Below are 112268 nucleotides of genomic sequence, written 5' to 3'. Positions count from 1 at the left end.
CATGTGGAAGGCCCATGCTTCACTCCTCGATTAAATTTGTGCGTCCGAAGCCATGCGGGTTCGCGCGCTTCGGAGCCCGCCAGAATTATCGGCCGACGCATCCGGCGAGAAAAGTTGGACCTAGGGGCAACACGACGGCCGTTCCGCCGCCGTTTTGATTTTCGACAGCATCCGAATGGACGCACGAAGGCGCAAGAGCTAGTTATGCTCTATGGAAGCCGTAAGGCGTAGCGGGCGGCAAAACTCCGAATCTTGACGGATTCCTTGAAACACCCGCGGTTTGCGAGTAAAATTACGGCAGCAATTCAAAGCGTTACAGAACCGTGCGATCTGAAGCGAACGGAGTTGCAACGTAAGCTGCACGCGAGTGGTGACGCTTTGCCAAACTTCACACGTGGAGGTTCTCATGCCCAACACTCTGATGGCAGGAAGAAGAAGCCAGGATTGGGCAAATCTGGTCTTGGCAGCGTGCCTGTTCCTCTCTCCCTGGGTCATCGGCTTTGCGGCTGAAGCCGCGCCGACGTGGAACGCCTGGATCGCCGGCATCGTGCTCGGCGCCCTTGCGGTCGCAACCCTTTCGGCCTTCGCCGAATGGGAGGAATGGGCCAATATGATAATCGGCCTTTGGTTGATCGTTTCTCCCTGGCTGCTCGGCTTCATGGGAAATGTGAATGCGATGTGGACGCACGTCATTCTCGGCGTGCTCGTCGCCGCAATCGCAGCCTGGGCGGTCTGGGACTATCGTCACCACTCGCACGCCTAGAGCACTTCCAGGAAAAGTGTGTAACGGCTTTCCATCCGGAAGTGCGTTGGATCAAATGGTTCGAGCATTTCAGTGTTTCCATGAAACGTTGAAATGCTCTAGCTCGCGATGAATTAGGCCGGGTCGACCTAGGTCATGAACGTGATCGATTCAAATAGAGCGCGCCGCATCGTTTGAATGCGGCACGCGGGAGTCCTGCGACCCTACGGCCTTCACCCCACAGCGCGTTCCTGCACCACCGCATCGATGTCGGGCACGCCGAGTTCGCGGCGTGAGCGCTCCGTCTCGATGGCGAGATCGAGCACTCTCTGGAGGTCCGCGGCATGGCGGAAACCCGGCTCGACGGTGCGGCCAGCCTTCACCGCCTCGACGAAGCGCTGGTAGTTGGTGGGCACAGTGCCGGCATCGACGGTGCGCCACACGGCCTTTTCGACATCGGGCCCCATGCAGCCGCGCAGGCTCGAGCCATCAGGCGTATGGATCACTTCCAGGGCTCCCCTGTCGCCGTGCAGCCTGAGCCTCAGCTCGTTGAGATGGCCTGTCGCCCAGCGGCTGGCATGAATCACGGCCATCGCGCCGTTTTCGAACTCCGCCGTCATGGCGAAGCTGTCATTGGCGTCGAGGTCGTACTCGCCGATACGGTTGTCGGGCGCCTTGTCGAATGCTTTCAGGCGAGCAAATACCCGCTCGACCGAGCTGTTGGCACCGTAGCCGGCGAAGTCGAGAATGTGGATGCCGACGTCGCCAAGCACGCCATTCGATCCGTGTTTCGTCGACAGCCGCCATAGCCATTTCGACTCGCTTGCCCAATCGCCCCAGGCACGCGACACCAGCCAGCTCTGGAGATAGGACGCCTCCAGATGCCGCACCCGTCCGATTTCACCGGCGACTACGAGTTCACGCGCCTTCTGCAGCGGGGCGACGTTGCGATAGGTCAGATTGACCATGGTGACGAGGCCGGCCCGCTCGGCTGCGGCCGCCATCTCGGCGGCCTTCTCATAGTTTTCGGCCAGCGGCTTTTCGCACAGCACATGCTTGCCGGCGGCGATGAGCGCCAAGGTTGTCGGGTGATGCGCCTTGTCGGGCGTCACGTTGGTGGCCGCGTCGAATTCTCCCCAGGCGATCGCGTCGTCGAGAGAGGTGAAGGTGTTTTCGATGCCGTGCGTGACGGCGAATGCCTTGGCACGGGAGGGGTCCACATCGACGGCGCCGACCATTTCGACGCCTTCGATCTCAGCAAAGGCTTTCGCATGGCTGTTGGCCATGCCGCCGGTTCCGAGAATTAGCAAACGCATGGGGGTCCCCTTCATCGATATCCGGCCTCGCCGGCTCGGTGCAGTCTCGGGCCGCGCTCGACGATCGGCTCCAGCGCCTTCTCCACCGGGACGTTCGGCGCATCGTGGATGGCCTTATAGGTGCCCTGCGGGTTATACGCCCATTTCACCGCGTTCCGCAGCACCTTGTGTACGGTCGCGTCGTGATAGGTCGGGTAAGTCTCATGCCCGGGGCGGAAGTAAAAGATATTGCCCGCGCCGCGCCGCCAGGTGAGGCCCGACCGGAAGACTTCGCCGCCGGCAAACCAGGAGATGAATACCGTCTCGAGCGGCTCCGGCACCGAGAATTGCTCGCCATACATCTCCTCGTTCTCGATGACGAAGTTCTCACCGAGTCCTTCGGCGATCGGGTGGCGCGGATTGACGACCCAGACGCGTTCGCGCTCTCCCGCCTCGCGCCATTTAAGCGCGCAGGGCGTGCCCATCAGCCGCTTGAACACCTTGGAGAAATGGCCGGAATGGAGAACGATTAGACCCATGCCTTCCCAAACGCGTTTGGCGACGCGCTCTACGATGGCGTCATCGACGGCGCCATGATCCTTGTGGCCCCACCACAGCAGCACGTCGGCGGCGGCGAGCCGTGTCTCGCTCAGCCCGTGTTCCGGCTCCTGCAGCGTCGCCGTCGTCGCATCGATCCCCGGGTCGGAATTGAGTGCGGCTGCGATCGTGTTGTGCATGCCGTCCGGGTAAATCTCCCGAACCACCGCATTCGTCTGCTCGTGGATGTTTTCACCCCACACGATGGCATTGATAGACAAGGTCATTCTCCTCGTGATTTGGGGCATCCGCTGCCGGATGCCGACTGTCCGTGACTTGAAGTGTGGGCGCGGGGCCGGGCCGGGAAAACCGCGCGGGGTCCCCGCCCTAACGTTTGAGGCTTTGGAATGATCCGAAATCCTTCGGATCAGCCTTGTTTCCGAGACTTCCGAGCGAAATCGCGTGGATGCGTTCTAGGCCGCACCCCGCATTTGCATCCGTCCGAGCGCCCGGCCACCCGCATCGAAGCGGTGAACCTGGCCGGCGGCCGGCGAGATCCTGATCGTCTGCCCGGGCTGATGCTTGGCGATGCCGCTCTCGCGGACGATCACCGGCTCGCCGGTCCCGATGTCGAGATAAATATAGCTGTCGGAACCGAGCATCTCCGAATGGATCACGGTCCCACTCCACTCACCTCCCTGTTCATCGATCTCCAGGTGTTCCGCGCGGATGCCGATCGTGTCCGCCTTGTATGGCTCTGCGAAGGCGCCGGAAAGGAAATTCATCTTCGGCGAACCGATGAAGCCGGCGACGAACACCGAATTCGGCGTCTCGTAAAGCTCCAGCGGCGTGCCGATCTGCTCGACGAGACCGTCCCTCAGAACGCATATCCTGTCGGCGAGCGTCATCGCCTCAACCTGATCGTGAGTCACATAAATCATCGTCGTCTTGTGCATGCTGCGGTGAAGCTTGGCGATTTCGAGGCGCGTGGCCACACGCAGCGCCGCGTCGAGGTTCGAAAGCGGCTCGTCGAACAGAAAGACCTTGGGATCGCGAACGATCGCCCGGCCGATCGCCACGCGCTGGCGCTGCCCGCCCGAAAGCTGGCGCGGCAGGCGTTCGAGATAGGGCGTGAGCTGCAGCATTTCGGCCGCCGCCTCGACCCGCTTGCGGCACTGCTGCTTGTCCTTGCCTGCAAGCTGCATGCCGAAGGCCATGTTCTCGTAGACTGTCATATGCGGATAGAGCGCATAGGACTGAAAGACCATGGCGATGCCGCGGCGCGAAGGCGTCAGCTGATTGACGATCTGGCCGTCGAAGGCAAGTGTTCCGGAGGTGATTTCCTCGAGCCCGGCGATCAGTCTCAGGAGGGTCGACTTGCCGCAGCCGGAAGGGCCGACGAAGACCATGAACTCGCCCGGCTTGATTTCCATGCTGACGCCCTTGATCACATCGAAGGCGCCGAAGGATTTGCGGATATCGCGCAATTGAAGCCCTGCCATCTTGTTCTCCTATCCTTTGACGCCGCCGGCCGTGAGACCGGAAATGATCCGCCGCTGAAAGATGAGCACGAGGACCACGAGAGGCACGGTGACGATCACGGATGCCGCCATGATGTTGCCCCAGGGGATCTCGAACTGGCTGCCGCCTGAAAGCAGAGCGATCGCGACCGGCACGGTGCGCTGCGTGTTCGACGAGGTGAATGTCAGTGCGAAGAGGAACTCGTTCCACGCCGCGATGAAGGCGAGAAGCCCGGTTGTCACAAGCGCCGGCCACATCAGCGGCATGAAGACACGAGTGATCACCACCCAGGGAGAAGCGCCGTCGACGATCGCCGCTTCTTCGATCTCGATCGGCAGATCCCGCATGAAGGTGGTCAGCACCCAGACCGTGAACGGCAGCGTGAAGATCATGTAGGAAAAGATGAGCGCGAGCGGCGTGTTGAAGATCCCGACGAAGCGGATGAGCTCGAAGAGACCTGCAAGAACGGCGATCTGCGGGAACATCGAGACCGACAGGATCGTCAGGAGAAGCAGCCCGCGACCGCGGAAGCGTACCCGGGCAAGCGCATAGGCTGCGGTTACGGCAAGAAGCAGCGATATGGCAACCACGAGCGTGGCGACGAGGAGCGAATTGCCGAGATTGCGCACGAAGGTCCCGTGCGAAAAGATGCCTGCATAATTGGCGAGCGAAATATCCGTCGGCCAGTAGTCGATGCGGAACAGTGCCGTGCCGGACTTCAGGCTCGTCAGGATCGCGTAATAGAAGGGAAAGACGGCGACGAGGATGATGACGGCAACCAGCGCATAAAACGGCGTCCGCTTTGCGATCGCGACGACCATCAGCGTTCTCCTCCGCTCAAGTTGAGACGACCGAGCCACATGTAGAGGATCGTGATCGTCGCGATGATCAGGAACAGCATGGTCGAGGCGGCCGCGCCATAGGCGAACTTGTCGAAATCGAAAAGGTTTTCGCGCGCCATGACCGACATCGTCTTGGTCTGTGCGTTGTTGGGCGTCAGAACGTAGATGAGGTCGAAAATGCGCAGCGCGTCGAGCATGCGGAAGATGACCGCGACCATCAGCGCCGGCCGGATCAGCGGCAGGGTGACCCGCCAAAAGACACGTACCGGATGGACGCCGTCGATTTTGGCGGCTTCGTAAATATCGCCCGGCACCATTTGCAGCCCGGCGAGGATCAGGAGCGCCATGAAGGGCGTCGTCTTCCAGACGTCGACGATCAATACGGCGATCATGGCGGTGTCGGGGCTGGCGGTCCAGGCGATCTTCTCGCCGATCAGGCCGAGGCCGATGAGCATGTCGTTGAGGATGCCGAACTGGTCGTTGAGCATCCAGGCCCACATTTTCGCGGAGACGATGGTCGGGATCGCCCAGGGGATCAGGATCGCGGCACGGACAAGTCCGCGACCGGGAAACTGCGCGTTGAGTACCAAAGCGACGATAAGGCCCAGCGCCGTTTCGATACTAACCGAAAGAACCGTGAATTTAAGCGTGTTCCAGACCGCATTCCACCAGGCGGGGTCCGCAAGCAGGCCCCTGTAAATCGTCCGCCCGCTCTTCAGGGTGATCCATGAGAGATAATTGGCGAAGCCGACGAATTCGGCGCCCGATAGATTGGTCAGCGAGGCGTTGGTGAAACTGAAATAGATGGTTCGGATGAGCGGCCAGCCGGCGACGAGCGCCAGGACGAGGAAGGTTGGCGCGAGAAAGAGCCAGGCCGAACGGACCCGTTGCGCCTGCAGGTCCGAGCCTATCCTGCCGCCATGCGCAAGCGCAGCCGGCCGATCCGCGAGGGAGAGATCAGTCATGACGTGAGCCTACCGGTTGGCTCGGGTCCCGCCCGTGCCGTTTGATCCTGACCCGGACGGCAGAGCTGCCATCCGGGTCTCGCGATTTTACCAAGCGTCGCCCTTGAGTTCGGTCAGTTCGACTTCGAGAAGCTCGAGATTCTCCGCCGCCGTTCCGTTACCCGAAAGCGTGTTGTGCACGGCGCTCCAGAACTTGGAGGACACTTCGTTGTACTTCACCTTTGCCACGGCCGAGGGGCGCGGCACGGCGCTCTGGAAGATAGGCTTCCAATGCGGCATGAACGGCTGGGCCGCCGCGACTTCCGGGTCGTCGTAAAGCGCCGCGATCGTCGGAAGGTTCGAAAGCTCGATCGCACGCACCTTCTGGGTTTCGGCCGAGCCCAGGAACTTGACGAAGGCGATCGCCGCCTCCTGCTCGTCGGAATATTTCGAGACCGCGAGGTTCCATCCGCCGAGTGTCGAGGACGGCTGATCGCCGTCGGTGGCGGCCGGAAGCGGGGCCACTTCGAATTTGCCCTTTACGGCGCTGTCGTCCCCGTTGCCAAGGGCGTAGGCATAGGGCCAGTTACGCATGAAAACGGCGTTGCCGGTCTGCCAGACGCCGCGTGATTCCTCCTCCTGATAGGCAAGCACGCCCTTGGGCGCGATCGTGCCGATCCATTCCTTGACTTTCTCGACGGCCGCCGCCGCCTTTTCGTTGTTGACGGAGATCGTGCCGTCGGGCTCGATGATCTGACCGCCGCCGGACGACTTGATCCACTCGAGCGCGTTGCAGGTGAGCCCCTCATAGGCATTGCCCTGAAAGACGAAGCCCCAGATATCGGCACTGCCGGCGGCACGCTCCTTGTCCTGAACCTCCTTCGCCGTCGCCGCCAGTTCATCCCAGGTCTTGGGTGGCGTCTTGCCGTATTTGTCGAGCAGGTCTTTGCGGTAATAAAGCGCCGGCGCGTCGGTGTAGAAGGGCAGAGCGACCAGCTTGCCGTTGACCGTCTGCGACTGGATGATCGAAGGGAAGTGCTCGCCGACCACGTCCTTCGTCGCCTCGGTCAGGTCGACGAACTGCTCGGCGAGCTGCGGAGCCCAGATGACGTCCGTCTGGTAGACATCGACATCCTTGTTCCCGGCGGCAAGCCAGAGTCGATACTGGCTGAACTGCTCGCTGCTCGAAGCCGGCATGGTCACCAGGTTGACCTTGTGACCCGTCTCCTTCTCGAACCTGGCGATCTGGTCCCGCAGAAAACTCAGATTCTTGCCGGTCGAATTGGCCGCCATAGACAATTCGGCGGCGGCAGCAAGGTCGATTGCGCCGGCGATCGCGGCGCAGGAAATCAGCGTCCTTACAAAAGGCTTCACGTTCATTGGTCCCTCCAAAATTCCCCCCGGTTCCGCAGGCTCCTCAGCAATTCGAAAACGGTTTGGGTAGGCAGAAGCTGTCAGAAGGCCAATCTGCTGTCAAGTCGTGGTTGCACCGGAAGTAAGCGCCGTAGCCATTACTGATTTTATATCGTATATTCCGAATGTTAGTCGGAACTCGGCGCGCCCGCCCCACAACCTGACCCGGCGATGAACCTGGTTGCGAGAATACTTCATCCACAGGAATTTAAAACGATTTGGATCGTACCCGGATAGCCCCTTCGATCAAATCCTGGCAGTGCCAGCGACGCAAACGCGTGGATTGTGAGTGCCGGCGAACCGGGTATAGTCCGGCGCGAATGTCTGCAGCGCTGCGCATCGCTTCGACGCGCAAAATTGAGCGAATGCAGCTTCTCGATTTGCTGCGTGACTTGCTTCGGAGCCGATCCCAGGACAATACGCAGAAGGGGCGCAGGGAAGAACAGTGAAGCTCAAGGAATTCGCCAAACAGTTGGGGCTCTCTCCAACGACGGTAAGCCGTGCTCTGAGCGGCTATCCGGAGGTCAGCGAGAAGACGCGCAAGCGGGTTGCCGAAGAGGCCGTGCGCCTCGGTTACCGCCCGAACATCAACGCCGTGCGCCTGGTCACGGGCCGCGCAGGCGCGATCGGCGTCGTTATGGGTCGCAACGAATTCCAGTTCTCCGAATTCATGAGCGGCATGGCCGAACGGCTGGACAGCGAGGATATCGACATTCTCGTGAGCCCGGTTGCCGACCATGATATGAAAGCCGAGCTCCAGCTCTATAGCCGGCTGGCGACGAGCGGACGGGTCGACGCCGTGATCATCCATTCACCGAAGCCGAACGACGAGCGCATCCTGCTGCTCCACAAGCTCGGCATTCCCTTTCTGGTCCATGGCCGCTCCGAGACCAACGTGCCGCACGCCTGGCTCGACATCGACAACGAAGGCGCGATCCGCCGCGCCACCTCGCACCTTCTAGACCTCGGCCATAGACGGATCGCACTCATCAACGGCCGCGACGGTCTCACTTTCACGCTCCACCGCGACAAGGGCTATCGCGAGGCGCTGGAACAGCGTGGGCTGCCCTTCGATCCGCGCCTCGTCACGCATGGCCAGTTCACCGACGAGATCGGTTTTCGCTCGGCCCGTTCCTTCCTCGAGCAGTCCCCCCGCCCGACGGCCTTCGTCGCCGGCTCGATGATGACGGCGCTCGGCGTCTATCGCGCCGTGCGTTCGGTCGGCCTTGTGGTCGGAAAGGACATCTCCGTCATCGCACATGACGATGTCTTTCCCTATCTCACGGCCGACAACATGGTCCCGTCCCTTTCGACGAGCCGGTCGTCCCTGCGCGCCGCCGGCGCGCGCTCGGCCGACCTCACCCTGCAACTGCTTACCGGACGGCCGGCCACGGAAATTCACGAGCTCTGGCCGGTCGAGCTTATCCTGCGCGAGTCGACCGGTCCGGCGCCTGAAGCTTGACCATCCTTATTCCGTCGGGGCTCTACTCGCGTCCCTTCAACCGGAACAGCAGGTCCTCATGTACGGCCTTGAGGTGGAAGACCAGGAAACCGGCCGCCTCCTCGAAAACGCCCGCGCGGCAGAGGCGGATCAGCTCGGCGTGCTCTTCCATCGCTCGGGTCATCGCTGCGACGCTTGAGAGCTGGACGCGCGTGTAGCGGTCGCTCGTCTGCAGCAGCGACGCGACGATCTGCTGCGTCCGGGGCATCTCGGCGCGCCGGTAGAGGGCCAGGTGCAGTTCGGCATTGAGCTGGCCGTAGGAATCGATTTCCCCTGCGGCCGTCGCCTTGAGGAATCGGTTTTGAACCTCCTCCACCCGCGCGAAATCGTCGCCATCGAGAAGCGGCGCAGATTTGCGGAAGAGCCGCGGTTCCAGAAGCGCCCGCAGCTCGAAAACGTCGTTGATCTCGGCGAGCGACAGTTCGGAGACGATCGCCCCCTTCTGCGGCACGATCCTGACCAGCCCTTCGGCTTCGAGCTGAAAGAGGACCTCGCGCACCGGAATGCGGCTGACGCCGTAGGTTTCGGCCAACGCATCCTGGCGCAGCTGACTGCCGGCCGGATAGCGCCCGGAGAGAATCGCCTGCCGGATTTCCTCGATTAATGCCCCGGAGAGGGTGCGATGTTTGAGATGTGAAGCCATGGACGCTCGCTACAGGAATACCGCCAAAAATGATATTGACTCCAGGAATGTATAAAATCTACTTTATACGTGAACCAGGGAACAGTCATGAACCAGTCAGTCGCGCCGCCGCTTTATGCGCGCGCCATCGTTTCTCTCTCCGAAGCCATCCTCGCCCTCGAAAAGCGCGCGGTTGCCGGATTGATGTGCGTGCTTCTCGCGCTCATCATCCTGAACGTCGTCACCCGCTACAGCGGACATCCGCTCTATTGGGTCGATGAATCGGCCGTATACGCCATGGTCTGGCTCGCCTTCCTCGGAGGCTCGGCGCTGACGCGTCTCAGACTTGATTTCGCCGTGACGCTGCTGACGGATTACCTGCCGCCCGCGGCGGCGCGCTGGATGCGCGCGGCCTCGACACTGCTCGTCCTCCTGTTCGCCCTGGCGCTTGCGGCATTCTGCTGGATGTGGATGGACCCCGTCGGCATCATCCGCGCTGGCTTCGACGCGAAGGCCTTCGCGGCCGAGAGCTTCAACTTTCTCTATACCGAGCGCAGCCAGACGCTGAATTGGCCGATCTGGGCGATCAGCCTCGTCATTCCCCTCTTCGCCGTAACCATGACCGTCCATTGCGCCGCCAATCTCGTCGAAGACCTGGGCCTGTCGCCTCAGCGTGAGCGGCGCGAACTTTCGAGCGCCGAGGGAGTGAACTGATGGTCACCACCGCCGCCTTCCTCGCCTTCATGCTCGTCGGCGTTCCGATCGGCGTCTGCCTCTGCCTCGGCAGCATCGTCTATATCTTCGCCTCCGGAAATCCCTTGCTTTTCCAGAGCTTTCCGACGCAACTCTTCGGCGGCGTCGACAATTACGGGCTGATTTCCATTCCGCTCTTCGTGCTAATCGGCGAGATCATGAACGGCGGCGGCATCACCCGGCGCATCATCGACATGACGATGGCTTTCGTCGGCGCGATGCGCGGCGGGCTTGCCTATGTCAACCTGCTCGCCAACATGTTCGTCGCCTCGATACTCGGCTCGGCCACGGCGCAGGTTGCCGTCATGGCGCAGATGATGGTGCCGGAGATGGAGAAGAAGGGCTATGACAAGACCTTTGCCGCCGGGCTTACCGCCTATTCGGGCATGCTCGGTCCCATCATCCCTCCGTCGATCATGTTCGTCGTCTACAGCGTACTCGCGCAGGTTCCGGTAAGCGATATGCTGGCCGCAGGAATCGTGCCCGGAATTCTGCTGACCGTAGCCTTCTGCCTCGTCATCGCGGCGATGGGTTTCGTCTACAACTATCCGCGCGGCGAGCGCATGAAGCTCCAGGAGCGCGTCCGTATCGTGCTGGATGCGCTGCCGACGCTTCTCATCCCCTTCGTCATCGTCGGCTCGATCCTCTCCGGCCTCGCCAATGCGACGGAGGCCGCAGCAGTCGGGGCCGTTGCAGCGGTGCTCGTCGGTCGCTTCTGGATCGGCGAGCTCAAATTCTCCGATCTTCCTCGAATGATGCTGAGAGCCGGCATCTATTCGGCCGTGGTCCTCTTCCTCGTTGCGGCCGCCGCGGTCTTCTCCTGGGTACTCGTCTACGGCATGGTGCCGCAGCAGGTTGCCGGCTGGGTTCAGACCGTCGCCTCGGATCCGGTCACCTTCATGCTGCTCGTCAACGTCATCCTGCTCGTCATCGGCACGGTGATCGACGGGGCGCCCGGGCTCATCATGACGGTGCCCATCCTCCTGCCGATCGCGACCGAGGTCTACGGTATCGACCCGATCCATTTCGGCGTCGTCGTGGTCGTCAACCTCGTCCTCGGCTTCCTCTCGCCGCCGGTCGGGCTCTGCTTCTTCGTGGCGGCCGCGGTGACCGGCGCAAAGCCCGGCAAGATGTTCCTGGTGACGCTGCCGTTCTTCTTCGTCTCCTGCCTCATGCTCGTGCTCCTGTCGCTCATTCCCTCGCTCTCGACCTTCTTCGCCCGATAACCATAACGAACCAGCCACAGGATCTTCCATGACATTCTCCCGCAGAACCTTCCTTGGCGGCGTTGCCGCCGGCGCAGCCCTCTCGCTCGCCACGCCATCGCTCGTGCGCGCGCAGGAAACGCGCACCCTGCGCCTCGGCATCGTCACGCCGCCGGGACACCCCTGGAACAATGCCGCACTCAAGGTGGGCGAAGCCCTCAAGGCCGAGACGAACGGCCGCCTGTCGATCTCGGTCTTTCCGGCCGGCCAGCTCGGCAACGAGGCGGCGATGCTGCAGCAGATGCAGAGCGGCGCGCTCGATCTCGGCTGGATCATGACCGCCGAACTCGGCTCGCGCATTCCCGCCGTTGCCGCGATCAACGCGCCCTGGGTCGTCGATTCCACCGCCAAGGTCGCCAAGCTCGTGCGCGAACCGGTCGCCATGAAGCTCCTCGACGTTCTTCCGGCCGAGACCGGAACGGTCGGCCTTGCCTGGGGCATCACCACCATGCGCGTCGTCTTCTCGGCCAAGGAGATCGCAGGGCTCGACGACATCAACGGCATGAAGCTGCGCATCAATACGACGCCCGCTTATCGCGATTTCTACCAGCTCCTCGGCGCCGCGCCGACGCCGATCCCGACGCCGGCCGTTTTCGACGCCATGTCGAACGGCCAGGTGGACGGTCTGGAGGCGGACCTCGACTTCTCCTGGAACCAGCGCTTCGACAAGGTTTCCAAGACCATGCTGAAGATGAACGCCATCTTCATGCCCTGCGTGGCGCTGGCCTCCGGCCGCGTATGGCAGACCCTTCCCGAGGCCGACCGGGAGATCATCGCCCGCCTCACCAAGTCAGCGCTCGACGAGCAGATCGACGCAACCGTCGCCAACGAGCCGGCCCTCCTCGAAAAGTTCGCCGGCGCAGGCATTCCGATCAAGGATGTCACAGTCGCCGACGCCGGCCGGATCATCGCCGAATACGACAAGATCTGGCTGCCGAAGGCACCGGTTCTCGCCGAACTTCGCAAGGTCGGCGCAACGCTCTGACGCTCCCGGGTGGGGAACGCGGTCTCCGCCGCCTTCCCCATCCGGATTGCGGACATCGGCGCCGCAAATCGCCTCAATCTGCTTGCGCCCCGGCGCGCCGCAGGCCAAGAGAGCCTGAGGAGCTCCGGGGTGGTCCACAGATGGAAAGAAAAGAAATCGCAATTATCGGCGGCGGTCCCGCCGGTCTGATGGCCGCGGAAGTCTTGTCGCGCTCGGACCATGCGGTGACCGTCTACGAGGCTATGCCGACAGCCGCGCGCAAATTCCTGCTCGCGGGAAAATCCGGCCTGAACATAACCCATTCCGAAGACTACCGGGACTTCGCGACGCGCTTCGGCGATGCTTCGGCAAGGCTGCGCCCGGGCCTCGATGCCTTTACCCCTCGGGACGTGCGCGTCTGGGCAGCCGGTCTTGACGCGGAGACCTTCGTCGGCTCTTCCGGCCGCGTGTTTCCTAAGGCTATGAAGGCCTCGCCGCTGTTGCGCGCCTGGCTCCGCCGGCTGGAGGCCCAGGGCGTCCGGCTTCTTACCCGCCATCGCTGGTCGGGCTTTGCGGAGAACGGCTACATATTCGATACGCCGGAAGGGAAGACGGTCGTCCGTTGCGACGCGGCTCTCCTGGCGCTTGGCGGCGCAAGCTGGCCACGGCTCGGCTCCGACGCCGCCTGGATGCCGTTGCTGCGGGCGAGAGGCGTGCCGATCAGCGATTTCCGCCCCGCCAATTGCGGTTTCGACGTCGCCTGGAGCGAGATTTTCCGCGAGCGTTTTGCCGGACAACCGCTGAAAGGCGTTACCGCAACATCCGATGCGGGTACGGTCTCCGGCGAATTCGTGGTCACCCGCCACGGCATCGAAGGCAGCCTCGTCTACGCCCATGCAGCAAGCCTGCGCGACCGGCTGGACCGGGACGGCACGGCGGCGCTCCTGCTCGACCTCACACCCGGCCGCACGGCCGGGAGGCTCGCGCGGGATCTCGCGCGGCAGGACCGCAAGGCGAGCTTCTCCAATCGCCTGCGAAAGGGTGCAGGGCTTGACCCGGTCAAGGCGGCATTGCTGCGGGAACTCTCGCCGGAGGCGGCCAGAGCCGCTGCGGAGCAACTCGCTGCTGAGATCAAAGCCTTGCCCCTTCCGGTGCTCGCAACGCGGCCGATCGCCGAAGCGATCTCATCGGCCGGCGGCATCCGCCTGGACGCCATCGATGACCGCTATATGCTGAAGGCGCTCCCCGGCCTTTTCGCCGCCGGAGAAATGCTCGATTGGGAGGCGCCGACAGGCGGCTATCTCCTCACCGCATGCCTCGCGATGGGCCGCGCTGCGGCGCGTGGCGTCGAGGCATGGCTCGCCGATCGTCTGCGGTAACATTGTGAATCACAGACGATTGGTCAGCACGTCTTCACAGCCGACAGCGCTCAGCTTTTCGGCCTGATGGAGAACATGGCACCGGCGACGACAATGAAGAGCCCGATGATTGCGAGTTGCAGCGTGCTCGGGATGCCGACGAGGATCAGCACATTGTTGACGAGCGTGATCAGCAATACCCCGAGAAGTGTTCCGAGCACCGTACCCGACCCTCCGGTGATGCGCGCGCCACCGAGGACGACCGCGGCGATGACGTCCAGCTCCGACCCCGCCAGATCGAAAGGGTTGGCGAGCCGATTGCTCGACACGTGCATGATACCCGCGATCCCGGCGAGCAGACCGGCATAGGCAAAGACGAACACGTGGACGGTGCGCAGGTTGTATCCGAGACGCGAGGCGATGCTGGCGTTTCCGCCCACCGCATAGATAGCCCGGCCGATAAGGGTCCGCTTGAGGATATACCAGGTGGCGAGGGCGGCAACGACCAGAACGAGGAAATAGGCGGGCAACGTCGAGACTGCACCATTCGCCCCCTCATACCGGAAAAGCGCGAGCTTCCCGAAAGCGTCCATGGACTCGGGGATGTTCATGAACAGGGCCGTTCCGATGAACGTCAGCAGAAACCCGCGGATCGCGTATTGCGTGCCGATCGTCACGATCAGTGAGGGCGCCTGCAATGCGTGGACCAGCAAGCCGTTGCAAATGCCTAGGATCGCGCCGCCGGCGGCTGCGATGCCAAGGATCGGCCAGATGGACAGATCCGGCACATAATTCGTGACCAGCATGGTGATGACGTACATCACCAGCGCAGCAATGGCCGTGAACGATACGTCGAGCCCGCCGGATGCCAGCACGACGAGAACGCCAAGCGCAAAGAGGCCGCGCACGACGGTGGAGCGTGCCATGTCGAACAGGTTCGAAACCTGCCAGAAGTCGGGATTGATCGTGCCCACTACGATGCAGACGATCACGACGAGAAGGAAGGTAACGGCCGGAGGGTGGCGGATAAACCAGCGCATGGTCCGGATTGCGGCGGGCACTTCCTCGCTCCCGCTGACGGGGGTCGCTGCGACATCGGCCATGTTATTGAACTCCCTGGCCGTCTTCGGCCATCATCGACTTGTAGATTGCGTCCTCCTCGAGCCCTTCGGCCGGAAAGATATCGGCGACCCGGCCTTTACGCATCACCATCACGCGGTCGCAGTTCTGCAGAAGCTCGGGCAGGTCGTCGCTGATGATGACGACGCTCATGCCGTCTCCTGCAAGGCGCTGAATGATGCGGAATATCGTGTCCTTCGATCCGACGTCGACGCCGACGGTCGGGCCGTGCAGGATGAGCAGGCTCGGCTCGATCGTCAGCCAGCGGCCGATCAGGACCCTCTGCTGGTTGCCGCCTGAAAGGGACATGACGGGGTTGTCGATATCCGGAGTCGCCACCTGCAGATCGTCGACGGTTTTCTGTGCCAGAGCCTTCGCCCGGCGGCTGTCGAGCAGGCCGAAAGCTCCCCGCAGTCGGTCGAGGACCGCCATGACGATATTCTCGCGGATGGATTTTCCAAGGAAAAGCCCTTCGGATAGACGGTCCTCCGGAACATAGCCGATGCCGGCCTCGATCGCCGAGGCGGGTGACGACAGATCGGCCCGTCTGCCTGCGAGCAGGACCGAGCCCCGCCGCGCCGGTTCCACGCCGGCCAGCGAAAGCGCAAGCTCGTTCCGCCCGGAATCGAGAAGTCCCGTAATCCCGAATATCTCGCCCTTGGAAACCGTGAAGCTGACATCGTCGAAGCCGGCACCCCCGAGCCGCTCCACCGAGAGCAGCGTCTCGTCACCATGGGTATCGACGCGATAACGCGTGTCGTCGAGGTTCTTGCCCGTCATCCAGAAGCCGAGTTCGGTCTTCGACTGGGTGGCGACGTCGCATTCGGCAACCTTCAGGCCGTCGCGCATGATGATCGCCTGCCCGCCGATCGCCTTGCATTCGTCGAGCTTGTGCGTGACGAAAAGGACAGACACGCCCTTGGCGTGTAGGCCGTGTACGACGCGAATGAGGTTGTCCACTTCGCGCCGCGTCAGTGCGGTCGTCGGCTCATCCATGATGACCAGACCGGCATCCGAAGCGATCGCGCGAGCAATGGCGATGAGCTGGCGCGTTGCGATGGGGAGTTCTTCGACGGGGGTCGACAGAAAGGCGGGCTCCGTCGGCAGTCCGACGTCCTTCAATGCACGGACGGCCGTCTCCCGCAGGCCCTTGAGGTCGAGACGCCGCGCGAGGCTCCCGTTCGAGGCAACCAGCTGCTGCGTCAGCGCGACATTCTCTTCGACGCTCAGATTGGGAAGAAGCGACAGGTCCTGATAAACCGTCTCGATGCCGGCTGCCAGGGCGCCGATCGGCGTCAGCCCCTCGACCTTTTTGCCGTTGATCGTAAGCTCACCGCCATCTGCCGGTTGGGCGCCGGAAATGATCTTGATAAGCGTGCTCTTGCCGCATCCGTTCTCGCCCATCAGATGGTAGGTACGGCCGCGCTCGATCGTGAAGCTCACCCCCTTGAGCGCGCGAACACCGCCGAAGCGCTTCTCCAGGTCGCGAACTTCCAGGAAGGGCATCGTATCGCTCCGCGCCCCTGCGGAGGGCATCTTCGTCTCGGCAATGATAGTCGACTGCATTGGCATGGTCCGGAGTTGCGGTCTGTTCGCCGGCAGGGCCATCCCTGCCGGCGGATGCGGCTGCAGCCGCGGATCCTTCGATGCGGATCAGAACGGGTACTGGCTGTAGTTGGACTTATCGACGTCGACCCAGGCTTCGCCGACAACGATGATGCCGTCGCCAGGGCCGTTCTTCACGGATACCTTGTTGTAACCCGGCACCCCGAGATCCATGCCGTCCGTGATTTCCTTACCCTCGATCACGAGCTGGGCAACCTTGTTCATGACGTAGCCGGCATCCTTCGGGTCCCAGAAGGAGATGCTCTGTACGGCACCCGATTCGAGATACTTGGCCGTGTCCTTCGGCAGACCGAGGCCGACGACGCAAACCTTGCCGACGAGGCCGGCTTCCTCGACCGCGCGGCCGATCCCGATCACGTCAATGGCCGAACCACCCTGGAAGCCCTTGATGTCGGGATACTTGCGAAGGATTTCGCGTGCCTTTTCGTAGGCTTTGTTGGCGTCGTTGAAGGACTCGTTTTTCTCCGAAACGAGTTCCATTTCCGGATATTTCTTGGCGTTCTCTGCACCCCCGTCGGCCCACTGCACGTGCGTGAGGCTGCCCAGCGATCCCACGAATGAGGTCCACTTGCCGGATTTGCCCATGCATTCGGCGAGCTTCTCGTTGAAGCGCGCGCCAAAGACCTTGTTATCGAAGGCTTCGATATCGACCTGCGTGTTCTTCAGGCTGTCGGCTTCGTGCGTGATGATCTTGATGCCGCGGTTCATCGCCCGCTTGAAGACGCCTTCGAGAGCGGAAGGGTCCATCGGCACGACGGCGATTGCGTTAACGTTCTTCGCGACGAGATCTTCGATGAGGCGAAGCTGCTGGGCCGCGTCGGCCTTGGCCGGTCCGATCTGGCTCGTCGAAACAGCTGGGTTGTCCTTGCCATAGGCAACGACACCTTCCTCCATGCGCGTGAACCAATTCTCACCGGTCACCTTGACGACGGTCACGACGGAGGGAGCGTCCTGGGCGACGGCAAGCTGGGCGGCGCAAAGCGCGCCCAAAGCGACCGTGCAGGCGGCAATCTTCTTGTAGACAGACATGAGTGTCTCCTCATCACTTGTTGTTTGCCCGACCAGAAATCGACGGCGGGGGGCATTGCGCCGTTTGGGGACCTCGGGATCAGCGTCGCGGCGAAAGATATGCGCGGAGATCGACGCGCGACGTTGCCAGGAACACGATCAGAAGCAGTCCCCAGGCGCAGTCGCGGAAGAAATTCGAGATATCGAGGAAATTGAACAGGCTGGACAGCATCTGAAGCGCCGTCGCGGAAAGGACGACACAGACCGTGCGTCCATATCCACCGTCAGGCCGTACACCCGCCATCACGACGATCAGAATGGCGATGAGAACGTAGGAGCTGCCATAGTCCCACTTCACGCTGGAGGTGCGGGCGGCGATGATGATTCCAGCGATCGAAGCAAGCACTCCGCAGACGGTATAGGTCAGAAGAAGCATCCGGCGCTGCGGGATGCCGGCATAACGGGAGGCCTTGGCATTGCTGCCCATCAGGTAGAGTTTGAAACCGAAAGGCGTGAAGCGGAGCACGACGCCGATCAGGGCCGCGATGACGACGAAGAGCGTGAAGCACATCGGCACACCGAGTACCGGGGTGTTGCCGAAATTGTCGAGGGGCTCGATGTAGCCGAGGGTGATCGCGGAGCCGTTGGTGAAAGCGACAGCGAGACCTGTGAAAAATAGCTGCGTGCCGAGCGTGGCGATGATCGGCGTAAGGCCGGCGAATGCAATCAAGGCACCGTTCAGCAAACCGCCGGCGAGACCGATCAGCAGCGCCATCGCCGCAAACAGCCACGAGAAAGCAAGGGGCGCTTCATCGGCTGAAACCCAGTCGCGCACCAGCAGGTAGGAACCTACCCCGGCAAGATTGGCGAGAGCGATGCCCGACAGATCGATGCCGCCGCCTCCGGCGATCATGGCGAGCATCACGCCGAGAGCCAACAGCGCAAGCTCCGGAACCTGAGCGGACATCGACTGAAAATTGTAGAGGCTGAGAAAGGTATCTCCGGCGAACACGACGGCGAGCGCGACCACGAGAACATTGGTCGCCACAAGAAAGTTGAATTGCCGGTCGGCAAACACGCTTTTCATTTCAGCCTCTCCCACACCGCATTTCAGGGGTGTCTCACGCCCCGCCGACTTCCCGCCGCCCCAAGCCGATCGCCGGAGCGGCGACAGCAGGATAACGTCAAGTCTTTGAAAAAAAACAGGAATCTCGACGATATCTGCTTCCATCCTTATCGAATTTTCGGCAATCTAACGTGAATGTTGACATTTGTCGAGCCATGTTTGAATTATGTAGGAAATTCGCAGTACGACGTGAGCCGGCTGTTCGCCAGGGAGGATTTCTCGATCAATATTTTCCAGCCGGCCTGGCACCCGAACTGCGCCGGCAAACCCCGGTCTGCTCCGGCAGACGATGTTAGATTCAACGTAGTGTTGCGCTGGGCCGTATCGCCAGCGACGGACAAAAGAGGACTGCCATGCAGCGTTTCATCAACAATCCCGACGAAGTCGTCGAGGATACCGTCAAGGGTTTCGTCAAGGCGCATGCCGACATCGTCCGCCTCGGCGAAAATCCGCGCGTCATCGTCGCAAGGGGCGCGCCGGTTGCCGGCAAGGTGGGTGTCGTGACCGGCGGCGGCTCCGGCCATGAGCCTGCCTTCATCGGCTACACCGGCCGCAACATGCTGGACGCGGTCGCCGTCGGCGAGCTCTTTTCCTCCCCGACGGCCAAGAGCTTTCACGACGCGATGCGCGAGGCAGACGGCGGTAAGGGCGTCGTCTGCCTCTACGGCAACTATGCCGGCGACAACATGAACGTGAAGATGGCGGTGAAGCTCGCGGCCAAGGCAGGGATCGAAGTTGCGACGGTCGTGGCCAATGACGACGTCTGCTCCGCGCCGCCCGAAGAGCGCGAGAAGCGGCGCGGCGTCGCCGGAGAAATCTTCATGTGGAAGATCGGCGGGGCCAAGGCGGCCGCCGGCGCGAGTCTCGAAGAGGTCCGTGCGGCTGCCCAGAAGGCGATCGACAATTGCCGCTCGATCGGGGTCGGGCTCGGCCCCTGCACCCTCCCCGCGGTCGGGCATCCAAACTTCCGGATCGAGCCGGGCACGATGGAAGTCGGTATCGGCCATCACGGTGAGCCCGGCCTGCGCGTCGAAGCGCTGAAGACCGCCGAAGAGGTCGCTGTCGACATGTGCAAGATCGTGCTGGACGATCACGACCTGCCGCAGGGCACGGAAGTGGCTGTGCTCGTCTCCGGCCTCGGCGCAACGCCGCTCAACGAACTCTACATCCTGAACGACACGATCGAGCGCGAGATCACCGCCCGGGGCCTCAAGATCTACCGCACCTTCGTCGGCAACTACTTCACTTCGCTCGAAATGGTCGGAGCGACGCTGACGGTCATGGCGCTCGACGAAGAACTCAAGGCGCTCCTCGATGTCGAGGTCCGCTGCACCGCCGTTCTCTGAGGACATGGACATGCAGACGTTTGAAAATGCAAGAGCCGGCGACATCGTCCTCACGCTTGCCGACCGGATCATCGAAAACCGCGCCTATCTGAGCGAGATCGACGGCAAGATCGGCGATGGCGATCACGGCGTGAACATGGCCAAGGGCTTTGGCCTTGCCGCAGAACGCCTGAAGGGCAAGGACGCCTCGCTTGCAGAGGCGCTCGATACGCTCGGCACCGTGCTGATGACGGAGATCGGGGGCTCGATGGGGCCGCTCTACGGCGTGATGTTCACCGAATTCGCGCAAAAGATCGAGGGCGCTGATGCAATCGACGCCGCCGCCTATAGCCGCATGCTTCATGCGGGGCTCGAAGGCATCCGGTCGATCGGCTCCGCCAAGGTGGGCGACAAGACGCTGCTCGACACCTTGGTGCCTGCGGTCGACGCCTTCGATGCGGCGACTGCCGACGGCAGGCCCTTCGCCGAAGCGCTCGACGCACTTGTATCGGCGGCGGAGGCCGGCCGCGACTCGACGCGCGACCTCATCGCGAGGATCGGCCGGGCGAGCCGCCTCGGCGAACGCTCGCTCGGCGTGTTGGACGCCGGCGCCACCTCCTGTGCGATCATCCTCAGGGAGTTGTCCCACGGGGCACGCGCCCGGCTCGCCTGACGTCACCTTCGCGCGATTCCGTGCAAAGGGGTTAGCGGCACCCGGGCCCCATTGCAAAAGCACGGCGTTGCTTCCATCCTCGCGGTCCGAAAACAGGGGAAGTACAGGACTGCATGACGATCAAGACACCTTCTGCGCGCAAGGGCGCTGCCAATCGAAGCGGTACGATCGATGCTTCGGACGCGATCCCCTTGCGCTACGGTGACGACCCCTATGTCTGGGCCTGCTGGCTTTATTACGAAGACGGCATGACGCAGGGCGAGATCGCCGAGGCCATGGGTGTGTCGCGGGCGACGGTAAACAGCTATCTCGCCGACGCCCGCGAAAAAGGCATCGTCAACATTTCGATCGAGCCGGCGCGGCTGGCATCGCTCACCATCGCCCAGGAATTGAAGCGGCATTTCGGCCTGACCGACTGTCTCGTGGTCCCGAGCGACGACAATGCACGTCCATTGATCGATCGCCTCGGCGCGGCCGGGGCGCAGGCGCTTCCAAAACTCCTGAAATCCGGCGATACGCTCGCCGTCGCCTGGGGCCGCACCGTGCTTTCTGTTGGCGAACACGCCGGGATCGCTTCCCTTCAGGACATGACGGTGGTTCAGGCGACCGGCGGCACCACGGCCTCTTTTGCCTATACGCCGGAGCTTTGTGCCTCGGCGGTCGCCCGTGCAATTTCGGCCCGCTGCGTCAACATCACCGCGCCGGCGGTGGTCAAATCGCCCGAGCTCCTGCATATGCTTCTGGAAGAGCCTCTGGTTCAGGAGCAGTTCGCGACTTTGGCGAGGGCAAACCGGGTGCTTTTCGGCATCTCCTCTCTTCGGCCGAATTCCACCATTCATACCAGCGGTTTCTTCGAATCGGTCTCGCTGCAGGACTATCTGGCGGCCGGCGCCGTCGGCGTCGTTGCGGGCCGTTTCATCGATGAACGCGGCCGTCCGGTCGCGGGCCCGCTCGACCATCGCACGGTCGGCATCTCGCTGGACCTGCTCCGCAAGATAGGAACGCGCATTGCGGTCGCTGGCGGCTTCGACAAGGTTCCGGCCCTGCTCGCGGCGTTACGCGGCGGCTATGTCAACGTGCTCATCACGGACGCGGCGACCGGTCACGGTATCTTGCGGGCCGACGGCGTCACGGCACTCGACGCCAAGCTTTCGCACCGCCCGAAGCTTGTCCAGACACCGAGCTCCTATCGCACCCACGTCAAGAAATTCCTCAACAACCCGAACGAAGTCGTCGAAGAGATGCTGGATGGAGCCGTCAAGGCGCATGAGATTTACCTGCAGCCGATCAACGGATCGCACCGGGCGCTCGTCGCGCGCAACGGCCCCAGGCCCGGAAAAGTCGGCCTCGTCATCGGCGGGGGCACGGGGCACGAGCCGTGCTTCCTCGGTTATGTCGGCAAGGGTCTCGCCGATGCGGTTGCGGTCGGCAACATCTTTTCCTCACCGCCGCCCGATCCGATCGTGCAATGCGCCGAGGCCGCGTCCGGAGGCGAAGGAGTGCTCTTCGTCTACGGCAACTATGCCGGCGACGTGATGAACTTCGAGATGGCGGCTGAAATCGCCGAAGAAAAGGGCATCAAGGTAAAGACTGTCCTGACGACCGACGACGTCGCCTCCTCGCCGGTCGAAGACCGCGAGGGCCGGCGCGGCGTTGCCGGCAACTTCTTCATCTTCAAGATCGCGGGCGCGGCCTGCGATCGGGGCCTGTCGCTGGAAGCGTGCGAAGCCGTCACGCGAAAGGCGAACCTGCGCACCTATACGGTGGGAGTCGCGCTCGAACCCGGATCGATGCCGCAGACGCGCCGGCACAATTTCGAGATCGGCCCGGACGACATGGAGGTCGGCATGGGCATCCACGGCGAACCGGGGGTGACGCGCGAGCGCATCCGATCGGCGGACGAGATTACCGACAGCATCATGGACCGCATCTTCAAGGAGATGAAGACAGCACCCGGCGAGCGCGTCGCCGTTCTCGTCAATTCCTTCGGTGCGACGCCCCTCATGGAACTCTATATCCTGTTCCGGCGGGTCCAGCAGCGACTGGCGGCAAAGGACATTCTGATCGAAGCGAATTGGATCGGACATTATTGCACCTCACTGGACATGGCCGGCGCTTCGATCACCATTCTCCATCTTGATCAGGAGCTGTCCGATCTGCTTCATCACCCTTGCGAAACGGCCTTCCTGAAGGTCAACTAGAACTGGCCTGGAGATCAGCTGGAACCGGCGGAAGCCCTGGCCGGTGCTGCGGATCCACCCGAAGGCCGCGGGAGGAAAATGATGTCGGAAAGCGCGGTGCGCCGCTTGATCGAAGTGTTCGAGGCGATCTCCACTGCCATCGAGGCGGAGAGAGACCACCTGTCCGAACTTGACGGCGCGATCGGCGATGCCGATCACGGGATCACCATGGCGATCGGCTTTTCAGCCGTGACCGGCGAACTTGCAAGGACGGATGCAGGCAGCGCCGGGCTGAGCGGCGTCATGACCGCGGCGGCAAGCGCCTTCCTGAATGCCGTCGGAGCTTCGACGGGACCGCTTTACGCCACCGCCTTCCGCCGTGCGGCCCAGGCCCTGGAAGGACGCGACACATTGGACATCGAGGCTTGCTCTCTCCTCATCCAGGCGGTTGCCTCCGGCATAGGCGAGCGCGGCAAAGGGCAGCGCGGCGACAAGACGATGCTCGATGTCTGGCTTCCCGCCGCCGACGCAGCGGCGCAGGCGGTCGCAGCCGCCAAGTCCACCGCCGCCTTCTGGGCGGATGTGACCGCAGCCGCCGAGAACGGCGCCAGCGCTACGCGTTCCATGGTGGCGACGAAAGGCCGTGCGGCCCGGGTCGGAGAGCGCTCGCTCGGTCACATGGATCCCGGCGCCGCCTCGGCCGTCCTGATCATTCGTGCCATGGCCCAAACCCTGCGCGAGGGCTAGAGCGCCTCACTGCTTCATTACACGGTTTTCCGGGAAGTGCTCTAACCCGCTTCCGGCGCCGGCGGGGCCTCACCCGCCGTCAACATCTGCATCAGCGCGAGTTCACTCCTCACGCCCTGCCGGTAAAGATGGAACAGCATCTTGCCCAACTCCGCACCGTGTTCGCTTTCCGGCTCCAGCTCCCTGGAGGAGCAGGCATAAACGTGAACACGTCGCAACATCAAGATTTCGTCGTCGTCAATGGCGAGATCCGAGAAGCGCACCGACATTTCCTTTGACCCTCTAATCAAAGCGGCTTTGTTGATGATGAGTTAATATCGGTGCGGATACGGCTCGAATCCAGACCCCCGCCACAATCTTCGGTGAAGAGAGTTAAGCGAACACCAAAGCCCTCCACTTGCCTTTTGCTTTGCCTCCCATAGTTGAAATAGAAGGCAGCACTTTTCAACGAACGAGGCAGACAACATGTCGGTATTGATCAGCATCCTGATCACCTTTCTCGTCGTCATACTGGTTCTCTATCTCGTCAATCGGCTTCCCCTCGACGGGCGCACCAAACAGATTGTCCAGGTCATCGTCATCATTATCGGCATCCTGTCGCTGCTGCGGTATCTTGCCGTGTTCTGACCTCCACCGGTGCTGCGGTCCCCTGTCCCTCCCGGCGGCAGCAACATGTGAACGCGGCCTGCAGCACTGCCGGGAACCTTGGCCCGGCTTCCCCATTAGGGGCCGAGTGAACAGTGCGGTTCGTGAAACGAACGGAGGCGGCCATGATGCGAGCAGCTGTTTTCCTGGCATTGGCGGCGGCGGTGGCCGTTGCGCGGCACCAGACCGCGACTGCGCAGGATTCGCCGCGTATGCTCGACACCGAAAGCGGGCCGGTCAGCGTCGAAGTCTTCGCGGGCGGCCTCGAGCATCCCTGGGGCGCTGCCCTTCTGCCGGATGGCGACATGCTGGTGACGGAGCGTCCCGGCAGGCTGCGCCTCGTTTCGGCCGAGGGAGCCGTCGGCGAACCGATCGAAGGGGTCCCGGATGTCTTCGCCCAGGGTCAGGGTGGGCTTCTCGATGTTGCACTCGATCCGGATTTCGCGACGAACAGGACTGTCTATCTTTCCTTTGCCGAGGAACGCGAAGGCGGCGCGGCCACCTCGGTCGGCCGTGGCCGGCTGAACGACGACGCCACCGCGCTTTCCGATTTCAAGATAATCTTCCGGCAGGAGCCGGCGGCTTCAGGCGAGAATCATTTCGGCTCGAGGTTGGCCTTTGCGCCGGACGGCAAACTATTCATCACGCTCGGCGAACGCTTCGACATGCAGGAGGCCCAGGATCCGGCCAACCATCTCGGCACGATCGTCCGCCTCAATCCCGATGGCTCGATACCGGACGACAACCCCTTCGTCGGCCGCGAGGGCGCCGACGAGATTTGGTCCTACGGCCACCGCAACGTGCAGAGCGCCGCCATTCATCCGGAAACCGACGTGCTTTGGACGGCAGAGATGGGACCGATGGGGGGAGACGAGTTGAACATACCCGAGGCCGGCAAAAACTATGGCTGGCCGGCGGTGAGCTGGGGCAGACATTATACGGGCGAACGAATTCCCGATCCGCCGAGCCGGCCCGAATTCGCAGGCTCCATCCATAGCTGGACGCCCGTGATCTCACCCTCGGGAATGATGTTCTATACGGGCGACCTGTTTGCGGACTGGCGGGGCGACCTCCTGATCGGCGGCCTGTCGGCAGGCGGTATCGTCAGAGTGCAGACGGACGGCCAGAAGGTGACCGGCGAGGAAGTTCTTTCGCTCGAGGCACGGATTCGCGATCTCCTCCAGGCTTCCGATGGCTCGGTGCTCGCGCTGATCGACGCCGCATCCGGCAGGATTCTGCGCTTGAGGCCCGCCAACTAGGTCCGGGATTGCGTGCGCGGGTGAAGGAAACCGCTCGTTACGTCCGGGGCATTTGCTTCGGCGAGCCGGGAGAGGAATTGCTCCATCAGCGCGGAGTCGCCGAAGCGGCGCATGGAGCGCTCGCTTGCGAGCGAAAATTCGGGGTCCACTTCGGTCAGGCGCGCCATTGTGCGCTGCGCTCCCTCGACGTCTCCCCGCTGGCTCAGAACCGCCGTCCGTATCAGCAGGCAATCCGCCTCCTGCGGCGCACGGATGAGGCATTCCCGCAAGACCTCGTCGGCCTCATCGAGACGACCGGCAGCATAGAGCGCCTGCCCGTAGACATAGGTATAATATTCCGGTGCCATGGGATGCAGCCGGCGAGCCCGCTCGGCGTTTTGCACCGCCTCGTCATAGCTGCCGAACCGGACCTGCGCCTTTGCCAGCGCCATCAGGCTGTCCGGGTCGTTCGGATTGAGTTCGACGGCCCTTTGTGCCGCCTGCATGGCGCCGGGATAGTCGCCGGTTGCCGAAAGGCCGAAGCTGAGGACCTGGAAGCCGGCAGCGAGGTTCGGATCGAGGCGGACTGCCTGGCGTGCCTCGCTGAGGCCGGTTTCCACATCGGTCGTCGTCGCCCTGCCGCTGAGGTTCTGCACGAAGTCGACGATATAGGTCATCCCCAGATTCGCGCGCGCCGCGGCGTAACCGGGGTCAAGCTCGAGGGCACGATGAAGCAGCGCACGGGCAGCGATCAGCGCCTCCGCATCCTTCGAACCGTGCTTGTAGCGGTCACGCGCCTTGAGGACGAGGTCGTAAGCCTGGAGGTTCTCGGTCGGCCGTTCCGCCGCATTCGAGACTTCCGACTCGCGCACATAGGAAACCAGATGCGAGACGATTTCGGCCGTCAGCTCGGTCTGGACGGCAAATATGTCCTCGACCCGGCGGTCGTAACTGCGCGACCAGAGATGCGCACCGCTGCGCGCATCGATCAGCTGCGCCACCACGCGAAGCTGGTCCCCGGCGCGCCGGGCACTGCCTTCGACCACATAGCCGGCACCCAGCCTTTCGCCGATGAGGCGGATGTCTTCTGCCTGACCGCGCAGGGCGAAGGTCGAATTGCGGGCAATCACCTGAAGCTCGGGGTTTCGCGCCAGATTGGCGATTATATCCTCGGTAAGCCCGTCGGCGAAATAGCTCTGCTCGGCGTCGCCGCTCATATTGTCGAAGGGCAGCACCGCAACCGTCGGCCTTGCATCGGCGAGTTCGCCGCCCGCCAGGCGCGCGAGGCTGCCGGCCAGGTCGGCGCCGACGGCTCTTACCTCCGGCGCCTGCGCTGCGGCAGCGGCGAGGACGAGTGCCGCGGCCCCGATGGCGTAGGGCAAGGCCGCGCGCCGGCCACGAGCGATCCGCCCAAGCCAGCCGCGACGGTTCTTTTCGTCCGCATCGAGCCGCACCGCGTAGACGGCGAACGGCTCGGGAATGTTCTTCGCCTGCCTCCGGCCGATGCTGTAGAAGAGCTTGCTGCGGTTCCGGTCGGCGCTGCGGACCACCGCCTCGCTCACGAAAATGCCGCCCGGCTCGGCCATGGCTTCGAGCCGCGACGCGACGTTCACGCCGTCGCCGAACATGTCGCCGTCGGCTTCTATGACGTCGCCGAGGTTGATGCCGAGGCGCATGTCGAAGGGCTGCTCGGAAAATCCGTTCTGGATTTCGATCGCGGCATCGAGCGCCTCGTTGACGCTCGGAAACGTCGCGAGAAAACCGTCCCCTGTCGTCTTGAAGGTGCGGCCGCCGTGCTTCTCGACCGAAGGTATGATCAGTCCGCTGAAAGTCGCCCGCAGGGCGGCATAGGTCGAGGATTCATCCTCGGACATCAGACGGGTATAGCCGACGATGTCGCCAGCGACGATTGCTGCGAGTTTACGTTCCATCACGAGCCTCGACAGTCTTCACGCGCATCTTTATTGGACCAACCCCACCCGTCCACTCAAAACTCCGTGTCCGCCGCATCGCCTGCGGAGTGCATCCTGCGACGACGCGTGCGTTCCAACTCGCCGTTGACAAGGAACCGGGTGCTTGGCGTAAGAGGGTATGGCTACGAAGAAGGACGCGAACGGTCGCTCATACACTGCACATGATTGCGGCCTTTGGGTGGCGACAATTCCATTGCAGTCGGGTACCCGCGCGGAGTTAGAGCGTTTTAGTGTTTCATCAAGATACCAACGCTCTAACCTCTTGAAATGGCGCACTTCCGGACGGAAAACCGTTACATGCTTTTTCTGGAAGTGCTCTCGCGCCACGCGAGGACCGGCGCCACGGCTTCGCGAAGGGCTGCGAGATCCGCCTCTTCGACCTTCCGGAAGGGGCGTCTGGAGGGGCCTCCGGGAAGGCCCATGATGCCGAGCAGCGCCTTGGACCCCGGCATGACGCCGACCTTGATCAGCACCTGGATCACGCGGTTCGCCATGGCCTGCAGCCGCCGGGCCTCCTCGATCCGCCCGGCCGCTGCGCAGTCCCTGAGCGCGACGAACAGATCGCCCATGAAATTATACGTGGTGCCTATCGCACCCTGTGCGCCCATCGCGAAACCGGCCAGGCACATTTCATCATAGCCGTTGTATACGATGGCGTCGGGTACTGCATGCCGGATGCGTTCGAGCTGGAACATGTCGCTCGACGTATGCTTGATGCCGATGATGTTGGGATGCGAGAGAAGCTCGACCAGTTCGGGCAAGGTGAAGCCGCTGGTGCGGGCCGGGAAGTTATAGACGATGAGAGGCAGGGCCGAAGCATCGGCGAGCTCCCGATAATGCGCCATGACTTCGGGCCGGGAGAAGTCGTAGTAGAAGGGCGGGATCGCCGAAATCGCCTGGTAACCCGATTTGGCCGCATGCTGCGAAAGCCTGAGCGCATCTCTCGTCGCGATCGTGCCGACATGAGCGATCAGCGTCAGGCGGCCGGACGCGGCGGCGGCAACGTCGGAGAGGTAGTCCGCGCGCTCGTCGAGCGACTGCAGCATCGCTTCGCCCGAGCTGCCGCCGACATAGACCCCGTCGATGCCGAGACGGACCTGAAAATCGACGAGCGCCCCGATGGCCTGCCGGTCAATGCTTTCGTCTTCGGAGAACGGGGTAAGGAGGGCCGAATAGATCCCTTCGAGTTTCATCTTATGATCGCTTTCACTGGCTCGTGGAAAAAAGCTCGGGCAGTTGGCGGCGGGCAGCGGTGCCAAGCTCGATCACCGCTTCACCGGGGGCGGACCTATAGGGCCAAAGCAATTCCGGCCCGATTGGGCACCAGCGGCCGGCTGCAGCCATCGCCTTGTCGAGCGCGGCGTTGGACAGGCCATGGCGCACAGCAAGCGGCAGGACATGCTCGTTCATGAAGCCGACGACGCGGGCCTCGAAGGCAAGAGCGCCTGCCGGATCCTCCCGAAGCTGATGCCACCACCTGACGGCCCCGGCGGGGCTCAGGCAGGCGACATTGGAATAGGAGCCGCGGCCGCCTCCGAGGCAGCCGCTCGCCATGAAATGTCCGGGAATGAAGACGGCGAGATCCGGCAGCTTGCGACGAAGCTCCCCGTACCAGACTTCGTCGCCGCCCGGCAGTTTGGCCCCGATGAGCATAGAGAGACGGGCCTTTAGCCTTGCGATCTCGTCAAGGTTCAGCCGGCGCTTGGCATGAGGCGGGTTATAAAGGATCAGCGGAGTGTCGGGCGCAGTTGCCGCCATACCGGCGAAGAAGACCTCCGCCTCGTCATAGCTCGGGGCCCACCAGTCCGGCAGGGTGATCTGAACGGCATCAGGTCGCAGAGAGGCGACGCGGGCCAGGCGTTCGCGCGCGACACGCGCATTCGAATGCGACACGCCGATCTGGAACGGCAGGGCGACGGAATGGCAAAACTCGGAGACCAACTGGCTCAGCCGGTCGAATTCACGCTCCGTCTGGCTGTGGAATTCACCCGCGGTGCCGTTGGTGTAGACGCCCTGAATTCCGCTTTCGAGGAGCGCGGAAAGCTGCTCATCCAAAGCGGACCATTCGATTTCCCCTCGTCGGTCCAGCGGCAGGAGCACTGCTCCCCAGATGCCTTCGGGCGGCCTGACTTGCGGGCTCATCGGGCGGCTCCGAGCATCTGGTCGGGGATGAAGGTGACGAGCGCCGGAAAGATGGTGATCAGCACCAGGACGACGATGAGCGGAATGAGAAGAGGCAGGATACCGCGTGCGAGCACGCCGAAGGGAATGTCGGCGACCTTGGACACGACGAAGAGCGCCACGCCCATGGGCGGCGTCAAAATGCCGATCATCAGGTTGAACACGACCATGACGCCGAAGTGGACGGGATCCACACCGAATTGGAGCGCGGTCGGGACCAGCACCGGTACGATGAGCAGCAGGATTGCCAGGGCCTCGATAAAGGTCCCGAGCGCAAGCAGCATGAGATTGACGAGGATCAGGAATGTCAGCGGGTCTTCCGCATATGTGAGAAAGAACGTGGCGACGTGCTGGGGTACCTGCTCTCGCGCGATCACATAGCCGAATAGCGACACGCCCATGATGAGAAGGCCGACGGCGGCCGTATGGCTGACAGTCTCGCGCAGTACGGTCACGAGTTTGGCGAAGGTGATTTCACGGTAGACGACGACACCGAGGAACAGCGCATAGCTGGCCGCGACCACCGCAGCCTCGGTCGGCGAGAACACCCCCGCAAAGATGCCGCCGATGATGATGAAGGGCGTGATGAGCGGAAGCAGCGCGTGCCAGAAGGTGGACCACACCCGGCGAAAGCCGGCGCGCTGCGCGGTCGCATAGTTGCGGCGCCAGGCGATCACGTAGACCATGATCATGAGCGAGGCCGCGCAAAGAAGTCCCGGTACGATCCCGCCGAGGAAAAGGCCTCCGATCGAGGTATTGGCGATCACGCCATAGACAACGAGGGGAATGGAAGGCGGGATGAGCGGGCCTATGATTGCCGATGCGGCGGTGATCGAACCGGAAAACTGCTCGTCATAGCCGGCGTCGCGCATGGCCTTTATCTCAAGCTGACCAAGGCCGGCGGCATCGGCGACGGCCGAGCCGGACATGCCGGAAAACAGCACGCTCGCCATGATGTTCACATGGCCTAGCCCGCCCCTGATATGGCCGACAAGCGCCTTGGCGAAGTCGAAAATGCGCTCGGTCACGCCCGAGAGATTCATCAATTGTGCGGTGAGGATGAAAAAGGGGACCGCAAGCAGCGGAAAGCTGTTGAGGCCGGCGATCATGCGCTGGCCGGCAAAGTTCAGGCCCGTCCCCTGCCAGAGCATGTAGGCGAGCGCAGCCACGATCAGCGTGAATCCAACCGGCATGCCGGCGATCAGAAGGGCAAACCATCCCCCGAAGAGCGTCGCCATCTAGAGATACCTTTCGAAAGGGGCATCGACCGACGGGCGGCGGGCGCCGAAAAGCAGCCGGACATCCCGCGCCATGACAAGCATGATCCGGACAGCCGCCAACAGGCCGAATACGGGCAAGGCGCCGTAAAGCCACGACTCCGGCACGCCGATCGCGATCGACATCACCTTGTGGGCGCGCATGGCCCCGAAGAAACCGTAGTAAACGAGAACGAGCAGCGCGGTGAGCACCAGGACATCCAGAACGAGCCGCAGAAAGAGCTGCGCCCGCTCCGGGAGCATCCGCGGCACGATATCCATGGTGATGTGCGTCCGTGAGGTTACGCCTTCTGCCGCGCCAAGCGCCACCAGCCAGACGAAGGCATAACGCGCAGCCTCCTCTGTCCAGAACATCGGATCATGGAAGACGAAACGGGTGACGATCTGCAGTGCGATCACAACGAAGGCGAAGACCAGCAGGATCGCGGCCAGTGACTCTTCGATGTGGGCAAAGCTTCGCCAGCGGCTTGGATTGGCCATTGCTGAACTCCCCGGAATGGAGGGCGCGGCCATCTGTGGCCGCGCCTGCGGGCGGTTAACGGAGATCGAGCAGCGTCTTCACCGTGTCGGCACCGAATTTTGCGTCGAGATCGGCATAGACGGGCTTCATCGCTTCCTGGAACGCCGCCTTGTCGGGCTCGACCACGGTGATGCCGCGCTCGCGAAAATCGCTGACGAGGCTCGCTTCCTTGTCGGTGACCAACTTGTCGTTGAGGGCACCGCCCGCCTCGAATGCCTCCATCACGACCTTCTGGTCGGCGGGCTTGAGCGCATTCCACGTGTCTTCCGACATAAGGATGACCTGGTCCTGCACCAGATGCCCAGTCAGGGAGACATGGGACTGGACCTCGGTGAACTTCATCGAGTCGATGATGGGCAGCGGGTTTTCCTGGCCGTCCACCTGATTGGTCTGGAGTGCAAGATAGACCTCGGCGAATGCGACCGGCGTGGGGCTCGCGCCCATCGCCTTCGCCCAGGTAAGAAGCGGCGCGGAGTTCGGGACGCGCAGCTTCATGCCCGCGAAATCGGCAGGCTTTTCGATCGGTTTCTTTGCCGTCGTGTGCCGCGTCCCGAAGTACCAGGAGTCGACCATGCGCCACTTGTGCTCGGTCCGCATCTCGTCGACGATCCCCTTACCCCAGTCGGAGGCGATGATCTTCTGAAGGTGATCGAAGTCGCCGACGACATAGGCGGTGCTCGCCAAGACCGCCCGGGGAACCCAGGCGTCCATCCCGCCAAACGGGTTCAGCGTGAAGTCGAGCTCGCCGAGCGTCACCTGCTCCATCATCTCGGTGAATGTACCGAGCTGAGAATTCGGGAAGATTTCCAGCGTCAGCCGGCCGCCCGATTTTTCCTTGATGATGCGCGCGGCCTCGGTGACGCCCTCGAATTGCGGGTCTCCGGCCGTACCCTGCATTCCCAGGCGCAATGTGCGCGCCTCTTGAGCCATGGCTTGCGACGCCATCAGCAGCCCCGCAAGCGCGAGCGAAATCATTCCCGTTTTCATTGTTGCTCCTCCCATTATCGGCCCGATGCTACGGGCTCGTTTGCCTGTATTTACGCGCTGCACTCTCCAGGTGCTCGCGCATGACCTTTCCGGCACGCTCCGGATCGCGGGAGCGGATGGCCTCCACGATCGCCACGTGCTCCTCGAAACTCTCCCTGTTGGAAATCTCCGGCCTGGTCGGCAGAGGCCTTTGGCCGATCAGCCAGTCCACGAACGCGTCGTGGACCGCGACGAAAATGGGATTCGAGACCATCTGGGTCAGCGTGCGGTGGAAGGCGACATCGGTGGCAGCAAAGGCGCGAGCCTTGCCGATGGCGGCCTCATTGCGCGCCAGCGCGGCGTCGATTGCTTCGATCTGCTCCGCTGTCGCATGGGCAGCAAGATGGCGCGCGCATCCCTCCTCCAGGAACAGGCGCGCCTGCTCGAAATTGGCCACGCCCTCGGGATGGCCGAGCAGCATGCGCGCAGCGCCCGCAAGCGAAGACAGGAAGTGGTCCGGCGTCGGCCGCGTGACTTTGGCACGCTCGCCCGTGCTGACCTTCACCAGCCCCATGCGCTCCAGCGCATAAAGCGCCTCGCGGATCGAGGGCCGCCCGACCCCGAACAATTCCATCAGGTCTCGCTCGGAAGGAAGCGTCGCCCCCAGAGGATAGATCTCGTCGCGGATCATCTCCTCCAGTTTCAACCGGACTTCGTCGGAAAGCTTCTTGCGAACGGCCAGTGTGCTCATGGTGTGATTGTTAAGGTGTTATACCACGAGAGTCAAGAGCGCGTCGGCTGCCCGGAACGCATTCGCCGCGCAACGGCAGCTCTCCGCCGCCGTCGGGACGGCGCATGTCGAGGCTCTGTGCTCAACTGGACTTAATGTCGACGAAGAAAATATCCGATCGCGAGCCCGAGGCCGGCAAGAACCAGGACGGTTTGCAAAGGACGTCGAGGCTCAGGGCTGTCCGGGCGTTCTGCCGCGTCCCGTGCATCCTGCGTATCGACGACCCTGGTATGCGGGCGATCGAAGCCGGAGGCGACCTGCTCATGCCAACGGCCGGCGGGATCCTGGAACTCGATGGCCTCGGTAGAGCCGGGAAGCTCATGATGGCGCGCCGCGATCTCGGCTGCGGCCAGTGCATCGTCATGGGTGGGGAAGGTCTCGGAGAAGACGTCGTCGACCTTGTAGGCCCAGCCCCCATCGTGTTCCACAATTTCATATCGTATCGTCGCCATGGCGATGCTCCCGTTTGAAGGAGGAAAACATCCGGCGCCCATTCTTGGTTCCCCAATAATCGGCATCCGCGAAGGGCCCCACCGTGGCGAGACACCCGGCCGCTCCGATCGCCGGTTATTCCGACCGACCGATTTGCAAAGTATGCCCCTTGCTTGATAAAGGGCAACGATCGTAACATGCACGGACGTGCCCTTCTGCGTGTAATACAAACTGCCGCTGCGACCTTTGCGCGTCCGACTGGACGCGTGGCGCTGCAGGCATAAATCTCGGGACGGCCTCAGTGGCACGCGAAGCATTATGGGAGAAATAGATGAAACATGAACGGATTACCCTGCGCGGAGCGCAGATCGCCGCCCTTTCGGCAGCACTGTTTTTCTCGGGCGGCGCCGCGGCGCAGCAGAAATTCGTGACGATCGGCACCGGCGGCGTCACCGGCGTCTACTATGCCGCGGGCGGCGCCATCTGCCGGCTTCTGAACAAGGACCGGAAGTCGCACGGCATCCGCTGTTCGGTCGAATCCACCGGCGGATCGGCGTTCAACGTGAACACGATCAAGGAGGGCGAGCTCGACTTCGGCATGGCACAATCCGATGTGCAATACAACGCTTTCAAGGGCGACGAGGCGTTCAAGGAGGGCGGCGCGCATGCCGACCTCAGGGCGGTCTTCTCGATTCATCCGGAGCCGTTCACGGTGTTGGCGCACCCAAATGCCGGCGTGACGAAGTTCGAGGACTTCAAGGGCAAGCGCTTCAATGTCGGCAATCCGGGTTCTGGAACACGCGCCTCCATGGAACGCCTGCTCGGCGCAATGGGCTGGACGCTCGCCGACTTCTCCCTCGCATCCGAACTCAAGGCGGACGAGCATGGCCCGGCGCTTTGCGACGGCAAGATCGACGGCTTCTTCTACGGCGTGGGGCACCCCTCCGCCAATATTCAGGATCCGACGACGACCTGCGCGGCGAAGCTGGTGCCGCTCACCGGCGAAGTCGTCGACAAGCTGGTCGCCGACAATCCTTATTACGCCAAGGCGACCATTCCGGGCGGCCTCTACAACAACAATCCGGAAGACACGGAAACCTTCGGCGTTCTGGCGACCCTGGTCACCTCCGCCAATGTTCCGGAAGAGAGCGTCTACGCGCTGACGAAAGCGGTTTTCGAGAATTTCGACGAGTTCAAGTCGCTGCACCCGGCTTTCGCCAATCTCGAGCCCGCCAAGATGATCAAGGACGGCCTCTCTGCACCGCTGCATCCGGGTGCGGAAAAATATTACAAGGAAAAGGGCTGGTTGAAGTAAGCTTCGCATTCTGACGTCTACCGGCGGGCCGAAAGGCGGCTCGCCGGCAATACCGGCATGGGAGGGTGTCACGAGCGAACTTCAAGAACGGAAGGTCGATGTCGACCTCGAGCAACTGGTCGCCGAAGCGGATACCGGCGGACGCAACGCCAAAGGATTGACCGGGCAGATATTGCTCTGCACCGCTGTGGCATGGTCGCTGTTCCAGCTCTGGTACGCGTCTCCCCTGCCCTTCGTCTTCGGCTTCGGCATTCTCAACGATACCGAAGCTCGCGCCATCCATCTCGGTTTCGCGCTGTTCCTGACCTTCCTTGCCTATCCCGCGCTGAAAAGTTCGCCGCGCGACCGGGTGCCGCTCGCCGATTGGGTGCTCGCGGCGCTCGGCGCCTTCGCGGGCGCCTATCTGTTCCTCTTTTATGGCGAGCTTGCCGGACGGCCCGGCCAGCCCTCGACGCTCGATCTCGTCACCGGCACCGCTGGCATCCTGCTCCTGCTTGAGGCCACGCGCCGCGCGCTCGGTCTGCCGATGGTGTTCGTCGCCGGCGTCTTCATCTTCTATACCTTCGCGGGGCAGTACATGCCCGACGTCATCCAGCATCGCGGCGCTTCGCTGGTGAAGTTCATCAACCATCAATGGCTGACGACGGAGGGTGTTTTCGGCATTGCGCTCGGCGTGTCGACGAGTTTCGTTTTCCTCTTCGTCCTGTTCGGAACGCTGCTCGAGAAGGCCGGTGCCGGCAACTGGATGATGCAGATCTCCATCGCGCTGCTCGGACATCTGCGCGGCGGCCCGGCCAAGGTGGCGGTCGTCTCGTCGGCCTTGAACGGCGTCGTTTCCGGCTCGTCGGTCTCCAACGTCGTGTCGGGCGGCATCTTCACCATTCCGCTGATGAAACGCACCGGGCTTTCCGGCGTGAAGGCCGGCGCGATCGAAGCCACGGCCTCGATCAACGGCCAGATCATGCCGCCCGTCATGGGCGCGGCCGCATTCCTGATGGTCGAATATGTCGGCATTCCCTACTCGGAAATCGTCAAGCATGCGCTGCTGCCGGCGGTCTTCTCCTACATAGCGCTTCTCTACATGGTGCATCTGGAGGCGGTGAAGCTGAACATGCAGCCGATCCCCCAGCGTCCGACTCCGATGCGCGAGCGGTGGCTCCGCATGGGCATCGGACTTGCCGGCAGCGTGCTGGCAATCTGCCTTCTCTATTACGGAATCATCGCCATTCGGGCCGCATTCGGAGAAAGCGCGCCTCTGCTGCTCGCGATTGCCGGCGTGGCGCTCTACATCGCGACGATCTGGTACTCGTCGCGCTATCCGGACCTGGAGCTCGACGATCCAGACGCGCCGATCCTGGAACTGCCGCGGGCATGGGATGTGACGCGGACCGGGCTGGATTTCCTCATCCCCATTGTCGTCCTGCTCTGGTGCCTGATGGTCGAGCAGCTTTCGCCCGGGCTTTCGGCCTTCTGGGCAACGCTGACGATCATCGCCATCGTCGCCACCCGCAAGCCGCTGATGGCGATCTTCCGGAAGGAGGATGTTGCTGGTTCGGTCCGCGCCGCCGCCTGGGACCTGACCGACGGCCTGGCGCTCGGTGCCCGCAACATGATCGGCATCGCGGTCGCCACTGCCACCGCCGGTATCGTCGTCGGAACGATCACGCTCACGGGCCTCGGCCTGATGATGACGGAGCTCGTCGAGTTCATTTCGGGCGGCAACGTCATCATGATGCTGATCCTCATCGCCGCGATCAGCCTGGTGCTCGGCATGGGAATTCCGACCACCGCCAATTACATCCTGGTGGCCACCCTCATGGCGCCGGTCGTCGTCGAGCTCGGCTCGCAGGCGGGCCTCGCCATACCGCTGATCGCAGTCCACCTCTTCGTTTTCTATTTCGGAATCATGGCCGACATCACGCCGCCGGTTGGGCTGGCTGCCTTCGCCGCGGCGGCGATTTCCAAGGAAGACCCGATCGCCACGGGCTTTCAGGGGGCGCTCTATTCGCTGCGCACCGCGATCCTGCCGTTCGTTTTCATATTCAACCCGGCGATCCTGCTGATCGGCGTCGACACCTGGGCGCATACGATCTGGGTGGCGGCCATATCGCTCGCTGCGATCCTCATTTTCTCGGCCGCGACGATGAACTGGTTCGTCACGAAAAGCCGGTTGTGGGAGAGCGCGGTGCTGCTGCTCGTCTGCTTCACACTGTTCCGTCCCGATTGGTGGCTCAACCAGATCTCCCCGCCCTATGAGGAACTGCCCGCCTCAGAATTCCTGCGAGCCGTCGAGGAGGCTCCGGCAAAAGGCCGGATCAACTTCGTGGTCCAGGGCTTCGACCTGATGGGCGACGAGGTCCGCAAGACCGTCAACGTGCCGCTCGGCGAGCCCGGCGAACCGCTTCAACGGCTGCAATCGATCGGGCTCACGGTCACACCGGCGGGCGAGAGTCTGATGATCAGCAATGTCGACTTCGGCTCCTATGCCAAGCGCATCGGCCTCGATGTCGGCTTTGACATCGTCGCAGTGCTGAGAAAAGCCGAGCAACCGTCAAGCGCCATCCCGGTGGGTATCGCGCTGGCTGTGACCGCGGGAATTGCCGGCTTACAGTTCGCGCGCAAAAGGGCCGATCGCAGCGAAGCCGGCCTGACGGGGGCCGCGCGCAAATGAGCGGCAGTCATGCCGCCGAGGATTCCCGCACGACAAGTTGCGGCGGGGCGATCGCGTGCGGCTGGGGCTCCTTGCCCTCCATCGCTGCGATCAGCAGGTCGATCGCCGCTTCCGCGACCTGATCCAGGTGCAGGTTGACAGCCGTCAATTGCGGCGTCGCGAGTTTTGCCCGCATCCCGTCGTATCGCGTCGCTAGTCGCAGCCCCTGCGGAACGGGACGGTCGAGCAACCGGGCGGCATCGAGCACGCCCCTGGCGAAAGCGTCGACAGGCACGCATAACGCGTCGATATCCGGATTGTTTCGCAGGAGCCTTTCGGCAGCCGCGGCCGCTTCGGATTCGCCGCCGCTTTCGTCGACACGCAACGCAACCGGTGAATATCCTCTCTCCGCGGCGAAAGCCGCATAGGCAGCTTCGGTCTCGATGTAGGAATTGCGCCGCTGCTCGCCGGTGATCAGGCCGACGCGGCGGCTGTTTGCGCCAAGGTGCTCCAGCATCAGCCGGGCCGTCGCTGTGCTCTGGATATCCACCGACGGAATGTCCTCCCTCCCCGGCGCCCGTCCGATCGAGACAACGGGTACGCCGCGGGCAGAGAAGAATTCCAGTAAGCGGTCTTCGACCATGGGTTCGACGATTATGGCGCCGTCGACTTCCAGCGCGTCGAGGTTGGAGTCGGGCTCCAAAGGCGGCACCAGGCAGAGGGCGAGATGCCGCGAAAGCGCCGTAACGGCCGCGGCGGCGGCGATCTCCATCAGAAAACCCAGCCTCGCCGGGCCCGCAGCGACCGCAAAGGGCATTGACGATGCCAGGGCGATGATCCCCGCCCCGCCCGTCCGGAGCCTGCGGGCCCGGGGATTGGCCCGGTAGCCCATCTTGTCGGCCAGCGCTACGATTCTGGCTTTCGTCTCGGGGTCGACATAGCGCCGTCCGCTGAAGGCGTGGGAAACCGTGGTCGGCGATACGCCCGCCGCCTTCGCCAATTCCACGATCGTCGATCTTGTCATCCGAACACCCCGTCCATGAACCGGCCCGGATGATGGCATTGCGACGCGGCTTTTACAAATCGATTTGCTAGCGAGAAAAAATGTGCTACCACGCGCTATGCAAAACGATTTGCATAGCCAGCGGGAGAGAGGCTGGCGTGGAGGAGATCAAATGACCGGGAACAAAATCGATTCTATCGACCCGACGGACGAAGTGCTGCCGCCGCGCAGCCTGCTTCTGTTCGGTCTTCAGCATGTGCTGGTGATGGCTGCTTCGCCGATTACCGCCGTATTTCTCGTAAGCAAGGCGCTCGGGTTTTCCGACGCCCTGACGGTATCGCTGATCAGCGCGACATTTCTGATCTGCGGACTGGGCACCATCCTGCAGAGTTTCGGGCCGGCTGGCTTCGGCGCGCGGCTGCCGTTCATCATGGTGCCGGGTGGCGCTCCGATCGCGATCTTTCTGGCCATCGCCCAGCAGACCGACGTGCAGACGGCCGTCGGCGCGGTGATCCTCACGGCAGGCTTCTACTTCCTGGCGCTGCCGGTATTCCGACGGCTGCTGCGCTATTTTCCGCCCATCGTGGTCGGGACGATGCTTCTTCTCGTATCGGTAAACCTCGTGCGCATCTACGGCGGCACGATCACCGGCAAGCAGGGGAGCGAAGGCTTCGCCGATCCGATGAATGTCGGGCTTGCCCTTGCGACGATCGCGCTGACGGTGATCTTCGCGAGAGTCTTCACGGGCACGCTTCAGCGGATCTCGGTGATGCTCGGCCTCATCGCGGGTTCGGCCATCGCCATCGGAGCCGGGTATATGGACCTTTCTGGCATCTTCGACGGACCGGTGATTGCCATGCCCCAGCTTCTTCCGTTCGGAATGCCGAAGTTCGACTTTTTCGCCGCCCTTCCGCTGATCGTGTTTTCGATCATATCGATGGCCGAAGCGACGGGGCAGACCATCGCCACGGCCGAGATCGTCGGGCGTCGGGGCGACGCTCACGCGATCGTGCCCGCAACCATCCGCGGCGACGCCGTCGCCTCGCTCGTCGGCGGCCTGTTCGGAACCTCGCTTATCATCACCAGCGGTGAAAACGTGGGTATCGTCCGGGCAACCAACGTCAAGTCCCGCTACGTCACCGCAACGGCCGGCGTGATCCTCGTCCTCATAGCCCTGTTTGCGCCGATCGGTCGTTTGGCGAATGCCCTGCCCGGCCCCGTCGTCGGTGGAACGGCCGTGATCGTGTTCTCGATCATCGGCGTGATCGGGATCGATCTTCTGCGTCGCGTCGATCTGCGCGAGCGCGGCCCGATGTTCACCCTGGCAGCTGCGCTTTCCATGGGGCTACTGCCGATCCTGGTCCCGGGCGTCTACAGCCAGTTTCCGCAATGGAGCCAGATGATCCTGGCGAACGGCCTTGCCGCCGGCACCATCACGGCGGTGATTGTGAACGCTTTTTTTCAACACCTGCCTCTAGAGCAATTCCAGGAAAAGTGCGCAGCGGTTTTTCGTCCGGAATAGCGACAAAACAAAGGGTGAGCATTTCCGCGGTTCAAAGCGGGAATGCTCTCGGGCGCCGCCGAAAAGGCCGCAGCCAGCGTCGAAGCCGAAACTTAAGGGGAATACAAAAGTGACGGAATTGCGCGACAAGTTACCCGGCAGCGGTGATTTCCTGCTTCACCCCGGCAAGGTTCTCCTGCCGGACGGGCCTCGATCCGGAATGGGGGTGGTGGTCCGGGACGGACGCTTCACGGACATTGGTGCCGCAGGGCTTGTCGGCAGCCGGAACCCGGATCTGACACCGATCGAGCTGCCGCATCATCTGGTGATGCCTGGCTTCATCGATACACACACCCATCTGACCCAGTCGCTCGGCAAATCGCTTGTCTTCGGCGAGCCTTCCGAGATCTTTCGCCGGATATGGGTGCCGCTCGAAGGCAGCCTCGACGAACGGATGGTTTATCTTTCCGCAAAGCTTGCGGCGCTCGAGTGCCTGCGCGGCGGCTTTACCGCCGCCGTCGATGCGGGCACGCGTTCAGCCGGCCATATCAATGCGCTGATACGGGCGGCGCGGCAAACCGGCCTGCGCAGCGTCATAGGCCTGATCTGCAACGACCTCGGCGGAGCCGCCGTCGTCCCCGAACGCGCGACGATCCTCAAAAATGCGGCCAGGCACCTGGCCGCATTCGAGGGCGACCCTCTCGTTCATGCCTCGCTCGCCATTTCCATTCCGGAGGCGGCCAGCGACCATATGCTGGCCGACGTTTCCCGGATGGCACGTGAGGCGGGAGCGGTATTCCAGACCCATGTCAACGAACACCTCGTCGCCGTCGAGCGCTCGCTGGTCGCAAACGGCCGCCGCCCGCTGGAGCATCTCGCCCATCTCGGCGCCCTCGGCCCGCATGTGTTGATCGCCCATTCGACGCTGGTGACGCCGCACGAGCTGAACCTTTTGCGCGACAGCGGCACGGCCGTCGCCTACAATCCGGTCGCGAGCCTCTGGAAGGGCAATGGTATCGCGCCCGCCCTGCAGATGGCCGCACTCGGCATCCGCTTCGGACTGGGAACGGACGGGACGCGCGCCGATGGCTTCCGTCTGATGGATGCCGCCGAAGGCTTGCAACGCGCCGGCTTCGGCCTTGCGACAGGCGACTCCTCTTGCGGCGGCGGCTGGCTCTGGGTCGAGCGGGCAACCGCTCAGGCTGCGGACGCCGCGGCTCTCGCCGGGGTGACCGGTGCGATCCGCGAGGGGCTTGCCGCCGATTTCCTTCTGGTCGACCTGGATCGTCCTGAATTCACCCCCTCCCACGATCTCATGTGGGAGCTCGTGCGCTACGGCAATCGCGACCAGATCGACGCGGTCTTCACCGCCGGGCAGCTCCGTCTCTGGCAGGGCTGGCCCGTCGGATGGGATGCACGGGCGCTTCTTGCAGAGGTGCGCGAGGTCACGGCCGATGCCATCGCAAGGGCGCCGATCCAGCGCGTCCACAAGCCATCGGCCGAGCATCGGGCGCTGGGGCATTTCGCATGACCCTCGGCCTTTTTGCAATCCTGAGCGCCGTCACGCTCGTCTCGTCGTTCATCCAGGGTGCGCTCGGCATCGGTTTCGCACTTATCGTGGCACCCGTCGTCGGCATCCTGAAGCCCGATCTCCTGCCGGTGACGCTGCTTCTTTTGATGCTGCCGCTCAACTTCCACGTCGCCTGGCGGGAACGGTCGGCGGTCGACTGGTCCGGCGCGAAATGGATCACGCTCGGCAGGTTCGCTGGCACCTTTGCCGGCGTGTGGCTGCTCGCCGCGCTCTCGACCCAGCAGCTCGACCTGGCCGTCGGCTGGTTCACGGTCATTGCCGCTGCCGCCGCGCTCTTCGCGCCGCCCTTCGAACCGGGCCGCCCGAGCGCGCTCGGCGTCGGATTGTTCACCGGTGTGACCGAAACGGCGACCGGCATTGGCGGACCGCCGCTCGCTCTCCTTTACCAGCATGCCCAGGGGCCGATACTCAGGGCAACCGTGGCGGTGTGCTTCTTCGTGGGCGAAATCATGTCGCTCGTGATACTCGCCTTTGCAGGACGACTCGGAGCGGACCAGCTATTGGCCGCACTCTACCTCGCACCGGCGGTTCTCCTCGGAAGCGCTCTGTCGCGGCTGACGCACGACCATATTCGCGGCCGCGGCCTGCGCCTCGGCGTGCTTACCTTCGCGCTGGCCAGCGGGGCCTTTCTGATCGTGAGATAGGCGCACGCCTGCTCGCCGTCAGGCCGTGAAACCCTGGTCGCAAAGCTCTCTGAGGGCCGCGGGCGAGAAACTGTCGAGCGCAAGCTCCGGCAACAGGTCGTTATCGGCCGCGAGGTTGCGGTTCATTGCAGCGGAAAACAGGCTCGTTCCGGCTTCGTGCAGAACAGCGGGCCGGCCGGCGATCCGTCCAAGCAGACTGGTGGGGACGAGACCGAAGGGCACGTCCTCATAGATGTACCGGCTGTCGGCCGTCGCCGGGCCGAAACCGCCCCGCCCTTCGAGGTGCATCTGCTGGTTCATGTCGGAGACCGTGCCGATCGGCACATGGAAGGATAGGGAGAAATGTTCGCGTACGGTTCTGACCGACAGACCGAAGCTTTCGGCGATCTTCAGACGCTCCGCGTCGAGCGCTTCGATCAATTGTCCGACAGCCGGGGTCACATGCTCGCCCTGTCCCCATTTCTCGCCCTTCTCCATGCGGGTCAGGTTGAGAAGCGCGATGCCCAAATGGTTCTGCGGGTTGAGGTTGGAAAGCGAGATGGCCAGAAGTCCGTCGCGCTCGACGAAGCGGTCGCCGAAGAGTTCGGTGCACAGCGCTTTCCCCTCGGCTGCGGCAGCCTTCGGCAAAGTGGCGACGTCGATTTTCTGGCGGACCGTATTGACGGAAACGCTTGCGCCGTCCGGCTGCTGGCGGCCGGTCAGAAGGGTCGTGCCCCAGACGATGATGGGCAGGGAAACGCCCCGTTCGGCCAGCCGCTTCGAAAGATAGAGCGCGCCGAAGGAGCTGTGCGAGCTGACGATCACAGGCTGGCCGGACTTCAGGTGCGGCACCGCGGCATCGAACGCCACGCGATGACCATTGGCCGGCAGGGCGACGATGACCGCGTCCACATCGGCGACCGCCTCGCGTCCGTCATGGGCAACCGCCACCGGGCCGGAAAACTCGACGGCGCCTGTCGCCGTCAGCGGCTCCCTCGCGGCCAGTTTGCGCGTGCGCGCACCCGAAGGAGACCACAGAACGGGGTGATGACCGGCTTTTGCCAGGAAAGCCGCCATGCCGAAGGCGATCGCCCCGGCGCCGAGAATACCAATACGCATCGTGGTTCTGTCTTCCTTTCTCATATGGCATCGTGTTTGCCGCCTTGCCCGCAAGGTCGCCCAACGCCGCTCTTCGCGAAAGCATTCAGCCGGGGAACCGCAGATTTTTCACTGGATAGCACCGAAAAGAAAAATTGTCCTTTGTCACTGGCGCTTAAGATACGTTTTATGCAGTATGAGGCAGCTATAATGCACTGGGCGCATGATCGTCATGGAGATACGGGAACTCGAGGCCTTTCTTGCGGTGATGTCCACCGGCAGCATCACCGCCGCCGCCCGGCTGCTCGATCGCTCCCAGTCCCAGGTCACGCGCCTCATCCAGGACCTGGAAATTTCCGTCGGCTTCGCGCTCTTCGACCGCAACGGTCCGAAGATCGCACCGAGCGAAAAGGGGATCGCATTCCATGCGGAAGCCGAGCGGTTCCTGAGCGGCATCGGCCATTTGCGGGAGCGGGCAAGGACGATCGCGGAAAAGGAGCCCCAGCCGATCGAGATCGTAGCGATCCCGGCTTTCGCCAGCGGCATCATCCCCTTGGCGCTCGCGGCGTTGCCGGAAAAGCTGCTGCCGCGAAAAATCCATCTGCGCAGCCTGCCGGCAGAGGCGGCGGTGCAATCGGTGTTGGCCCGCACGGCAGATTTCTGCGTCACGTCTCTGCCGGCCGACCAGCCGGGACTGGAAGTGCACGGGGTGTTTCAGGGACCTTGCGTTGCCGCCGTGGCGGAAGATGATCCTCTTGCCGCCTGCGAAGTGATTTCGATCGCCGATCTTGCCGGACGCAACATCATCACGATGGCCAATCCGTTCCGCCTGCGCCGCCGCGTGGACATAGCGTTGGAAGCCGCGAATATCCGCCCGGCCAGGATCATCGCGACCAGCGTTTCGGTCAATGCGGTACAGATCGCATCGACGGGGCTCGGCGTCGCAATCGTCGAGCCTGCGACAGCCTACGGCTTGAAGCTGGCCAATGTCGCGGTTCGCCCGCTCGACGTCGACATTCCCTTCCCGTGGGCGATCTTTTCGGCCGCCGCGCGTCCGTTGTCAGACAGCTCACGCGAACTGATCCAGGCGATCATCCAGATCGCTTCCGCCTGCATCCCGGGATTTACCGCTCACGACCCGCGCAACGCCAATCGCGCCGCTGAAATGACCTTGGGAGGAGACCAGGCCGACGCACGCTAGCGCGCGAACCGCTCTGCCAAATGCCAAGAAAGTCCACTGCATAACAACGAAACTTAGAACCAAAAGAGGAGAATGACATGAAAGACTTCACCGCAACCCGCCGCTCCACGCTGAAATTTCTGGCCGCCGGCACGGGCGTCCTGGCAGCGCCGGCAATCATTCGCCCGGCATTTTCCCAGTCCAAGGTCGTGAACATCACCACCTATGACAAGTTCGTTCCGCAGTCCTTTATCGACCAGTTTCAGAAAGATACGGGCATTGAAGTGCGCATTCGCCTGACCGACGACCAGGGCAAGCAGTACAACGTGCTGTCCGCCGAAGGCGAGACGCCCTCGACGGACATCGTCACGGTCACCGGCCATCGTCTGTCGCAGTTCATCGGCTCCAAGCTGCTCACGCCGCTCGACACCGGCAGGCTGAAGAACTGGGACAAGCTTGCCTCAGCTTACAAGGGCGCGCCGCAGCTTACCGTCGACGGTTCGGTCTACGGGGTGCCGCTTTTGGCGGGCTTCGAGGGCCTCGCCCGCAACACGGATTATACCAAGGCCTCCGACAGCTGGGCCATCATGTTCGATCAGGAATACAAGGGCCTGACGTCCTACATCATTTCCGACTTCCTCCAGATCACCATGCGCTATCAGGGCAATGACGGCGACTTCGTCACCTATGAAGGCAAGCCGGAGGAGGCGCAGGCCGCAACCAACAAGGCGCGCGACTACCTGATCCAGAACAAGGACATGGTTCGCAAATACTACGACGCCGGCTCCGAGGTTCAGCAGATGTTCGTCAACGAGGACATCTATGTCGCCCATAGCTGGTCCGGCCCCGCGGCGAAGCTGATCATGGACGGACATCCGATCGAAATATCGGTTCCGAAGGAGGGGACCTATGGTTTCCTCTACTCCTTCAACGTGGTGAAGAATGGCCCGAATACGGATGCGGCCTATACCTTCCTCGACGCTATCCTCTCGTCTCCGGAAATCGGCGCTGCGATGAGCCGCCAGTCGGGCTTCGCCTCCGCATTCGACGGCGTGGACAAGGTGCTGAACGACAAGGAGCGTGCGGCAATGACCCTGCCGCAGGAACAGACCGAGCGCATCCAGTTCTTCAGCTCCGTCAACCGCGACATGAAAAACGAGATGGTCGACAAGGCAGTCGCCGAGATCAAGGCCGCCTGATCGATCGCCGAGGCCCATCGGACACGGCCGGTCCCTTGGGACCGGCCGTGAGAAAGAGCATTTCCTGAGCCTGGAACGACGACAATGGTAGATACGACCACAATGCAAGCCCGATCCGCCGGTTCTCGACGGGTGCCCCGTTATGCCGGATGGATCGGCAAGGCCGTCGGTTCGGGTCTCTATCGTCACACCATCGGACGCCTTGCGGACAGCCGCCGTGCCCGGCTGGCGCTGCTTGCCGGCGTCCCTCTCTTCTGGATCGCGGCGCTGCACATCGGGCCGATCTTCCAGATGGGGCGGATCAGCTTCATGGCGGACTATCCGCAGGCACCGGACGGAGGCTCCCCCTACACGCTGGCCAACTACGAACTGTTCTTCTCCGACCAGCTCTATTTCATGCCCTTCATCCGCAGCCTCATCTTCGCGGCAGTCGTCACGATCTCGACCCTGGTGATCGTTTATCCGGTCGCCTACTACGTTGCGAAGATCGTTCAGCCGAAGAACCGCATGCGCGCGCTGCTGCTCCTGCTCATCCCCTTCTGGGCGGGAGAACTGATCCGCACCTTTTCGGTCATCATGCTTCTCGCCAATCGCGGCGCGGTCAACGTGGCGCTGCGCGAACTCGGCTTCATCGATCGGCCGATCCCGATGCTCTACACGTCGTTCTCGCTGAGCTTCGGCGTCATCTATCTGCTGGCGCTCTACATGTTGCTGCCGCTCTATTCGGCCATCGAGAAGATACCGACACCGCTCATTCATGCGGCGGCCGACCTCGGCGCCGGCCCGTTCCAGCGCTTCCGCCGCGTGATCCTGCCCTTGTCGAAGGACGGCATCGTCTCCGGCTGCAGCCTCGTATATCTCACCTCCGTCGGGGTCTTCGCGGCGCCGCTCCTGCTCGGCGGTCCGAATACGGTCATCTTCCCCGAAGTGATCGCGACGCTCTTCCACTCCTCGAACGACAAATGGCCCGAGGGTGCTGCCTTCGCCATGCTGCTGCTCGCGGTTTCGCTTTCGACCGTCGGCCTGTTCATGCGGGTGATCGGCGGCCGTTCCGTCCGGCTGATGTAAGGAGGCCACGATGCGACCATACTTCGCCGACCTACCGAAAACCGCCCTCGGTGCCGCCTACTGGCTGTTTGCGGTCTATCTCCTGTTGCCGCTGGCGCTGATGACGGCCATGAGCTTCAAGGATGCGAGCTTCGTCGCCTTTCCGATCACGGACTGGACGCTCAACTGGTATGCCCAGGTGCTCAACGACAAGCAGTTCATCGAAGCCTCGCTCTATTCGATCGGGATCGCGCTCGCGACCACCGCGGCGGCGACGGTCATAGGCGTCTGGATTGCGCTTCTGGTCTCGACCGAAGGCATCTGGGGCAAGGCGATCATCTTCGCACTCGCCTGCCTGCCGGCAGTCGTTCCGGGCCTCATCAACGCAATCTCCATGCGGATCTTCATCCGCACCGTCGACATCCCGACCGGCACGGCGGCGATCATCCTGTCGCATGCAGTCCATGCGGTGCCCTTCGTGGTGATCATGGTGCTCACGCGCCTACGCTCCATGCCGGCCAATCTGGTCGACGCGGCTCGCGATCTCGGCGCCGATCGGTTCGTGGCCTTCCTCAGGGTCACGATCCCGTACCTGATGCCGGCACTCCTCGGCGGCATGATCTTCTGCGTACTCACCAGTATCGACGACTTCGTCCGCACCTTCTTCCTCGGCGGCTACAAGCCCACGCTCCCGATGCTGATCTTCGCGAAGGTGCAGGGCGGCATGTCGCCGGAAATCAACGCCATGGCGACGATCGTGCTGGTCGTGACAGCCGCTGTCGGCGTTTACGCCGAGCACCTCACCCGCCGTTCAAGGAACTGACGCATGCAGCCTGTGGTCCACTTCAAAAACGTCAACAAATATTACGGCGGATTGCCTGCGGTCGATGACCTGGACCTCGCCGTAGAATCCGGACAATTCGTGACGCTGCTCGGCCCCTCCGGCTGCGGCAAGTCTACGACGCTCAGGATGCTCGGCGGCTTCGAACAGCCCTCGTCGGGGGAGATCTATCTGGAAGGCAAGCCGATCACCCATCTGCCGCCGAACAGACGCAACGTCAACATCGTCTTCCAGGACTATGCGCTCTTTCCGCACCTCAACGTCGGCCGCAACATCGCCTTCGGACTGGAGTTGAAAGGGCTGTCTTCGGACGCGATCCACAAGCGGACCATGGAACTGCTGGCTCTCGTCAAGCTCCAGGATTTCGCCGACCGCATGCCCGACCAGCTTTCGGGCGGCCAGCGTCAGCGCGTCGCGCTGATGCGCGCGCTCGCCCCCGATCCGAACGTGCTTCTGCTCGACGAGCCCCTTTCGGCGCTCGACGCCAAGCTGCGCCAGCAGATGCAGATCGAACTGAAAACCATCCAGCGGACCACCGGCAAGACCTTCATCTTCGTCACCCACGATCAGGAGGAGGCGCTGACCATGTCCGACGTCATCGTGGTGATGAACAAAGGCAGGATCGAGCAGATGGGCGGCCCGAACGAGCTCTATTCCCGCCCGCGCAGCCGCTTCGTCGCCAACTTCATCGGCCAGAGCAACTTCCTCGAAGGCAAGCTGCTTTCCCACGATGGAACGACCGCGGCCATCGACTGGAACGGAAGCATCATCCACGCCGACCTCAACGGGACGAAGCTGCCAGCCGGCAGCGGCGCGACCGTCGCGCTTCGTCCCGAGGCGCTCTACTGCATGGCGGAACAGCCGAAGGACCGGTTCGCACTGAGGGGGCGCATCGTCCAGCGCGTCTTCAAGGGTGCGCACACCTCCCTCACGATCGAACTCGAAAATGGCGCGGAGCTGGCTTTGCAGCTCGACCCGGTAGCGCTTTCGCACCTGGAGAGGGACGAGGTGTGGGTGGGCTGGCGCGAGCGCGACGCGGTCGTTCTGGCCGACTGACGCGCCTGAATTTGGCGCGGTCATTTCAGGGGCCGCCGGCAGCGGCGGTCCCGAAAGCGGATTTCAGGAGCAAACGCTATTATGACGAATGAACAGCATGGGCGGCTCGCGGAACTGAATGCGAGGGTCAAACAGGACCTGGACTATCTCAATTACCCGGCCGCCAACTGGTCGAAGCCGGTCACGACGGCTGACGGACAGCCGGTGAGCGACGTCGTCATCATCGGCGGCGGCATGTGCGGCATGGTCGCCTGGCTTGCCCTGACCCGGGCGGGCATCGCCAATCTGCGCATCGTCGACCGTGCCCCCAAAGGGCAGGAGGGTCCCTGGGTCACCTTTGCCCGCATGGAAACCCTGCGCTCGCCGAAGAACCTGCTGGGCCCGGCGCTGGGCATGGCCTCGCTCACCTTCCGCGCCTGGTACACCGCTTGCTTCGGCGAGGCGGCGTGGGAAACGCTGTTCCGCATTCCCCGCCCGATGTGGATGGATTACCTGAAGTGGTACCGCGAGGTCCTGTCCATTCCCGTCGAGAACGACACGCATGTCACCCGCGTCCGCCCTCGCGAGGATGGCCTCCTGGAGCTGGAAATCGCCGGCGGCAGCAAGTCTTCCATCGTCACGCGCAAGCTGGTTCTGGCCACCGGCCGCGAAGGCCTGGGCGAGCCGGTCGTTCCGGATTTCGTCAAGGGCATGAAGCGCCACACGTCCTGGGCCCACTCCGCCGACGACATCGATTTCGAGGCACTCAAGGCAAAGCGCGTCGTCGTCATCGGCGTCGGCGCATCCGCTGTCGACAATGCGGCCGAGGCGCTGGAGTCCGACGCGGGCGAGGTCCGCCTGCTCGCGCGCCGCAAGGAGATGCCGACCGTCAACAAGCTGATGGGCATCGGCTCCTACGGGGTGACTGCCGGGTTCGCCAGGATCGACGCGGAATGGCGCTGGCGGATCATGGACTATTCCGTCAAGCAGCAGACGCCGGCCCCGCACAATTCGACGCTGCGCGTCAGCCGCCATCCCAACGCCTTCTTCCACTTCGACTGCGCCATCGGCTCGATGCGCGAGGAAGGCGGGGAAGTCGTGATCACCACCAAGAAGGGCCGCATCTTCAGGACCGACTTCGTCATCCTCGGAACCGGCTTCACGGTCGATCCGCTCAGCCGCGACGAGCTCGCGCCCTATCAGGACAGGATCGCCTGCTGGGACGACCGCTACACGCCGCCGGTCGGCGAAGAGAATGCCGGCCTCGGCCGCTTCCCCTGGCTCGATGACGATTTCTCCTTCACCGAGAAGGAGCCCGGCACCGCGCCATGGCTCAAGGACATCCACTGCTTCAACTACGGCGCCTCGATCAGTATCGGCAAGGTGAGCGGCGACATTCCGGCGATCAGCGAGGGCGCGCTCTGGCTTGCGCGCGGGATCGCCGCCTCGCTCTTCATCCGAGACGTCGATTACCACTGGGAAGCGCTGCTCGCCTACGAAAAGCCGGAACTCGACGGCTCGGAGTGGACGGACGCCGACGCCCCGGAACCCGCGCACAGAACCGCTTGATTTGAACTCCTGCCCAAGCTGAAGGATTACGATGACCGTTCCCCCGAAAACCGATGTGATCGACGCCGTCCTCGGGCTGGATTCGTCCTCGCCCGTCCTCGCATTGCGCGAGCGGCGCGCCAAGCTCAAGCATTTCACGCAGACCAGCCATGACGCCGCGCTCCATCCCGCCGAGCCGGGTAATTTTTCCTACGCCATGAGGGCGGCTCTCGCGGCGCGCATCACCGGCCTCTGGAAAGCGACAGAGCTCCAGGCCCATTACAAGGCGCAGCTCGAGGAGAAGGGATCGAAACCCGAGCTCCGATCGATCGCCGATCCGGCCTTCAGGCCCGAGGGCGACAAGCGGCTCGCAACGATGCTTGCGCATGTCGATCTGGTGACGCTCAAGCCGAAGGAAGCGACGCGCGCGAATATCGAAGCGCTCTATTCCGTCGGTTTCGACGACCGCGATATCGTAACGCTCGCGGGTCTGATCGCCTTCGTGAACTATCAGGTGCTGGTCGTGGCCGGCCTCAAGATGCTGAGGGACAACTGACATGTCGGAAACCGTACACGAATTCACCCTGGAGCCGCTCGACTGGCAGCCCTATGTCAAGCCCGTAAAGCTCGACGAGGCAACGCCGGAGCAGCTCGAAGCGCTGAAAGTGACGCCCTCGAATACCAAGGTTTCGAACTATGTCCTGGTTCTGGCCAACGAAGCCGAGATGCTCGCCGAACGTACGCCGCTCTTCAACGACATCATGTATAGCGAAGGCGGGCTCTCGCGCGGCGGGCGCGAAATCGGCGCGCTGGCGGCTTCCTTCGTCAACCGCTGCATTTACTGCGCCTCGGTGCATGCCAACCGCTACATCCAGCTGGAAAAGCGGCCGGAGGTGGTGGACGAAATCTACAGGCGCGGCCTCGACGCCGACCTGCCGGATTTCGAGCAGGCACTCTTCAATTTCGGCGTCGATCTGACGGCGCACCCGGACAATGTTGGCGTCTACCAGTTCTACCACCTGCGCGAGATCGGGCTCGACGACCTGGAGATCCTCGATCTGATCCATTCGATCGCGATCTTCGGCTGGGCGAACCGCCTGATGCACACGCTCGGCGAACCGCATCTGAAGGAGTGAAGCTGTTATACGCGATTGCCCCTCATCCCGCTGCCGCGGCCTTCTCCCCGCAAGCGGGGCGAAGGGATTCGCGGCACCCGCTCGCGACCTCTCCGCAACCGGTTCGTCGGGGGCTGAGTGCATGCCGCGTGAGGGATGGAAACGAGAAACAAGCGTGAGATCAAGCCTTCAGTTGCCTGGCCACATTGCCGAGGAGACGACCGCCAGCATTGGCCACAAGGCACTCTCCGCAAGTTCGGCAGCGCATCGCCCGAGAGCAGCACCAGCAAGACGTGCGCTGATGCACGATGCGGTTACTGAGCGTTGCTCTAACCCGCAGCTTTCGTGAGCGAGGCAATCGCCGCATCGACGGCATCGCCGAGGCGCTCCACGATCTGGCCGACATCTTCCCGGTTAAGGATGAAGGGCGGCGCCAGGAGGACGTGGTCGCCGCGTTGCCCGTCGATCGTGCCGCCCATCGGATAGACCATCAGGCCCCGTGCCATGGCTTCCTTCTTGATCCGGGCATTGAGCTTCAGGCCGGGATCGAAGGGGGACTTCGTCGCCCTGTCGGCGACAAGCTCGACGGCACGGAAGAGGCCGCGGCCGCGAATGTCGCCGACGTGGTGGTGATTGCCGAGCCGCTCGACCAGGCATCTTTCGAGATAATCGCCCATCGACACGACGTTTTCGAGCAGCCCGTCCCGGCGGATCACTTCCTGCACGGCAAGGCCGGCCGCCGCTGCCATCGGGTGGCCCATATAGGTATGGCCGTGCTGGAAGGAACCCGACCCTTCGGAGAAGGCCTGGAAGATCGCGGAGGACAGCAGTACCGCGCCGACCGGCTGATAGCCGCCTCCGAGCCCCTTGGCGATGGTCATGAGATCCGGGACGACGCCGTCCTGTTCGCAGGCATGCAGCGTCCCGGTGCGGCCCATGCCGCACATCACCTCGTCGAGGATCAGCAGCACGCCGTATTTGTCGCAGATCGCCCGAACGCGCTTCAGGTAGTCGGCGACGGGCGGGACCGCGCCGGCCGTGGCGCCCACCACCGTCTCGGCGACGAAGGCGATCACCTGATCGGCGCCCAATTCGAGGATCTTGGCCTCGAGCTGACCCGCGGCACGCGCGGCATAGTCCGTGTCGCTCTCGCCGGCCTGCTGCAGCCGATAGGCAAAGCATGGATCGATGTGGTGGGTTTCGACGAGCAACGGCCGGAATTGAGCGCGCCGCCACTCGTTGCCCCCGGCCGCCAAGGCGCCAAGCGTGTTGCCGTGATAGCTCTGGCGCCGGGCGATGATGTGGCGGCGTTGCGGCTCCCCCTTCTCCACGAAATACTGCCGGGCCATTTTCAGCGCCGCCTCGACCGCTTCCGATCCGCCGCTCACCAGATAGACGTGATCGAGCCCGTCGGGCGCATCGGCGACGAGGCGGTCGGCAAGCCGTTCCGCCGCCTCGGTGGTGAAGAAGCCGGTATGGGCATAGGCCATACGGTCGAGCTGCGCGTGGAGGGCGGCGAGCACATCCGGATGAGCGTGACCGAGGCAGGAGACGGCGGCTCCCCCGGAGGCGTCGATATAGGCCCTGCCCTCGGCATCGAAGAGCCTGATGCCTTCGCCGCGGACGGCGACCGGCAGCTTCGCGTGGATGGCGCGGTGGAGAAGATGGGTCATGGCGCTCTCTTGGAGTTGCGGGATTGGAGATGAGTGTTCAGCGCCGCGAGCTGCCCGTCGAAGCGCTCCAGAGCCGCGAGCGTCGCTTCGCCGCCCCGGCCTGCGATGAGCGCGCCGAGCACTTCGGCGACGGCAAAGGCGGGCGCCATGGCGTGCAGGAAGGAAGGACTTTCGGTCGGCACGACGATGATCGCCTCGGCGATCTGCGCAAGCGGCGCCACTTCGCTGTCGGTCACCGCGACGACCGGTACGCCGTTGTCCCGAGCATATTCGGCAATTTCGATCGTCGCCCGTGTATAGGGAAGAACGCTGGCCACGAGCAGCACGTCTGCGCTCGTGGCACGTCCGACGGCATCCGCGCCGGTGCCGCCGATGCCGTCCAGCATCACGGATTTTTCGCCGACCAGCGAAAGAATATAGTGGAACTGCCAGGCGACCGCGTGGCTCGAGCGCAGCCCGAGGCAGTAGACCCGCCGGGCACGGGCAAGCCGCGTGGCCGCTGCAACGATGCGGTCGAGCGCAGCCGGTTCTGCGAGCCGCGAAATCTGCGTCCCGATCGTGCGCAACATATCGGCTGCGAGCGCGTGGTCGCCCCTCAGCTTCTGGCTTCGGGCCTGCTCGCCGGCCTTTCCGGCAAATCCGGCATCACCCTCCCGCAACGCCTCGGCATAACGTTCGCGGATGGCATCGTAACCATCGAAACCGAGTTGCTTGGCAAGGCGGGTCATCGTCGCGGGCTGCACCCCCGCCTGGCGCGCCTGCTCGCGCATGGAGAGAAGAGCGACGTCGCGGGGATGGTCGACGATATAGCGGGCCGCCGTCCGCAATTGCGACGAAAGCCCGTCGAAGGCGGTGATGATCGCGTCGCTGAGCGGCCCCTTGTCCATGCTTCATTTAACAACGATCTCATGACCATTGCAACGAATGTTTCAGTGTGCAACTTTATGATTTCTGAAAATCATACTCGATGGTGCCCACATGAACGCAGGCGATGCTTTGCAGGGGATTTCGATCGCGGTCGCGCCGAATGGCGGGCGCCGGACGAAGGCCGACCATCCCGCCATACCGCTGACCCCGGAAGAACTGGCGCTTACCGCACGCGACTGCCTCGATGCCGGCGCGGCGATGATCCACGTTCACGTGCGCAAGGGGGACGGAAGCCATCTTCTCGATGCCGACGCCTACCGCGCCGCGACCGCAGCGATCCGGGCTGCCGTAGGCGATCGCATGGTGATTCAGATCACCAGCGAGGCGCTGGGCATCTATTCGCCGGGCGAGCAGATCGCCGTCGTGAAGGCGGTCCGGCCCGAGGCCGTGTCTCTGGCGCTCAGAGAGTTGGTCCCGGACGAAACGCACGAGGCTGCCTTTGCGGATCTTCTGTCGTGGGCGGCCCGGGAGAAGGTCACGCCGCAGATCATCCTCTACGATCCGGAGGAGGCGGTGCGATTGGACGGCATGCGGCGACGAGGTCTGCTTTCCCGCGACGACATTCCCGTACTTTACGTACTCGGCCGTTATACGCCGGGCCAGAGGTCCCTCCCCCGTGACCTGCTGCCTTTCCTGGCGCCGGACATGCCCGCCTTCACCCATTGGAGCGTCTGCGCCTTCGGCCGTCACGAGGCGGCCTGCGTCACAGTCGCGGCGCTCCTCGGCGGCCATGTCCGCGTCGGCTTCGAAAACAATCTCTGGCTTCCGGAAGGAACCGCCGCCGGCTCCAACGCCGACCTCGTCCGCACGGTTACGGCTGCGCTTCTGCCGCTGTCGGTTCCGTTACTCCAGGGGCCGGCGCTCGCAGAGATGTTTGCCCGTATCGGTTCTGCGGGCATGCCGGAAGACTGACGCGCCCTCGTCTTTCCGTCGCCGGGCTTTGGAACCGGTGAACGCCGGTTTCGTTCTCCCATGATGACAGCGCCTCGCGCCTCATCCGGCGCGCAAGGGTGCCTGTAACACTTGGAGTGCTGCGTGCTTATCCTCAATCGCCAAATACGGAAGCATGCAGCCGTATGGGAGTGCACCATGTTGACCCATGATGATCGCAACATGCCCGAAAGGCGCGCCACAGCCGCATTTCCGATAGGTCTCATACTGCTCGCGATATGTGCCATCTTCGCCTATCTGGCGATCGGCGGCGCCATGCTGGAAGGTGAAACCGAAACGGTCGTCTACACACCGCCGATCGCCGACGCGCCGGAACCTCGGTAAGAGGGAGTTCTTCAATGACGCCCGATCCGATCGGCCCCGGCCCCGGGCCGGGAATAATTCCGCCGAACCCGGTTCCGCCACTCGGCATTCCCGATCCGCCGCCAAACGAGCCCCAGCCCGACAAGGGTCCCGAGGACGACTCGCAGAACCCGCCCGGCGAAAAGGACCCGCCCCGGACCGACGTGCTCCCCCGGTGAGGCTTGACTTTCATGAATCAGAATGAGAACATAACATGAACATTCTGGAGAGTCTCTCATGACCCATGCAGAGGAAGTTATCGAGCGCGCCATGGCCGCCGTCGCCCAGGCAAGACGCCGGCGGGAGCGCGAACAGGAGTGGCGCAGAAAAACCTTCGGACGGATTCAGGTCGGTATACCGCTCCCGCCCCTCAAGCGCGGCGTGCAGCTTTCGCTGCAGCTTGACCGCCCCAGTACGCAATGAGGCCTGAAGCCGATCGGCCCATTCGGTAAGGGCGACGAGGAAAACCGTGGCACGGTTTTCCTCGCGGTTGCGTTAGGCGGCAGCCAGTGCCGGCCGTTCCCTAGGGAAGGGCTTGAAGGTCAGTGCGATCAGGAAAGCACCGATGCCGAGACCCCAGGCGCCGATATAGAGCCAGCCGTAGCTGGCAAAAACGTCGTAGATCAGTCCCCCGGCAACCGGGCCGATTGCCATGCCGAGGCTGCCGGCCATTGCCGTGCCGCCGATGACAGTGCCCATCATGCGCAGCGGGAAATTCTCGCGGGCGATCACGGCGTAAAGCGGCATGACGCCCGCATAGATGAAGCCGAACACGGCAGCCACCGCGTAGAAGGCGCCGAGATCGCGCACGAAGAAATAGGCGAGCGCACCGAAGGCCTGCAGCAGCAGCCCCGATACCAGAATGCGCTTGGCGCCGTAGCGGTCTCCGAGGACGCCGAAGGCGACGCGGCCGCCCATTCCCGCCAGACCCTCGAGGCTGTAGATGGAAACGGCGGCCATCATCGGGATCCCGCAGCTCACGGCGTAGCTCACCGTGTGGAAAATCGGCCCGGAATGGGTGGCGCAGCAAAAGAAGTTCGTCAGCAGCAATATGACGAATTGCGGCGATCTCAGCGCCTGTCCAAGGGACATGTCCGGCTGCCCTTCGCTTGCGGAGACGGCATTTGTATCTTCGAGGACCGGCGGGCGGCGCAGCAGCAACGCAGCCGGAATCATCGTGACGGCGGCAAGGGCGGCTATGATCTGCAGCGATGTCCGCCAGTCGTAGATCGTAACCAGCCACCCGGCCAACGGCGACATGGTCATGGGTGCCATTCCCATGCCGGCCGACACCAGAGATACGGCAAGGCTGCGATGCGTATCGAACCAGCCTGTCACGCAAGCCATCATCGGTGCGAATATCGCCGCACAGGCCCCCCCGACGACCACCCCGAAGACGAGCTGGAATGCGATCAGCGATGTCACGAGGCTGGAAAGCGCCAGGCTCGCCGCAAGAAGCGCGGAACCGATCAGCACGACCGGGCGCGGGCCCCAGCGGTCCGAAGCGCTACCCCAGACCATACTTGCCAGGGCCATTGCGATGAAGCCCACCGTCATGGCACTCGATATACCGGTCACCGACCATCCGGTATCGCGCGAGATGGGCACAAGGAAAACCGGCAATGAAAACATGGCACCGATTGCAATGCAGCCGAGCAGGCCGCCGGCAGCAACGATCACCCAGCGATAATGCGCATCGATCATTTCTCGTGTCTCCGCTCAGGGCAATCCGGCGCGGCATTCATTTTCAGTCCACGCAAGGATTGCCGATCAAATCAAGGGCATTCTCCCGTTTGCGGCTGTGCCGCGCATACAATAGGACGAACGGCGCCTGAAGGCGCCGACATGGGAGTGGAAATTTTTGTACGCTGCATTGCGCTTGATGCGGTTGAATTCATGCGGCGCTCAGCGGAATTCTCGAACGCCCCTCATCCGCCTGCCGGCACCTTCTGCCAGCAAGCCGGGCGAAGGGACAAGCGGCAAGGTTCCGGACCTATTCTGCGCGACGAGATGCGAGGAGCGACCCGCTTGTTCCTTCTCCCCGTGAAACGGCGTCGAAACGGGGAGAAGGCGCCGGCAGGCGGATGAGGGGCGGAGGCGCCCCGTCAGGCCGCCGTATCCGACGTGTCGACCACCTCGAAATCATGCGTGATGGTCGCCGTCTTTGCGAGCATCGCGGATGCGGAGCAATATTTCTCGATGGAGAGGGCAACCGCGCGCTCGACCTTCTTGGCGGCCAGACCACGGCCCTTGACGATGAAATGCATGTGGATACGGGTGAATACGCGTGGGTCCTGATCCGCCCGATCGGCATCCATCTCGACCACGCAATCCTCGACCGCCTCGCGGCCCTTCTCGAGGATGTGGACGACGTCGAAAGCCGAGCAGCCGCCGGTGCCGATCAGCACCATTTCCATGGGGCTCGGTCCCGGTGTCGGGCTATCCGGGCCGGTGGCCGTGCCGAGCACGACCTTGTGGCCGCTTCCGGATTCCCCGACGAAGGTCCTGCCTTCGACCCATTTGATACGTGCCTTCATCCGATTTTCCTTCCTGTCGTGATGCGTTCATCATAGTTCGAATGACGCAAAACGCGCCCGATTTCCACCCGCCGCCAATCCACTCAGCGCGCACCCCACGTGTCGGTCAGCCGGTAGCCCTCGGGCCAGGGGTCCGACGGGTCGAGCATGTGCTGATGGGTGCCGGTAATCCAGGCGCGGCCGGAGATTTCCGGCAGCACGGCCGGCCGGCCGCCGATTTCGGTGGTGCCCAGGATGCGGCCGGAGAAGGTGGAGCCGATCAGCGAAACCGCCGTCAGCCGGTCCGAGAGCCCCATCTGGCCGCGCGCATGCAGCACGGCCATGCGTGCCGAGAGTGCCGTCCCGGTCGGCGAACGGTCGACCTTGCCCGGCTGGATCGCGACTGCAGCACCCGCCCGCAGGCCTTCCGCCGTGCGCTCCACGGGACCGGCAAAGAGGCAGAAGGAGAAATGCCGCCAGTCGGGGTTTTCCGGATGATGGAAACCGAGCTTGGCATTTGCCGCATTGGTGATCCTCACGCCGAGCCGGGCGATGTCGTGCGCCTCGTCCGGCTTCAGGGCGAAGCCCATTGCGGCAGCATCCACGATCACGAAACTGTCGCCGCCATAGGCGGTGTCGACTGTGAGTGTCCCGAGCCCCTCGACCTCCAGCTTCGCGTCCAGCCGCTCGGCAAAGCTCGGCAGGTTCTCGACGAAGATGCGTTCGGCCTTGCCGTCACGGCACTCCGCGCGCACGCGAACGAGACCGCCGGGCGCTTCGAGCGTGATCTCCGTCACCGGCTCCTTCATCGGCAGGATGCCGCTGTCGAGCAGCACGGTTGAAACGCAGATCGAGTTGGAGCCGGACATGGGCGGCGTATCTTCCGGCTCCATGATGATGAAGGCAGCATCCGCGTCGGGATGCTTGGGCGGCACCAGGAGATTGACATGGCGGAAGACGCCGCCGCGCGGCTCGTTCAGGACGAAGTTGCGCAGGGTCTGTTCGCGGGCGATCCAGCGGCTCTGCTCCCAGATCGTATCGCCCGGCGGAGGCGCGACACCGCCGACGATCACGTCGCCCACTTCACCCTCGGCATGGGCTGAAATGACATGAATGGTCTTGGTGCTGCGCATCGCGAACTCCTCGTTTCAAAAGCCAGCGCGGTTACGAACGTCCGCCGCGCCTCAGGAAAGCCAGTCCGGCAGCTGGGGCGGGACGCGCCCCGTCAAGGCCGCGGCGACGCAATCGGCAAGGCTGCCGAAGCGTACTGTGCGGCCTGAAAGACCGGGACCGTAATGGGCATATTTGCCGGAATTGGTCATGACCGCCCGGGTACGGGTCGGGAACACAGGCTCGGAGATCGAACACCAGCAGAGGTCCGGCAGCACCTGGACGCCGCTCTCCTGAAGCCGGGCGAGAATGCCTTCGCCGCGCGCCTCCGCAATAACCTCATGGCCGGCCGTGACGATCACTGCCACATCCGGATGCCGCTTGCGGCCGCCGAGCGCCTCGGCCAGCGCCCGACACTCGGCAAGGGACGCGTGCGGGCTGCCGATCGCTACGAGTTCGACTTCATCCGGACCCTCGTTCAGGGCGGACCAAGCGGCCGTCAGCTCGGCGCGGGTAATGGTCGCATGATCCGCGTCCTCAGCCGCGGCACCGCCGGCTTCCGGCGTCACGCCCTCCACATGCAGCATCGGCGCGGCGGAAGTGGTGCCGAAGGCGGCGCAGAGCGCCTTCAAGTCGTCGCGCGAGGGCTCCGCCGGGGCGAGCCCGCGGATGAGCGGGATGCGATCTGGCGCCGCACGCCCGGCGAGATAGCCGATCAACGGCCAGAAAGCGTCGTCGGCGCCCGCGGGCAGTTCGACGTCTATGATCCGCCGTGCCTTGCGGTGTTCGTCGAGATAGACGCCGGAGAGCGGCGCGCGTCCGGTGAGCGCGATGCAAAGGTCGAGGAAATCCGGGTGCTTTGCCGTCCGCGCACCGAGCACGCTGTTGGCGAAGATCACGGCATTGGACTCCGCCCAGGCCACGGCTTCGCCGGCTCCAGGCGCGCTGTCGAGCAGATAGGGCGAACAGGTGAAGGTCGGCCGGCAGCCCATGCGGACATAGGCGTCGGCGAGCCGCGCCGCAGGGTCGCCGAAGGACGGCGGCACACCTTGCCTCTGCCAATTGGCATGGTCCACGGAAATGGCGTTCATCGTCGCCGGGATCCGCACCTTCGCGCCCATCTCCACCATCTTCTCGGCAAAGGTGAGGTTCGCGGGACTGGCATAGATGCAGCCGTCGATATGAGCCTGCGTCACATCCACGAGACCCAATGCCCCCTGCTGCGCCGCCATGGCCGAAATGATGCGCATGGCCTGCGCAACCGCGACGCTTTCCGCTCCGTCGAGCATGGCGCGGTCGCCATCGGTGAGGTCGAGCGCGGCCGTCGCCGGCGGAACGACGGGGATCGTCAGCCCCTCGGCTTCAATCGCCCTGTCGCCGATCCGCGCCGTCTTCGCACGGGCGAGCGCCGCGAAGGCTTCCGGCGCAAGACGCAGCACCGGCAGCGGCTTGCCAAACATCTCGGAGGCGATCAGCGCACCGAGGGTCAGCACGTCTTCCGGTTCGGAAAATACGAGTGCGGCAGGGCCACGGCCGGTCAGCACCAGATCGAGCAGCACGCCCGAGCCCGTACAGGAGCCGCGGCTCGACGGCATCATCAGGATGGAGCCGGTGAGCGGGACGCCATGCAGCGGGTGGTGCACGTCGATCACGCAGCCCGTCGCGGGATCGACCCCGCCCCAGAAACTCAGCGCCTCCCCGGTCGCTATGACCGGGCCCTCGGCCGACCCCTGAAGGATGCTGCGGGCAGGATCGAGGCCGCTCATCTTACGACGAAGCCGTGGGCGAAGGGATCGCGGTCATCGATGAAGATGGTGTTGATGCCGGTCATCCGCGCCCAGCCGGCGATCGACGGGATGATCGCGTCGCGATCGGCGACCTTCGCCGCCGCTTCGACGCGCCCCTTGAAGAGCGATCCGATGATCGACTCGTGGACGAATTCGTCGCCGACCTTCAGCTTGCCCTTGGCGGCAAGCTGTGCGATCCGGGCCGACGTGCCGGTGCCGCAGGGCGAGCGGTCGATGGCCTTCTCGCCGTAGAACACCGCGTTGCGGGCATGGGCCTCCGGCTGCGTCGGCTTGCCCGTCCACTGGATGTGGCTCAAGCCCCGGATCTCCGGGTGCTCGGGATGGACGAACTCGTATTTGGCATTCAGCGCGGCCCTCAACTTGGGGCTCCAGCCGACCAGTTCTCCCGCCGTATGGTCGGCCATGTCGCGGAAGTTCTTTTGCGGCTCGACGATGGCGTAGAAATTGCCGCCATAGGCGACGTCCACCACGATCTCGCCGAGCCCCTCGACCTCCGCCGCCAGCCCTTCCGCATAAAGGAAGCTCGGCACGTTGGTAAGGCGCACTTCCTCAACGAAGCGGCCCTCCTGGCGGTAGGTGATGTCCACCTTGCCAGCGGGAGCATCGATCGACAGCTTGCCGGGCTCGCGCGGGGTGATCAGGCCGTTCTCGATGCCCATGGTGATGGTTCCGATGGTGCCGTGCCCGCACATCGGCAGACAGCCGGAGGTCTCTATGAAGAGCACCGCCACGTCGCAGTCGGGCCGGGTCGGCGGGTAGAGGATCGAACCCGACATCATGTCGTGGCCGCGGGGCTCGAACATGAGACCGGTGCGGATCCAGTCGAATTCCTTCAGGAAATGCGCGCGTTTTTCCAGCATGTTCGCGCCTTCGAGACGCGGGCCCCCGCCCGAAACGAGGCGGACGGGATTTCCGCAGGTGTGGCCGTCGATGCAGGAGAAGGTGTGGGTGGCCATGGTCGAAACCTCTGTCAGAATCTTTGCGGCGAAAAGGGTGCAATGTCGATGGCCGGAGTCCGGCCGGTCAAGAGATCGGCGACGATCCTTGCGGTGCCCGCCGATTGGGTGAGCCCGAGATGGCCGTGACCGAAGGCGAAGATCACCCGCGGCGTCGCGCGGGCGCGGCCGATGGCCGGCAGGCTGTCGGGCAGCGACGGCCGGAAGCCCATCCACTGCACCCCGCCTTCCGGTTTCAAACCGGGCAGGAAGGCCTGCGCCTTCTTCAGCATCGCTTCCGAGCGGCGGAAGTTCGGCGGCAGATCGAGCCCGCCGAGTTCGACCGCACCGCCGACCCGGATACCGGTCGACAGCCGTGTCACGACGAAGCCATGGCCGCCGAAAGTGATCTGCGTCCGCAGGTCGAACGCGTCGGCGGGAAGCGTCGTATTGTATCCGCGCTCGGTTTCGAGCGGAATGCTTTCGCCGAGCGTGCGCGCAACCCGGTGCGAGAAAGCGCCCGCCGAGAGGACCACCTGCGCCGCCCGCCGCCTCCTGCCGTCGGCGCTCAGGACTTCGACCCCGCCATCGACGGGCTTCAGCGCCGTGACCTCCGCGCGCTCGATCACCCCGCCGATCGTGCGGAAATGATCGGCAAGCGCAAGCGTGTAGAGCTTCGGATCGGCGATCGAGTACCAGCCGGGCGTGAAGGTAGCGTGGGTGAAGCGCGCCGCCAGGCCCGGCTGGATCTCGGCAATGCCTGCGGCATCGAGATGGCGGAACTCGATCCCGTGATCCGCGCGCGCCTTCCAGCCGGCCAGCGATGCCTTGAATTCCGCCTCTCCCTCGTAGACCTGAAGGTTGCCTTCCTTGCGCAGCATGGACGCCGTGCCGGTCGCACCGAGGAACGGCTCGAGCTCCGCTTTCGACAGGTCCATCAGCGCGGTCTGGGCCGCGGTCGAATGCGCCACGCGCCCCGGCTGACAAGCCCGCCAGAAGCGGAACATCCATGGCGCGATCTTCAGCGCATAGGCGGGCGGCACGGTCAGCGGCCCGAGCGGATCCAGGAGCCATTTCGGCGCCTTTTTGAGGATGCCGGGCGAGGCAAGCGGAAGGATATCTGTGAAGGCGAATGCCCCGGCATTGCCGGCGGAGGCGCCGGCCGCCGGCCCCTCGCGGTCGAGCACGGTGACCGACAGGCCGCTGGCCACGGCGGCAATTGCAGCCGTGAGGCCGACGACCCCCGCGCCGATCACGATGACGTCCGGTGCGGCCATTTATCGTACGCTCGCCAGGAACTTCTGCGTTTCAGGGTTCTGCGGCGAGGCGAAAATCTGATCGGGCGAACCGATCTCGGCCATGATCCCCTGATGGAAGAAGGCCACGCGATCCGACACGTCGCGGGCAAAGGTCATTTCGTGGGTAACGCAGATCATCGTCATTCCCTCTTCCGCCAGCATCTTGAGGGTGTCGAGCACCTCGCCGACCAGCATCGGATCGAGCGCCGAAGTCACCTCGTCGAACAGCATATATTCCGGCGACATGGCAAGCGCCCGGGCGATCGCCATGCGCTGCTGCTGGCCGCCCGACATGCGGTTCGGATAGACCTTGAGCTTCTCGCCGAGACCGACATGGGTCAACTGCTTCACCGCGATCTCCTCGGCCTTGTCCTTCGGGAGGCCAAGCACCTTGCGCGGGGCGAGCATGACGTTTTCGAGCACGGTCAGATGCGGGAAGGCGTTCCATTGCTGGAACACGATCCCGACCTTTCGGCGCAGCCTGTTGAGATCGGTGCCCTTGGCATGGACATCGGTCCCGTCGATCACGATCCGGCCGGAGTCGATCGGCTCCAGCCCGTTGATGCAGGTGAGCAGCGTCGACTTGCCGGAGCCGGAGCCGCCGATGATGGTGACCACCTCGCCCTTTTCGACGGTCAGGTCGATACCCTTGAGAACCTCCAGAGAGCTGAAGGATTTGCGGACGTTTTCGATCTCAATCATTGGGGGACCACCGTTTTTCGAGATACCCGCCAAGCCGGGCGACGGGGAAGCTGAGGAGGAAGTAGATGGCGCCGCAGATCAGCAGAATGAAGAGCGGCTCCTGCAGACGCGTGACCAGTATCTGCGAGGCACGCAGGAGCTCGACCAGGCCGAGCCAGAGCACCAGTGCGGAGTCCTTCATCACGCCGAGCGTCAGGCCTATCCACGACGGAAGCGAAACCCGGGTGGCAAGCGGCGCCACGATGTAGCGCATGTCCTGCCACCAGGTCATGCCGAGGGAGCGCGCCGCACGGCGGGTCGTCACCGGCACCGATGAAATTCCGCCGCGCACGATCTCCGCGCAGAACGCCGCCGTGTAGAGCGAGAGCACCACGCCGGAGGTCGTGAAGGCGCCCCAGCCGAGCTTGGCGATCGACTGGAAGGCATTGCCGAGCACGAGCTGGATCAGGAGCGGTACCGAGCGGAACACGTCGAGCAGCAAGGTGAGCGGCGCCGACCAATAGGGTCCGATCTGGAACCGGATCACTCCGAAGAGGATGCCGAGAACGGTGCCGGCGGTGACGGCGACGGCGGTTACCGCCAGCGTCATTCCGGCGCCTTGCGCAAGAAAGGCGAGATCGTTCCAGGTGAGGGCAGTATCAAACATCTCTCACCCCTCTCAGTAGCGGAACATGCGCCAGGCGAAGGCCCGGGCTGCAAGCGTGACCGCCTTGGCGATCAGGTAGTAGATCACCGCAGCGAGCGCGAAGAATTCGAATGTGCGGAAGGAGCGGGCATTCAGTTCCTGCGTGATGCCGGCAAGGTCGGTGTTCATGCCGACGGTGACGCCGAGCGACGTCATCAGGATCGCCCAGACCATCTGGTTCGTCGCGGGCAGGAAGGCCACGCGCAGCATCTGCGGCAGAACGATCAGCCGGAACGCCTGCAGCGAGGTCATGCCGAGCGACCGGCCAGCGCGGGCCTGCGTATCCGGAATGGCCTTGAGCGCGCCGCGGAAATTCTCGGCAAGATAGCCCGCATTGTTGAAGGCGATCCCGACCAGAAGCGCCGTATAGGGACTCAGGTGGATCCCGAAATTGCCGAGGCCGAAATGGGCCATGTAGATCTGGAACAGCGCCGGCGTGTTTCGCGCGACCTCGACCCAGGTCGTGGCGATGCCGCCAAGGATACGGCTGCCGGACAGGCGGAACACGGTGAGCGCGATCGCGCAGGCGACGCCGATGACCATCGACAGCACCGCGACCTGCAGCGTGACCACCGCGCCGTCCAGCATCTGCGGCAGCGCCCTCAGCGCCTGGTTCCAGTGGAAGGTGTAGTTGAACATTCCCGTCTCACCCCTCGGAATGCAGCGACGGCGCGGGTTGCCCCGCACCGTCAGACGATCCTCGGATCAACGGTAAACGCCGTTCACCGCCAGGGACGGAGCCTCGCCACCGACCCACTTCTCGTAGAGTTCGGCATAGCGGCCGGTGCGGACCTGCTGATTGACGAACAGGTTGAGGTAGTTGAGGAAGCCGTATTCCTCGCGGTTAGTGAAGAGGGCCACGTAGTCGATGTCGAAGGGCGCCTTGTCGACCACGGAGATACCGGGGAACTTGCCGCCCTTGACGTTGGACTGCGCGACCGTCGAGGTAGAGACGGTGGCGTCGAGCTGGCCCTGGCTCAGCGCCAGGAAAACGTCGGCCTGCGTCTGATAGGGGCGGAACTCGCCCTCGCCCCAGGCCTTGACCTGGTTTTCGAGTGCGATCGCCTCATAGGTGCCCGCGGTGGCGCCGACCACCTTGCCCTTCATGTCTTCGAAGGACTTGATGCCGGACTTCTCGTTGGCGGTTACCGCCATTTCAAAGGCGAAGTAAGGCACCGTCATGCCGACGGTCTTGGCACGCTCGAGCGTATCGGAGGTGGAGGCGACACCGACATCGACGCGGCCGGACATCAGCGCCGGGATGCGCTCGGGAAACGGCGTCTCCACGATCTCCGCGGTGACGCCGAGCGCCCTGGCCAGATCGTTGCAGTAATCCACGTCGAAGCCGATCGGTTCGTTGTTCTCGTCGCGCGAACCCATCGGCGGGAAGTCGAGCACCACGGCGCAGCGCAGCGTTCCCGAAGCGATGATGTCGTCCAGCTTGTCGGCATGGGCGGGGCTCGTCAGAGCGGTGGCGGCAACGAGGCCGAAGGCGAGGACCGAGGTCTTCATTATTGTTCTCTCCCTTGAGTTGGCCGATCGGTGTGACGGCGCGCGCACTATTCCGCGTCGGAGAGCACAAATCAATTTAAAAATACAATTAGTATACAAAAAGTATATAACAGGGCGCCTTTTCGCAATGGAAAGGGGCTTTCCCTTGTGGAAAAGCCCCTTTTATTGCGCGGCCGGGAGGCTGGATCAGCCGAGGAAGTCCTCGGGCAGCAGGTCTTCCGGCATGTTCTGGTAAGCGACGGGACGCAGGAAACGTCGAATCGACATGGTGCCGACGCTGGTTGCGCCGAAGTTGGTCGAGGCTGGATAGGGGCCTCCATGCACCATCGAATCCACGACTTCAACCCCGGTCGGGAAGCCGTTGACCAGCACCCGGCCCGCCTTGCGCTCGAGCACCGGACGCAGACGGCGCGCCGTCTCCAGATCGCCCGCATCCATATGGATGGTTGCGGTCAGCTGGCCCTGGAAGCCGCGCGCGAGCTCTTCCATTTCGGCCGGCGATCCCACCCGAACCACCAGTCCAAGCGGGCCGAACACTTCTTCGCCGAGCGCATGGTCGGCCAGGAACTGGGCACCCGTCGTCTCGAAGAGATTGGGCGATGCGTCACGGCCGGACGACTCGGTCGCAAGCAGCGGTTTGACGGCGTTGCGCGTCGCAAAGCGCGCCTGACCGTCGCGGTAGGCCTTGGCGATACCGTCCGTCAGCATGGTTTGCGGTGCCACCTTGGCAAGCGCCTCGACGGCGGCGGTGGTGAAGCGGTCGGCGTCCGCACCTTCGATGACGACGGCGATTCCGGGATTGGTGCAGAACTGCCCGGCGCCCATGGTGAGCGAACCGGCCCATCCCTGCCCCAGCGTTTCCGCCCGTGCCTTCAACGCTTCCGGCAGCAGGAACATCGGGTTGACCGAACCGAGTTCGCCGAAGAACGGGATCGGTTCGGGGCGCGCCGCGCAAAGATCGAACAGGGCACGTCCGCCGGCGAGCGAACCGGTGAAGCCTACGGCCTTGATATGGGGATGCTGCACCAGCGCATGACCGACGTCGCGGCTGCCGCCCTGGATCAGCGAGAATACGCCGGGATGAACACCCGTCTTGCGGATCGCTGCGTCGACGGCCTCGGCGACGATCTCGCCGGTGCCGGGATGCGCCGAATGACCCTTTACCACGACCGGGCAGCCGGCTGCGAGCGCCGCGGCCGTATCGCCGCCGGCGGTCGAAAAGGCCAGCGGGAAATTCGAGGCGCCGAAGACGGCGACCGGACCGACGGGGCGCTGGACCAGCCGTATCTCCTGACGGGGCGCCGGCTGGCGCTCGGGCATCGCCGCATCGACGCGCCGGTCGAGATAATCACCCTTTTCGATATGATCGGCAAAGAGCCTGAGCTGGCCGGTCGTGCGGCCCCGTTCGCCGTTGAGCCGCGCCTCGGGCAGGCCGGTTTCCTGGCTTCCGATCTCGGTAATCGCCTCCGCCCGGGCCTCGATCTCGTCGGCGATGGCGCGCAGGAAGGCGGCGCGCTCCTTGCGCGAGGAATAGCCATAGGTCCAGAAGGCTTCCTCAGCCGCCTCGCAGGCCCGGTTCACCAGCTCTACGGTGCCTACGGCAAAATCATGCGCCGGGCCATGCGCCGGCGCCGAAGCGAAGGTGCCTGCCCCATCGAGCCATTCGCCCGCGACGAGGTGTTTTCCTTTGGGGGTGAAAATCATCTGACTTTCCTTTCTCTGGATCACGATGATCCTGGTCGATTCGGCACAAGATCATAAAACGCGTCGATTCCCGTAACGAAGCGGGATTGCCGGCGGAAATTCGCATACACTCTCCTCGCCCGTTGCGGAACCGTATACCTTGCGCGAACAGACGAATTGAACTTACCGGGGGTTTGTATACTCTATGTATGCAGAACATCAACCGCGTGCCCCTGAATCAGGCCTAGAATGAGAGAGACGACATGAGCGAGACAACCACCCTGACGACCACCGCGCTTCAGGAGCGCGTCGAGGCGATCTTCCGCAAGGGCGGCCTTAACGTGGTCCAGGCGGGCGCTCTCGCCCGGGTGATCGTTGCCGGCGAACGCGATGCCTGCAAGTCGCACGGCATCTACCGGATCGAGGGCGCGCTGCGCACGGTCAAGGCTGGCAAGGTCAAGCCGGACGCCGAGCCGGAAATCGTCGCGCAGGAAGCCTCGGCGATCGTCAAGGTGAATGCCGGGGGCGGTTTCGCCAATCCCGCCTTCGAACTCGGTCTGCCGGTGCTTGCCGAGCGTGCCCGCAAGCACGGCATCGCCGCACTCGCCATCAACGACTGCACGCATTTTTCGGCGCTCTGGCCGGAAGCGGAGGCGCTCACGGGAGAAGGGCTTGCCGGACTCGTCATGTGCCCGAGCTATGCCACGGTCGCACCGACCGGCGGCAACAAGCCGTTGCTCGGCACCAATCCCTTCGCCTTTGGCTGGCCGCGCGCGGGCAAGCCGCCCTACGTCTTCGACTTCGCGACATCGGTGGCGGCACGGGGCGAGATCGAGCTGCATCGCCGGGCGGGCAAACCGCTGCCCGAAGGCTGGGCCATCGATGCGCAAGGCAATCCGACCACCGACCCGGAGGCGGCGCTCGCGGGCGCCATGCTGCCCTTCGGCGGACACAAGGGCTCGGCCATCGGCACGATGATCGAGCTGCTGGCGGGCATCATGATCGGCGACCTGACCAGCCCCGAAGTGCTCGACTATCTAGGCACCACGACGCTCGCCCCCTTCCACGGCGAACTCATCGTCGCCTTCTCCCCGCAGGCTTTCGCCGCCGGTCGTCCAGGCGACCCCTTCGACCGGGCGGAGCTGCTGTTCGAAGCGATCGTCGGCCAGGGCGCCCGCCTGCCTTCGCAGCGCCGCTTTGCCGCCCGAGCGAAGTCGGAGGCCGAGGGCATCACGCTGAGCGCGGCCGAGATCGAGCAGCTCGACCGGCTGCTTGCGCTCGGGCTCGACGCCGTGGCGTAATCCCCAGCGGGCACTCTTTCGCCCTCCTGTGAAAGGCACAGGAGGGATGCGGGGAATTCAGACGTGAAGTGGCTGGACCGGGCACGCCGATGGGCAAGGGGCATCAGGCGAGACGTCGTCGTCCTGTGGCTGGCGGCGCGTGACCGCCGTGTGCCCTGGTATGCGAAGCTGGCGGCAGGCGCGGTCGCGGCCTATGCATTGTCGCCGATCGACCTGATACCCGACTTCATCCCGGTCCTCGGCTATCTCGACGACCTGATCATCGTTCCCGTCGGCATCATCGTCGTGCTGAAGCTCATCCCAGTCGACGTCCTTGCGGACCTGCGCGCCGCAGCAATGAAACACACCGAGCGGCCGGTGAGCCGGGCCGGGCTCGTGGCGGTCATTTCAATATGGGTCCTGCTGGCAGCTCTGCTCTTGTGGGTGGCGCTTGGCCCCGCTGCCGCCGTGCGGTAAACGGAAGAGGCCCTCCTGATGGAGAGCCTCCTCCGTCTCCGGCCCGATCAGGCCTTGTACTTCTCGACGGCGCCCGGGAGCTTGCTCCACTCGGCATACCAGGTGTTGAAGATCTTGAACTGCGCCTCGACATAGCCGCGCTGGCTTTCGGTCAGCGCGTCGGTCTCGTTGAAGTGGAGCGTGTATTCCTTGTCTCCCTTCAGCACCATCATGTGCTTGAAATAGAGGACGAGGTCCGGCCCTTCATCGAAGGAGGAAAGCACGGCAAGCGCCTGCTCGAGCTCCTGCGCACGCTGGCGTGCATCGACATCGCCGGCGGCTGCGGCCCTGGACAGGTTGCAGAGGTGAATCACTTCCTTCGGGAGTACGTTGCCGATACCCGTGATGGCGCCGGTCGCGCCGCAGTTCACGAAACCGTGGAAAACGGCCGTATCGACGCCGATCATCAGCGAGACGCCGTCGTCACGGCTGGTGATGTGCTCGGCCGCGTAGCGCATGTCGGCATTGCCGCCGAACTCTTTGAAGCCGACGAGGTTCGGATGCTCCGCACGCAGCGCGAAGAAGAGGTCGGCCCGTGTGGCGAACCCGTAATAGGGGCTGTTGTAGATCACCGAGGGCAGGTCCCGCGCGGCAGCCAGTATTGCCTTGAAATGCGCCTTCTGCGCCACGATCGAGGGACCGCGCGACAAGACGCGCGGGATTACCATCAGGCCCTGTGCTCCGACCTTCTGGGCATGCGCCGCATGCGCGGCGGCCAAGGCGGTGTTGACGGCACCGGTGCCGACGATGACGGGGACGCCCGCCTTTACCAGACGCTCCACGCCTTCCATGCGCTGCGCGTCGGTCAGGAGCGGCCAGTCGCCCATCGAACCGCAATAGACGACTGCCGACATGCCATCGGCAATCAACGCCTTGCCCTTGCGGACGAGGGCATCGAAGTCGGGCGTGCGGTCTTCCCTGCAAGGGGTCATCAGGGCTGGGATCACGCCCGAAAAAATCTTGGCCTTCATTTCAAACTCCTTTTGGCCTGTCGGATGGCAGAGACATGACGCCATAGCCGGCAACTCTGTCTGTGCTTCGGGATGAAAATACCATTTGTATTTTATTTGTCGACAAAAATAATCCTAAGATCACAGAGCAATTTCGAGCCGGTCATTACGGGCAAAAAGCTTTTGAATTTGCTCGACGATTTGTTCGGCATGAGCGCGCGCCAGCCGATCGGCTGCCTCGGCGTCTCGCGCGGCGATGACGGCGATCATATCCTCGTGCTCGTCGACGAAGCGCTGCGGCAGCCGGTCGTTATAGGACTGATAATAGAGCCTGAGGATCCGTCGCCCCTCGTCGAGAAGCCTGTTGAACAGGCCTATGAAATAGGGATTTCGGCCTGCCTCGGCGATGGCCGAATGGAAGGCGGCATTGGTGGCGATCATCGCCAGCGCATCCTGCGCCTGGACCGCTGCGGCGAATTCCGCCTGGCGGGCGCGGATCACCTCGAGATCATCCGATCGGTGGTGTTCGGCCGCCAGGCGCGTCGTGACGCGATACATCAGCACCAGCGCGTCGAAGAAGGTGTGCAGGTTCAGGAAATCGATATTCGACACCATCGTCGATCTGTTGGGCAGCGTAGCGATCAGCCCCTCTCCCGCCAACCGAACCAGCGCTTCACGGATCGGCGTGCGCGACATCTTGAACCGTTCGGCGAGCTGCACCTCGTCGATCGGACAGCCCGGCGGCAGAACCAGATCGAGGATTTCGTCCCGCAAGAGGTCATAGACCATCTTCACGCCGGAACCGCGCTTGCGTTCGGGAGCTGAATTGGTGTCCGTATCCTTGTTGGTCATGCGGTCTCCTTCTTGTCGACAAAAGAAATACTTCTCCGCGACGATGGGATCAACGGTCTCCTCCGCATGTTTCGCGGATTTCAGGCCGTTTTGCCGATAATCTTTCAGGTTTCCGGCAGGGTAAAGACGGCGCAGGGCGCCGCAATGCCGCGCAGCGCGTGTTCGCCCAGCGGCACCAGTGGGGTTCTGGTCTCGGCGGCAAGCGCGCCCGAAATCAGCACCGATCGCCCGAGCGGCCGGCACAGTCCCTCCAGCCGGCTCACCAGGTTTACGGCCGGACCGATGGCGGTGAAGTCCAGCCGATCGATCGATCCGACATTGCCCCACAGTATCTCCCCAAGATGCAGCGCCGCGCCGAAGCGCAACGGCGGCAGTTCCTGTTCATGGCGCAGACCCTCGAGATGCGCCATGCCCGCGCGGGCGGCAACGACCGCGCGCAGCGCCCGGTCGCAGGCCTCCGCCGGCAAATCGTTGACCGGGAAAATCGCCAGCACGCCATCGCCGATGAATTTGAGCACCTCGCCGCCGAAGGCGTGTATCGCTCCTGCAAGCCGGTCGAACCAGTCGTTGAGCGCCGCGATCACGCGTGCCGGCTCATGTTCCTCGGAAAGGCCGGTGAAGTTGCGCAAGTCGGCATAGAGCAGCGCCGCCCGGATGCTCTCTCCGGTGCCGCGACTCAGCGCGCCGGCCTGCACGCGGGCAGCACTGCGGCGGCCGAGATAGGCTTCGAGCAGCGCCGCGCGAGTCGCTCGCTCGGCCAGGACGGCCAAGGGCGCCGCTGCGAAGCGGGCGGTCTGCCGCAACCGCGCGACCTCGGCCGGATCGAACCGCCGCGTCCCGGCCCAGCCCAGCACCACATTCTCTGCCGTCTGGCCGACCACGTCCTCCTGCACCGAACCGAACCCTGCCAGCCAGTCGCGCCCGGCGTGGTCGACCGGCCCTTCGGCAAAGCCGAGCGCCTCGATGACCGCACCGTCCTCCGCCCGCCAAAGCCAGGTGCGACGCGCGATGATCGGATGCGGCACCGCCAGAGTCAGGGCACCGCCGGCCAGCGGAAGGCCGTCGGCGAGGAGCCGGGTTCCAAGCTCTGCCAGGAACGGGTCGGGGCCGGACGAGGTACCGGCCTCGTCCAGAAGCCATGCGAGGGGTGCGGGCAGGTCCATGCCTTGATCATAGAGCAGTTGCAGGAAATGTGTGAACCGATCTCGGCTCGCGGTACTGATCGAATCGCCCCGGCTCCGCGGGCAGTGGCGCGGGCGCTCCCGTCGGGATATGATCGTTCCGTCCGGTCCGGCGCGGCCGTCCTTCTCGCCGGCGCTCGATGGCAACCGAAGGGGAGTCCGATGCAAGAAGGTCTCGTCGTCCGCCGCGAAACGCATGTCTCGGCACCGCCCGCGGCAGTGTTCGCCCTGCTTACCGACCCGGAGAAGATCCTGCGCTGGATGGGAACGGAGGCCGATGTCGAGCCGAAGCCCGAGGGGCTTTATCTCGTCAATGTAACCGGGGCCCGCTTCGCCCGCGGCTCCTTCCGCGAGGTGGTGCCGGTGCACCGCCTGGCTTACAGCTTCGGGTGGGACGACAGCGATGTCGTGCCGCCTGGCTCGAGCCTGGTCGAGATCGACCTGATCGAGCAGCCGGATGGAACGCTGGTTCGGCTGACCCACTCGGGCCTGCCCAATGCCGAGCAATGTGCCGGCCATGCCGAAGGTTGGGCCCACTATCTCGATCGGCTTTCGGAAGTCGCCGCAGGACGCGACCCGGGGCCCGACCCATGGCACGGCCGTACCGGGTGATGAGCCTTGGCCCCGGCCGCTGGCCTGGGAGCTTCCGCCTCGTCCTTCTCGCGCGGAACTTTGCGGAGCCTGACGTGTTTGCCGGTAGCCGCCGGCAACAAGGCGGCTCACAATGTGTCGCGAGTGTTCGAATGGCATCGAGAAGGAACAGCGCCGAGGAAAGAGCGTCCGCCGCTCGAACCATGCCGAGACTCGAGCGCAACATCAACGCCATCCTGAAGCGGCGCGAGGAAGACGAACGCGGGCGGAGGGCGCACGACAGGGTCGCCCAGGCAATCACGAACTTCGCAGGCTCCATGACGTTCGTCGGTTTGCACGTCCTGGCGTTCGGCGCCTGGATCGCTCTAAACCTCGAGCTGGTTCCCGGCATACCGGTGTTCGACCCGACCTTCGCCGTCCTCGCCATGGTTGCTTCGGTGGAGGCGATCTTCATTTCCACCTTCGTTCTGATCAGCCAGAACCGGATGGCCGAGAGGGACGACGAGCGCTCCGACCTCAATCTGCAGATTTCGCTCCTTGCCGAGCAGGAGGCGACGCAACTGCTCACGCTTCTTCGTGAGATAGCCGCCCGGCTGGGCGTGAAGGTGGACGGTGAAGAGGACATCCGTGAACTCACCAAGGAGATCACGCCCGAAGAGGTCCTCAATCGGCTCGAGGACCAGAAGGTCCGATCGGGCGATTAGAACCACACCGATTTGCCGCAGGAACAATCGGCCGGGCCCGTCATTTGACGACTGACAGCAAAAGGAGACCGAGATGGAGGAGTCACAAGCCATTTCCCGTCCTCAACGCGCTTCCGACTATCCGGGTCGCCAGATGGACTGCATCGCCGCTCTGCGACCGGCCGTTTCGGAGCTGGCGGCGACATCCCAGGAAAGCATCGTGGCGGCCATGGGCGGGGAGCTGACCGACGATCTGCTGGCGCTCGCCCGTCGGGCCGAGGCGGCCGGTTGGACGTTCGAGGAGGCATCGGCGGCGATCGAGGAGCTTGCGCGCGAATATGAGGGCGCGAAAGGAACCATCTTCGATTGAATCCGGTTGGACCCGGCGATCTGCTTCCATGATCAGGAGATAGGGGCCGTTGGCGAAGCTCGGCGTTTTGACCTTCCACCGCTGCATCAATTATGGATCGTTCTGGCAGGCGCGATCTCTTGTCCACGGACTTCGTTCGCTCGGCACCGACCCCATTGTCCTCGATCATCATTCCGCCCGTGTCACCCGGGCCGAGTGGCGCTGCGCTATGCAGCCGCTCCTGCCGGAGAGAACCCCGCGCGGGGACATTCCGCTCTACGCTTCCAAGATCAGAAAATTTCAGAGCGCTCTGGCGTCGGTGCCGATGAGTGCCCCCTTCGCGCTGGACGACCCTGATGGTGCCGAAGAATGCGATATCGTCGTCGTGGGCAGCGACGAGGTTTGGAACTTGCGGCATCCCTGGTACGGCGGTTGCTCGCTTTTCTACGGAGAGGGCCTCTCGGCCAAGAGAACCGTTTCCTACGCGGCGACGTTCGGAAACCACCCCGCGGCCAATGGCCTCGAACCATATTGGGCTGAAAGGCTGCGGAAATTCGATGGAATTTCCGTCCGCGACGACAATTCGAGGGCGATCATCGAAAAGGATGTCGGACGCGAGGCGACGCTCGTCCTCGACCCTTGCCTGCAGTTCCCCGAGACGATTTCCTTCGGTCCGAATACTCTGGTTTCGCGCCCCTATATAGCGGTCTACGGACATTCGTTCCCGTCCTGGTTTCAGCACGCGGTTCGCCATTGGGCGACGACGCGCTCGCTGCCTCTCGTCAGCATAGGCTATCGCAACGAATGGGCGGACGAGCAGTGGCTCGATGCCGGTCCCTACGAGTTCGCCGCCTGTATCGCGGGTGCCGAGGCCGTCGCGACGAATTTCTTCCACGGCTGCATTTTCTCTCTCCTCAACGCCAAGCCATTCGTCACGGTCCTTTCAGACTATCGTTCCAACAAGATCGCCGATCTCGCACACACCGCCGGTGCGGAACGGCACGTGGTGTCGCAGGCGACGCCGCAAGCCGGCTACGAGACACTTCTCGCAGAAGCCCCGAGCCCGGCCATCGCGCGAAGGCTCGCCGAGCTCCGCCGGCAATCACGGACCTATCTGACAGATGTTCTCGCCTGAGCGCCCCGCACCCGCCTCGGCCAGCGCCTTGCTCTCGCCGGGGCAGATGGCGAAATCCGGGCTTTGCATCGGTTGCGGCACGTGCATGGCGCAATCGGGCGGCAGCGCTGCGATGAGTCTCGATCGCTACGGCCAGCTAAAACCGGCCGCTGCACATCGCCCCGACGGGTTCGCCGAGCTGTGCCCCTTTTCGCCCCACGCCCGAAGCGAAGACCAGATCGCCGAGGCGCGCTTCGGATCGGCGCAATTTTACGATCCGCGGATCGGCCGCTTCGAGGCAGCCTATGTCGGCCATGTCAGCGAAGGCAGCTTTCGAGCGGACGGCAGTTCCGGCGGCATGGCCAGTTGGACGGCCGCGGAGCTTCTGAAGAGGAACCTCGTCGACGCGGTGGCGCATGTAGTTCCCTGTTCAGGCGCCGGCGAACGTCTTTTCCAGTATCAGGTCTCGCGGACCGCGGATGACCTGCGCAAGGGCGCCAAGTCGCGCTATTATCCGGTGGAGCTCTCTCGTGTCATCGCCGAAATGAAGCGGCAACCCGGCCGCTACGCAGTCGTCGGGATTCCCTGCTTCATCAAAGCGATCCATCTCCTCTGCCTCAACGACCCGGTGCTTGAGGAGCGCCTTGCCTTCACCCTCGGCCTCTTCTGCGGACACATGAAGAGCACCCGCTTCGTGGAAAGTTTCGCGTGGCAGATGGACACGGAAATGAACGCCGTGGCGGGCGTCGATTACCGCCTGAAGGATACGGCAAGACCGGCGAACTGGTACACGGCCCATCTGCGGCTCAAGGACGGAAGCACGAGAAGCAAGGATTGGTGGCATCTGGTCGACGGCGACTGGGGAGCCGGGTTCTTCCAGAATTCCGCCTGCAATTTCTGCGACGACGTCGTGGCCGAAACCGCCGACATTTCCTTCGGCGACGCCTGGGTCGAGCCCTATTCGTCCGACGGCCGGGGAACGAATGTGGTTGTCGTTCGCTCACCCTTGCTGCAGGCGCTCGTGGCCGATGCGATCGAGGAGGGAAGGCTCGAACTGAGTGCGGTCGACAGTGCCTTCGTCGTGGAGACACAGGCTGCCGGTTTCAGGCAAAGGCGAGAGGGGCTGGCCTTCCGGCTGGCCTGGCCGCGTTCCGGCATCAAGCCGAGGAAACGCGTTGCGCCGAAGTGGAGCGGCTTGCCCGCACGGCGGATGCTGGTTTACTGGCTGCGTAGCGCGATCAGCGCGAACAGCCACCGTGTCTTCTGGCTTGCCAGAGCCCTGAACATGCCGGCCGCCTATCTCCGCTGGGCTTCGGCGATGCTCGCTCTCTACCAGGGCGTGACCTATTCACGCGGCTCGATCGGCAGGCTCGTCGACGCCATCGCGAGGCCCGGGCGCAAGGGCTCGAAGGACGACGGGGCGGGCGCATAACGCGCCGTCATTTCGGCACAGAATTCGGCGAATTCCTCCGGAACGAGGGGCGCGCTCGTGTGGTGCGGGGCAAGCCCCCGGTGCTCGGGCGTGAAGCAGAAGGTGACGGTGACGTCGAAATCTTCGAGTGCCTCCATCTGGCGGTCGAACCAGTCGAGCGCGTTCGGCCGGAAGCGGTCGGCCCAGGAGAGACCGGTGCGCAGATATGTGACGCCTAGGCGCTTCATCCAGGCGACGGCATCATCGAGGCGCGGGTCCTCGAAATGGAACCATTGTACGAGCCCGATCTCCGGCGTGTGGCGGGCAAACTCCTCGAACGCCAGTTTCGGCGAGCCGTCCTCGCGCAGAAGACCCATGTAGAAATGCCGGTAATAGGACGAGCCCTCGGCCTCCCGGTGTCGCGTCGTCGCGGGCCAGGCCCGCGGCAGGTCGTAGAGGCTGTACCATTGGATCCGATCCGCCCGGCCCTTCAGGAGTTCGGCGGTTCGCTTCAGTCCCCAAAGCTGCACCTCCTCGGCGCCGAAGGTGGAGACGCCGACCTCGCTTACCCAGACCGGCAGTTCGGTGACGCTCTTCAGTTCATCAAGCTTCTGCGGCCATTCATGGATCTGCCAGAGGTTCCAGTCGAGTGGGAAACCATGGGCCGCAACGGCGTCGACGTGGTCGAGCACGCCCTGCGATTTCATCAGAGCGAGGAAGTTCGGATCAATCGGCGAAATTCCGCCGAGCACGCGCGTGAGCCCGGGATTGACCTCCCGGATCGCAGCCGCGGCCAGCTTTGCCATATGGGCAAAGCGGCTCCAGTCCGGATCGATCTCCGGATCCCAATGCGACTTGTTGTTCGGCTCGTTCCAGATCATGGCGGCTTCGATCATGAGTACCTCCGAATTGCCGGAAACGCCGGCCGGCTTCCCGCGCTTGCGGCACCGGCGGACGGGCCGGCCGGCTACGACACGTTTTCGTTCAGCGTCTGGATTTTCGCTCCCCAATCGCCCATCACCAGCACCGAGACGGAGGCAGGCGCGATATCGAAGCGCGGCCAGGCGTCGGAGGAAAGGCCGAGGATGTGACAGACCAGGGTTTTGATGACGTCCGCGTGGCTGACCAGAGCGACCTTCTCCTGGCCGTGCCGCTGCGCCAGCGCCGCGACAAGTCCCACCGCCCGGCATTGCACGTCCAGCATCGTCTCGCCGCCGGGGGCACGCACGAGGCTTCGCATAGCGTTCCATCGCCGCCAGAGCGGGTCGGTATCGAGGACGTCGAAGGTCTTGCCCGACCAGTCGCCGAAATCCACCTCGTCGAGCGCTTCCGTGGTCACGACCTCCGCGACATCCGACGCCGCGGCGATCGCCGCGGCCGTTTCCTGCGTGCGCTTGCGCGGGCTCGCATAGATCGAGCCTATGCCTTCGCCGGCCAGACGGGCCGCGAGCCGCTGAGCCTGCTCGCGGCCCGCGATGCCGAGCGGTACGTCGCCGGTCCGCCCGGCAAGAAAGCAGCCGACCCTGTCATGGGCGGCATGGCGCACCAGAAGGAAAGTGGTCGTCACTCGGCCGCCCCCAGAAGTGCGTCGGTATCGCCGGCGATGAATTCCTCCAGGCGTCTACGCGCTTCGGCATCGGTGAACTGCTGCGGCGGCGATTTCATGAAGTAGCTCGAAGGGGCAATCAGCGGACCGGCGATGCCGCGGTCGATTGCGAGTTTGGCGCAGCGAACCGCATCGATGACGACTCCTGCGGAATTCGGCGAGTCCCAGACTTCGAGCTTCAGTTCGACGTTGAGGGGAACGTTGCCGAATGTCGTGCCCTCGACTCGAATATAGGCGAACTTGCGGTCGGCAAGCCAAGGGACGTGATCGCTCGGGCCGACGTGGATGTCGCCGGCCGCGAGCGGAATATCCATCTGGCTGACGACCGATTGGGTCTTGGAAATCTTCTTCGATTCGAGCCGTTCCCGCTCGAGCATGTTGAGAAAGTCGGTATTGCCGCCGAAATTGAGCTGGTAGGTCCGATCTATGCGCACCCCCCGGTCGCGAAAGAGATTGGCAAGCAACCGGTGCACGATGGTCGCGCCGACCTGGCTCTTTATGTCGTCGCCGATGAGCGGCAGGCCGCGCTCGGCAAATTTGCGCTGCCACGACTTGTCCGAGGCGATGAAAACGGGAATGCAGTTGACGAAGCCGCAGCCGGCGGCAAGCGCCTGCTCCGCATACCAGCGCGTGGCGACTTCGGAACCGACCGGAAGATAGGAGACGAGCACGTCCGTCCCGGTCTGCCGCAGGATCTCCGCGACGTCAGCGGCGGGCGCATCGGACTCCTCGATCTCCTCGCGCAGATAGCGGCCGATGCCGTCGAGCGTCCTGCCGCGCTCGACGACTACGCCGGTGGCGGGAACATCCGCAAAGCGGAACGTGTTATTGGGAGCGGCGTAGATGGCTTCGGCGACATCGCGCCCGACCTTCGAAGCGGCGACGTCGAAGGCCGCGGAGACCTCGATATCGCCGACGTGATATCCGCCGAGATTGGTATGCATCAGCCCCGGAACCGGCTCGTCCTCCTTCGCGTCGCGATAGAATGTCAGCCCTTGGACGAGGGAGGACGCGCAATTGCCGACACCGACCAGCCCGACCCGAATGGAGTTCGATCGCATCTCACCACTACTCCTGCACAGTATCTACAATGCTTGCCAAACCCGCGCGCAACCGATTGGTTCCTTCTTCTTTCTCCCGTTTCTCGCGCATCGCGGATCGAATTCAGCCGCAGCGCGTTGAAGGGGCGGACAGGAAAGTGAGCGAAACTTCATGCTCGTATACGGTGACGCAAAGCGCCTGGAGCGCGCCGACATGCTATGCGCAGAGATCGCCTCGCGCCTGCAGGCGGCCCAACACCTGCCGGCGGGCATCGAGCGCCACACCGAGCTCGTCGCCATCCTGCTCAGGGCCGGGGAACTGGTGCAGGGGCTTGCCGACCTGGAATTGGCGCAGATGGGAGCCGACGAAATCTCCGCATCGCGCCAGACGGGCGAGTGCCTCCTCCTCGACCTTGCCGGACTCGTCGCCCGGTCCTGGCGCCAGGGCTTCGCCGGCCCGGTGGTCGTGCCGGCCCGTGTCGCAAGGTCGCTGGCGAACAGCCAGGCACCGCTTTCCCTCAGCATTCGCGAGCCGGAAGGCTACGCCTTCTATGCTCTTTACCCGGAGAGCTATCTCGAGGCCGCGGCAGGCTCCGGGCTTCCTGCCGACACGGTGGTGATCGGCCTGCGCAGCATCGGGACCACGCTTTCGGCGATTGTCGCGGCTTCCATCGGTGCCGCGCCTCCGGTCACACTGCGGCCGATCGGCGATCCGTTCCAAAGGCGGCTTGCAGTCGCGCCGCAACTTGCGGAACGGCTGCTGCGCGACCGGGCGGCGAATTTCGCGATCGTGGACGAAGGACCCGGCCTTTCCGGCAGCTCGTTCGGATGCGTCGCGGATTGGCTGGAGGATCACGGCGTCAGCGGCAGGCGCATTCACTTCTTCCCCGGCCACAAGGGCGGGCTTGGACCGCGATCCTGCGGCCGTCATCGCGAGCGCTGGGCGGCGAGGCCGCGCAATGTCATCGACGTCGACGATCTCCTGATCAGGCCGTCCAACTCTGCGCGCCACCTCGCCGATTGGATCGCCCATCTCGTCGGCCCGCTCGAGAAGCCGCTCGAAGACGTCTCAGCCGGCTTATGGCGCAAGACGCTTCCCGGCGATCGCTGGCCTCCCGTGGACGGCAGGTTCGAACGCCGGAAATTCCTGGCGCACACCGCCGACGGTCCGTGGCTCGTCAAGTTTGCGGGACTCGGCGACACTGGGCAGCGAAAGCTCGTCAAGGCCCGCCTCCTCGCCGATGCAGGCTTCACGCCCCCGGTCGCCGGATTGTGCCATGGCTTTCTGGTTCAGAAATGGGTTTCCGCGAGGCTGATGGCGCCGCCGGAATTCCGCCGGCCGGCCTTCATCGCGCATCTCGGCCGATATCTGTCCTTCCGGGCGCACAGCCTGCCGCCGCCAGCGGCGCAAGGGGCATCCATGGCCAAACTTTGCGAGATGGCAATGATCAACACCGAAGAGGCATTGGGCAGAGCGGCAGCGTCGCGGCTGAAGACCAGGTTCGGCGATGCGGAGCGATACAATTCGACGATCCTGCCGGTCGATACGGACAACCGGCTTCACCGGTGGGAATGGCTGGTCGAAGGAGAGCGACACATTCTCAAGACCGACGCGCTCGACCACAGCAGTGCCCATGACCTCATCGGCTGTCAGGACATCGGCTGGGACATTGCGGGAGCGAGCATAGAATTCGACCTCACGCGGGAGGAGCGGGCGGAGCTGCGTGCGGCCGTCTCCGAAGGCTGGTCGCGCGGTCCAAATGCCGGGCTGATGGAGCTCTTGGAAATCTGCTATCTCGCTTTCCAGCTGGGCCTGTGGATGTCGGCAAAGTCCGCGGCCGCCCCCGAGGAAGTCCCCCGGCTGGAGGCCGCAGCCGCGCGCTATGCGAGGCTCCTTCGGCGCCGGATCGACGGGGATTAGGATGGAGTCGCAGCGGGCCGCACGCCACCCTACCGCCCATAAATCCTGTCCAGCACATCCGCCACCGTGACCAGATACTCGTTGTCGGGATCGAAGCGCTCGCCTGCGGCCAGCCTCTCGGCCCAGCCGGCCGCCGCGCGTCCACCCCAGGCGTCGGGGGGAACCGCAAGCACCTCGCCTTGCGTGCCGCGATAGCGTTCGGCCGTGAAGTCCAGATACGATCCGTTGACGTTTCTAAGGCTAGCGCCGCCTTCGGTGCCGTAGAAGTCGGCGCTGATCACCGCATCGCATCCGGCCTGCAGATGCCATGAGCATGCGATCCGGGCGAGAACGCCGTTGGCCAGTTCGACTGTAGCGACCGCGTAATCCTCGACCTCGTCGCCGTCGCGGCGGATGGGCAGACCTTTGGCGAAGAGCCTGCTTTCCACCCGAGCGACGTCCGGGAACCCGAGGACCCATAGGAGGAGGTCGACCAGGTGCACGCCGAGATCTATGACGCAGCCGCCGCCGGAAAGCGCCTTGTCGTAGAACCACGGCTTGCTCGGCCCGTAGGCGTTGTGAAAGGTGAGGTCCACCGCGAACACGGTGCCGAGTTCGCCCGACGCGATCAGGTCGCGGATCTGCCGCATGCCGTCGGTGTAGCGATAGGAGAGATCGACGCTCAAAAGCCTGTCGACATGCCGGGCGGTTTCGACCACCGCCGCGGTCTCGTCGCGCGTGCGGCCGAGCGGTTTTTGGCAAAAAACCGCCACGCCCTGCTCCAGAGCCACAATCGATTGGGCGGCGTGGAGCGCGCTCGGCGAGGCGATCACGATGCCGTCGAGCTCGTGGTCGAGCAGTGCCTCGAGCGAGTTCACGACGGAAGCCTCGGGGGTCAACTCGCGGGCCGCCGCCGCCATTTCCGGCGATGGATCGAAGATCGCGACGGTTTCGACGGATCCGGTTTCGACCACCGCCTTCATCCGGTGGAAGCCGATTCTTCCAACGCCGAGAAAGCCGACGCGGGGGCGGATGATGGCCTTCGGGCTCGTTGAAAGCTGCATTGCGTCACTCATGGCAGATCACCAGCGCTTTGATGAAACCTTCCGGCCGGTCGCGCGTCATGTCGAGCGCGGCGCCGAGTTCTTCGAGCGGGAACCGATGGGTGTAGAGCCGCGAGGGAGAGAACCGACCCGCTGCGGTCGCTTCGATCGCCTCGTTCATGCCGCGCATGTAGACGGCAGGATCGCGTTCATGCGCGTTGATCACGTCGAGGCCGCGCCAGTTCCAGAGCTGCATGTTCACCTGTCGCGGGCCATCCTGGTGATAGCCTGCGACGACGAGCCTGCCGCGCTCCTTCGTCAGTTCGCCGGCAAGATCGAGCGGCCATTGCTTGCCGACCGCCTCGATGACGCAATCGCAGAAGCGCCCGCCGGTCAGTTGCTTCACCTCTTCGATGATCCGCCAGTGATCGTCCATGGGAATCACTTGGCTCGCGCCGGCCTGCTTGGCCGCGGCGAGCGAAGACGGCCTGCGCGATATCGCTATCACCCGCGCGCCGGCAGCGCTTGCGAGCTCGGTCAGAAGAATCCCGAGAAAACCGATGCCGACGATCGCCACGGTCTCTCCCGGACTGATCGCGCTGCGCCGGAAGATGTTGAAGGCACAGCCGAGCGGTTCGCCGGGAAAGGGCTGATCTGCAAGAGACGCCGGCAAGGGTGCGATTGCGCTCTGATCGGCGATATCGTGCGTGGCATAGGCATGGTAGGAAAGCGCCGCCACGCGATCGCCCGTCGCGAAACCGTGCACGTCCTCGCCGACCGCGTCGATAATTCCCCAGCCCTCGTGTCCGAGCGCGCCGGGTTCCGTCGGAAACTGCATCCATTCCGGACCCGCCCAGGGAACGAGATTGGAGGCGCATACGCCGCAGCCTTCGAGCCTTATCCGCACCTGGCCGCGACCCGGTTGCGGCAACGGCAACGTCTCTATGCGCACGGTACCCGGCCCGGTGACGATAGCGGCGGACATCGTGTCCGTCCGCTGAGATATGCTGATGTTCATGTCAGCTCCTTCCCTCGGTGGAGACCTGTCCGGCAGCCCGAAAAGGGTGTCGCGAGGTCCGCCGGACCCGCCCCTGCCCCGGCCAAAGAAAGCTCTGAGCAATGTTCAAGAGCCTTCCGCCCTTAACTTGATGTTGCAGCTTTTGTTCCTGATGCCCGCAGTTCGCGTGGAACACTCCCGCGAAAGAGAGGTTTGTACCTTGGCACGGGCGACGCCCCGCGGGGGATCAAAGAAGAACATCAAAGAAGAAGAAGTCAAAGAAGAAGGAACATTTGCGACGCAGGTTTGTTGGAGGTTTGTCTCTATCTCTGATTGGTCATCATCAGGTGCATTATGACAAAAGTACTTGTTACCGGCGGCTGCGGCTTCATAGGGCGGCATGTTGTCGAAGAGCTTCTTTCAAGGAACTACGACCTGCGCGTCCTCGATGCGTTGAACGATCAGGTCCATGCGGATGCGCAGGTCACGCTGCCACCGGAAGTAGACATGCGGCGCGCCGACATATGCGACGCAGACGCGGTGAAAAGCGCGCTGAAGGACGTCGATCACGTCATTCATCTCGCCGCGGAAGTCGGCGTCGGCCAGTCGATGTATGAGATTTCCCGCTATGTCGGCGTGAACGACCTGGGCACCGCCGTCCTTCTCGAGGCGATGATCGGCATGCCGATCCGGCGGATCGTCGTCGCCTCTTCCATGAGCGTTTACGGCGAGGGCTTGTACGAGACTACGGCAGGCGAGCGCCGTGCGCATATCCGGCGATCCCCCGCCGAGATCAAGGCCGGCGCCTGGAACCCGTCCGGTCCTGACGGCGAACGCCTGAGGCCGATCGCCACCGACGAGAACAAGCCCGTCGATCTCGCTTCGATCTACGCGCTCACCAAATATGCGCAGGAGCGTCAGGTCCTTATATTCGGGGAAGCCTATGGCACGGACGCGGTGGCGCTGCGGCTATTCAACGTCTACGGCGCCGGCCAGGCACTTTCCAACCCCTATACCGGCGTGCTTGCCAACTTCGCTTCCCGGCTTGCCAACGGGCAATCGCCGATGGTCTTCGAGGACGGCCGCCAGAAACGCGACTTCGTGCATGTCCGCGACGTGGCGCGTGCCTTCCGGCTGGCGCTCGAACAGCCGCACGCCGCCGGCCACGTCATCAATATAGGCAGCGGCAACGCCTACGCCATTGCGGACATCGCCTCGCTGCTTGCCGAAGCGATGGGTGTCCCCGATATCGAGCCGGAGATCATCAACAAGGCCCGCTCCGGCGACATCCGCAATTGCTTCGCCGATATCGCCAAGGCACGCGACCTTCTCGGCTTCGAACCGGCCCACCGGCTCGAGGATTCGCTTGCGGATTTCGCCCAATGGGTCCGCAGCGCCGGCGCGATCGACCGCGGTGCCGAGATGAAACGCCATCTGGAAGCACGGGGGCTGGTCCTATGAGCGGCCGGACCGTCGGCACGGACCGGCATCTGGCGGCGCCCGCTCTTTCCGGCAAGGCGGCGCCGATCCTGGTCGTAGGCGGCAGCGGCTTTCTCGGCTGCAATCTCGCCGACAGCTTTCTGCGCGACGGCGAGCACGTGATCGTTCTCGACAATCTCAGCCGTCCCGGCGTCGAGCGAAACCTCGAATGGCTGGTGGACGACCACGGCCGCGCCGTCGAGGCCTTGATCGCCGATATCCGCGACCTCGGCGCGATCGAAGCTGCCTTCAGAGACGCCAAGGCCGTGTTTCATTTTGCGGCCCAGACGGCGGTAACCACCAGCCTCGAGCGGCCGACGGACGATTTCGAGACGAATGCCCGCGGCACGCTCAACGTGCTCGAAGCCGCACGCCTGGCCGGGCGCCGCGCGCCAGTCATCTTCGCCAGCACAAACAAGGTCTATGGCGCGCTCGGGCACATCGAGATGCAGGACATGCGGGGCCGCTACATGCCGGCCGACGAAGCGACGCGCGAGCATGGCGTCAGCGAGACCCAACCGCTCGATTTCTGTACACCCTACGGCTGCTCGAAGGGCGTCGCCGACCAGTATGTGCTAGATTATGCCCGCTCCTTTGGCTTGCCGACCGCCGTGCTCAGGATGAGCTGCGTCTATGGGCCGAGGCAGTTCGGCACCGAGGACCAGGGCTGGGTCGCCCATTTCCTCATTCGCGCGCTCGCCGGCGAGCCGATTTCGATCTATGGCGACGGCAAGCAGGTCCGCGACATTCTTCATGTCACCGATGCGGTCGCGGCCTACAGGGCGCTCCTGAACTCGATCGACCGCCTGAAGGGGCGCGCTTTCAATCTTGGAGGCGGACCCGGCAATGCCGTCAGCATTGTCGACGTGCTGAACGAGATCGAGCTTTTGACCGGCCGCAAGCTCGCGACGGCAAAAAGCGATTGGCGCGCCGGCGACCAATTGTACTTCGTCGCCGATACGCGCGCGATCGCCGATGCGCTCGGCTGGAAGGCCGGGATGCCCTGGCGCGAGGGCTTGCGCGACCTCTACGCCTGGCTTCACGACGATCGGGGCGCGGTCAGCGGGATCCGGCGCCAACCGCGGAGGGTCACCGCATGAGCCTTCCCCCCTTTTCCGCCGCTGGATTTGACGACCGTCACGACGTCTCCGGCCCACTGCCGCGGCGGGTATTGATGACGGTCGATGCCGTGGGCGGCGTCTGGCGCTATGCTATGGATCTCGCTGCCGCCATGCGGGGTTCCGGCGTGGAGACGCTGATCGTCGGCCTCGGCCCTCAACCTTCCCCGGAGCAACGGCGCGAGGCGAAGAGCATCGGCCGGCTCGAATGGCTCTCGACACCGCTCGACTGGATGGTCGAAGACGAGAGCGAGCTCGACCGCGTGCCGCAGCTCCTGTCCGAACTTGCGCTCAGGCATTCCGTCGATCTCCTCCATCTCAACCTGCCGTCCCAAGCCGCGCGAATAACGGCGGAGGTCCCCGTCGTCACCGTCTCGCATTCCTGCGTCGCCACCTGGTTCGCTGCGGTGCGCGGGTCCGGTCTGCCGGAAGCCTGGCGCTGGCAGAAGCGATTGAACCGGCTGGGATTCGACCGCGCCGACCTGGTGCTCGCGCCGAGCCGAAGCCATGCCGCGGCCCTGACGCGTACTTACGGTGAAATCCACGATCTCGCAGTCGTCTATAATGCGAGCCGGAATGCATGCTTCGTCAGCGCCAGGGAAAACTTCGTTTTTGCCGCCGGTCGCTGGTGGGACGAAGGCAAGAATGGCGCCGTGCTCGACAGGGCGGCCGCCGACATAGACTGGCCGGTCGTGATGGCCGGTGCCTGCGAAGGGCCGAACGGGCAGCACCTGGCGATCATGCATGCCGATCACGAAGGCGAGCTCAGCCACGACCGGACGATGACGCTGATGTCGAGGGCCGCGATCGTCGTCTCTCCATCGGTCTACGAACCCTTCGGCCTGGTGGCGCTGGAGGCGGCGCGCGCAGGCGCTGCACTGGTTCTCGCCGACATCGAAACCTATCGCGAGCTCTGGGAGGGTGCCGCCCTTTTCGCCGACCCCGGCGATCCCGCCGCCTTTGCCGAAGCCGTCAACCGGCTGACGGAGGATGCAAAGCTCAGGGCCGACCTTGGCCGGCGGGCGCGGCTGCGCTCGGCCGATTTCACCGTCGAGGCCCAGCGCGACGCGGTGCTCGCCGCCTACCGGCGCGTGATGAGCGGGTCCGATCGATTGACGGCAGCGGAGTGAGCGGATGCGATTTCTCTTCTACACCCACTCATTGGTGTCCGACTGGAACCACGGCAATGCGCATTTTCTGCGCGGCATCATGCGCGAACTCATCCGGCGCGGCCACGAGGCCGTAGCGCTCGAGCCCGGCGATTCCTGGAGCCGGCGCAATCTCATCGTAGATCAGGGTAACGGAGCGATCGCGGCCTTCCGCAAGGCCTTCCCGGATTTGCGGGTCGGGATCTACGGAACCGATTTCGAGCATGAAGCGGCGGCCTGCGAGGCCGACATGGTCATCGTGCATGAGTGGACCGATCCCGCCCTCGTCGCCGAGCTCGGCCGCATTCGCCTGAAAGGCGGCCGCTTCACGCTCGCTTTCCACGATACCCATCACCGCGCCGTCAGCGCCGAGCGGGACATCGCCCGGCTCGACCTTTCCGGTTACGACTTCGTTCTGGCCTTCGGTGAGGCGCTGCGGGAGCGCTATCTGCAGGCGGGCTGGGGAAGGCATGTCCATACCTGGCACGAGGCTGCGGATACCTCGCTGTTCCACCCGATGCCGGAAGTGGAGAAGCGGGGCGAGCTCATCTGGATCGGCAATTGGGGCGACGACGAGCGCAGCAGCGAGATCATGTCCTTTCTGGTCGAACCGGCGAAAAAGCTGAAGCTCAGGACGACCGTCCGCGGCGTGCGATATCCCAAGGCCGCGCTCAGGGCCTTGCGCTCCGCAAAAATCGACTATGGCGGCTGGCTCGCCAATGCCGCCGTTCCGCGGGCTTTCGCCGAGCATCGGGTCACCGTGCACATTCCGCGCCGGCCCTATGTCGAGGCTCTGCCGGGAATACCGACAATCCGCGTCTTCGAGGCGCTTGCCTGCGGCATTCCGCTGATTTCGGCGCCATGGACCGATGCTGAAGGGCTTTTCCGGCCGGGCAAGGATTTTTGCCTTGCCAAGGACGGCAAGGAGATGACGCGCCTTCTGCGCCAGCTGCTCGCCGAACCGGACTTCGCCGCGGAGATGACCGCCTGCGGATTGGAGACGGTCCGGGCGCGCCACACATGCAGCCATCGCGTCGACGAGCTGCTCGCCATCGTGGCCTCCTACAGGCCGCGCTCCGGCGCGCGACAGATCATTTCGGAGGAGGTCGAGGTATGAGACTGGCATTTTACGGATCGAGTCTCGTTTCGGCCTACTGGAACGGCGCGGCCACCTATTATCGCGGCCTGCTCCGTGCGCTTGCCGAACGGGGTTATCAGATCACCTTCTACGAGCCTGATGTCTACGATCGGCAGAAGCACCGCGATATCGACCCGCCCTCCTGGTGCAGGGTCGTCGTCTATGACGGGACCGTCGAGGCGTTGAAGCGAGTGGCGCAGGAAGCAGCCAAGGCGGAGATCGTCGTCAAGGCGAGCGGCGTCGGCTTCGAGGACGAGCTGCTGCTTGCCGAGGTGATGGCCGCGGCAGACTCGGCGGCGCTGAAAATCTTCTGGGATGTCGATGCACCAGCCACTCTGGCCGAGCTCAAGGCCGCACCCGACCACCCGCTTCGCCGCGCGCTTTCCTCCCTGGATCTTGTGCTGACCTATGGCGGCGGCGATCCCGTGGTCGACGCCTATCGCGTGCTCGGTGCCCGCGAATGCGTTCCGATCTACAATGCCGTCGATCCCGAGACGCACCATCCGGTGCCGCCGGATCCGCGCTTTGTCGCCGATCTCGCCTTCCTCGGCAACCGCCTGCCAGATCGGGAGGAGCGCGTGGAGGCCTTCTTCCTCGAGCCGGCGCAAAAGCTCTGGCAGCGGCGTTTCCTGCTCGGCGGATCCGGGTGGCACGACAAGTCTCTGTCCCCGAATGTCGCCTATATCGGACACGTCCCGACCGCCGACCACAATGCCTTCAACACGACGCCGAATGCCGTCCTGAATATTTCACGCGCCAGCATGGCCGAAAACGGCTTCTCGCCGGCAACCCGCGTCTTCGAGGCCGCGGGCGCCGGCGCCTGCCTGATCACCGACTACTGGGAGGGCATCGAGCTCTTCCTGAAGCCCGGAGAAGAAGTGCTGGTCGCCAGAGACGGCCGGGACGTCGCCGAACTGATGCAGAAGCTGACGGCTGCCGGCGCCAGGGAGATCGGCGAGCGGGCGCTCCGCCGCGTTCTCGCCGAGCATACCTATGCGCATCGTGCCGAGGAGGTGGATCGCGTCTTGCGGCGGGCGCACCGCATGGAGGCTGCCGAATGAAGCGACCGCTCGACATCGTCATTCTCGGTCTCTCGCTGTCCTCCTCGTGGGGCAACGGTCATGCGACGACCTATCGTGCTTTGCTTCGCGCGCTCGACGCTGCCGGGCACAAGGTGACGTTCCTGGAACGGGACGTGCCCTGGTATGCGAGCAACCGCGATCTGGCCGCGCCGGATTTCTGCGACCTCGTGTTCTACACGGACCCGTACGAACTCGTCTCCAAGCATGCGCACAGGCTTTTCGGCGCGGATGCCGTCGTCATCGGCTCCTATGTGCCTGATGGGGTGGAGGTCATCGACGTGGTCGCGGATCTCGGACCGAAACGCCTGTGCTTCTACGACATCGACACGCCCGTGACGCTCGCCAAGCTCGAGCGCGGCGACGAGGAGTTTCTCGCGCGAAGACAGGTTGCGGCGTTCGACATTTATTTTTCCTTCTCCGGCGGCAGAACGCTTGACCGGCTGCGGGACGAGTTCGCGGCGCGGCGGCCGGTACCCCTCTATTGCGCCGTCGACCTCGACGCCTATCGCGATACCGGTGCGGCCACGGAGTGGGACCTCGGCTATCTCGGCACCTTCAGCCCCGACAGGCAGCCCGCGCTCGAACGCCTGTTGATCGAGCCGGCGCGGCGCTTGCCGGACATGCGCTTCGTCGTGGCCGGGCCGAGCTATCCTGATGACATCGACTGGCCCGCAAACGTCCAGCGCATCGAACATCTGCCGCCCGGCAAACATGCTGAATTCTACAGCCGCCAGCGATTCACCCTGAACGTCACGCGAGCCGACATGGTGGCAGCCGGCTGGTCCCCAAGCGTTCGCCTCTTCGAGGCGGCCGCGTGCCGCACGCCGCTCGTCAGCGACTGGTGGGAGGGGATCGAAAGTTTCTTCCCGGCCGGCGAGGCCGTGATCATCGCGCAGAACAGCGCCGATGTCGTCACGGCATTGACGAGGCTCGGCGAAGAACAACGCAAAGCACTTGCCGATTGCGCCTATCGACGCGTCGCCGCCGCGCACAGTTCCGCGGCGCGCGCACGGACCTTTGTCGAGGCAATCGAAAGCGTCGCCGCCAGGACCGGTCTCGCCACCAGGCGTTCCGAGCGGCGGCTTCCGGTTTAACCCGAAAGGAGAACGGCCGATGGCTAAAAGAAACAAAGCAAGCCGAGGAAAGATCATCCTGGTTGCCGGCGGGGCCGGCTTTGTCGGATCGCACCTTTGTACAGCACTTCTAGGCGCCGGCAACCGGGTGATCTGCCTCGACAGCTATCTCACCGGCTCCCCTGCCAATCTCATCGGCCTGCAGGCGAACCCCTATTTCGCCATGGTGGAACAGGACGTCTGCGATGAAATCGACATCGATGAACCGGTCGACCAGATCTACAATCTGGCCTGCCCGGCCTCGCCGCCGTCCTACCAGGCCGATCCCATCCACACGATGATGACCAGCGTGACCGGGACGGGAAATCTCCTGCGGCTCGCCGAAAGGCACGGGGCCACGTTTCTGCAGGCCTCCACAAGCGAGATCTACGGCGATCCCGAGGAGCATCCGCAGCAGGAGAACTACTGGGGCCACGTCAATTGCACCGGGCCGCGGGCCTGCTACGACGAGGGCAAACGCGCGGCCGAAGCCCTGTGCTTCGACAGTCTGAGGGCGGGAAGCGTCGACACGCGGGTCGCTCGCATCTTCAACACCTACGGTCCGCATATGCGCCCCAATGACGGACGGATCGTTTCGAACTTCATCGTCCAGGCGCTGAAGAACGAGCCGCTCACTGTTTACGGCAGTGGCGAGCAGACGCGCTCCTTCTGCTACGTCTCCGATCTCGTGGACGGACTGATCCGGCTGATGAACCGTAAGGAGAACCCTGCGGTACCGGTGAACCTCGGCAATCCCGGAGAATTCACCGTCATTGAACTGGCGGAGCTGGTCCTCTCCAGGATCGAGACGGCCTCGACGATCGTCCATGAGCCGCTGCCGGCGGACGATCCGCAGCGTCGCCGTCCCGATATCGCGCGCGCCAGGAAGCTTCTCGGTTGGGAGCCGAAAGTTCCTCTGGAGGACGGGCTGACGCATACGATCACCTGGTTCCAGAGCGCACTTGGCGGAAGCCGCGCTGAACGCCGGTCCGGCCGCACCCGGCGCCAGCCGCAACTTTCCATCGTCAGTCAGGATCTGTGATCATGGTTCAACAGACGAAAGACCGAACGGTCATCGCGCAAGAGATTGCGGCGCTCGGTCCCTGGTTCCACAACATGCGGATCGGGGGCATCGAGACGGCGCCCGGTCACTTTCTCGGCGACTATCCCGCGGTGAAGTGGAAGGCCTTCAGGCATGTCGTGCCGGAGGACCTCGAAGGAAGGAGCGTCCTCGACATCGGCTGCAATGCGGGGTTCTACGCACAGGAGATGAAACGCCGCAATGCCGGACGCGTACTCGGCATCGACTCGGACCCGCACTATCTGCGGCAGGCGAAGTTTGCCGCGGAGCAGGCGGGGGTCGACATCGAATACAGGCTGATGTCGGTCTATGACGCGGCACGCCTTCGCGAGAGATTCGACCTAGTCATCTTCATGGGCGTTCTCTATCACCTACGCCATCCGCTGCTGGCACTCGACCTTCTCTACGAGCACGTCGTCGGCGACCAGATGCTCTTCCAGTGCATGCAGCGCGGGTCGGATTCCGTTGCAAGCCTCAAGGGTGATTACGATTTCCGGGAGTGGGAGATCTTCGACCGGCCCGACTATCCGAAGCTGTTCTTCGTCGAACACCGCTTCGCGGATGACCCCACCAACTGGTTCATTCCCAACCGCGCCGGCGTCGAGGCGATGTTGCGAAGCGCAGGCTTCGTCATCGAAGCCAATCCCGAGCGGGAAGTCTATCTCCTGCGGCGCGGCGAGCGCCCGTATCTGGACGAGCCCACCCTGAGGATCCTCGGAGGTTCGGCAGATGTCGGGAACAAGGCGCGACTGGATTGAATGACGGCTGCGACTGGGAAGCCGAGCCTCTGGCCTTCAGGCCAGAGGGGCAATTCACCGTCGCGTAGGAGCTGACGACCCGTCCCTGCCGGACCTCATCCGAAGCGGCGAAGCTGCGCAGCTTCCTTCTCGAGCAGGTCGGCCACCTCCTGAAGCGTCATATGCGTCACGCAGAGATGAATCGCACATTCGAGAAAGCGCATCGACGAGCGCCGCAAATACATGGCTTCCTCGCGAGCGGCCAGTTCCGATAGAGGATCTTTCGATGGGCGTCGACGGTCAGGCATTTGGAGACTCCTTCGATTGGCTTGTTTGAAGAACCGCTTTCACGGCGAGAGAAGCCCGCCGGCGTAGATCAAGCCGCCTATCACGATGGCCATGGCTACAATGGCCAGGCTCAGCCCCAGCCGTTGCCTGTTCGGTCCGGCGGTCTCCGCCGCTGCAAGCGGCCGCATCGCGTCGTTGTACTCGGTAGAGGTATCGGCCGGCCTCCCCTCCGCCTGCCCGGCCCTGGCGGTTCGGACCGCTTCACTGCCGGGAGGCGTACCGCCTGCTTCGTCGTCAGTCTCGAGCGGCGCCGCCGCGGGATCGAAGCCGCGCCTCTTGTCACCCGTCCTTCCATGCTGGATGTCGCCGCGCACCTGCGCAGAATTGCTTGCCGGCTTGGACATGGTCGCTCCTTTCCGCTTCGCGACTCAACCGGCTTTCACGGTATTTGTTCCCTGCTCCTCCGCAGCGTCAGGGCCCGGCCTGACCGGCGCCCACTGGCGGTGAGGTCGCGCGGCTGGTTCTACGCACTTGCGGACGGAAAACCGTTTCGCACTTCTCCGGGAAGCGCTCCAAGCCGCAGGGTGGTCTGACCGTCGAAGAAGTGAACATCAGCGGAGGCAAAGGCGAGGCCGATCTCGTCACCGGGTGCGAGGCTGGTGCGTTCGCGAAGCAACATGGCCAGTTGCGCTCCGCCAAGCTCCACCAAAAGGTGTGTTTCGTCGCCCGTCGGTTCCACGATCAGCACCTTGGCGAAGGGGCCGGTAGTGCCGATCTGCAGCTTGTTCGGCCTTATTCCCGCGACGGCCGACCCCTTGGGGGCCAGATGGGGAGCAGGAATGGTGATGCCGCCGGGCGCTCGGAACGTACCGTCAACGACCTCGCCTTGGATGAAGTTCATCGAGGGACTGCCGATGAAGCTCGCGACGAAGAGATTGCGAGGATAGTCGAAAATCTCCAGCGGCGTCCCGATCTGCTCGACGTTGCCGTCGCGCATCACGACAATGCGGTCGGCCATCGTCATGGCTTCGATCTGGTCATGCGTCACGTAGATGCTGGTGGTGCGAAGGCGCTGGTGCAGACCTTTGATCTCGGCACGCATCTGCACTCGGAGCTTTGCGTCGAGATTTGACAGGGGTTCGTCGAACAGGAAGACTTCAGGACGGCGGACGATGGCCCGCCCCATGGCGACGCGCTGGCGCTGACCGCCGGAGAGCTGCCCCGGATACCGGTCGAGCAGGCCGTCGAGGCCGAGCATGGTAGCCGCTTCGCCCACCTTCCTCTTCTGCTCGTCCTTAGGGAGGCGGGCCAAGCGAAGCGCGAAGGCCATGTTCTCGGCAACGGTCATGTGCGGGTAGAGCGCATAGTTCTGGAAGACCATCGAAATATTGCGGTCTTTCGGAGCGACCTCATTGACGATATCTCCTCCGATCACGACCGCTCCGTCGGAGATTTCCTCAAGGCCCGCGATCATCCGCAGAAGGGTGGACTTGCCGCAGCCCGACGGGCCGACCAACGCGACGAATTCGCCGTCGGCGATCTCTGCCGAGACACCATGGACGACTTCCAGCGCACCAAAGCGCTTGACCACATTCCTTATTTCAACGCTGGCCATCTCAGCCTCTCGCCTTTTTCATTGCCGCTTCCATGTTGTGGAACGGGCGGCGATAAGTCGGTACCCGGTCCGCAACATCGGGGAACTTGCCGAAGGGCTTATGCGGCTCTGCCTGGTACCAGAAGGCTACGGAGGAGATATCGTCGCCGCGGCGGTTGGCATGGCCCCGTTCGATCGTCACCCGAATGGCCTTGTGGAAGATGGCGGGATCTTCGATGTGCCAGCGGTAGAGCGTTACCGGTTCGGTCCAGTTGGGGCCGCCGGCCGCGATGATGCCGTGGTAGGGCGCGCTATAATCCTGGGTCGGACACCAGGCGGTGTTGAAATAGTCTTCCGTGCCCGTGCCGTGCAGGGTCGGTGGCCAGGCGTCGTTGGCACCTGGTTCAGACTCGGGCCGCGGTTCGATCAACGCCGCCTTCGGACCGATGCGCGGATCGGGCTTGCGCACGGTATCCGGTACCGACAGTCCCTGCTCGCCATCGATGAAGATCATGTCGTCGCCTTCGCCATACCAATCCCAGACCTCGGAACGGCGCCGCGAGTATACGCTGTAGAGTACGCCGACGTAATGGCCGCGCCCTTCGGCCTCAAGGATCGTGTAATTCTCTCGACCATCGACGTTCTCGCCGCCGAAAAGGAACTGTTCGTTGGTCAGCCCGGCTTCGCTCATACCCGCCGGCCGTGCCTGACGGTAATGTGCGTGGAAACGGCCCATGTCCTCCTCGAGGACATCGTGAAGCTCGAGGTCGATATAGTAGTAGAAGAGGACGTCGTGTTCGGCCTCGTTGGTGACGGTGAACTTCATTTGCGAGCCGAAGGGCATGGGGAAGTAGCAGTTGAAGGCCTTGCCATCCTCCGGGCTGGCCTGCATCGGCAGGCTTGTATAATTGGCGGTGCGGGCATGGCCCATGCCGAAGAAGTCGCCGACAGGCGCTTCGATGCTCGGCTCCGTCTCACCGTCCCAGTAGGCCCTGAGCACGATTTTGCGCAGGAAGTCCTCGCTCTCGCATGCGAGCGTCGCCCAGATATGGGTGACGATGCCGGCACCTTCGTATTCACCGATCACCACCGTCTTGCCGGGTTCGATGTGCAGCCTGTCGTCGTTGCCGCCGGTGCGGTCATGGCTGGAGAAGCGGCGCGTTTTCGCTTTGCGCAGCTTCGCGAGACCGCGAAGGGGCGAGAGGCCGGCATTGGTCATTCGAATTGCTCCTGTGTAATCGCTCGCAGCTCACTTGAGCCCGCTGGTCTTGAGGGAATCCATGATCTGCCTCTGGAAGATCACGAAGAGGATGAGGGTCGGAATGGCGACGATCGTGGAAGCGGCCATCATGTAGTTCCAGGACGCCGAATACTGGCTCTTGAAATTCGCAATCCCGAGTTGGACGACCCAGAGATCGGGGTCCGAGGTGATGGTGAGCGGCCACAGGAAGGAGTTCCAGTTGGCCAGGAAAAACAGGATCGCCAGTGCCGACATGATTGGGCGGCTGAGCGGGAGGATGACGCTCCAGTAGATCCGCCAGTAACCCGCGCCGTCGATGCGGGCGGCTTCCTCGATCTCCTTGGGCAGCGACAGGTAATACTGCCTGAGAAGGAAGATGCCGAAGGCATTGAAGATTGCCGGGATGATCAATCCTGCGTAGGAGTTGAGCATGCCCATGGCTTTGACGATGACGAAGAGCGGCACGATGATCACCGGCAGCGAGACCAGGAACGTCGAGAAGATTGAGAGAAACATCACCTCTCGGCCGGGAAATCTCAGCCGCGCCAGCGCATAACCGGCCATGGTGTGGAAGAACAGCGCCACGACCGTGACCGTGGCGGACACGAGGAAGCTGTTGACCATGTATCGGATGAACGGAACGCCGGTCAGTACATAGATGAAGTTGTCGAGCGTCGGTGCCTGCGGGATAAGGTTCGAAGAGAACGACTCGGCGGCCGGCTTGAAGGCGATCGATACCATCCAGAGGAGCGGAAAGAGCGTCATGAAGGCGAGGATCGCCGTCACCACCATCCAGAGGCCACGGACCAGCGTGACCTGCGATCGGGAGAAAAATGGCTGGGGACGCTTACTGCTCATGATGGAACCGTCCTCCCCGCGTCAGAGCAAAGAAAACAGCCGTCACGATCATGAGCGCCACGACCAGGATGGAGGCCATGGCTGCCGCATAGCCGAAGGCGCCGAAACCGAAAGCCTGCTGATAGATATAGACGATCAGCACCGACGTGGCGTTCGCAGGCCCGCCCTTGGTCATGACGTAGATGATGTCGAAGGCCTGCGCGCCTGCGACGGCCGCGACCATGGACACCATGATCACGAAAAAGCTCGTGGGCTTGAGAAGCGGCAGCGTGATGAACCAGAAGCGGGCGATGGCACCCGCCCCGTCGATCATCGCCGCCTCGTAATATTGACGGGGAATGTCCTGCAGACCGCCCAGGAAGATCAGCATGTAGAATCCCATCAGGAACCAGACGCTGACTAGGACGATGGTGATCAGCGCGAAGTTGGGATCGCCGAGGAGGGAGATGCCGCCGATGTCGAGAGCGGCGGTCAGCCTGCTGACAACGCCGATCTTGTCGACGACCATGAATTGCCAGACGAGCGCGACGACGACGAGGCTGACCATGTGCGGCGCAAAGAACATCGAGCGCATGATCGCGTTGAAGCGATCGGTACGCTGCACGAGAAGGGCAAGACCCAGCCCGCATACGTAGAGCAGCGGGACCAGCATGGCGGCGTAGAGCGCGGTGACCCTCGCTCCCTTCCAGAACAGCGGGTCGTTCCACATGCGCAGGTAATTCCTGGCGCCGACGAAGGAGTAACCGCCGAAACCGTTGACCTCGAAGACGCTGAGCACCAGGGATAGCGCCATCGGGACGCCGAGAAAAATGAACAGCCCCAGCGCATCCGGCAGCACGAAGAGATAGCCCGCGATCCATTCGCGATGTTTGGCGGAAAGGCGGGTTCGGCCGGCGTGCCTGCGCCGCGCGGCCGATTGGGCAATCGTTGTCATGGCATCATGTCCAGCTTACTGAGGCGGCCGCATCCGGTGCGGCCGCCGGTGTGGCCGTCAAAGGATCGGCGCGCCTTGATAGCTCGCGAGAAACGCGTCGAGCTGCTGAGAGGCGGCCGTCGCCGTCGCTTGCGGATCGGCGCCGCCTAGCTGCGTCTGCTGGATCGCATCGGAGATGATCTTGTACACCTCCGGCGGAACGCGCGGCTCGGCCCGCGTCCCGGGATGAATCTCCTCGGCGAATTTGCCGATCATACCCGTCGAGAAGGCCCCGCCGCCACTCTTCAGCGCGCTGTTGCGCGGCGGCATGTCTGATTTGCCCTTGGTGCACCAGTTGGCGACCCGGTTGACAGAGCCCTGATCCATGGAGGCGAGGGCCCAGGCGCAGAACTCGCCCGCCGCGTCGGAGTTGTGGCCATTTGCATTGGCGACGAATGCCCATCCGCCGCCGACGGTCACATATTTGCCGTTCGGCGGCGTGGGCAGCCGGAAGACGCCATACTGGAAATCCTTGGCGTTGCTCTGAAGCTGTGAAATGCCCCAGATGCCGACATTCTGCATTGCGACATAGCCGGATGCGAGGTTGGCAATGGTATCGTGCCCGCCCGCACCCATGATCTGGCGGGGCGCCACCCCACTGTTGATCGCATCCTGCCAGAATTTGAGCGCTTGCACCGTTGCCGGCGAATCGAAGCTGCTCTTGCCGTCGGCCGTCTGGAATTCGCCGCCGCCCTGCCAAAGGAACGGATACCACGTGAAGTTCTGGTAATATCCCGGCTGGGTCTCGAACATCACTCCGAAGCGCTCGGGAGTCGTGAGCTTCTTTGCGACCTCAAGCAGCGCCTCCCATGTCTTGGGAACATCGTTCTCGTTGAGGCCGGCCTCCTCGAAAGCCTTGACCGAATAGTACATCGCCATCGGCTCGACTTCCATCGGGATGCCGAAGATCTTGCCGTCCACCATGCGGTTTGCGATGACGCTTTCGGGAAAGTCCGCCTTGGCCTTATCATCGATGAAGGGGGTCAGATCCTTGAGGACGCCGCCATTATAGTAGCGCAGGAAGTCGCCCGGCGAGATGATGAATATGTCAGGTCCCTCGCCGGAGGCGAAGGCAGTCGCCAGTTTCGGACCACTGATATATTCGGAGTTCGGAATGAACTCGAGTTCGATCTTCTGCGGGTGGCTGTCGTTCCAGTCGGCGACCGTCTTCTCGAACCATGCGACCTGGCTCGCCACCGGCCCGCCGGGTGCGTAGAACTGCCAGAATTTCAGCGGTGCTTCCTGGGCGCGTACGGCGAAGCGGTTGATGTAGGGAAATCCGCCGAGGCCGACGATACCGCCGGCGACCGCCGCACCGCCCTTCAGCAGGCCGCGTCGGGTCAGTGTCGGAAAAACCTTCTCTCTGTCACTCATTAATTCCTCCCGTTTTGCTGGTAAACACCCCCCGGCTCCTCTCCGGAGGGCGGCTTCGCCCTACGCCGTATCGAAGGCGTGAAGGATGCAGGGGATCACCTCCGAGCGGGGCGACCCTGAATACTCGCCCGACAACCGTTCGAGCAGCATGGCGGTTGCTCGGTGCGCGAGCAGCGAAGGGGTGTTGCCGACACGCGCGATCCGCGGCCGCACATATTCGAGCTGGGGCTGGTCGCCGAAAACGGCAATCGAAACGTCGTCGGGAATACGGACGCCGCGGTCATGGAATTCGGCAATCGCCCCCGCCGCCATGAGAAAATTGCCGAAAAAGACGACTGAAGGTAGGTGATCGCCACTGGTCGCCAGCAGCCATTCCACGGCTTCCCGGCCGGACGGACTAAGATAGGTGCCTTCGCGCCGCAGTTCGGCGAGTGGCTCCACGCCGTGATCGCGCAGGCCCTGTTCGAAACCCGCCGCTCTTGCCATGGCCTCGGCAAAGAAAGACGGGCCCGTGACATGGGCTATGCGCTTGTGGCCTCTCTTCGCAAGGTAGGCGCCCATCTGATAACCGCCGCCGAAATCGTCGATCTTGACGCTGTCGACGGCTGCATTCGGCAGGTCGCCGATGAAGACGGTGGGGACGTCTATGCCGATCAATGCGTCGTGCATGTCATGCAGGGCAAAATCGCCGACGATCAATCCGTCGATCCGGCGGTTTCGTATGTGCCTCAGATATTGCCGGCTATGTTCCTGCGAGTGACCGCCGGGAACGTCGGTATTGAAGATCAGTAGATCCAGCCCCATCGCCTGGAGATCCGACTGGGCCGCTTTTACGAGTTCCGGATAGAAGGGGTTGCGGATATCCGGGATCAGCATCGCCACGAGGTTGGTCCGCCCCGTGCGCAGGCTTTGTGCCTGGGGGTTCGGTACGTAACCGAGCTCCGCTATCGCCACTTCCACCCTTCTACGCATTTCCGCCGAAACGCGGTCTGCATGATTCAACACGTGCGAGACCGTGGTCAGAGATACGCCCGCTCGTTTGGCGACTTTGGCAATCGTTGTCATGCCTATTGAATAATCGAGGATAAACCGTTTTGCAAATCGTTTTTCAAAACGATTTGCAAAACGATTTGCGGTATTGACGGGCGTAAGCGCCGGCTGCCACAAGAGCGCAGATTCGCGGGTGGGGGAGCTCTGATCAGGAAAGATGCAGCAACGGAGCGTTTCAGTGTTTGACTGAAACGCTCCGCCATTTCAAACTACTCATTTCCGTATGGAAATGGCCGCGAGGGAGGGCTACTCCCGGACCGACTGCTGCAGGCGATCCTTGGCTGCGTCATGCGCTTCCAGCGCCGCATCGCCGGCCTTGTCGAGGATTTCCTGCCCAGCCTCCATGGCTTGCGCCACTCCGGCATTCGCCCTGGCCGCCAGATTGGACCGCACATCTTCGGCCATTTCGCCTATCGCCTCGTCCTCGGCCTCGCTATGGGGCAGCGCCGCCCCTATCGCTGCACCGACGGCAAAGGCGAGCGCTCCGCCGACAAGCGGCTGGTCGCGGAAGTGCCTCAAGATGGCCGCGTTGAGATGCGCGCCCTGCTCTTCGAGCGACCGGCCGGCATTCTGCATGCTGCCGGCGAGAGATCTGCCGGCTCCCGTTACCGAGTCGGACATCCGTCCCGCCGCGGCGCTCACCTGCCTCCACGTCCGGGACGCCCAGCCGGACGCCTCGTCGAACAGGGCGCCGGTCTCGTCCCTGATATCTTCGATCTGCTTGCCTGCCGCGTCGGTAAAGCCGCGATAGACCTTTCCGGCGGGGTCGACGAAGTGGCCGGCCCGCCGGCCGGCTTCGTCCGTAAGGGCGCGGAAGCGGCTGCCGCTTTCATCCGTGAAGTGACTGTAGCGCTCGCCGAAGCTCGCCTCCACCGGACCCACTCGCCGGACGGAGCCCCTTACGGGTGCAAGCGGATAGTCATCCGCGCCGTCATTCCCCTCCCCCTGTCGCGGCGCGCGCGAGGCCGGGTTGGCGATCAGCCAGGCGAGGCTCACCCCCATCAGGGCAACCGGGATCGGGTTTGACTTGAGCGCCACGCCGAGATTGCTCAGATATTCGGACCCGCCGCTCGTTTTTGCATATTCGAGCAGTTCGTCCATCAGTTCTCCCGGCGACATGCGCTCCTGAATTTCGTGGAGCTTTTCCTCAATTCGCTGGCGGTCGGCCTCGATCTCGCGCTGCAGTTCGGCGGCGGAGTGCGTGTGTGCGGAATCGTTCATTGCAGTCTCTCCTTCACCACGTTCGCATCGCGCTGCAGGGAGGCGGCCGTCCGATCGAATTGGATGCTGCTGCCCTTGAGCGCCGAGAGGCCGCGCGAAATCATCGCCCAGGCAAGCAAGGCGACGACCACGCCGACGATGGCCGCTGACAACGCATCGGCATTCGCTTCGGTCATGCCCTGAGCCACGAGGAAGGCGCCAAGACCCTGGACGACGGCACTGAGCAGCACGCCTACGGCGCCTATGGCAAAGATCAGCCCGACGAGCAGCGTCTCGAGGCTGCCGACCGCTCGATTCAGATTCTCGGAGGCCTCGGCTTTCGCGAGGTCGATTTCCTTCCGGAAAAGACCGGATATATCCGCCACCAGACCGGTCATCAGTTCCGTCAGGGGGCGCTCATCCCGATGATTAGCCATTATAGGGTTCCTTCTCGCTTGATTGACGGGTCCGTCCCGAAGCATCCCGTCCGTCCCGGCGTGGAGGCGAAGCGGTGAGGAACCGACTTGCGGCCAGTCCTGCGATTGCCGCCATGCCGAGGAAGGCGAGTGGCTGCTTTCTGCCGAAATCTTCGACCATTCCGGCGATCTCACCAAGATTGCGGCCCTCGGCCTTGCGCGCGAAGCCCTGGAGCGACGTGCCGATCTGCTTTGCATAGCGGCCGATGGCCCGTTGATCCGATTGTTCTAGCTCGTTTCCGACCTTCTCGAGTGCCGCAGCAACACCGCTCAACTGCCGTGCAGCGACGTTCTTCTCATCCTCCACGGCGCGGCCGACCGCCGCCTTTGCCTGCTCCGTGTGTTCACTGGCGAACTCTTTGAACTCGTTCACGTCTTCACGCACGGCGTTCTCAAGGCTGCGGTCACCCGCCTCGCCCTGTCCGCCCGTGTCACCAGCTTGCACGCCGCTTACGCGCTCGATGCCTTGCGCGGCCGTCAAAGGCCTGCCCAAGGGATCGCCGGACCCTCGGCCGCTTGTGTCATTGGTCATTGTCGGCTCCTCCCATGCATAACGGGGATCGTTATCGTCTACGCAATCAAACGAGCCATTTAGAACCTTGTTCCCTGCAAAGCGCCGCAGGCCCTTTCCTCGCGTGCTTCGCTCGTTCAGGAAGCCTCCCGTGGCAGTCGTCTCGCCGCCCGGCGATCAGCGGGGCCGGTTCTCCGGCGACTGCTCGTAAAGTTCCTCGACCTTCTGCTTCTGCGCCTGCTTTTCGGCACGCGAGAGCGGCCTCTGCTTCAAGATGGCATAGGCGACCGCAGCGCCGAGTATGAAGGCGCCACCGCCGGTGACAAAAAGCCAGAAATAGTTTGTCAACATCGTCGTATCTCCTCAAATGCAGCCAACCGTGTCGGCCGCCGAAGGTTCCGGACGGTCCTGCTTCCGCGACATGCCCCGGCCTGCGCCGGAGCTCTCATTGCGCCGGAACCGAGTGACCGCTCGCGGGTTTGACCGACGTCGACGAACCAAGCCAAGGAGGAGATCATGGCCAGGAACAGGAGCTGGAGCCGCGACGTCTACGAGAGCTATCCCGAGTCGGACCGGCGCCGGCGCGGCAGATCCTACGAGGACGAGAGGCGCCGCGCCCTGACTGCCGGTCCGCGGCTTACGGATTACGGGAGCCCGGAGTATTTTGCCGGCGCCGAGCCGGGCCGTTCCGTCACATATCGCGGGCACGATGACAGCTGGGAACGGGAACGCGCATACGGCCCAGGTTACTTCGGCGGTGGAGGCTATTACCGCGACGATGACTATGGCGAGGGGTATCCCGATCGCGGCAGGGGCTACGGGGAGCGCGGCTTTCTCGAACGCGCCAGCGACGAAGTCGCGTCCTGGTTGGGCGACGAGGACGCCGAGCGCAGACGCGAGCTGGATCAGCATCGCGGCAAAGGTCCCAAGGGCTACACCCGTTCGGACGCCCGCATCCAGGAAGACGTGAGCGATCGCCTCAGCGACGAAGGAATGCTCGACGCCTCCGATATCGCGGTCTCGGTCACCAATGGCGAAGTCCAGCTGAGCGGTTTGGTCGATTCCAAATGGGCCAAACGCCGCGCCGAGGACTGCGCCGAAGCCGTCTCCGGCGTGAAGCATGTCCAGAACAACCTTCGCATCCGCCCATCGGGAGGATCACCCGGCTGGAATGCCGGCAACACCGACCGCAACATCGCCTGAGAGGCAGGCATCCGGGGAAAATGGCTCTTGCAGGAAAAGTGTGTACCGCCTGCACGGCCCAGGAACGTGTCGGATGACTGCAATCTCTCCTCCTCATCTCTGTGCTTGTCACAGAGATCCAGCAGCGCCGCGTCTGCGGCGCGGGAAGAGTTCTTTCAGCCCAAGGACTTGGTCTGGCTGGATCCCTGTGACGAGTGTTTAGCCCGGGGACATAACTGACGGGTGTTCGGGTCGATGGCAGGCCCACCTGGCAGGCCCACCTCGAACCCCTCGGGAACGCTCACTGGGATGTCATGGACTGAACCTGGAGCAAATGGGTTCTGACCGTCGGATAAGTGGACTCGGCAAAGGCTTTCAGCGCGCCGGCCTCCCCTTGCTCCGCGTAATTCTTGAGAAGCTCCAGAGCATCTTCATGCGCAGTAACCTGGGAGGACAGGTAGGCCGGGTCGAAGGCGGCACCGCTGAGCGCCCGCAGCGCGGCAAGCTTCTCCTCGCCGGCCTTGTCGAGCGACTGGGAAAATTCCACGCCATCCTTTCGTGCGGCTTCTGTCAGTTCCTTGCCGGCTCGCGCGTGATCCGCAAGCATCCGCTCGGCGAATTCCAGTACCTCGCGCCCTTTGCCGCGTTGCCGCGCGAGTTTTGCCGCCTCCATCTCGAAGAGGTTCGACATCGACATTCTCCGCGCGAATTCCTGGGGCTGCAAGGGCTCGCCCCGAGCGGACACGGCCAAGAAAGGCGCGAGGCACAACACTATCGCGGCGAGGGTGGCGTTGAGGGTTCTCATCGGGGATACCTCCGAAGGCCACCTAACCTGCGGCCTGAGTGAATCGTTCCGCACAGCACGAGAAATACCGGCTCGCCCACCAATCCTCATTTAACGAATTGCGGCACCCGGTCTCCGCTCTGCAGCTCGGCGTCCTCGCCAATGGTATTTCCCATTGCCGCAGATGCGAGGTCTCGGGCCTTAATATGGGGGATGTCGCCGCTGAGCGACTGCAGCCTTTCCTTGATCGCGACCTACTGCAAGGAACTTTCTTGGGGCCATCCGGTTGTAAGAATCGAGAGGCCGCACGACGGCCGATAGGAGCGGTCACTCGCGTGACCGACAAAGCTTATGCAAACGGCATTGTTCATCGCTATCCCGGCCCTCCCGCTGGGAACGGCGCTCGTGCTTCTGTGGTTCGGTCCGCTGTGGCGCCAGCAAGCGAGCCCATGGAACCGCTCGTCGATCTGGTGCCCCGGATCGACCATCCTGGACCGCCAGGCGCCGTGGCGCAGCCTCGATCGGATTTGATGCGGGCGGGGCCGGCGAATAGCGCGACCATCGTCGGCGTCGCTGCGCGAAGGCCGTTCCTCCGCAATTGCTCGGCTGGCGCCTTCGCCGCTGACACATGCCGTTACAAAAGTCCCGCCCGGCCGACACATCGTCAATACACGCAGTCATTCAAATAGCCGCACTGGCATCGAGGACGGGCCTCGGCCAATGCGGGAAAGGATGACCTCTATGAAAACGTCTCGGATCTTGGCGGCCGCGCTGCTGGTCGTTGGAAGTGGGTTGGCGTTGCAAGCGGCTAAGGCTCAACAAGCGGGACTTCACCGCACCGACCTGTTGCAACACGATCTCGGCCAGCCGGGCCGAGAAACAGTCCAGGTGCGCGTCGACTTCGATCCCGGTGCAGTCTCCATCAAGCACTCCCATCCGGGCGAAGAGGTGGCCTATGTGCTCGAAGGCTCGCTGGAATATCAGCTCGAGGGGAGAGCGCCGGTCACGCTTCATGCCGGCGACGCCTTGTTCATTCCGGCCGGGGCGGCTCATCTCGCGAAAAACGTCGGCAACGGCAAGGCATCGGAGCTCGCGACATATATCGTCGAAAAAGGCTCCCCGCTCGTCGTTCCGGTCAAGTGAGCGTCCGTCATGGATGCTGAGAACCTCCGAGAAAGCGGCGCGACAACAAACGGCGGCTCCGTGCTCTCCCGCCGGTCTCTGCTCCTGAACGGAGCCACGGTGGCGGCCCTCGCGACGTTTCGCCCTTCGGCGGCAGTCGCCCAAGCGGGCACCGCGGTGCCATTCAAGGATGGCGACATCCGCCCGTTTCGAGTGGACGTTCCGGCGGCAGAACTCGCCGGTCTGCGCCGCCGGCTGGCCGCGACACGCTGGCCCGACCCGGAAACGGTCGAAGACCGGTCCCAGGGCGTGCAGCTTGCGAAGCTTCAGGCACTGCTGGACTACTGGGAGACGGCCTATGATTGGCGTAAGGCCGAAGCAAAACTCAATGCCTTGCCGCAGTTCCTGACAGATATCGACGGTCTGGACATTCACTTCATCCACGTCCGCTCGCCTCATGCGAACGCATTGCCTCTCATCATGACCCACGGCTGGCCGGGTTCGATCTTCGAGTTGCTGAAGGTCGTCGGCCCGCTGACCGATCCGACGGCACATGGAGGGACCGCGGGCGACGCCTTCCATCTCGTGCTTCCGTCCCTCCCCGGCTTCGGCTTTTCCGAAAAGCCGAAAGGCACCGGCTGGAACCCGGAGCGGGTCGCGCGCGCCTGGGACGTCCTGATGAAGCGTCTCGGCTATACGCGCTACGTATCGCAGGGCGGAGACTGGGGTGCCATCATTTCTGACGCGATGGGCCGCCAGGCTCCATCGGGCCTGCTCGGCATCCATGTGAACAGGGTCGAGCGCTCAACTACCATTCCGCCGGAAATTGCCAAAGCGCTGAGAAGCGGAGATCCTGCACCTGCGAATTTGACCGCGGAGGAACGGGCGGTGTTCGACGAGGCCAGAGCCTTTCTCAAGACGGGCTTCGGATATGCGGCGATCATGGGAACGCGTCCGCAAACAGTCGGCTATGGTCTTGCCGACTCGCCCGCCGGGTTGGCTGCATGGTTCTATGACAAGCTCGCGGACTGGGTGTTCACCCGCGGCGAACCGGAACGCGTATTGAGCCGCGACGAGATTCTGGACAACATCACGCTTTATTGGCTGACGAACACGGCGACCTCGAGCGGGCGGATCTACTGGGAGAACAATGCAGTCGGCAACAAGCTGGCCGAGATCGTGATCCCGGCGGCAGTGACGGTTTTCCCCGGCGAGGTCTACAGGCCGCCGAAGAGCTGGGCGGCGCGGGCGTACCGCAATCTCATCTACTATAACCGCGTGGACAGAGGCGGACATTTCGCCGCCTGGGAAGAGCCGGATCTCTTCAGCGCCGAGCTGCGTGCCGCTTTCCGGTCCTTGCGTTGACCGCTGCATTGCCACAGGCACGAGCCGATGAATACTGCTGTCACGGCATTCTCGTTCTGATAAGAAATGGCGGTCAAAGGGGTGTCTTGCCATGGAGCACATCGATCACATCCTGATCGTCGATGACGATCGGGAAATCCGCGAGCTTGTGTCCGCTTACCTGAAGAAGAACGGTCTGCGGGTGACCGCCGTTGCCGACGGGCGGCAGATGCGGACCTTCCTCGAGGCAAATACAGTCGATCTGATCATCCTCGATCTGATGATGCCGGGCGACGACGGCCTCGTCTTGAGCCGCGAGCTGCGCGTCGGCAGACACAAGGCGACGCCCATCGTCATGCTGACCGCCCGCTCGGACGAGATGGACCGCATCATCGGGCTGGAAATGGGCGCCGACGACTATATCGCCAAACCCTTCTCGGCGCGCGAACTGCTCGCCCGCATCAAGGCGGTCCTGCGGCGCGCGCGGATGCTGCCAGCGAACCTGCAGGTCTCGGAGGCAGGTCAGCTGTTGCGTTTCGGCCAATGGAAGCTGGACACGACGGCAAGGCATCTCATCGATGCGGATGGTACTGCGATTGCACTCAGCGGCGCCGAATACCGGCTGCTGCGCGTCTTCGTCGACCACCCGCAGCGCGTCCTCAACCGCGATCAGCTCCTCAACCTCACACAGGGGCGCGAGGCCGAGCTCTTCGACCGATCGATCGATCTCCTGGTCAGCCGGGTACGCCAGCGCCTCGGCGACGATGCTCGGGAACCGACCTATATCAAGACCGTCCGCAGCGAAGGCTATGTTTTCTCGGTGCCGGTCGAGATCATGGAGCCCCGCTGATGGCGGCGCGGTCGATTCTCCATGGTATTCACCTATGGCCGCGCACACTCAGGGCGCGGCTTTTCGTTATCCTTCTCGCCGGCCTGACGATCGCCCACGCCATGTCGTTTGCGGCGCTGTTTTCGGAACGCTACATCGCCGCCAGATCGGTGATGTTCAATACGCTCGAAACCGACGTCGCGACGTCGATCGCCATTCTCGACCGGCTCCCCGCGACCGAACGCGCCGCCTGGCTGGGCCGGCTCGAGCGCGGGTCCTACCGCTTCGTCCTGGGGCGGGGCCTTCCGGGCAGTCGCGTGCTCAATGAGGCCGACGTCGAGGTCGCCGACAAGGTCCGGGCTGCAATCGGCGCGAAATACCCGATCGAGGTCGAATCCATTCCCGGCGGCGTCCGCCGTCTTCAGGCCCACCTTCGCTTGAGTGATGGCGAGCCGCTGACGATAGACATCACGCCAAGGGGCGTCATGCCGGTTGCCGACTGGCTGCCTTACGTCCTCGTCGCTCAGCTTTCCCTTCTGGTCCTGTGCAGCTGGTTTGCCGTGCGCCAGGCCACCCGCCCGCTCGCCGATCTGGCGAAGGCCGCCGACACGCTCGATCCGAACAGCAGGACGCCGCGCCTCAGCGAGACCGGACCGAGGGAAGTCGCCTATGCGGCGACGGCATTCAACGCGATGCGGGATCGCATCGCGCAGTATCTGGAGGAGCGCGTGCAGATACTGGCCGCGATCTCGCATGACCTGCAAACACCGATCACCCGGATGAAACTCCGCGCGGAAATGGCCGAAGCGTCCATCGAAAGAGACAAGCTGATCACGGACCTCGACGAGGTCGAACGTCTCGTCAAGGAGGGCGTTGCCTATGCGCGCAGCGCCCACGGCAAGGACGAAAAGGCTTCTCGCATAGATCTCGCCTCGTTCATCGAGAGTTTGGCGTATGATTATCAGGACACCGGCAAGGCCGTCACGGTCGCCGAATTGGGTGACGGCGCAATCGTGACCCGGCCGCACGCCTTGAGACGGATTCTCACCAACCTGATCGACAATGCGCTGAAATTCGGCGGCAGCGCCGAGATCGAGGTTCAGCGCCGCCCCGAGGGCACCGTGACCATAAAGGTCCTCGATCGCGGTCCCGGCATTCCGGAAGACCAGCTCGAAGCGGTTCTGCAGCCCTTCTTCCGCCTGGAGCAATCACGCAGCCGGGATACGGGCGGGACCGGGCTCGGCCTCGCAATCGCCCAGCAGCTCGCGACGGTCATCGGCGGCTCCCTGACCTTGCGAAACCGCGACGGTGGCGGCCTTGCGGCGGAGCTCTCCCTAGAGAGTTCCACTGTTTCAATGAAACAGTGGAACTCTCTAGCCCTTTGAAACGACGCACCTGCGGACGGAAACCCGTTACACACTTTACCTGGAAGTGCTCGGAGTATTGCCTGAGGAACTATCGACCCCGGCCGGATCCGCAAGACCGGCGGCTTAGCAAAACGAACGGGGCGGTCTCGGCCGCCCCGCTATGCACCATCGTTTCAGCCTGCAGTGTCTCAGGCTGGCTGCGCCTCGCCGGTCTGCTCCCGGACAATGTAATCGGCGTACCAGATGGACCAGTCCTCGTCCCTGTGTCCGAGCTGCTTCTCGTACTCGCCGTGGGCCGCTTCGGCGCGGCGGAACGCGGCTGCGAGATCGGCAGCCGAACTGAACGCCGTTCCGTCCGGGTCGACGCGCCCGGGCAATCGCGCGGTGACCTCCTGGAACAGCCAGCCATTGCCGTCCGGATCGCGGAACGATGCGTAGGAACGATAGCTGCGGCGCTCGGGATCACGGCCGCCGGCACGATGCGTCCCGAACAGATAGGGCTCGTCGCTGCCGGCATTCACGTCGCCCGCATGGAATACCTCGCTGATGTCGACGCCGCGACCGCGCAACTCCTCGCGGGCGGCCTCGATGTCGGAGACGATGAGGTACAGTCCCTGCGCAGAACCGGGCTCCGCATCGGTCACATGCCTTCCGAAGATGACCGAGGCACCGGATCCGGGCGGGGTAAATTGTATCACGCGGTAGCCGTCGGCACCGGCAAAGTCGGCGTCGAGCCTCCAGCCGAGGCTCGCGTAGAATTCCTTTGCGCGGTCGACATCCGACACGGGCACGACGATAACTTCGAGCTTCATATCGACCGGCCGGGCTCTTTCGCTGTTGATTGCGGTGGTCATGTCATTCTCCTCTTGTTTGGGAGGCGCAAGGCGCCATGTGCCTTCTCCGTTGACGATGCGGGACGGAAGCTTCATGCCTCGTCCGACTGTCGAGAGACATATGCCGCCCCGCACGTGTACGGGATGTTTCGCAAGGGGCTGAAATTGTAAGCCAAGCCTCACGGACCGCCTGCGGATACAGTTCGATACGAAGACATTGCTCCGCAGGCGAAGGCGATCAGAGGCGATCGACGTCGACGACCGCCTGGGCAAAGGCTTGTGGGGCTTCCTGCGGCAGGTTGTGACCGATGCCGCCCGAGATCAGCCGGTGCTCGTACTTGCCGGAGAACTTCTTCGCATAGGCCGCTGGCTCCGGATGCGGAGCGCCGTTGGCATCGCCCTCCAATGTGATCGTCGGAACACCGATCACCGGCAGTTCGGCAAGCCTGTTTTCCAGCCCGTCATATTTGCTCTCGCCGTCGGCAAGGCTGATCCGCCAGCGGTAATTGTTGACGGTGATATCGACATGATCCGGGTTGTCCAAGGCCGCAGCGCTTCGATCGAAGGTGGCGTCGTCAAAATTCCATTTCGGCGATGCGAGCTGCCAGATGAGTTTGGCGAAGTCCTTCCGGTACTGTTCATAGCCCGCGCGCCCGCGTTCCGTGGCGAAGTAGAACTGGTACCACCAGGCAAGCTCCGCCTTCGGCGGCAAAGGCTTTTTATTGGTTTCACGGCTGCCGATCAGATAGCCGCTCACCGAAACCAACGCCTTGCAGCGCTCCGGCCAGAGTGCGGCGATGATATTGGCGGTTCGCGCGCCCCAATCGCAGCCGGCGATGACGGCCTTCTCGATGCCGAGCGCATCCATCAGGGCGACGATATCGGCGGCGATCGCCGCCTGCTGGCCGTTGCGCGGTGTATCGGGGGAGAGAAAACGCGTCGTGCCGTAGCCGCGCAGATAAGGAACGACGACCCGGTAGCCCGCCTTCGCGAGCAGGGGCGCCACATCGACATAGGTGTGGATGTCATAGGGCCAGCCATGCAGCAGGATGACCACAGGCGCATCGCTCGCGCCCGCCTCCGCATACCCTATGTTGAGGACCCCCGCGTCAATCTGCTTTATCGCAGCGAAAGATGTATTTGTCCCCGGCGTTGTCGCCGGAATGCGAGCGTCACTCGTTGATTTTGCGAGGGCGGCGCGTCCGACGCCGAAATGCGCCGCAGCGACGGTCAATGCCGCCACTCCCATGAACCGCCGCCGCCGCAGATTGAATTCCCCTGTCATCGAACTTCTCCTGTGTGAACCACAGCTGCGGAATGCGATGGTGATGTATCTCGATTGTGAGCCCGCCCGACTGCAATTGAAAGCCCGTGTACAGTTCACGGGCGCCGATACAGTAGGCTACAATTCACTCGCGCCAGACCTCACGGCACCGACGCGCTCTCGCGGGCGTTCCGGCGGATCGTCTGAGGCGGCTGCCCGAGCGTGCGGAGAAAGGCCCGGCGCATGCGATCGGCAATGGCGAAACCGGTTTCCTCCGCAATCACGTCCATCGAGTGCCGGCCCTGCTCCATCATCAGCCGAGCCGCCTCGACTCGGAGAGTCTCCACCGCCTTGGCAGGCGACTGCCCTGTTTCGGCGCGGAAGGCACGGCTGAATTGGCGGGCGCTCAGGCCCGCCGCATCGGCCAGTTCCTCCACCGACAACCCCCGCCGGAGGTTCGCCTTGGCGTAATCGATCGACCTTTGGATACGGTCGGACTTCGGTTCCAACTCGAGCAATGCCGAGAACTGCGATTGGCCGCCGGCACGCCGGTGATAGACGACCAGCTTGCGGGCGACCGAGCGAGCGACGCCCTGGCCGTAGTCCTTCTCGATCATCGCGAGTGCGAGATCGATGCTCGCCGTCATTCCGGCCGATGTCCACACGCTTCCGTCGACGATGAAGATCCGGTCTTCCTCGACTTTAACGGCCGGGAAGCGATCCTGCAGCTGGCGCGCAAAGGCCCAATGCGTCGTCGCCCGACGTCCGTCCAGTAGTCCGGATTCGGCAAGGACGAAGGCGCCGGTGCACGGCGCCGCCACCCGCCTTGCGGTCTCGAAGGAACGACGCGCGAACTCCACCAGACCTGGTGTCATCGGCTCGATCTGCACGCCGGCGCCGAACATCACAGTGTCGTAAGCGGTATGATCGAAAGTCTTCGTAAGGACACCGAAGCCGGCGGACGACTTGACCTCGCCGCCGGCTTCGGAAAGCAGTTCTATCTCGTAGACCGTCTCGCCAAGGGCGAGGTTCGCCATCTCGAAGGCGGTTACTGCCGCAAAACCCATGAGCTGGAATCGCGGGAAAACGACAAAGCCGATTCTATGCATGGGCGACTTCCTTGCTGGAATTCTCCTGCGCACGATATTCGCGCAGGAGATAAACCGCTACACGGACTTCTCGACCCGCCACAATATGGGCAGCGCTATGCAGCCGCAGCCCGATACCGCGCGGCGGGAACACTGAGAGAGAGGTTCGGGACGAGCTTCTGGCGCGCCGCTTCATAGGCCTCCCAATCGGCAGCGTCGGGAAGCGATGGAATGGTGATCGGTTCACCGAGATCGAAGCCCACGAGCGCGGCGTCGACCATATCCTCGGCGGGCATGACGATCTCGTTCGGCAAATGCTCGACAGGCGTGCCGGCAATTCCCCAGAAGTCGGTGGCCGTCGCGCCAGGGAGAACGGCCTGTATGCGGATGTTCCTGCCTTCAAGCTCCTTTTGAAGCGACAGCGTGAAGGCGAGGACGAACGCTTTGCTTCCTCCGTACACGCCGTTCAGCACTTCCGGCGCGATCCCGACGATCGAAGCAATATTTATGATCGCACCCGAGCCGCGTGCTACGAAGCCAGGCACGGCGGCATAGGTCAGCCGCGTCAGCGCGTTGACGTTGAGCGCGATCATCTCCTCCATTTTGTCGACATCCGAGGCGAGCAATGGCCCGGTTGCACCGACGCCGGCATTGTTGACCAGCATGGTGATGCTGGCATCGGTGCGTAGCACCTTCTCGATGCGTGCGGCGTCGGTCCTCTTGCGAAGGTCCGCTGCCACGACTTCGACGGAGCGCCCGGTGTCGTCGGTAAGACGCCTGGCCAGTTCATCGAGGCGGGTCTGGTTTCGGGCGACGAGGATCAGATCATATCCCCGGCGCGCCAAGCGATCGGCATAGATCGCACCGATGCCGGAGGAAGCGCCGGTAACGAGCGCGGTGCCTTTTGAATGCTGGGTCATGTGAGGCTCCAATCGGTTGGTTTGAGCCTCGATAGTAGGGTGAAACCGCAATGTCTCAAATGACGTAAATCCGTCAATCTAGGACATAGAGT

Annotated in this window: 113 protein-coding genes (1 of these 113 cut by a window edge); 52 read left to right on the top strand and 61 right to left on the bottom strand. The window is 63.6% G+C overall.

Annotated elements, in window-relative coordinates:
- Positions 1–16, bottom strand: partial view of a sulfatase-like hydrolase/transferase gene (locus tag M1D43_RS18685; RefSeq protein ID WP_107358434.1) — the start only. It extends 479 nt beyond the left edge of the window; the window shows 16 of its 495 coding nt (coding positions 1–16); it begins with the start codon at positions 14–16; the stop codon falls past the left edge of the window.
- 390 nt (positions 17–406) lie between these two features.
- Here M1D43_RS18685 and M1D43_RS18680 point away from each other — a divergent pair, with 390 nt between their 5' ends.
- The gene (locus M1D43_RS18680; protein WP_003525746.1) at positions 407–763 is read left to right on the top strand and encodes an SPW repeat protein; all 357 of its coding nucleotides are present in this window, start codon (positions 407–409) and stop codon (positions 761–763) included.
- A gap of 212 nt (positions 764–975) precedes the next feature.
- Here M1D43_RS18680 and M1D43_RS18675 read toward each other — a convergent pair whose 3' ends face one another.
- The 6 genes from M1D43_RS18675 to M1D43_RS18650 form a co-directional block, all read right to left on the bottom strand.
- A complete protein-coding gene (locus M1D43_RS18675; RefSeq protein ID WP_033050513.1) occupies positions 976–2058 on the bottom strand; it encodes a Gfo/Idh/MocA family protein in 1083 nt (360 codons plus the stop codon).
- An 11-nt stretch (positions 2059–2069) separates the two neighbouring features.
- Entirely contained in the window at positions 2070–2855 is a 786-nt protein-coding gene (locus tag M1D43_RS18670; RefSeq protein ID WP_014527529.1) for a ThuA domain-containing protein, read from the bottom strand.
- A 192-nt stretch (positions 2856–3047) separates the two neighbouring features.
- Positions 3048–4076, bottom strand: a complete 1029-nt coding sequence (locus M1D43_RS18665; RefSeq protein ID WP_498814375.1) for an ABC transporter ATP-binding protein — start codon at positions 4074–4076, stop codon at positions 3048–3050.
- Between the two features lie 9 nt (positions 4077–4085).
- Positions 4086–4916 (bottom strand): carbohydrate ABC transporter permease, encoded by an 831-nt coding sequence (locus M1D43_RS18660; protein ID WP_498814374.1) that lies wholly within the window; start codon positions 4914–4916, stop codon positions 4086–4088.
- Positions 4916–5902, bottom strand: a complete 987-nt coding sequence (locus tag M1D43_RS18655; RefSeq protein ID WP_014527530.1) for a carbohydrate ABC transporter permease — start codon at positions 5900–5902, stop codon at positions 4916–4918. Before M1D43_RS18655 ends, M1D43_RS18660 begins: the two co-directional genes overlap by 1 nt.
- Before the next feature lie 87 nt (positions 5903–5989).
- Positions 5990–7261, bottom strand: a complete 1272-nt coding sequence (locus M1D43_RS18650) for an ABC transporter substrate-binding protein (RefSeq protein WP_010975207.1) — start codon at positions 7259–7261, stop codon at positions 5990–5992.
- A 478-nt stretch (positions 7262–7739) separates the two neighbouring features.
- Between M1D43_RS18650 and M1D43_RS18645 the strand changes: the two genes are divergently transcribed.
- Positions 7740–8756: a substrate-binding domain-containing protein gene (locus M1D43_RS18645; protein ID WP_010975206.1), complete on the top strand. Its 1017-nt coding sequence runs from the start codon at positions 7740–7742 to the stop codon at positions 8754–8756.
- Between the two features lie 22 nt (positions 8757–8778).
- Here the strand turns inward: M1D43_RS18645 and M1D43_RS18640 are convergent, their stop codons facing one another.
- A complete protein-coding gene (locus tag M1D43_RS18640; protein ID WP_010975205.1) occupies positions 8779–9438 on the bottom strand; it encodes a GntR family transcriptional regulator in 660 nt (219 codons plus the stop codon).
- An 87-nt stretch (positions 9439–9525) separates the two neighbouring features.
- On the opposite strand from M1D43_RS18640, the gene M1D43_RS18635 reads away from it, so the two are divergent.
- The 4 genes from M1D43_RS18635 (at position 9526) to M1D43_RS18620 (ending at position 13778) form a co-directional block, all read left to right on the top strand.
- A complete protein-coding gene (locus M1D43_RS18635; RefSeq protein ID WP_010975204.1) occupies positions 9526–10131 on the top strand; it encodes a TRAP transporter small permease in 606 nt (201 codons plus the stop codon).
- A complete protein-coding gene (locus tag M1D43_RS18630) occupies positions 10131–11396 on the top strand; it encodes a TRAP transporter large permease (RefSeq protein ID WP_014527533.1) in 1266 nt (421 codons plus the stop codon). Before M1D43_RS18635 ends, M1D43_RS18630 begins: the two co-directional genes overlap by 1 nt.
- A gap of 28 nt (positions 11397–11424) precedes the next feature.
- A complete protein-coding gene (locus tag M1D43_RS18625; protein WP_010975202.1) occupies positions 11425–12420 on the top strand; it encodes a TRAP transporter substrate-binding protein in 996 nt (331 codons plus the stop codon).
- A gap of 140 nt (positions 12421–12560) precedes the next feature.
- Complete coding sequence (locus M1D43_RS18620; protein WP_027988355.1) at positions 12561–13778, top strand: TIGR03862 family flavoprotein; 1218 nt, start codon at positions 12561–12563, stop codon at positions 13776–13778.
- A gap of 50 nt (positions 13779–13828) precedes the next feature.
- Here M1D43_RS18620 and M1D43_RS18615 read toward each other — a convergent pair whose 3' ends face one another.
- The 4 genes from M1D43_RS18615 to M1D43_RS18600 all read right to left on the bottom strand — a co-directional run bounded on the left by M1D43_RS18615 (position 13829) and on the right by M1D43_RS18600 (position 18597).
- Positions 13829–14860: an ABC transporter permease gene (locus tag M1D43_RS18615; protein ID WP_010975200.1), complete on the bottom strand. Its 1032-nt coding sequence runs from the start codon at positions 14858–14860 to the stop codon at positions 13829–13831.
- A 1-nt stretch (position 14861) separates the two neighbouring features.
- On the bottom strand, positions 14862–16442 hold the full coding sequence (locus M1D43_RS18610) for a sugar ABC transporter ATP-binding protein (protein WP_017271606.1): 1581 nt from the start codon (positions 16440–16442) through the stop codon (positions 14862–14864).
- Between the two features lie 87 nt (positions 16443–16529).
- The gene (locus tag M1D43_RS18605; protein WP_010975198.1) at positions 16530–17531 is read right to left on the bottom strand and encodes an autoinducer 2 ABC transporter substrate-binding protein; all 1002 of its coding nucleotides are present in this window, start codon (positions 17529–17531) and stop codon (positions 16530–16532) included.
- A 79-nt stretch (positions 17532–17610) separates the two neighbouring features.
- Entirely contained in the window at positions 17611–18597 is a 987-nt protein-coding gene (locus tag M1D43_RS18600) for an ABC transporter permease (protein ID WP_027989173.1), read from the bottom strand.
- Between the two features lie 392 nt (positions 18598–18989).
- Here M1D43_RS18600 and M1D43_RS18595 point away from each other — a divergent pair, with 392 nt between their 5' ends.
- The 4 genes from M1D43_RS18595 to dhaL (M1D43_RS18580) all read left to right on the top strand — a co-directional run bounded on the left by M1D43_RS18595 (position 18990) and on the right by dhaL (M1D43_RS18580) (position 23561).
- The gene (locus tag M1D43_RS18595; protein ID WP_014527538.1) at positions 18990–19982 is read left to right on the top strand and encodes a dihydroxyacetone kinase subunit DhaK; all 993 of its coding nucleotides are present in this window, start codon (positions 18990–18992) and stop codon (positions 19980–19982) included.
- 10 nt (positions 19983–19992) lie between these two features.
- On the top strand, positions 19993–20634 hold the full coding sequence (gene dhaL, locus M1D43_RS18590; protein ID WP_013850059.1) for a dihydroxyacetone kinase subunit DhaL: 642 nt from the start codon (positions 19993–19995) through the stop codon (positions 20632–20634).
- A 113-nt stretch (positions 20635–20747) separates the two neighbouring features.
- Positions 20748–22835, top strand: a complete 2088-nt coding sequence (locus M1D43_RS18585) for a bifunctional sugar-binding transcriptional regulator/dihydroxyacetone kinase subunit DhaK (RefSeq protein ID WP_013850060.1) — start codon at positions 20748–20750, stop codon at positions 22833–22835.
- Between the two features lie 81 nt (positions 22836–22916).
- On the top strand, positions 22917–23561 hold the full coding sequence (gene dhaL / locus M1D43_RS18580; protein ID WP_017264418.1) for a dihydroxyacetone kinase subunit DhaL: 645 nt from the start codon (positions 22917–22919) through the stop codon (positions 23559–23561).
- A 41-nt stretch (positions 23562–23602) separates the two neighbouring features.
- On the opposite strand, the gene M1D43_RS18575 is transcribed toward dhaL (M1D43_RS18580), so the two are convergent.
- On the bottom strand, positions 23603–23830 hold the full coding sequence (locus M1D43_RS18575) for a hypothetical protein (protein ID WP_010975190.1): 228 nt from the start codon (positions 23828–23830) through the stop codon (positions 23603–23605).
- Between the two features lie 196 nt (positions 23831–24026).
- Here M1D43_RS18575 and M1D43_RS18570 point away from each other — a divergent pair, with 196 nt between their 5' ends.
- Together M1D43_RS18570 and M1D43_RS18565 are read left to right on the top strand one after the other, a co-directional pair.
- Positions 24027–24188: a Thivi_2564 family membrane protein gene (locus tag M1D43_RS18570; RefSeq protein ID WP_010975189.1), complete on the top strand. Its 162-nt coding sequence runs from the start codon at positions 24027–24029 to the stop codon at positions 24186–24188.
- Positions 24189–24331: 143 nt separating this feature from the next.
- On the top strand, positions 24332–25465 hold the full coding sequence (locus M1D43_RS18565) for a PQQ-dependent sugar dehydrogenase (RefSeq protein WP_167693581.1): 1134 nt from the start codon (positions 24332–24334) through the stop codon (positions 25463–25465).
- On the opposite strand, the gene M1D43_RS18560 is transcribed toward M1D43_RS18565, so the two are convergent.
- From M1D43_RS18560 to M1D43_RS18525, 8 genes are all read right to left on the bottom strand, one after another.
- On the bottom strand, positions 25462–27375 hold the full coding sequence (locus M1D43_RS18560; protein ID WP_015008609.1) for an adenylate/guanylate cyclase domain-containing protein: 1914 nt from the start codon (positions 27373–27375) through the stop codon (positions 25462–25464). The two genes, M1D43_RS18565 and M1D43_RS18560, sit on opposite strands and share 4 nt — an antisense overlap.
- Before the next feature lie 335 nt (positions 27376–27710).
- Positions 27711–28610 carry an N-acetylneuraminate lyase gene (locus M1D43_RS18555; protein WP_003525712.1) on the bottom strand — a complete coding sequence of 300 codons (900 nt, stop codon included), beginning with the start codon at positions 28608–28610 and terminating at the stop codon, positions 27711–27713.
- Between the two features lie 13 nt (positions 28611–28623).
- On the bottom strand, positions 28624–29559 hold the full coding sequence (locus M1D43_RS18550; RefSeq protein ID WP_498814369.1) for a dihydrodipicolinate synthase family protein: 936 nt from the start codon (positions 29557–29559) through the stop codon (positions 28624–28626).
- Positions 29556–30836, bottom strand: a complete 1281-nt coding sequence (locus tag M1D43_RS18545) for a TRAP transporter large permease (protein ID WP_017264629.1) — start codon at positions 30834–30836, stop codon at positions 29556–29558. Before M1D43_RS18545 ends, M1D43_RS18550 begins: the two co-directional genes overlap by 4 nt.
- A complete protein-coding gene (locus tag M1D43_RS18540) occupies positions 30837–31355 on the bottom strand; it encodes a TRAP transporter small permease (protein WP_014530784.1) in 519 nt (172 codons plus the stop codon).
- Between the two features lie 55 nt (positions 31356–31410).
- Positions 31411–32382 carry a sialic acid TRAP transporter substrate-binding protein SiaP gene (locus M1D43_RS18535; protein WP_014530785.1) on the bottom strand — a complete coding sequence of 324 codons (972 nt, stop codon included), beginning with the start codon at positions 32380–32382 and terminating at the stop codon, positions 31411–31413.
- Between the two features lie 28 nt (positions 32383–32410).
- On the bottom strand, positions 32411–33112 hold the full coding sequence (locus M1D43_RS18530; protein ID WP_013850069.1) for a transcriptional regulator NanR: 702 nt from the start codon (positions 33110–33112) through the stop codon (positions 32411–32413).
- 131 nt (positions 33113–33243) lie between these two features.
- Positions 33244–33603 (bottom strand): DUF2188 domain-containing protein, encoded by a 360-nt coding sequence (locus tag M1D43_RS18525; RefSeq protein ID WP_003525701.1) that lies wholly within the window; start codon positions 33601–33603, stop codon positions 33244–33246.
- A 311-nt stretch (positions 33604–33914) separates the two neighbouring features.
- On the opposite strand from M1D43_RS18525, the gene M1D43_RS18520 reads away from it, so the two are divergent.
- Positions 33915–34898, top strand: a complete 984-nt coding sequence (locus tag M1D43_RS18520) for a TAXI family TRAP transporter solute-binding subunit (RefSeq protein ID WP_013850070.1) — start codon at positions 33915–33917, stop codon at positions 34896–34898.
- 157 nt (positions 34899–35055) lie between these two features.
- Complete coding sequence (locus M1D43_RS18515) at positions 35056–37569, top strand: TRAP transporter permease (RefSeq protein ID WP_127577010.1); 2514 nt, start codon at positions 35056–35058, stop codon at positions 37567–37569.
- A gap of 7 nt (positions 37570–37576) precedes the next feature.
- Here the strand turns inward: M1D43_RS18515 and M1D43_RS18510 are convergent, their stop codons facing one another.
- Positions 37577–38572: a substrate-binding domain-containing protein gene (locus M1D43_RS18510; RefSeq protein WP_010975178.1), complete on the bottom strand. Its 996-nt coding sequence runs from the start codon at positions 38570–38572 to the stop codon at positions 37577–37579.
- 151 nt (positions 38573–38723) lie between these two features.
- Between M1D43_RS18510 and M1D43_RS18505 the strand changes: the two genes are divergently transcribed.
- The 3 genes from M1D43_RS18505 (at position 38724) to M1D43_RS18495 (ending at position 42287) form a co-directional block, all read left to right on the top strand.
- Positions 38724–40073, top strand: coding sequence for a uracil-xanthine permease family protein (locus M1D43_RS18505; RefSeq protein ID WP_498814366.1), 1350 nt, complete (start codon positions 38724–38726; stop codon positions 40071–40073).
- Between the two features lie 109 nt (positions 40074–40182).
- Positions 40183–41583 carry an amidohydrolase gene (locus M1D43_RS18500; protein ID WP_498814365.1) on the top strand — a complete coding sequence of 467 codons (1401 nt, stop codon included), beginning with the start codon at positions 40183–40185 and terminating at the stop codon, positions 41581–41583.
- Complete coding sequence (locus M1D43_RS18495; protein ID WP_013850073.1) at positions 41580–42287, top strand: sulfite exporter TauE/SafE family protein; 708 nt, start codon at positions 41580–41582, stop codon at positions 42285–42287. The genes M1D43_RS18500 and M1D43_RS18495 overlap by 4 nt, the downstream gene beginning before the upstream one ends.
- A gap of 18 nt (positions 42288–42305) precedes the next feature.
- Here M1D43_RS18495 and M1D43_RS18490 read toward each other — a convergent pair whose 3' ends face one another.
- Positions 42306–43385, bottom strand: a complete 1080-nt coding sequence (locus tag M1D43_RS18490; RefSeq protein WP_013850074.1) for an NAD/NADP-dependent octopine/nopaline dehydrogenase family protein — start codon at positions 43383–43385, stop codon at positions 42306–42308.
- A 202-nt stretch (positions 43386–43587) separates the two neighbouring features.
- Here M1D43_RS18490 and M1D43_RS18485 point away from each other — a divergent pair, with 202 nt between their 5' ends.
- The 8 genes from M1D43_RS18485 to M1D43_RS18450 all read left to right on the top strand — a co-directional run bounded on the left by M1D43_RS18485 (position 43588) and on the right by M1D43_RS18450 (position 51350).
- On the top strand, positions 43588–44565 hold the full coding sequence (locus M1D43_RS18485; RefSeq protein ID WP_014530792.1) for a LysR family transcriptional regulator: 978 nt from the start codon (positions 43588–43590) through the stop codon (positions 44563–44565).
- A 77-nt stretch (positions 44566–44642) separates the two neighbouring features.
- Positions 44643–45743 (top strand): extracellular solute-binding protein, encoded by a 1101-nt coding sequence (locus tag M1D43_RS18480; RefSeq protein ID WP_003525692.1) that lies wholly within the window; start codon positions 44643–44645, stop codon positions 45741–45743.
- Between the two features lie 84 nt (positions 45744–45827).
- On the top strand, positions 45828–46811 hold the full coding sequence (locus tag M1D43_RS18475; protein WP_010975171.1) for an ABC transporter permease: 984 nt from the start codon (positions 45828–45830) through the stop codon (positions 46809–46811).
- A gap of 10 nt (positions 46812–46821) precedes the next feature.
- Positions 46822–47613, top strand: coding sequence for an ABC transporter permease (locus M1D43_RS18470; RefSeq protein ID WP_010975170.1), 792 nt, complete (start codon positions 46822–46824; stop codon positions 47611–47613).
- Positions 47614–47616: 3 nt separating this feature from the next.
- A complete protein-coding gene (locus tag M1D43_RS18465; RefSeq protein ID WP_010975169.1) occupies positions 47617–48687 on the top strand; it encodes an ABC transporter ATP-binding protein in 1071 nt (356 codons plus the stop codon).
- Between the two features lie 81 nt (positions 48688–48768).
- Positions 48769–50235 carry an NAD(P)-binding domain-containing protein gene (locus M1D43_RS18460; protein ID WP_010975168.1) on the top strand — a complete coding sequence of 489 codons (1467 nt, stop codon included), beginning with the start codon at positions 48769–48771 and terminating at the stop codon, positions 50233–50235.
- Between the two features lie 31 nt (positions 50236–50266).
- Positions 50267–50770, top strand: a complete 504-nt coding sequence (locus tag M1D43_RS18455; RefSeq protein WP_013850078.1) for a CMD domain protein — start codon at positions 50267–50269, stop codon at positions 50768–50770.
- Between the two features lies 1 nt (position 50771).
- Positions 50772–51350: a peroxidase-related enzyme gene (locus M1D43_RS18450; RefSeq protein ID WP_010975166.1), complete on the top strand. Its 579-nt coding sequence runs from the start codon at positions 50772–50774 to the stop codon at positions 51348–51350.
- 308 nt (positions 51351–51658) lie between these two features.
- Here the strand turns inward: M1D43_RS18450 and M1D43_RS18445 are convergent, their stop codons facing one another.
- Positions 51659–53002 carry an aspartate aminotransferase family protein gene (locus M1D43_RS18445; protein WP_014530793.1) on the bottom strand — a complete coding sequence of 448 codons (1344 nt, stop codon included), beginning with the start codon at positions 53000–53002 and terminating at the stop codon, positions 51659–51661.
- Positions 52999–53889 carry a MurR/RpiR family transcriptional regulator gene (locus tag M1D43_RS18440; protein ID WP_010975164.1) on the bottom strand — a complete coding sequence of 297 codons (891 nt, stop codon included), beginning with the start codon at positions 53887–53889 and terminating at the stop codon, positions 52999–53001. The genes M1D43_RS18445 and M1D43_RS18440 overlap by 4 nt, the downstream gene beginning before the upstream one ends.
- A gap of 91 nt (positions 53890–53980) precedes the next feature.
- On the opposite strand from M1D43_RS18440, the gene M1D43_RS18435 reads away from it, so the two are divergent.
- The 4 genes from M1D43_RS18435 (at position 53981) to M1D43_RS18420 (ending at position 55645) form a co-directional block, all read left to right on the top strand.
- Complete coding sequence (locus M1D43_RS18435; protein WP_010975163.1) at positions 53981–54841, top strand: beta-keto acid cleavage family enzyme; 861 nt, start codon at positions 53981–53983, stop codon at positions 54839–54841.
- Positions 54842–55018: 177 nt separating this feature from the next.
- A complete protein-coding gene (locus tag M1D43_RS18430; protein ID WP_003525673.1) occupies positions 55019–55204 on the top strand; it encodes a membrane protein in 186 nt (61 codons plus the stop codon).
- Between the two features lie 14 nt (positions 55205–55218).
- A complete protein-coding gene (locus tag M1D43_RS18425; RefSeq protein WP_003525672.1) occupies positions 55219–55401 on the top strand; it encodes a hypothetical protein in 183 nt (60 codons plus the stop codon).
- A 58-nt stretch (positions 55402–55459) separates the two neighbouring features.
- Positions 55460–55645, top strand: coding sequence for a hypothetical protein (locus tag M1D43_RS18420; protein ID WP_003525670.1), 186 nt, complete (start codon positions 55460–55462; stop codon positions 55643–55645).
- Between the two features lie 72 nt (positions 55646–55717).
- On the opposite strand, the gene M1D43_RS18415 is transcribed toward M1D43_RS18420, so the two are convergent.
- The 11 genes from M1D43_RS18415 to M1D43_RS18365 form a co-directional block, all read right to left on the bottom strand.
- Positions 55718–56926 carry an MFS transporter gene (locus tag M1D43_RS18415; RefSeq protein ID WP_013850082.1) on the bottom strand — a complete coding sequence of 403 codons (1209 nt, stop codon included), beginning with the start codon at positions 56924–56926 and terminating at the stop codon, positions 55718–55720.
- Between the two features lie 401 nt (positions 56927–57327).
- Positions 57328–57759 carry an OsmC family protein gene (locus tag M1D43_RS18410; RefSeq protein ID WP_013850083.1) on the bottom strand — a complete coding sequence of 144 codons (432 nt, stop codon included), beginning with the start codon at positions 57757–57759 and terminating at the stop codon, positions 57328–57330.
- 83 nt (positions 57760–57842) lie between these two features.
- Complete coding sequence (locus M1D43_RS18405; RefSeq protein WP_013850084.1) at positions 57843–58871, bottom strand: trans-3-hydroxy-L-proline dehydratase; 1029 nt, start codon at positions 58869–58871, stop codon at positions 57843–57845.
- A gap of 51 nt (positions 58872–58922) precedes the next feature.
- Positions 58923–60614: a cis-3-hydroxy-L-proline dehydratase gene (gene lhpI / locus M1D43_RS18400; protein ID WP_014527556.1), complete on the bottom strand. Its 1692-nt coding sequence runs from the start codon at positions 60612–60614 to the stop codon at positions 58923–58925.
- Positions 60611–61612, bottom strand: coding sequence for a 4-hydroxyproline epimerase (locus M1D43_RS18395; protein ID WP_010975158.1), 1002 nt, complete (start codon positions 61610–61612; stop codon positions 60611–60613). Before M1D43_RS18395 ends, lhpI begins: the two co-directional genes overlap by 4 nt.
- 14 nt (positions 61613–61626) lie before the next feature.
- On the bottom strand, positions 61627–62868 hold the full coding sequence (locus tag M1D43_RS18390; RefSeq protein WP_010975157.1) for an NAD(P)/FAD-dependent oxidoreductase: 1242 nt from the start codon (positions 62866–62868) through the stop codon (positions 61627–61629).
- Complete coding sequence (locus M1D43_RS18385) at positions 62869–63591, bottom strand: amino acid ABC transporter ATP-binding protein (RefSeq protein ID WP_010975156.1); 723 nt, start codon at positions 63589–63591, stop codon at positions 62869–62871.
- Positions 63584–64237 (bottom strand): amino acid ABC transporter permease, encoded by a 654-nt coding sequence (locus M1D43_RS18380; protein WP_003528591.1) that lies wholly within the window; start codon positions 64235–64237, stop codon positions 63584–63586. Before M1D43_RS18380 ends, M1D43_RS18385 begins: the two co-directional genes overlap by 8 nt.
- A 12-nt stretch (positions 64238–64249) precedes the next feature.
- Positions 64250–64915: an amino acid ABC transporter permease gene (locus M1D43_RS18375; protein ID WP_010975155.1), complete on the bottom strand. Its 666-nt coding sequence runs from the start codon at positions 64913–64915 to the stop codon at positions 64250–64252.
- 66 nt (positions 64916–64981) lie between these two features.
- Entirely contained in the window at positions 64982–65788 is an 807-nt protein-coding gene (locus M1D43_RS18370) for an ABC transporter substrate-binding protein (RefSeq protein WP_013850087.1), read from the bottom strand.
- Between the two features lie 186 nt (positions 65789–65974).
- Positions 65975–67492: an aldehyde dehydrogenase (NADP(+)) gene (locus M1D43_RS18365; protein WP_010975153.1), complete on the bottom strand. Its 1518-nt coding sequence runs from the start codon at positions 67490–67492 to the stop codon at positions 65975–65977.
- Positions 67493–67734: 242 nt separating this feature from the next.
- On the opposite strand from M1D43_RS18365, the gene M1D43_RS18360 reads away from it, so the two are divergent.
- Together M1D43_RS18360 and M1D43_RS18355 are read left to right on the top strand one after the other, a co-directional pair.
- Positions 67735–68772 (top strand): Ldh family oxidoreductase, encoded by a 1038-nt coding sequence (locus tag M1D43_RS18360; protein WP_014527558.1) that lies wholly within the window; start codon positions 67735–67737, stop codon positions 68770–68772.
- Between the two features lie 63 nt (positions 68773–68835).
- Entirely contained in the window at positions 68836–69228 is a 393-nt protein-coding gene (locus tag M1D43_RS18355; RefSeq protein WP_010975151.1) for a YkvA family protein, read from the top strand.
- A gap of 47 nt (positions 69229–69275) precedes the next feature.
- On the opposite strand, the gene M1D43_RS18350 is transcribed toward M1D43_RS18355, so the two are convergent.
- The 3 genes from M1D43_RS18350 to M1D43_RS18340 all read right to left on the bottom strand — a co-directional run bounded on the left by M1D43_RS18350 (position 69276) and on the right by M1D43_RS18340 (position 72232).
- Positions 69276–70238: a dihydrodipicolinate synthase family protein gene (locus tag M1D43_RS18350; RefSeq protein ID WP_027989169.1), complete on the bottom strand. Its 963-nt coding sequence runs from the start codon at positions 70236–70238 to the stop codon at positions 69276–69278.
- A 120-nt stretch (positions 70239–70358) separates the two neighbouring features.
- The gene (locus M1D43_RS18345) at positions 70359–71069 is read right to left on the bottom strand and encodes a GntR family transcriptional regulator (RefSeq protein WP_003528604.1); all 711 of its coding nucleotides are present in this window, start codon (positions 71067–71069) and stop codon (positions 70359–70361) included.
- Between the two features lie 104 nt (positions 71070–71173).
- On the bottom strand, positions 71174–72232 hold the full coding sequence (locus M1D43_RS18340; protein ID WP_014527560.1) for an adenylate/guanylate cyclase domain-containing protein: 1059 nt from the start codon (positions 72230–72232) through the stop codon (positions 71174–71176).
- A gap of 180 nt (positions 72233–72412) precedes the next feature.
- Between M1D43_RS18340 and M1D43_RS18335 the strand changes: the two genes are divergently transcribed.
- The 5 genes from M1D43_RS18335 (at position 72413) to M1D43_RS18315 (ending at position 76419) form a co-directional block, all read left to right on the top strand.
- Positions 72413–72862 carry an SRPBCC family protein gene (locus M1D43_RS18335; RefSeq protein WP_010975148.1) on the top strand — a complete coding sequence of 150 codons (450 nt, stop codon included), beginning with the start codon at positions 72413–72415 and terminating at the stop codon, positions 72860–72862.
- A gap of 131 nt (positions 72863–72993) precedes the next feature.
- The gene (locus tag M1D43_RS18330) at positions 72994–73545 is read left to right on the top strand and encodes a DUF1003 domain-containing protein (RefSeq protein WP_010975147.1); all 552 of its coding nucleotides are present in this window, start codon (positions 72994–72996) and stop codon (positions 73543–73545) included.
- 73 nt (positions 73546–73618) lie between these two features.
- On the top strand, positions 73619–73894 hold the full coding sequence (locus tag M1D43_RS18325) for a hypothetical protein (protein WP_010975146.1): 276 nt from the start codon (positions 73619–73621) through the stop codon (positions 73892–73894).
- 49 nt (positions 73895–73943) lie between these two features.
- The gene (locus tag M1D43_RS18320) at positions 73944–75008 is read left to right on the top strand and encodes a polysaccharide pyruvyl transferase family protein (protein WP_013850091.1); all 1065 of its coding nucleotides are present in this window, start codon (positions 73944–73946) and stop codon (positions 75006–75008) included.
- The gene (locus M1D43_RS18315; protein WP_013850092.1) at positions 74995–76419 is read left to right on the top strand and encodes a Coenzyme F420 hydrogenase/dehydrogenase, beta subunit C-terminal domain; all 1425 of its coding nucleotides are present in this window, start codon (positions 74995–74997) and stop codon (positions 76417–76419) included. The genes M1D43_RS18320 and M1D43_RS18315 overlap by 14 nt, the downstream gene beginning before the upstream one ends.
- Here the strand turns inward: M1D43_RS18315 and M1D43_RS18310 are convergent.
- The 3 genes from M1D43_RS18310 to M1D43_RS18300 form a co-directional block, all read right to left on the bottom strand.
- Positions 76332–77294, bottom strand: coding sequence for a glycoside hydrolase 5 family protein (locus M1D43_RS18310; RefSeq protein WP_010975143.1), 963 nt, complete (start codon positions 77292–77294; stop codon positions 76332–76334). The two genes, M1D43_RS18315 and M1D43_RS18310, sit on opposite strands and share 88 nt — an antisense overlap.
- Positions 77295–77365: 71 nt before the next feature.
- On the bottom strand, positions 77366–77965 hold the full coding sequence (locus M1D43_RS18305; protein WP_010975142.1) for a histidine phosphatase family protein: 600 nt from the start codon (positions 77963–77965) through the stop codon (positions 77366–77368).
- Positions 77962–79065, bottom strand: a complete 1104-nt coding sequence (locus tag M1D43_RS18300) for an inositol-3-phosphate synthase (RefSeq protein ID WP_027989168.1) — start codon at positions 79063–79065, stop codon at positions 77962–77964. The genes M1D43_RS18305 and M1D43_RS18300 overlap by 4 nt, the downstream gene beginning before the upstream one ends.
- A gap of 151 nt (positions 79066–79216) precedes the next feature.
- On the opposite strand from M1D43_RS18300, the gene M1D43_RS18295 reads away from it, so the two are divergent.
- Positions 79217–80965 carry a hypothetical protein gene (locus M1D43_RS18295; RefSeq protein WP_027989167.1) on the top strand — a complete coding sequence of 583 codons (1749 nt, stop codon included), beginning with the start codon at positions 79217–79219 and terminating at the stop codon, positions 80963–80965.
- A 29-nt stretch (positions 80966–80994) separates the two neighbouring features.
- On the opposite strand, the gene M1D43_RS18290 is transcribed toward M1D43_RS18295, so the two are convergent.
- Together M1D43_RS18290 and M1D43_RS18285 are read right to left on the bottom strand one after the other, a co-directional pair.
- Positions 80995–82020 carry a Gfo/Idh/MocA family protein gene (locus M1D43_RS18290; RefSeq protein ID WP_015456580.1) on the bottom strand — a complete coding sequence of 342 codons (1026 nt, stop codon included), beginning with the start codon at positions 82018–82020 and terminating at the stop codon, positions 80995–80997.
- Entirely contained in the window at positions 82013–83005 is a 993-nt protein-coding gene (locus M1D43_RS18285) for an MDR/zinc-dependent alcohol dehydrogenase-like family protein (RefSeq protein ID WP_027989166.1), read from the bottom strand. The genes M1D43_RS18290 and M1D43_RS18285 overlap by 8 nt, the downstream gene beginning before the upstream one ends.
- Between M1D43_RS18285 and M1D43_RS18280 the strand changes: the two genes are divergently transcribed.
- Genes M1D43_RS18280 through M1D43_RS18240 form a run of 9 tightly spaced genes read left to right on the top strand, consistent with a single transcriptional unit; the run spans position 82998 to position 91900 of the window.
- Positions 82998–83342 carry a hypothetical protein gene (locus tag M1D43_RS18280; protein WP_127514007.1) on the top strand — a complete coding sequence of 115 codons (345 nt, stop codon included), beginning with the start codon at positions 82998–83000 and terminating at the stop codon, positions 83340–83342. The two genes, M1D43_RS18285 and M1D43_RS18280, sit on opposite strands and share 8 nt — an antisense overlap.
- Positions 83339–84445 (top strand): NAD-dependent epimerase/dehydratase family protein, encoded by a 1107-nt coding sequence (locus tag M1D43_RS18275; protein WP_010975137.1) that lies wholly within the window; start codon positions 83339–83341, stop codon positions 84443–84445. Before M1D43_RS18280 ends, M1D43_RS18275 begins: the two co-directional genes overlap by 4 nt.
- A complete protein-coding gene (locus tag M1D43_RS18270; RefSeq protein ID WP_027989165.1) occupies positions 84442–85563 on the top strand; it encodes an NAD-dependent epimerase/dehydratase family protein in 1122 nt (373 codons plus the stop codon). The genes M1D43_RS18275 and M1D43_RS18270 overlap by 4 nt, the downstream gene beginning before the upstream one ends.
- The gene (locus M1D43_RS18265; protein ID WP_027989164.1) at positions 85560–86711 is read left to right on the top strand and encodes a glycosyltransferase family 4 protein; all 1152 of its coding nucleotides are present in this window, start codon (positions 85560–85562) and stop codon (positions 86709–86711) included. The genes M1D43_RS18270 and M1D43_RS18265 overlap by 4 nt, the downstream gene beginning before the upstream one ends.
- A gap of 4 nt (positions 86712–86715) precedes the next feature.
- Positions 86716–87846, top strand: coding sequence for a CgeB family protein (locus M1D43_RS18260; RefSeq protein WP_010975134.1), 1131 nt, complete (start codon positions 86716–86718; stop codon positions 87844–87846).
- Positions 87843–88928 (top strand): CgeB family protein, encoded by a 1086-nt coding sequence (locus tag M1D43_RS18255; protein WP_014527565.1) that lies wholly within the window; start codon positions 87843–87845, stop codon positions 88926–88928. Before M1D43_RS18260 ends, M1D43_RS18255 begins: the two co-directional genes overlap by 4 nt.
- Positions 88925–90043 carry a CgeB family protein gene (locus tag M1D43_RS18250; protein ID WP_010975132.1) on the top strand — a complete coding sequence of 373 codons (1119 nt, stop codon included), beginning with the start codon at positions 88925–88927 and terminating at the stop codon, positions 90041–90043. Before M1D43_RS18255 ends, M1D43_RS18250 begins: the two co-directional genes overlap by 4 nt.
- A 19-nt stretch (positions 90044–90062) precedes the next feature.
- Positions 90063–91103 carry a UDP-glucuronic acid decarboxylase family protein gene (locus M1D43_RS18245; RefSeq protein ID WP_014527566.1) on the top strand — a complete coding sequence of 347 codons (1041 nt, stop codon included), beginning with the start codon at positions 90063–90065 and terminating at the stop codon, positions 91101–91103.
- 2 nt (positions 91104–91105) lie between these two features.
- Positions 91106–91900 (top strand): TIGR04290 family methyltransferase, encoded by a 795-nt coding sequence (locus M1D43_RS18240; RefSeq protein ID WP_013850100.1) that lies wholly within the window; start codon positions 91106–91108, stop codon positions 91898–91900.
- 95 nt (positions 91901–91995) lie between these two features.
- Here the strand turns inward: M1D43_RS18240 and M1D43_RS18235 are convergent, their stop codons facing one another.
- From M1D43_RS18235 to M1D43_RS18180, 12 genes are all read right to left on the bottom strand, one after another.
- On the bottom strand, positions 91996–92187 hold the full coding sequence (locus tag M1D43_RS18235) for a hypothetical protein (RefSeq protein WP_013850101.1): 192 nt from the start codon (positions 92185–92187) through the stop codon (positions 91996–91998).
- 39 nt (positions 92188–92226) lie between these two features.
- Positions 92227–92571 carry a hypothetical protein gene (locus M1D43_RS18230; RefSeq protein ID WP_013850102.1) on the bottom strand — a complete coding sequence of 115 codons (345 nt, stop codon included), beginning with the start codon at positions 92569–92571 and terminating at the stop codon, positions 92227–92229.
- Between the two features lie 119 nt (positions 92572–92690).
- Positions 92691–93782, bottom strand: coding sequence for an ABC transporter ATP-binding protein (locus M1D43_RS18225; RefSeq protein WP_013850103.1), 1092 nt, complete (start codon positions 93780–93782; stop codon positions 92691–92693).
- Between the two features lies 1 nt (position 93783).
- Positions 93784–94980 carry a glycoside hydrolase family 172 protein gene (locus M1D43_RS18220; RefSeq protein WP_013850104.1) on the bottom strand — a complete coding sequence of 399 codons (1197 nt, stop codon included), beginning with the start codon at positions 94978–94980 and terminating at the stop codon, positions 93784–93786.
- Positions 94981–95010: 30 nt separating this feature from the next.
- Positions 95011–95859 (bottom strand): carbohydrate ABC transporter permease, encoded by an 849-nt coding sequence (locus M1D43_RS18215; RefSeq protein ID WP_013850105.1) that lies wholly within the window; start codon positions 95857–95859, stop codon positions 95011–95013.
- Complete coding sequence (locus M1D43_RS18210; RefSeq protein WP_010975125.1) at positions 95849–96793, bottom strand: carbohydrate ABC transporter permease; 945 nt, start codon at positions 96791–96793, stop codon at positions 95849–95851. The genes M1D43_RS18215 and M1D43_RS18210 overlap by 11 nt, the downstream gene beginning before the upstream one ends.
- 57 nt (positions 96794–96850) lie before the next feature.
- The gene (locus M1D43_RS18205) at positions 96851–98206 is read right to left on the bottom strand and encodes an ABC transporter substrate-binding protein (RefSeq protein WP_014527567.1); all 1356 of its coding nucleotides are present in this window, start codon (positions 98204–98206) and stop codon (positions 96851–96853) included.
- Positions 98207–98266: 60 nt separating this feature from the next.
- Complete coding sequence (locus tag M1D43_RS18200) at positions 98267–99271, bottom strand: LacI family DNA-binding transcriptional regulator (RefSeq protein WP_010975123.1); 1005 nt, start codon at positions 99269–99271, stop codon at positions 98267–98269.
- A gap of 231 nt (positions 99272–99502) precedes the next feature.
- Positions 99503–100477 (bottom strand): DUF3618 domain-containing protein, encoded by a 975-nt coding sequence (locus tag M1D43_RS18195; RefSeq protein WP_010975122.1) that lies wholly within the window; start codon positions 100475–100477, stop codon positions 99503–99505.
- On the bottom strand, positions 100474–100893 hold the full coding sequence (locus tag M1D43_RS18190) for a phage holin family protein (RefSeq protein ID WP_003528659.1): 420 nt from the start codon (positions 100891–100893) through the stop codon (positions 100474–100476). The genes M1D43_RS18195 and M1D43_RS18190 overlap by 4 nt, the downstream gene beginning before the upstream one ends.
- The gene (locus M1D43_RS18185) at positions 100886–101464 is read right to left on the bottom strand and encodes a hypothetical protein (protein WP_013850108.1); all 579 of its coding nucleotides are present in this window, start codon (positions 101462–101464) and stop codon (positions 100886–100888) included. The genes M1D43_RS18190 and M1D43_RS18185 overlap by 8 nt, the downstream gene beginning before the upstream one ends.
- Positions 101465–101620: 156 nt before the next feature.
- Positions 101621–101794, bottom strand: a complete 174-nt coding sequence (locus M1D43_RS18180) for a hypothetical protein (RefSeq protein ID WP_010975120.1) — start codon at positions 101792–101794, stop codon at positions 101621–101623.
- A 165-nt stretch (positions 101795–101959) separates the two neighbouring features.
- Here M1D43_RS18180 and M1D43_RS18175 point away from each other — a divergent pair, with 165 nt between their 5' ends.
- Positions 101960–102646: a BON domain-containing protein gene (locus M1D43_RS18175; protein WP_027989163.1), complete on the top strand. Its 687-nt coding sequence runs from the start codon at positions 101960–101962 to the stop codon at positions 102644–102646.
- Between the two features lie 280 nt (positions 102647–102926).
- On the opposite strand, the gene M1D43_RS18170 is transcribed toward M1D43_RS18175, so the two are convergent.
- The gene (locus M1D43_RS18170) at positions 102927–103430 is read right to left on the bottom strand and encodes a DUF4142 domain-containing protein (protein ID WP_010975118.1); all 504 of its coding nucleotides are present in this window, start codon (positions 103428–103430) and stop codon (positions 102927–102929) included.
- Between the two features lie 330 nt (positions 103431–103760).
- On the opposite strand from M1D43_RS18170, the gene M1D43_RS18165 reads away from it, so the two are divergent.
- The 5 genes from M1D43_RS18165 (at position 103761) to M1D43_RS18145 (ending at position 108089) form a co-directional block, all read left to right on the top strand.
- Positions 103761–103940, top strand: coding sequence for a hypothetical protein (locus M1D43_RS18165; RefSeq protein ID WP_014530801.1), 180 nt, complete (start codon positions 103761–103763; stop codon positions 103938–103940).
- Positions 103941–104150: 210 nt separating this feature from the next.
- On the top strand, positions 104151–104552 hold the full coding sequence (locus M1D43_RS18160) for a cupin domain-containing protein (protein ID WP_003528667.1): 402 nt from the start codon (positions 104151–104153) through the stop codon (positions 104550–104552).
- A 9-nt stretch (positions 104553–104561) separates the two neighbouring features.
- Positions 104562–105896, top strand: a complete 1335-nt coding sequence (locus tag M1D43_RS18155) for an epoxide hydrolase family protein (RefSeq protein WP_013850111.1) — start codon at positions 104562–104564, stop codon at positions 105894–105896.
- Positions 105897–105987: 91 nt separating this feature from the next.
- Positions 105988–106725 (top strand): response regulator, encoded by a 738-nt coding sequence (locus M1D43_RS18150; protein WP_013850112.1) that lies wholly within the window; start codon positions 105988–105990, stop codon positions 106723–106725.
- Positions 106725–108089 carry an ATP-binding protein gene (locus tag M1D43_RS18145; RefSeq protein WP_013850113.1) on the top strand — a complete coding sequence of 455 codons (1365 nt, stop codon included), beginning with the start codon at positions 106725–106727 and terminating at the stop codon, positions 108087–108089. The genes M1D43_RS18150 and M1D43_RS18145 overlap by 1 nt, the downstream gene beginning before the upstream one ends.
- A 170-nt stretch (positions 108090–108259) precedes the next feature.
- On the opposite strand, the gene M1D43_RS18140 is transcribed toward M1D43_RS18145, so the two are convergent.
- From M1D43_RS18140 to M1D43_RS18125, 4 genes are all read right to left on the bottom strand, one after another.
- Entirely contained in the window at positions 108260–109000 is a 741-nt protein-coding gene (locus M1D43_RS18140) for a VOC family protein (RefSeq protein ID WP_017265862.1), read from the bottom strand.
- A 142-nt stretch (positions 109001–109142) separates the two neighbouring features.
- Positions 109143–110189, bottom strand: a complete 1047-nt coding sequence (locus M1D43_RS18135) for an alpha/beta fold hydrolase (protein ID WP_013850114.1) — start codon at positions 110187–110189, stop codon at positions 109143–109145.
- Positions 110190–110329: 140 nt separating this feature from the next.
- Positions 110330–111277: a GlxA family transcriptional regulator gene (locus tag M1D43_RS18130; RefSeq protein WP_003528692.1), complete on the bottom strand. Its 948-nt coding sequence runs from the start codon at positions 111275–111277 to the stop codon at positions 110330–110332.
- Positions 111278–111372: 95 nt separating this feature from the next.
- A complete protein-coding gene (locus M1D43_RS18125) occupies positions 111373–112176 on the bottom strand; it encodes an SDR family NAD(P)-dependent oxidoreductase (protein ID WP_014527569.1) in 804 nt (267 codons plus the stop codon).
- Between the last annotated feature and the right edge of the window lie 92 nt (positions 112177–112268).

The sequence above is a fragment of the Ensifer sp. R1-3 genome (genome assembly GCF_056739175.1).
This window is presented reverse-complemented; position numbering and strand designations above follow the sequence as displayed.

Bases quoted from the DNA above. Each gene is read 5' to 3' on its own strand.
- M1D43_RS18680 (WP_003525746.1), top strand. From the start codon at position 407: ATGCCCAACACTCTGATGGCAGGAAGAAGAAGCCAGGATTGGGCAAAT.
- M1D43_RS18675 (WP_033050513.1), bottom strand. From the start codon at position 2,058: ATGCGTTTGCTAATTCTCGGAACCGGCGGCATGGCCAACAGCCATGCG.
- M1D43_RS18665 (WP_498814375.1), bottom strand. From the start codon at position 4,076: ATGGCAGGGCTTCAATTGCGCGATATCCGCAAATCCTTCGGCGCCTTC.
- M1D43_RS18660 (WP_498814374.1), bottom strand. From the start codon at position 4,916: ATGGTCGTCGCGATCGCAAAGCGGACGCCGTTTTATGCGCTGGTTGCC.
- M1D43_RS18655 (WP_014527530.1), bottom strand. From the start codon at position 5,902: ATGACTGATCTCTCCCTCGCGGATCGGCCGGCTGCGCTTGCGCATGGC.
- M1D43_RS18650 (WP_010975207.1), bottom strand. From the start codon at position 7,261: ATGAACGTGAAGCCTTTTGTAAGGACGCTGATTTCCTGCGCCGCGATC.
- M1D43_RS18640 (WP_010975205.1), bottom strand. From the start codon at position 9,438: ATGGCTTCACATCTCAAACATCGCACCCTCTCCGGGGCATTAATCGAG.
- M1D43_RS18635 (WP_010975204.1), top strand. From the start codon at position 9,526: ATGAACCAGTCAGTCGCGCCGCCGCTTTATGCGCGCGCCATCGTTTCT.
- M1D43_RS18630 (WP_014527533.1), top strand. From the start codon at position 10,131: ATGGTCACCACCGCCGCCTTCCTCGCCTTCATGCTCGTCGGCGTTCCG.
- M1D43_RS18625 (WP_010975202.1), top strand. From the start codon at position 11,425: ATGACATTCTCCCGCAGAACCTTCCTTGGCGGCGTTGCCGCCGGCGCA.
- M1D43_RS18620 (WP_027988355.1), top strand. From the start codon at position 12,561: ATGGAAAGAAAAGAAATCGCAATTATCGGCGGCGGTCCCGCCGGTCTG.
- M1D43_RS18615 (WP_010975200.1), bottom strand. From the start codon at position 14,860: ATGGCCGATGTCGCAGCGACCCCCGTCAGCGGGAGCGAGGAAGTGCCC.
- M1D43_RS18610 (WP_017271606.1), bottom strand. From the start codon at position 16,442: ATGCAGTCGACTATCATTGCCGAGACGAAGATGCCCTCCGCAGGGGCG.
- M1D43_RS18605 (WP_010975198.1), bottom strand. From the start codon at position 17,531: ATGTCTGTCTACAAGAAGATTGCCGCCTGCACGGTCGCTTTGGGCGCG.
- M1D43_RS18600 (WP_027989173.1), bottom strand. From the start codon at position 18,597: ATGAAAAGCGTGTTTGCCGACCGGCAATTCAACTTTCTTGTGGCGACC.
- M1D43_RS18595 (WP_014527538.1), top strand. From the start codon at position 18,990: ATGCAGCGTTTCATCAACAATCCCGACGAAGTCGTCGAGGATACCGTC.
- dhaL (WP_013850059.1), top strand. From the start codon at position 19,993: ATGCAGACGTTTGAAAATGCAAGAGCCGGCGACATCGTCCTCACGCTT.
- M1D43_RS18585 (WP_013850060.1), top strand. From the start codon at position 20,748: ATGACGATCAAGACACCTTCTGCGCGCAAGGGCGCTGCCAATCGAAGC.
- dhaL (WP_017264418.1), top strand. From the start codon at position 22,917: ATGTCGGAAAGCGCGGTGCGCCGCTTGATCGAAGTGTTCGAGGCGATC.
- M1D43_RS18575 (WP_010975190.1), bottom strand. From the start codon at position 23,830: ATGTCGGTGCGCTTCTCGGATCTCGCCATTGACGACGACGAAATCTTG.
- M1D43_RS18570 (WP_010975189.1), top strand. From the start codon at position 24,027: ATGTCGGTATTGATCAGCATCCTGATCACCTTTCTCGTCGTCATACTG.
- M1D43_RS18565 (WP_167693581.1), top strand. From the start codon at position 24,332: ATGATGCGAGCAGCTGTTTTCCTGGCATTGGCGGCGGCGGTGGCCGTT.
- M1D43_RS18560 (WP_015008609.1), bottom strand. From the start codon at position 27,375: ATGGAACGTAAACTCGCAGCAATCGTCGCTGGCGACATCGTCGGCTAT.
- M1D43_RS18555 (WP_003525712.1), bottom strand. From the start codon at position 28,610: ATGAAACTCGAAGGGATCTATTCGGCCCTCCTTACCCCGTTCTCCGAA.
- M1D43_RS18550 (WP_498814369.1), bottom strand. From the start codon at position 29,559: ATGAGCCCGCAAGTCAGGCCGCCCGAAGGCATCTGGGGAGCAGTGCTC.
- M1D43_RS18545 (WP_017264629.1), bottom strand. From the start codon at position 30,836: ATGGCGACGCTCTTCGGGGGATGGTTTGCCCTTCTGATCGCCGGCATG.
- M1D43_RS18540 (WP_014530784.1), bottom strand. From the start codon at position 31,355: ATGGCCAATCCAAGCCGCTGGCGAAGCTTTGCCCACATCGAAGAGTCA.
- M1D43_RS18535 (WP_014530785.1), bottom strand. From the start codon at position 32,382: ATGAAAACGGGAATGATTTCGCTCGCGCTTGCGGGGCTGCTGATGGCG.
- M1D43_RS18530 (WP_013850069.1), bottom strand. From the start codon at position 33,112: ATGAGCACACTGGCCGTTCGCAAGAAGCTTTCCGACGAAGTCCGGTTG.
- M1D43_RS18525 (WP_003525701.1), bottom strand. From the start codon at position 33,603: ATGGCGACGATACGATATGAAATTGTGGAACACGATGGGGGCTGGGCC.
- M1D43_RS18520 (WP_013850070.1), top strand. From the start codon at position 33,915: ATGAAACATGAACGGATTACCCTGCGCGGAGCGCAGATCGCCGCCCTT.
- M1D43_RS18510 (WP_010975178.1), bottom strand. From the start codon at position 38,572: ATGACAAGATCGACGATCGTGGAATTGGCGAAGGCGGCGGGCGTATCG.
- M1D43_RS18505 (WP_498814366.1), top strand. From the start codon at position 38,724: ATGACCGGGAACAAAATCGATTCTATCGACCCGACGGACGAAGTGCTG.
- M1D43_RS18495 (WP_013850073.1), top strand. From the start codon at position 41,580: ATGACCCTCGGCCTTTTTGCAATCCTGAGCGCCGTCACGCTCGTCTCG.
- M1D43_RS18490 (WP_013850074.1), bottom strand. From the start codon at position 43,385: ATGCGTATTGGTATTCTCGGCGCCGGGGCGATCGCCTTCGGCATGGCG.
- M1D43_RS18485 (WP_014530792.1), top strand. From the start codon at position 43,588: ATGATCGTCATGGAGATACGGGAACTCGAGGCCTTTCTTGCGGTGATG.
- M1D43_RS18480 (WP_003525692.1), top strand. From the start codon at position 44,643: ATGAAAGACTTCACCGCAACCCGCCGCTCCACGCTGAAATTTCTGGCC.
- M1D43_RS18475 (WP_010975171.1), top strand. From the start codon at position 45,828: ATGGTAGATACGACCACAATGCAAGCCCGATCCGCCGGTTCTCGACGG.
- M1D43_RS18470 (WP_010975170.1), top strand. From the start codon at position 46,822: ATGCGACCATACTTCGCCGACCTACCGAAAACCGCCCTCGGTGCCGCC.
- M1D43_RS18465 (WP_010975169.1), top strand. From the start codon at position 47,617: ATGCAGCCTGTGGTCCACTTCAAAAACGTCAACAAATATTACGGCGGA.
- M1D43_RS18460 (WP_010975168.1), top strand. From the start codon at position 48,769: ATGACGAATGAACAGCATGGGCGGCTCGCGGAACTGAATGCGAGGGTC.
- M1D43_RS18455 (WP_013850078.1), top strand. From the start codon at position 50,267: ATGACCGTTCCCCCGAAAACCGATGTGATCGACGCCGTCCTCGGGCTG.
- M1D43_RS18450 (WP_010975166.1), top strand. From the start codon at position 50,772: ATGTCGGAAACCGTACACGAATTCACCCTGGAGCCGCTCGACTGGCAG.
- M1D43_RS18445 (WP_014530793.1), bottom strand. From the start codon at position 53,002: ATGACCCATCTTCTCCACCGCGCCATCCACGCGAAGCTGCCGGTCGCC.
- M1D43_RS18440 (WP_010975164.1), bottom strand. From the start codon at position 53,889: ATGGACAAGGGGCCGCTCAGCGACGCGATCATCACCGCCTTCGACGGG.
- M1D43_RS18435 (WP_010975163.1), top strand. From the start codon at position 53,981: ATGAACGCAGGCGATGCTTTGCAGGGGATTTCGATCGCGGTCGCGCCG.
- M1D43_RS18430 (WP_003525673.1), top strand. From the start codon at position 55,019: ATGTTGACCCATGATGATCGCAACATGCCCGAAAGGCGCGCCACAGCC.
- M1D43_RS18425 (WP_003525672.1), top strand. From the start codon at position 55,219: ATGACGCCCGATCCGATCGGCCCCGGCCCCGGGCCGGGAATAATTCCG.
- M1D43_RS18420 (WP_003525670.1), top strand. From the start codon at position 55,460: ATGACCCATGCAGAGGAAGTTATCGAGCGCGCCATGGCCGCCGTCGCC.
- M1D43_RS18415 (WP_013850082.1), bottom strand. From the start codon at position 56,926: ATGATCGATGCGCATTATCGCTGGGTGATCGTTGCTGCCGGCGGCCTG.
- M1D43_RS18410 (WP_013850083.1), bottom strand. From the start codon at position 57,759: ATGAAGGCACGTATCAAATGGGTCGAAGGCAGGACCTTCGTCGGGGAA.
- M1D43_RS18405 (WP_013850084.1), bottom strand. From the start codon at position 58,871: ATGCGCAGCACCAAGACCATTCATGTCATTTCAGCCCATGCCGAGGGT.
- lhpI (WP_014527556.1), bottom strand. From the start codon at position 60,614: ATGAGCGGCCTCGATCCTGCCCGCAGCATCCTTCAGGGGTCGGCCGAG.
- M1D43_RS18395 (WP_010975158.1), bottom strand. From the start codon at position 61,612: ATGGCCACCCACACCTTCTCCTGCATCGACGGCCACACCTGCGGAAAT.
- M1D43_RS18390 (WP_010975157.1), bottom strand. From the start codon at position 62,868: ATGGCCGCACCGGACGTCATCGTGATCGGCGCGGGGGTCGTCGGCCTC.
- M1D43_RS18385 (WP_010975156.1), bottom strand. From the start codon at position 63,591: ATGATTGAGATCGAAAACGTCCGCAAATCCTTCAGCTCTCTGGAGGTT.
- M1D43_RS18380 (WP_003528591.1), bottom strand. From the start codon at position 64,237: ATGTTTGATACTGCCCTCACCTGGAACGATCTCGCCTTTCTTGCGCAA.
- M1D43_RS18375 (WP_010975155.1), bottom strand. From the start codon at position 64,915: ATGTTCAACTACACCTTCCACTGGAACCAGGCGCTGAGGGCGCTGCCG.
- M1D43_RS18370 (WP_013850087.1), bottom strand. From the start codon at position 65,788: ATGAAGACCTCGGTCCTCGCCTTCGGCCTCGTTGCCGCCACCGCTCTG.
- M1D43_RS18365 (WP_010975153.1), bottom strand. From the start codon at position 67,492: ATGATTTTCACCCCCAAAGGAAAACACCTCGTCGCGGGCGAATGGCTC.
- M1D43_RS18360 (WP_014527558.1), top strand. From the start codon at position 67,735: ATGAGCGAGACAACCACCCTGACGACCACCGCGCTTCAGGAGCGCGTC.
- M1D43_RS18350 (WP_027989169.1), bottom strand. From the start codon at position 70,238: ATGAAGGCCAAGATTTTTTCGGGCGTGATCCCAGCCCTGATGACCCCT.
- M1D43_RS18345 (WP_003528604.1), bottom strand. From the start codon at position 71,069: ATGACCAACAAGGATACGGACACCAATTCAGCTCCCGAACGCAAGCGC.
- M1D43_RS18340 (WP_014527560.1), bottom strand. From the start codon at position 72,232: ATGGACCTGCCCGCACCCCTCGCATGGCTTCTGGACGAGGCCGGTACC.
- M1D43_RS18335 (WP_010975148.1), top strand. From the start codon at position 72,413: ATGCAAGAAGGTCTCGTCGTCCGCCGCGAAACGCATGTCTCGGCACCG.
- M1D43_RS18330 (WP_010975147.1), top strand. From the start codon at position 72,994: ATGGCATCGAGAAGGAACAGCGCCGAGGAAAGAGCGTCCGCCGCTCGA.
- M1D43_RS18325 (WP_010975146.1), top strand. From the start codon at position 73,619: ATGGAGGAGTCACAAGCCATTTCCCGTCCTCAACGCGCTTCCGACTAT.
- M1D43_RS18315 (WP_013850092.1), top strand. From the start codon at position 74,995: ATGTTCTCGCCTGAGCGCCCCGCACCCGCCTCGGCCAGCGCCTTGCTC.
- M1D43_RS18310 (WP_010975143.1), bottom strand. From the start codon at position 77,294: ATGATCGAAGCCGCCATGATCTGGAACGAGCCGAACAACAAGTCGCAT.
- M1D43_RS18300 (WP_027989168.1), bottom strand. From the start codon at position 79,065: ATGCGATCGAACTCCATTCGGGTCGGGCTGGTCGGTGTCGGCAATTGC.
- M1D43_RS18295 (WP_027989167.1), top strand. From the start codon at position 79,217: ATGCTCGTATACGGTGACGCAAAGCGCCTGGAGCGCGCCGACATGCTA.
- M1D43_RS18290 (WP_015456580.1), bottom strand. From the start codon at position 82,020: ATGAGTGACGCAATGCAGCTTTCAACGAGCCCGAAGGCCATCATCCGC.
- M1D43_RS18280 (WP_127514007.1), top strand. From the start codon at position 82,998: ATGTTCATGTCAGCTCCTTCCCTCGGTGGAGACCTGTCCGGCAGCCCG.
- M1D43_RS18285 (WP_027989166.1), bottom strand. From the start codon at position 83,005: ATGAACATCAGCATATCTCAGCGGACGGACACGATGTCCGCCGCTATC.
- M1D43_RS18275 (WP_010975137.1), top strand. From the start codon at position 83,339: ATGACAAAAGTACTTGTTACCGGCGGCTGCGGCTTCATAGGGCGGCAT.
- M1D43_RS18270 (WP_027989165.1), top strand. From the start codon at position 84,442: ATGAGCGGCCGGACCGTCGGCACGGACCGGCATCTGGCGGCGCCCGCT.
- M1D43_RS18265 (WP_027989164.1), top strand. From the start codon at position 85,560: ATGAGCCTTCCCCCCTTTTCCGCCGCTGGATTTGACGACCGTCACGAC.
- M1D43_RS18260 (WP_010975134.1), top strand. From the start codon at position 86,716: ATGCGATTTCTCTTCTACACCCACTCATTGGTGTCCGACTGGAACCAC.
- M1D43_RS18255 (WP_014527565.1), top strand. From the start codon at position 87,843: ATGAGACTGGCATTTTACGGATCGAGTCTCGTTTCGGCCTACTGGAAC.
- M1D43_RS18250 (WP_010975132.1), top strand. From the start codon at position 88,925: ATGAAGCGACCGCTCGACATCGTCATTCTCGGTCTCTCGCTGTCCTCC.
- M1D43_RS18245 (WP_014527566.1), top strand. From the start codon at position 90,063: ATGGCTAAAAGAAACAAAGCAAGCCGAGGAAAGATCATCCTGGTTGCC.
- M1D43_RS18240 (WP_013850100.1), top strand. From the start codon at position 91,106: ATGGTTCAACAGACGAAAGACCGAACGGTCATCGCGCAAGAGATTGCG.
- M1D43_RS18235 (WP_013850101.1), bottom strand. From the start codon at position 92,187: ATGCCTGACCGTCGACGCCCATCGAAAGATCCTCTATCGGAACTGGCC.
- M1D43_RS18230 (WP_013850102.1), bottom strand. From the start codon at position 92,571: ATGTCCAAGCCGGCAAGCAATTCTGCGCAGGTGCGCGGCGACATCCAG.
- M1D43_RS18225 (WP_013850103.1), bottom strand. From the start codon at position 93,782: ATGGCCAGCGTTGAAATAAGGAATGTGGTCAAGCGCTTTGGTGCGCTG.
- M1D43_RS18220 (WP_013850104.1), bottom strand. From the start codon at position 94,980: ATGACCAATGCCGGCCTCTCGCCCCTTCGCGGTCTCGCGAAGCTGCGC.
- M1D43_RS18215 (WP_013850105.1), bottom strand. From the start codon at position 95,859: ATGAGCAGTAAGCGTCCCCAGCCATTTTTCTCCCGATCGCAGGTCACG.
- M1D43_RS18210 (WP_010975125.1), bottom strand. From the start codon at position 96,793: ATGACAACGATTGCCCAATCGGCCGCGCGGCGCAGGCACGCCGGCCGA.
- M1D43_RS18205 (WP_014527567.1), bottom strand. From the start codon at position 98,206: ATGAGTGACAGAGAGAAGGTTTTTCCGACACTGACCCGACGCGGCCTG.
- M1D43_RS18200 (WP_010975123.1), bottom strand. From the start codon at position 99,271: ATGACAACGATTGCCAAAGTCGCCAAACGAGCGGGCGTATCTCTGACC.
- M1D43_RS18195 (WP_010975122.1), bottom strand. From the start codon at position 100,477: ATGAACGATTCCGCACACACGCACTCCGCCGCCGAACTGCAGCGCGAG.
- M1D43_RS18190 (WP_003528659.1), bottom strand. From the start codon at position 100,893: ATGGCTAATCATCGGGATGAGCGCCCCCTGACGGAACTGATGACCGGT.
- M1D43_RS18185 (WP_013850108.1), bottom strand. From the start codon at position 101,464: ATGACCAATGACACAAGCGGCCGAGGGTCCGGCGATCCCTTGGGCAGG.
- M1D43_RS18180 (WP_010975120.1), bottom strand. From the start codon at position 101,794: ATGTTGACAAACTATTTCTGGCTTTTTGTCACCGGCGGTGGCGCCTTC.
- M1D43_RS18175 (WP_027989163.1), top strand. From the start codon at position 101,960: ATGGCCAGGAACAGGAGCTGGAGCCGCGACGTCTACGAGAGCTATCCC.
- M1D43_RS18170 (WP_010975118.1), bottom strand. From the start codon at position 103,430: ATGAGAACCCTCAACGCCACCCTCGCCGCGATAGTGTTGTGCCTCGCG.
- M1D43_RS18165 (WP_014530801.1), top strand. From the start codon at position 103,761: ATGCAAACGGCATTGTTCATCGCTATCCCGGCCCTCCCGCTGGGAACG.
- M1D43_RS18160 (WP_003528667.1), top strand. From the start codon at position 104,151: ATGAAAACGTCTCGGATCTTGGCGGCCGCGCTGCTGGTCGTTGGAAGT.
- M1D43_RS18155 (WP_013850111.1), top strand. From the start codon at position 104,562: ATGGATGCTGAGAACCTCCGAGAAAGCGGCGCGACAACAAACGGCGGC.
- M1D43_RS18150 (WP_013850112.1), top strand. From the start codon at position 105,988: ATGGAGCACATCGATCACATCCTGATCGTCGATGACGATCGGGAAATC.
- M1D43_RS18145 (WP_013850113.1), top strand. From the start codon at position 106,725: ATGGCGGCGCGGTCGATTCTCCATGGTATTCACCTATGGCCGCGCACA.
- M1D43_RS18140 (WP_017265862.1), bottom strand. From the start codon at position 109,000: ATGAAGCTTCCGTCCCGCATCGTCAACGGAGAAGGCACATGGCGCCTT.
- M1D43_RS18135 (WP_013850114.1), bottom strand. From the start codon at position 110,189: ATGACAGGGGAATTCAATCTGCGGCGGCGGCGGTTCATGGGAGTGGCG.
- M1D43_RS18130 (WP_003528692.1), bottom strand. From the start codon at position 111,277: ATGCATAGAATCGGCTTTGTCGTTTTCCCGCGATTCCAGCTCATGGGT.
- M1D43_RS18125 (WP_014527569.1), bottom strand. From the start codon at position 112,176: ATGACCCAGCATTCAAAAGGCACCGCGCTCGTTACCGGCGCTTCCTCC.